This window comes from Flavobacterium labens (assembly GCF_048286755.1).
GTDB lineage: Bacteria > Bacteroidota > Bacteroidia > Flavobacteriales > Flavobacteriaceae > Flavobacterium.
The window spans coordinates 1-115,343 of sequence record NZ_JBLVPL010000001.1 but is presented as its reverse complement, the minus strand read 5'-3'; the positions used below and the strand labels follow the sequence as shown (position 1 = coordinate 115,343).

The 115,343-nt window shown below is 34.0% G+C and carries 89 protein-coding genes (1 of these 89 running past the window's edge); 36 read left to right on the top strand and 53 right to left on the bottom strand.

All coding sequences use genetic code 11. The features are described from left to right. The 5 genes in view from ACNQF8_RS00445 to ACNQF8_RS00425 are tightly spaced (at most 35 nt apart) and all read left to right on the top strand, a layout consistent with a single transcriptional unit that may run on beyond the window. Positions 1-213: the final stretch of a trimeric intracellular cation channel family protein gene (locus tag ACNQF8_RS00445; RefSeq protein WP_417953433.1), read on the top strand. It extends 390 nt beyond the left edge of the window; the window shows 213 of its 603 coding nt (coding positions 391-603); its start codon lies off the left edge, out of view; it ends in the stop codon at positions 211-213. 35 nt (positions 214-248) lie between these two features. After that, a complete protein-coding gene (locus ACNQF8_RS00440) occupies positions 249-1,199 on the top strand; it encodes a FemAB family protein (protein ID WP_417953432.1) in 951 nt (316 codons plus the stop codon). Continuing rightward, a complete protein-coding gene (locus ACNQF8_RS00435; RefSeq protein ID WP_417953431.1) occupies positions 1,196-2,335 on the top strand; it encodes a DegT/DnrJ/EryC1/StrS family aminotransferase in 1,140 nt (379 codons plus the stop codon). Before ACNQF8_RS00440 ends, ACNQF8_RS00435 begins: the two co-directional genes overlap by 4 nt. A 3-nt stretch (positions 2,336-2,338) precedes the next feature. Then, a complete protein-coding gene (locus ACNQF8_RS00430) occupies positions 2,339-3,841 on the top strand; it encodes an oligosaccharide flippase family protein (RefSeq protein WP_417953430.1) in 1,503 nt (500 codons plus the stop codon). Continuing rightward, positions 3,819-4,574 carry an acyltransferase gene (locus ACNQF8_RS00425; protein WP_417953429.1) on the top strand — a complete coding sequence of 252 codons (756 nt, stop codon included), beginning with the start codon at positions 3,819-3,821 and terminating at the stop codon, positions 4,572-4,574. The genes ACNQF8_RS00430 and ACNQF8_RS00425 overlap by 23 nt, the downstream gene beginning before the upstream one ends. A gap of 1 nt (position 4,575) precedes the next feature. Here the strand turns inward: ACNQF8_RS00425 and ACNQF8_RS00420 are convergent, their stop codons facing one another. Beyond that, on the bottom strand, positions 4,576-5,475 hold the full coding sequence (locus ACNQF8_RS00420; protein ID WP_417953427.1) for a glycosyltransferase: 900 nt from the start codon (positions 5,473-5,475) through the stop codon (positions 4,576-4,578). 52 nt (positions 5,476-5,527) lie between these two features. On the opposite strand from ACNQF8_RS00420, the gene ACNQF8_RS00415 reads away from it, so the two are divergent. From ACNQF8_RS00415 to ACNQF8_RS00405, 3 genes are read left to right on the top strand one after another with little or no spacing between them, the layout of a single operon-like run. Further along, complete coding sequence (locus ACNQF8_RS00415; protein ID WP_417983445.1) at positions 5,528-6,625, top strand: glycosyltransferase; 1,098 nt, start codon at positions 5,528-5,530, stop codon at positions 6,623-6,625. A gap of 7 nt (positions 6,626-6,632) precedes the next feature. Continuing rightward, on the top strand, positions 6,633-7,037 hold the full coding sequence (locus tag ACNQF8_RS00410; RefSeq protein ID WP_417950335.1) for a sugar 3,4-ketoisomerase: 405 nt from the start codon (positions 6,633-6,635) through the stop codon (positions 7,035-7,037). After that, the gene (locus tag ACNQF8_RS00405) at positions 7,034-8,134 is read left to right on the top strand and encodes a glycosyltransferase family 4 protein (RefSeq protein ID WP_417953424.1); all 1,101 of its coding nucleotides are present in this window, start codon (positions 7,034-7,036) and stop codon (positions 8,132-8,134) included. Before ACNQF8_RS00410 ends, ACNQF8_RS00405 begins: the two co-directional genes overlap by 4 nt. Here ACNQF8_RS00405 and ACNQF8_RS00400 read toward each other — a convergent pair. Beyond that, the gene (locus ACNQF8_RS00400; RefSeq protein ID WP_417953423.1) at positions 8,131-9,021 is read right to left on the bottom strand and encodes a glycosyltransferase family 2 protein; all 891 of its coding nucleotides are present in this window, start codon (positions 9,019-9,021) and stop codon (positions 8,131-8,133) included. The two genes, ACNQF8_RS00405 and ACNQF8_RS00400, sit on opposite strands and share 4 nt — an antisense overlap. Then, positions 9,021-9,704, bottom strand: a complete 684-nt coding sequence (locus ACNQF8_RS00395) for a cell division ATP-binding protein FtsE (protein ID WP_315207127.1) — start codon at positions 9,702-9,704, stop codon at positions 9,021-9,023. The genes ACNQF8_RS00400 and ACNQF8_RS00395 overlap by 1 nt, the downstream gene beginning before the upstream one ends. Before the next feature lie 248 nt (positions 9,705-9,952). Here ACNQF8_RS00395 and ACNQF8_RS00390 point away from each other — a divergent pair, with 248 nt between their 5' ends. From ACNQF8_RS00390 to ACNQF8_RS00335, 12 genes are all read left to right on the top strand, one after another. After that, positions 9,953-12,967 (top strand): tetratricopeptide repeat protein, encoded by a 3,015-nt coding sequence (locus tag ACNQF8_RS00390; RefSeq protein WP_417953422.1) that lies wholly within the window; start codon positions 9,953-9,955, stop codon positions 12,965-12,967. Positions 12,968-13,048: 81 nt separating this feature from the next. Further along, the gene (locus ACNQF8_RS00385) at positions 13,049-13,912 is read left to right on the top strand and encodes a PhzF family phenazine biosynthesis protein (RefSeq protein WP_417953421.1); all 864 of its coding nucleotides are present in this window, start codon (positions 13,049-13,051) and stop codon (positions 13,910-13,912) included. A gap of 45 nt (positions 13,913-13,957) precedes the next feature. Beyond that, the gene (locus tag ACNQF8_RS00380; RefSeq protein ID WP_417950329.1) at positions 13,958-15,766 is read left to right on the top strand and encodes a porin family protein; all 1,809 of its coding nucleotides are present in this window, start codon (positions 13,958-13,960) and stop codon (positions 15,764-15,766) included. A gap of 123 nt (positions 15,767-15,889) precedes the next feature. Further along, the gene (locus ACNQF8_RS00375) at positions 15,890-16,339 is read left to right on the top strand and encodes a hypothetical protein (protein WP_315207114.1); all 450 of its coding nucleotides are present in this window, start codon (positions 15,890-15,892) and stop codon (positions 16,337-16,339) included. A 232-nt stretch (positions 16,340-16,571) separates the two neighbouring features. Further along, entirely contained in the window at positions 16,572-18,248 is a 1,677-nt protein-coding gene (gene asnB / locus ACNQF8_RS00370) for an asparagine synthase B (RefSeq protein ID WP_417953420.1), read from the top strand. 175 nt (positions 18,249-18,423) lie between these two features. After that, on the top strand, positions 18,424-20,049 hold the full coding sequence (locus ACNQF8_RS00365) for an amidohydrolase (protein WP_417953419.1): 1,626 nt from the start codon (positions 18,424-18,426) through the stop codon (positions 20,047-20,049). A gap of 195 nt (positions 20,050-20,244) precedes the next feature. Further along, complete coding sequence (gene asnB, locus ACNQF8_RS00360) at positions 20,245-21,861, top strand: asparagine synthase B (RefSeq protein ID WP_417950326.1); 1,617 nt, start codon at positions 20,245-20,247, stop codon at positions 21,859-21,861. Positions 21,862-22,042: 181 nt separating this feature from the next. Beyond that, entirely contained in the window at positions 22,043-23,986 is a 1,944-nt protein-coding gene (gyrB, locus tag ACNQF8_RS00355; RefSeq protein ID WP_417950325.1) for a DNA topoisomerase (ATP-hydrolyzing) subunit B, read from the top strand. Between the two features lie 57 nt (positions 23,987-24,043). Beyond that, positions 24,044-24,979, top strand: coding sequence for a malate dehydrogenase (gene mdh / locus ACNQF8_RS00350; RefSeq protein WP_417953418.1), 936 nt, complete (start codon positions 24,044-24,046; stop codon positions 24,977-24,979). A 226-nt stretch (positions 24,980-25,205) separates the two neighbouring features. Next, complete coding sequence (secDF, locus tag ACNQF8_RS00345; protein ID WP_417953417.1) at positions 25,206-28,178, top strand: protein translocase subunit SecDF; 2,973 nt, start codon at positions 25,206-25,208, stop codon at positions 28,176-28,178. A gap of 135 nt (positions 28,179-28,313) precedes the next feature. Continuing rightward, on the top strand, positions 28,314-28,928 hold the full coding sequence (locus ACNQF8_RS00340) for an acyloxyacyl hydrolase (RefSeq protein ID WP_417950323.1): 615 nt from the start codon (positions 28,314-28,316) through the stop codon (positions 28,926-28,928). 141 nt (positions 28,929-29,069) lie between these two features. After that, positions 29,070-31,184 (top strand): T9SS type B sorting domain-containing protein, encoded by a 2,115-nt coding sequence (locus ACNQF8_RS00335; RefSeq protein ID WP_417953416.1) that lies wholly within the window; start codon positions 29,070-29,072, stop codon positions 31,182-31,184. 51 nt (positions 31,185-31,235) lie between these two features. Here the strand turns inward: ACNQF8_RS00335 and lgt are convergent, their stop codons facing one another. The 5 genes from lgt to ACNQF8_RS00310 form a co-directional block, all read right to left on the bottom strand. Then, the gene (gene lgt / locus ACNQF8_RS00330) at positions 31,236-32,162 is read right to left on the bottom strand and encodes a prolipoprotein diacylglyceryl transferase (RefSeq protein ID WP_417950321.1); all 927 of its coding nucleotides are present in this window, start codon (positions 32,160-32,162) and stop codon (positions 31,236-31,238) included. 68 nt (positions 32,163-32,230) lie between these two features. After that, entirely contained in the window at positions 32,231-32,479 is a 249-nt protein-coding gene (gene yidD, locus ACNQF8_RS00325; RefSeq protein ID WP_417950320.1) for a membrane protein insertion efficiency factor YidD, read from the bottom strand. An 82-nt stretch (positions 32,480-32,561) separates the two neighbouring features. Beyond that, positions 32,562-34,040 carry a cysteine--tRNA ligase gene (gene cysS / locus ACNQF8_RS00320; RefSeq protein WP_417950319.1) on the bottom strand — a complete coding sequence of 493 codons (1,479 nt, stop codon included), beginning with the start codon at positions 34,038-34,040 and terminating at the stop codon, positions 32,562-32,564. 141 nt (positions 34,041-34,181) lie between these two features. Continuing rightward, entirely contained in the window at positions 34,182-34,853 is a 672-nt protein-coding gene (folE, locus tag ACNQF8_RS00315) for a GTP cyclohydrolase I FolE (protein WP_315207078.1), read from the bottom strand. Positions 34,854-35,079: 226 nt separating this feature from the next. Further along, positions 35,080-36,285 carry a pyridoxal phosphate-dependent aminotransferase gene (locus ACNQF8_RS00310; protein WP_417953415.1) on the bottom strand — a complete coding sequence of 402 codons (1,206 nt, stop codon included), beginning with the start codon at positions 36,283-36,285 and terminating at the stop codon, positions 35,080-35,082. Positions 36,286-36,412: 127 nt separating this feature from the next. Between ACNQF8_RS00310 and ACNQF8_RS00305 the strand changes: the two genes are divergently transcribed. Further along, complete coding sequence (locus ACNQF8_RS00305) at positions 36,413-37,744, top strand: PDZ domain-containing protein (protein ID WP_417953414.1); 1,332 nt, start codon at positions 36,413-36,415, stop codon at positions 37,742-37,744. Between the two features lie 59 nt (positions 37,745-37,803). Here the strand turns inward: ACNQF8_RS00305 and ACNQF8_RS00300 are convergent, their stop codons facing one another. Beyond that, entirely contained in the window at positions 37,804-38,190 is a 387-nt protein-coding gene (locus tag ACNQF8_RS00300) for a DUF1573 domain-containing protein (RefSeq protein WP_099714653.1), read from the bottom strand. 160 nt (positions 38,191-38,350) lie between these two features. On the opposite strand from ACNQF8_RS00300, the gene ACNQF8_RS00295 reads away from it, so the two are divergent. Continuing rightward, a complete protein-coding gene (locus ACNQF8_RS00295) occupies positions 38,351-40,984 on the top strand; it encodes a valine--tRNA ligase (protein WP_417953413.1) in 2,634 nt (877 codons plus the stop codon). Between the two features lie 259 nt (positions 40,985-41,243). Beyond that, a complete protein-coding gene (locus ACNQF8_RS00290) occupies positions 41,244-41,621 on the top strand; it encodes a hypothetical protein (RefSeq protein ID WP_315207064.1) in 378 nt (125 codons plus the stop codon). Between the two features lie 168 nt (positions 41,622-41,789). Here ACNQF8_RS00290 and ACNQF8_RS00285 read toward each other — a convergent pair whose 3' ends face one another. The 16 genes from ACNQF8_RS00285 to ACNQF8_RS00210 form a co-directional block, all read right to left on the bottom strand. Then, the gene (locus ACNQF8_RS00285) at positions 41,790-43,694 is read right to left on the bottom strand and encodes an alpha/beta fold hydrolase (protein WP_417953412.1); all 1,905 of its coding nucleotides are present in this window, start codon (positions 43,692-43,694) and stop codon (positions 41,790-41,792) included. Between the two features lie 135 nt (positions 43,695-43,829). Next, positions 43,830-44,378 carry a PepSY-associated TM helix domain-containing protein gene (locus ACNQF8_RS00280; protein ID WP_315207058.1) on the bottom strand — a complete coding sequence of 183 codons (549 nt, stop codon included), beginning with the start codon at positions 44,376-44,378 and terminating at the stop codon, positions 43,830-43,832. Positions 44,379-44,500: 122 nt separating this feature from the next. Then, positions 44,501-46,717, bottom strand: a complete 2,217-nt coding sequence (locus ACNQF8_RS00275; protein WP_417950313.1) for a TonB-dependent siderophore receptor — start codon at positions 46,715-46,717, stop codon at positions 44,501-44,503. A gap of 560 nt (positions 46,718-47,277) precedes the next feature. After that, positions 47,278-48,264 (bottom strand): FAD:protein FMN transferase, encoded by a 987-nt coding sequence (locus ACNQF8_RS00270; protein ID WP_417953411.1) that lies wholly within the window; start codon positions 48,262-48,264, stop codon positions 47,278-47,280. Positions 48,265-48,449: 185 nt separating this feature from the next. Next, complete coding sequence (locus ACNQF8_RS00265) at positions 48,450-50,648, bottom strand: PepSY domain-containing protein (protein ID WP_417950311.1); 2,199 nt, start codon at positions 50,646-50,648, stop codon at positions 48,450-48,452. Positions 50,649-50,892: 244 nt separating this feature from the next. After that, positions 50,893-51,375 (bottom strand): DUF2271 domain-containing protein, encoded by a 483-nt coding sequence (locus ACNQF8_RS00260; protein WP_417950310.1) that lies wholly within the window; start codon positions 51,373-51,375, stop codon positions 50,893-50,895. An 87-nt stretch (positions 51,376-51,462) separates the two neighbouring features. Beyond that, on the bottom strand, positions 51,463-52,959 hold the full coding sequence (locus ACNQF8_RS00255; protein ID WP_417953410.1) for an ankyrin repeat domain-containing protein: 1,497 nt from the start codon (positions 52,957-52,959) through the stop codon (positions 51,463-51,465). A 242-nt stretch (positions 52,960-53,201) separates the two neighbouring features. Next, on the bottom strand, positions 53,202-54,347 hold the full coding sequence (locus tag ACNQF8_RS00250) for a PepSY-associated TM helix domain-containing protein (RefSeq protein ID WP_417953409.1): 1,146 nt from the start codon (positions 54,345-54,347) through the stop codon (positions 53,202-53,204). Positions 54,348-54,410: 63 nt separating this feature from the next. Then, the gene (locus ACNQF8_RS00245) at positions 54,411-56,558 is read right to left on the bottom strand and encodes a TonB-dependent siderophore receptor (protein ID WP_417953408.1); all 2,148 of its coding nucleotides are present in this window, start codon (positions 56,556-56,558) and stop codon (positions 54,411-54,413) included. 188 nt (positions 56,559-56,746) lie between these two features. Continuing rightward, positions 56,747-57,226: a DUF6265 family protein gene (locus tag ACNQF8_RS00240; protein WP_417950306.1), complete on the bottom strand. Its 480-nt coding sequence runs from the start codon at positions 57,224-57,226 to the stop codon at positions 56,747-56,749. A gap of 261 nt (positions 57,227-57,487) precedes the next feature. Then, a complete protein-coding gene (locus tag ACNQF8_RS00235) occupies positions 57,488-59,779 on the bottom strand; it encodes a DNA topoisomerase 3 (protein ID WP_417950305.1) in 2,292 nt (763 codons plus the stop codon). A gap of 244 nt (positions 59,780-60,023) precedes the next feature. Next, on the bottom strand, positions 60,024-60,674 hold the full coding sequence (locus ACNQF8_RS00230; protein ID WP_417950304.1) for a DUF1801 domain-containing protein: 651 nt from the start codon (positions 60,672-60,674) through the stop codon (positions 60,024-60,026). 232 nt (positions 60,675-60,906) lie between these two features. Then, positions 60,907-61,491: a fasciclin domain-containing protein gene (locus tag ACNQF8_RS00225; protein WP_417950303.1), complete on the bottom strand. Its 585-nt coding sequence runs from the start codon at positions 61,489-61,491 to the stop codon at positions 60,907-60,909. Positions 61,492-61,734: 243 nt separating this feature from the next. Then, on the bottom strand, positions 61,735-62,163 hold the full coding sequence (locus ACNQF8_RS00220) for a copper resistance protein NlpE N-terminal domain-containing protein (protein WP_417950302.1): 429 nt from the start codon (positions 62,161-62,163) through the stop codon (positions 61,735-61,737). Positions 62,164-62,331: 168 nt separating this feature from the next. Continuing rightward, the gene (locus ACNQF8_RS00215) at positions 62,332-64,143 is read right to left on the bottom strand and encodes an AAA family ATPase (protein WP_417953407.1); all 1,812 of its coding nucleotides are present in this window, start codon (positions 64,141-64,143) and stop codon (positions 62,332-62,334) included. A gap of 180 nt (positions 64,144-64,323) precedes the next feature. Further along, positions 64,324-64,971, bottom strand: a complete 648-nt coding sequence (locus ACNQF8_RS00210; RefSeq protein WP_417950300.1) for a hypothetical protein — start codon at positions 64,969-64,971, stop codon at positions 64,324-64,326. A 468-nt stretch (positions 64,972-65,439) separates the two neighbouring features. Here ACNQF8_RS00210 and prfA point away from each other — a divergent pair, with 468 nt between their 5' ends. Then, complete coding sequence (gene prfA / locus ACNQF8_RS00205) at positions 65,440-66,516, top strand: peptide chain release factor 1 (RefSeq protein WP_282710301.1); 1,077 nt, start codon at positions 65,440-65,442, stop codon at positions 66,514-66,516. Between the two features lie 108 nt (positions 66,517-66,624). Here prfA and ACNQF8_RS00200 read toward each other — a convergent pair whose 3' ends face one another. The 8 genes from ACNQF8_RS00200 to ACNQF8_RS00165 form a co-directional block, all read right to left on the bottom strand. Continuing rightward, on the bottom strand, positions 66,625-66,894 hold the full coding sequence (locus tag ACNQF8_RS00200) for a hypothetical protein (RefSeq protein WP_417950299.1): 270 nt from the start codon (positions 66,892-66,894) through the stop codon (positions 66,625-66,627). Between the two features lie 290 nt (positions 66,895-67,184). Next, positions 67,185-67,529 (bottom strand): hypothetical protein, encoded by a 345-nt coding sequence (locus tag ACNQF8_RS00195; protein ID WP_417953406.1) that lies wholly within the window; start codon positions 67,527-67,529, stop codon positions 67,185-67,187. Between the two features lie 272 nt (positions 67,530-67,801). Continuing rightward, positions 67,802-68,098 carry a YtxH domain-containing protein gene (locus ACNQF8_RS00190; protein WP_417953405.1) on the bottom strand — a complete coding sequence of 99 codons (297 nt, stop codon included), beginning with the start codon at positions 68,096-68,098 and terminating at the stop codon, positions 67,802-67,804. A 23-nt stretch (positions 68,099-68,121) separates the two neighbouring features. Further along, positions 68,122-68,265: a lmo0937 family membrane protein gene (locus ACNQF8_RS00185; protein ID WP_417950296.1), complete on the bottom strand. Its 144-nt coding sequence runs from the start codon at positions 68,263-68,265 to the stop codon at positions 68,122-68,124. 25 nt (positions 68,266-68,290) lie between these two features. Further along, positions 68,291-68,929, bottom strand: coding sequence for a porin family protein (locus ACNQF8_RS00180; protein ID WP_417953404.1), 639 nt, complete (start codon positions 68,927-68,929; stop codon positions 68,291-68,293). A gap of 349 nt (positions 68,930-69,278) precedes the next feature. Then, positions 69,279-71,066 (bottom strand): sensor histidine kinase, encoded by a 1,788-nt coding sequence (locus ACNQF8_RS00175; protein ID WP_417950294.1) that lies wholly within the window; start codon positions 71,064-71,066, stop codon positions 69,279-69,281. A gap of 1 nt (position 71,067) precedes the next feature. Then, positions 71,068-71,514, bottom strand: coding sequence for a response regulator (locus tag ACNQF8_RS00170; protein WP_417950293.1), 447 nt, complete (start codon positions 71,512-71,514; stop codon positions 71,068-71,070). 11 nt (positions 71,515-71,525) lie between these two features. Beyond that, on the bottom strand, positions 71,526-72,089 hold the full coding sequence (locus ACNQF8_RS00165; RefSeq protein ID WP_417950292.1) for a helix-turn-helix domain-containing protein: 564 nt from the start codon (positions 72,087-72,089) through the stop codon (positions 71,526-71,528). A gap of 493 nt (positions 72,090-72,582) precedes the next feature. Here ACNQF8_RS00165 and pyrF point away from each other — a divergent pair, with 493 nt between their 5' ends. Both pyrF and ACNQF8_RS00155 read left to right on the top strand, forming a co-directional pair. Then, positions 72,583-73,425: an orotidine-5'-phosphate decarboxylase gene (gene pyrF / locus ACNQF8_RS00160; RefSeq protein WP_417950291.1), complete on the top strand. Its 843-nt coding sequence runs from the start codon at positions 72,583-72,585 to the stop codon at positions 73,423-73,425. Positions 73,426-73,474: 49 nt separating this feature from the next. After that, positions 73,475-74,269, top strand: a complete 795-nt coding sequence (locus ACNQF8_RS00155; RefSeq protein ID WP_417953403.1) for an ABC transporter substrate-binding protein — start codon at positions 73,475-73,477, stop codon at positions 74,267-74,269. On the opposite strand, the gene ACNQF8_RS00150 is transcribed toward ACNQF8_RS00155, so the two are convergent. After that, a complete protein-coding gene (locus tag ACNQF8_RS00150) occupies positions 74,264-74,413 on the bottom strand; it encodes a hypothetical protein (protein WP_417950289.1) in 150 nt (49 codons plus the stop codon). The genes ACNQF8_RS00155 and ACNQF8_RS00150 overlap by 6 nt on opposite strands. Before the next feature lie 107 nt (positions 74,414-74,520). On the opposite strand from ACNQF8_RS00150, the gene ACNQF8_RS00145 reads away from it, so the two are divergent. After that, positions 74,521-75,306, top strand: a complete 786-nt coding sequence (locus ACNQF8_RS00145) for an alpha/beta fold hydrolase (RefSeq protein WP_417950288.1) — start codon at positions 74,521-74,523, stop codon at positions 75,304-75,306. Positions 75,307-75,561: 255 nt separating this feature from the next. On the opposite strand, the gene purU is transcribed toward ACNQF8_RS00145, so the two are convergent. Together purU and ACNQF8_RS00135 are read right to left on the bottom strand one after the other, a co-directional pair. Then, a complete protein-coding gene (gene purU, locus ACNQF8_RS00140; RefSeq protein ID WP_417953402.1) occupies positions 75,562-76,416 on the bottom strand; it encodes a formyltetrahydrofolate deformylase in 855 nt (284 codons plus the stop codon). Between the two features lie 125 nt (positions 76,417-76,541). Further along, positions 76,542-77,249 (bottom strand): DUF4197 domain-containing protein, encoded by a 708-nt coding sequence (locus tag ACNQF8_RS00135; RefSeq protein WP_417953401.1) that lies wholly within the window; start codon positions 77,247-77,249, stop codon positions 76,542-76,544. A 320-nt stretch (positions 77,250-77,569) separates the two neighbouring features. Between ACNQF8_RS00135 and ACNQF8_RS00130 the strand changes: the two genes are divergently transcribed. Next, complete coding sequence (locus ACNQF8_RS00130; protein WP_417950285.1) at positions 77,570-81,022, top strand: methylmalonyl-CoA mutase family protein; 3,453 nt, start codon at positions 77,570-77,572, stop codon at positions 81,020-81,022. A gap of 196 nt (positions 81,023-81,218) precedes the next feature. Further along, positions 81,219-82,085: an alpha/beta hydrolase gene (locus ACNQF8_RS00125; protein ID WP_417950284.1), complete on the top strand. Its 867-nt coding sequence runs from the start codon at positions 81,219-81,221 to the stop codon at positions 82,083-82,085. Positions 82,086-82,270: 185 nt separating this feature from the next. Here the strand turns inward: ACNQF8_RS00125 and ACNQF8_RS00120 are convergent, their stop codons facing one another. Beyond that, a complete protein-coding gene (locus ACNQF8_RS00120) occupies positions 82,271-83,395 on the bottom strand; it encodes an SDR family oxidoreductase (RefSeq protein ID WP_417953400.1) in 1,125 nt (374 codons plus the stop codon). Positions 83,396-84,792: 1,397 nt separating this feature from the next. Between ACNQF8_RS00120 and ACNQF8_RS00115 the strand changes: the two genes are divergently transcribed. Both ACNQF8_RS00115 and ACNQF8_RS00110 read left to right on the top strand, forming a co-directional pair. Continuing rightward, positions 84,793-90,543: a T9SS type A sorting domain-containing protein gene (locus ACNQF8_RS00115; RefSeq protein WP_417953399.1), complete on the top strand. Its 5,751-nt coding sequence runs from the start codon at positions 84,793-84,795 to the stop codon at positions 90,541-90,543. A gap of 425 nt (positions 90,544-90,968) precedes the next feature. Further along, the gene (locus tag ACNQF8_RS00110; RefSeq protein ID WP_315206980.1) at positions 90,969-91,469 is read left to right on the top strand and encodes a hypothetical protein; all 501 of its coding nucleotides are present in this window, start codon (positions 90,969-90,971) and stop codon (positions 91,467-91,469) included. A 74-nt stretch (positions 91,470-91,543) separates the two neighbouring features. Here the strand turns inward: ACNQF8_RS00110 and ACNQF8_RS00105 are convergent, their stop codons facing one another. Continuing rightward, a complete protein-coding gene (locus ACNQF8_RS00105; RefSeq protein ID WP_417953398.1) occupies positions 91,544-92,491 on the bottom strand; it encodes a TerC family protein in 948 nt (315 codons plus the stop codon). 141 nt (positions 92,492-92,632) lie between these two features. Next, positions 92,633-93,646 (bottom strand): glutamine synthetase beta-grasp domain-containing protein, encoded by a 1,014-nt coding sequence (locus ACNQF8_RS00100; RefSeq protein ID WP_315206974.1) that lies wholly within the window; start codon positions 93,644-93,646, stop codon positions 92,633-92,635. A 259-nt stretch (positions 93,647-93,905) separates the two neighbouring features. Between ACNQF8_RS00100 and ACNQF8_RS00095 the strand changes: the two genes are divergently transcribed. Next, complete coding sequence (locus tag ACNQF8_RS00095) at positions 93,906-96,095, top strand: glutamine synthetase III family protein (RefSeq protein WP_417950280.1); 2,190 nt, start codon at positions 93,906-93,908, stop codon at positions 96,093-96,095. A 109-nt stretch (positions 96,096-96,204) separates the two neighbouring features. After that, positions 96,205-97,047, top strand: a complete 843-nt coding sequence (locus ACNQF8_RS00090; protein WP_417950279.1) for an OmpA family protein — start codon at positions 96,205-96,207, stop codon at positions 97,045-97,047. Between the two features lie 100 nt (positions 97,048-97,147). Here ACNQF8_RS00090 and ACNQF8_RS00085 read toward each other — a convergent pair whose 3' ends face one another. Then, positions 97,148-97,429, bottom strand: coding sequence for a DUF4242 domain-containing protein (locus ACNQF8_RS00085; protein ID WP_417950278.1), 282 nt, complete (start codon positions 97,427-97,429; stop codon positions 97,148-97,150). 387 nt (positions 97,430-97,816) lie between these two features. On the opposite strand from ACNQF8_RS00085, the gene ACNQF8_RS00080 reads away from it, so the two are divergent. Both ACNQF8_RS00080 and ACNQF8_RS00075 read left to right on the top strand, forming a co-directional pair. After that, positions 97,817-98,995, top strand: coding sequence for an AIR synthase related protein (locus tag ACNQF8_RS00080; RefSeq protein ID WP_417950277.1), 1,179 nt, complete (start codon positions 97,817-97,819; stop codon positions 98,993-98,995). 18 nt (positions 98,996-99,013) lie between these two features. Beyond that, a complete protein-coding gene (locus ACNQF8_RS00075; protein WP_417953397.1) occupies positions 99,014-99,370 on the top strand; it encodes a hypothetical protein in 357 nt (118 codons plus the stop codon). Between the two features lie 218 nt (positions 99,371-99,588). On the opposite strand, the gene ACNQF8_RS00070 is transcribed toward ACNQF8_RS00075, so the two are convergent. After that, entirely contained in the window at positions 99,589-102,417 is a 2,829-nt protein-coding gene (locus ACNQF8_RS00070; protein ID WP_417953396.1) for a M16 family metallopeptidase, read from the bottom strand. 245 nt (positions 102,418-102,662) lie between these two features. Here ACNQF8_RS00070 and ACNQF8_RS00065 point away from each other — a divergent pair, with 245 nt between their 5' ends. Next, positions 102,663-103,259: a GNAT family N-acetyltransferase gene (locus ACNQF8_RS00065; RefSeq protein ID WP_315206951.1), complete on the top strand. Its 597-nt coding sequence runs from the start codon at positions 102,663-102,665 to the stop codon at positions 103,257-103,259. Between the two features lie 34 nt (positions 103,260-103,293). On the opposite strand, the gene ACNQF8_RS00060 is transcribed toward ACNQF8_RS00065, so the two are convergent. From ACNQF8_RS00060 to ACNQF8_RS00005, 12 genes are all read right to left on the bottom strand, one after another. Then, positions 103,294-105,447 carry a PAS domain S-box protein gene (locus ACNQF8_RS00060; RefSeq protein ID WP_417950274.1) on the bottom strand — a complete coding sequence of 718 codons (2,154 nt, stop codon included), beginning with the start codon at positions 105,445-105,447 and terminating at the stop codon, positions 103,294-103,296. Positions 105,448-105,822: 375 nt separating this feature from the next. Next, the gene (locus tag ACNQF8_RS00055; protein ID WP_417953394.1) at positions 105,823-108,150 is read right to left on the bottom strand and encodes an ATP-binding protein; all 2,328 of its coding nucleotides are present in this window, start codon (positions 108,148-108,150) and stop codon (positions 105,823-105,825) included. A 124-nt stretch (positions 108,151-108,274) separates the two neighbouring features. Further along, a complete protein-coding gene (locus ACNQF8_RS00050; RefSeq protein WP_417950273.1) occupies positions 108,275-108,577 on the bottom strand; it encodes a hypothetical protein in 303 nt (100 codons plus the stop codon). A gap of 351 nt (positions 108,578-108,928) precedes the next feature. After that, positions 108,929-109,447 (bottom strand): GNAT family N-acetyltransferase, encoded by a 519-nt coding sequence (locus ACNQF8_RS00045; RefSeq protein ID WP_417953393.1) that lies wholly within the window; start codon positions 109,445-109,447, stop codon positions 108,929-108,931. A gap of 179 nt (positions 109,448-109,626) precedes the next feature. Then, a complete protein-coding gene (locus ACNQF8_RS00040; protein ID WP_417950270.1) occupies positions 109,627-110,079 on the bottom strand; it encodes a hypothetical protein in 453 nt (150 codons plus the stop codon). Positions 110,080-110,248: 169 nt separating this feature from the next. Next, positions 110,249-110,596 carry a hypothetical protein gene (locus tag ACNQF8_RS00035; RefSeq protein WP_417953392.1) on the bottom strand — a complete coding sequence of 116 codons (348 nt, stop codon included), beginning with the start codon at positions 110,594-110,596 and terminating at the stop codon, positions 110,249-110,251. A 69-nt stretch (positions 110,597-110,665) separates the two neighbouring features. Beyond that, positions 110,666-111,022 carry a hypothetical protein gene (locus ACNQF8_RS00030; RefSeq protein ID WP_417953391.1) on the bottom strand — a complete coding sequence of 119 codons (357 nt, stop codon included), beginning with the start codon at positions 111,020-111,022 and terminating at the stop codon, positions 110,666-110,668. Positions 111,023-111,399: 377 nt separating this feature from the next. Next, complete coding sequence (locus ACNQF8_RS00025) at positions 111,400-111,699, bottom strand: type II toxin-antitoxin system RelE/ParE family toxin (RefSeq protein ID WP_417953390.1); 300 nt, start codon at positions 111,697-111,699, stop codon at positions 111,400-111,402. Next, positions 111,699-111,944 (bottom strand): type II toxin-antitoxin system ParD family antitoxin, encoded by a 246-nt coding sequence (locus ACNQF8_RS00020; protein WP_417950267.1) that lies wholly within the window; start codon positions 111,942-111,944, stop codon positions 111,699-111,701. Before ACNQF8_RS00020 ends, ACNQF8_RS00025 begins: the two co-directional genes overlap by 1 nt. 234 nt (positions 111,945-112,178) lie before the next feature. Next, positions 112,179-113,240 carry a ligand-binding sensor domain-containing protein gene (locus ACNQF8_RS00015; protein ID WP_417953389.1) on the bottom strand — a complete coding sequence of 354 codons (1,062 nt, stop codon included), beginning with the start codon at positions 113,238-113,240 and terminating at the stop codon, positions 112,179-112,181. An 8-nt stretch (positions 113,241-113,248) separates the two neighbouring features. Then, on the bottom strand, positions 113,249-114,337 hold the full coding sequence (locus ACNQF8_RS00010; RefSeq protein ID WP_417953388.1) for a ligand-binding sensor domain-containing protein: 1,089 nt from the start codon (positions 114,335-114,337) through the stop codon (positions 113,249-113,251). A 211-nt stretch (positions 114,338-114,548) separates the two neighbouring features. Next, positions 114,549-114,992 (bottom strand): hypothetical protein, encoded by a 444-nt coding sequence (locus ACNQF8_RS00005; protein ID WP_417953387.1) that lies wholly within the window; start codon positions 114,990-114,992, stop codon positions 114,549-114,551. Positions 114,993-115,343 lie beyond the last annotated feature (351 nt).

Genomic DNA, 115,343 nt, shown 5'->3' with positions numbered 1-115,343 from the left:
ATTCGAGATATTTTGTGTACTGAAATCCCCGTTATTTTTAGAAGAGAAATTTATGCAACGATTTGTATTCTAGGCGGAATTATTTTCTTCATCCTACGAGAATTTAATTTAGAAAAGGATGTTTTATACTTAACAACCTCTTTAGTTATTATTTCGGTTCGCTTGATGGCGGTGAAATTCAAGTGGTATTTATCACCTTTAGAGAATAAATAAAAAATGCTTAATTTCACGAAGTCTAAAATCAAATAGTGAAAAATTATTCCGTCAAACAATACCAGGAAAGCGATTATACAAATTGGAATACCTTTATTGGTCAAGCCAAAAACGCTACCTTTTTATTTCACCGTGATTTTATGGAATACCACAAAGAACGATTCGAGGATTTCTCGTTGATGGTTTTTGAGGATAAAAAACTGGTTGCTGTTCTTCCTGCAAATAAAGCTGGAGCAATAGTTTTTTCCCATCAAGGTTTGACGTATGGTGGATTAGTGTATTCAGCTAAAATAAAGGGAGAAAAAGTAGAAATAATTTTGGATTCCCTTTTGTCTTTTTTTAAAGAAAATGGGATACAATTTTTTTATTATAAACCAATTCCCTTTTTCTATTCTTCTGGCGGGAATCATGAAACCGACTTTTTTTTACTTAAAAAAGGAGCGTTTTTGGATAAAAAAGAAATGAATCTGGCTATTAATTTAGCGATGCCTTTAACGATTTCAAAAAGTAAATTAAAGCATTTTAGAAAAATTGAAGAACTCGATTTAGAAATGGTCGAAGAACAGCAATTGGAATCTTTTTGGGAATTGGTTTTAGAGCCGAGATTATTCGAGAAACATAATGCAAAACCGGTTCATACCCTACAGGAAATTACAAAGTTAAAGGAAATGTTCCCTAATAATATCAAACAGTTTTCAGTATATTATGAGGACATTATTATTGCTGGCATTACAGTATTCGAAACAAAAACTATAGTAAAATCGCAATATGGAGCTACTACTAAGAAAGGAGAGGAGTTGCGCGCGTTGGATTTTTTATTCATTAATTTGATTCAAAAATATAAGAATGAAGGTAAACTTTTTTTTGATATGGGTATCGTTAATGATGACAATGAAAAAGGATATCACGCAGGACTTTTAAAACAAAAAGAAGAATTAGGATGTTCTGTTTACAGTCAGGATTTTTATAAAATGAATCTTATATGATACTATTTCTTGATTTAAAAAAAATAAACGAACCATATGAAACTGCATTTCAGGAGAAAATGAAAGCGGTTTTAGATAATGGCTGGTATATTTTAGGGAGTGAAGTCAAGGAATTTGAATCTAGTTTTGCCAAGTATTGCGGTGCCAAATATTGTATCGGGACAGGAAACGGTTTTGATGCTTTAGTTTTGATTTTTAAAGCCTACATACAATTAGGGAAATTGCAAAAAGGGGATGAAGTTATTGTTCCTGCAAATACTTATATTGCGAGTATTCTGGCTATTTTACAAGCAGATTTAATTCCTGTTTTGGTCGAGCCAAAATTAGAAACCTACAACATCAATCCCGATTTAATTTTAGAAAAAATTACTTCGAAAACCAAAGCAATTCTGGTAGTTCATCTTTATGGTCAATTGGCTGAAATGGAAGAGATAAATCAGATAGCTTTTGCAAATAATTTATTAGTTGTTGAAGATGCGGCTCAGGCTCATGGAGCAATTTTAGAAGTCGAAAGTCAAAAGTCGAAAGTCGAAAGTTTAGACACGTATAAACTAATTCCTAAAACTCAAGCGTACAGTTTTTATCCCGGAAAAAATCTAGGCGCTTTAGGAGATGCCGGTGCTGTTACAACAAATGATTCGGAGTTAGCTAAAGTCATTCAGTCACTCAGAAATTATGGTTCGGAAGCAAAATATTATAATGATTATATAGGAGTAAATTCAAGATTAGATGAACTGCAAGCGGCTTTCTTAAATGTGAAATTACCGTTTTTAAATACTGATAATGAAAAGCGGAAAACAATTGCCAAACGCTATTTGTCCGAAATAAAGAATGAAAAAATAATACTTCCAATAGTGTCATTGCGAGGAACGAAGCAATCTAATCATGTTTTTCATTTGTTTGTGATTCGAACACAAAACAGAATCGATTTGCAAGACTATTTACATCAAAATGGTATTCAAACTGTAATACATTATCCAGTTCCGCCACACAATCAAAAGGCTTTGTCATTTTTGAACCATTTGTCTTTTCCGATTACCCAAAAAATTCATGATGAAGTATTAAGTTTGCCTATAAGTCCAGTTTTGACAAATGATGAAGTGGATTTCATTATTTCAATTTTAAACAAGTATTAAATAGTGTCTGAAAGCAAAACGTCATATTATCAAATTGTTAAAACCACTTCGCTTTTTGGGGGTGTACAATTTTTTACTATTCTTATTTCTATAATTCGGACCAAATTAATTGCTGTTTTCATTGGTCCAACAGGAATGGGAATTGTGACTTTATTAAATTCAGCTGTAAGTGTTATAGGTGGTGTTACGAGTTTAGGGATTGAAACTAGTGGGATTAAACATGTTTCAAGCAATTATAAAAATGATGATTTAAGTAGTATAGCGACTATTGTAGCAATAGTAAAAAGGCTGGCATTATTAACGGGAATTTTAGGATGTCTTGTTACTGTTTTTCTTTCCAGTTGGTTGAGTCAGTTAACTTTTGGGAATTCAAATCATATATTTTCATTTGTTTTTATTTCAATTACACTGTTGTTTAGGCAATTAATGATCGGGGAATTTGTGGTTTTACAAGGTTTAAGGAGAATGAGACTTTTGGCGAAAGCCAATTTTTACGGAAATTTGTTTGGATTGCTATTCTCAATTCCACTGTATTATTACTACAGAATTGACGCTATTGTCCCCACGATTATTATTGCCTCACTTTCGTCAATGTTGTTTTCTTTCTTTTATTCGAAAAAGATAAAATTAAATAAAATTGTCATTTCGAATAAACAATTGACCAGCGAAGGAAAAAGTATCATTAAACTGGGAATTCTTTTGACATTAAGTGGTTTGTTTACTTTACTTTCAACCTATTTAATCCAAATTTATGTTGGGAATCAAGGAGGTTTAGAACAAGTAGGATTTTATAATGCAGGTTTTACGTTGTTGAATTCTTATGTTGGAATAATTTTTACGGCAATGAGTACCGATTATTTTCCAAGACTGGCTTCAATAAGTGATGAAAACGAAAAAGTCAGAACAAGTGTAGTACAGCAATCTTTCATCTCAATATTGATTATAACACCTATAATTATCCTGTTTTTAACGCTAATTCCACTCATTGTAAAAATTATTTATACGCCAAAATTCATTTCGATTATTCCAATGGTTTGTTTCGGGATATTAGCCATGTTATTCAGAGCAGTTTCCTGGTCAATGGGTTATATTTTGATTGCCAAAGGAGATTCAAAAATCTTTGTGAAAACGGCTTTTGGTTTTAACCTTATTTCGTTATTTTTAAATGTTTTAGGATATTATTATTATGGATTAGAAGGACTTGGAATTAGTTTTTTTGTCTTTTATTTGATTCATTTTTTTGGATTAAAAATAATTACTAAAAAAAGATATGGTTTTTATTTTGACTCTGATTTTTATAATATTTATGGTATTTGCTTTTTGATGTGCATGGCTACTTTTTTATTTCGATATATTCCAGATTCGATTATAAAATATAGTTTGATGTCAGTAATGGTAGTGATTTCAATAGTTTTTGTATTGTTTCAAATGAATAAAAAAATGGAACTGAAAGGTTTGTTTAATGCTATAATTAAAAAGAACAATGATAGAAATTTTAAAAAATAATTATAGAAAAGCAAAATCAGGTTATAAAAAATTGCAATTGTATTATGCTGTAAATTGGACTAAAACACTCTATTTTAATTTCAAAAAATTTCCTTTCAGTACCGCCAAAAAACTACCTGTATTTTTTTATGGAGCGGTAAAATTTGCCTCAATAGCCGGTAAAATAGAAATTGAAGGAAAAATTAAAAAAGGCATGATTGGTTTTGGACAGCCTTATGAAATGAATACGCTCCATAAGGGGATTGCAGAAATTAATATTTTAGGAAAAATAGTATTCAAAGGACATGTTCAATTTGGTAAAGATTATTTTATCTACGTCGGTGAGAATGGTTATTGTGAATTTGGTCACATGTCATCTTTGGGTTCTTATGCTAAATTGATTTGTATAGAGCGAATTGTATTAGGTAATTATGCCCGTTTTGGTTCGGAATCCCAAATCATGGATACTAATTTTCATCAGATGATGGATACCCAAACGGGAGAAAAGTTTGAAATGACCGCTCCAATAGTGATTGGAAATTATAATTATATAGGCAGTAGAGTTTCTGTCATGCAAAAGACCAAAACTCCGGATTACTGTACCGTTGCCTCCAACAGTTTGTGTAATAGCGATTATACTACTTCGGGTTCGAATATTTTGATAGGCGGTATTCCAGCAAAATTTATAAAAGATTCTATTTCCAGAGATTGGGAAGCGGAAAAAGATTCATTAGATGCTTATTTAATCGTCTAGTTTATGAAGTCACGAAATGAATTCTCAACTTAACTTCTATCAAAATATACTTTAATACTAATGCGAAATTAGATGTTTTATAAGCCAAAATCATCTCAAAATGGATTCGTTTTAAAAGGGCTTTATTTTCTTCTTTTGTTTTATTGAGATCAATTGCTTTTTTTAAAATCAAATACGTGGAGTAATTTATTTTTTTTGCTCTTGAATCTTTCTTCTTAAAAAAATCGGTTCCTAAAGAATTTGGAACAATCCTTTTCTGCATTAGGATTTCGTCGATAAAATCAAAATCATAAATTCGGGAAGCACGAATCCAAAAATCCAAATCTTCGTAAACCAGCGTTTCATCATAGCCATTTAAATAGTCAAATACCGTTTTTTTTACCATCGCTGAAACGGAACAAATGCTATCTCCGCCTGAAAGAACTGATTTATAAATATCACCTGTTGTTCTCGGGGTAATTACTTTTTGAAAACTATCCACAGGGAAATAATAAGATTCAAATTCGCCTTTTTCAGTGATTAATTCAACATTTCCATATACAATTCCAAGGTTTTTATAAGTTGTGTTTTTGAAAGCATGTATTTGTGAAGCAACACAATTGGGTAGTAACACATCATCCGCAGCCAAGTCAATAATATATTCTCCTTTGGCTTTTTTGAGTGCTTTATTGAACGATTTTGTACTTCCTAAATTAGTTTTATTTGCAATAAATTGAATTTTAGGGGAATCAATACCCCATTTTTCAATCACTGATTTAGAATTGTCAGTACTGCAATCGTCAACAATAATTAGCTCTACAGAAGGATAATCTTGATTAATTACTGAAAACAAACTCTCTAAGACATACTTTTCCTGATTGTAACACAAGCAAATAATGGTAACCAATGGATTGTGTTGCATATTTTTTTAAAAGAGTTATATTTGATACGAAAATAACAAATCGATAATGATTTTGCCTAACAAAAAAATTAAAATTGCTTTAATTGGTTATCGATTAAGTCATGGTGGAGCCGAAAAAGTAATGGCTCTCTTGTCTCAGTTTTTTGAAAAAAAAGGAATAGAAATTCACAATATTATTGTTCTTGATGAGGTTTCCTATTCCTATTCAGGGAAATTAGTCAATTTGGGGAAAATGAAAAATGGTACCAATGGACTTTTTAATAAATGGAATCGCTTGGTATTTCTTAACAAATATCTTGACGAAAATAATTTTGATTTCATTATAGATTTTCGGTTTAGAATAAAACCCATTCAGGAATTAATAATAGCAAAATGGCTCTATAAAACTAAATCTATTTTCATGGTTCATAGTTATTTAATCGATCACTATATGCCTAATTGGTCTTTTCTTACCCGTTTTATGTATGGAGATTGTTATAAATTAGTAAGTATTACAAATGAATCCAAAGCATTAATAGAAAGAAAACACCATCTTAAGAACGTTGTCAGAATTTATAATCCAATCGATATTGATGCTATTGCAGAAAAGAGTATGGAGTTAGATGAACTTCCTTATGATTATATTATTGGCGTAGGCCAAATGGAAACAAACATCAAACAATTCGACAAATTAATAGAGGCGTATTCGAAATCTATTTTGCCAAAAAGCAATATACATTTAGTCTTATTAGGAGAAGGAGAACGAAAAATGACACTTCAAAAGTTAGCCAAAGAGAAAAAAATTGAAGACAAAGTACAATTTTTAGGATATAAAAATAATCCGTTCAAGTATTTAAAAAAAGCTAAATTTTTCGTTTTGAGTAGTTTAAATGAAGGCTTGCCCAACGTTATTTTAGAATCACTGGCTTGTGGAACTCCAGTTGTTGCCTTTGATTGTTTGTCAGGACCCAGTGAAATGATTCAGCATCAGGAAAATGGATTGCTAGTCGAAAATCAAAATATTGAAAAACTTACGGAGGCCATGAATTTATTTGTAGAGGATAGGAATTTATATCGATATTGCAAACAAAATGCACCACAAAGCGTACAGTCTTTTTCGGTTTTAGCTATTGGGCAGCAATGGTTGAACTTGATGAAAATTAGTTTATAACACAATTATGACAACATTAAAAGATATACAATTACTTAAATTACCCGTTGTAGAAGACCAGCGTGGGAATTTGGCATTTATTCAAGAGGATGTTTTGCCATTTGAATTCAAACGTGTGTATTATCTTTTTGATGTGCCAAGTAATGCATACAGAGGAGGGCATTCACACATTGCTCAGCAAGAAACGCTGATTGCTTTGAGCGGTAGTTTTGAGGTTGTTCTTCAGGATGGATTAGACAAAAAATCATTTATATTGAACAAACCAAATCTTGGATTATTGATACCAAAAGGCATTTGGAGAGAATTGCAAAATTTTTCTTCCGGAGCGGTTTGTTTGGTTTTGGCATCTGATGTGTTCGATGAAGAAGATTATATTCGGGATTTTGATGAATTTTTGGAGTCTAAAAAATGAAGCTTCTTTATATAGTTCCCAACATAAATAACGAAGGCGGTGTAGCCAGAGTCCTTTCTATAAAAGCTAATTATCTGGTCGAAAAATTGGGATATGAAGTTCATATTCTGACTCAAAACGAGGGTTTTTCTCCTTTATTTTATTCTTTCAATTCCAATATTATTTTTCACGATATATTATTGAAAGGTAATTTTTTTCAGTTTTTTAATTCTTTTTCCAAAGGGTTAAAAAGTAAAATTAAAGCAATTCAACCTGATATTATTGTTGTTTGTGATAATGGACTAAAAGCGTATTTAATTCCTTTTATTTTAAAAAATAAAGTCCCTCTTGTGCTAGAAATGCACAGTTCTAAGTTTATTGAGGAAAGAGAATCAGATAAAAATATTTTGACGAAAGTTGCATTTAATTGTATTCATGCGTTAAAAAAAATAGGAATAAAGAAATACGATCGGTTTGTTGTGGAAACCAGCGAAAGTATTACAGAATGGAATGTAGATAACACTATTGTTATCCCAAATCCTTTATGGTTTACTTCCGGAAAATCGAGTGCTCTAGATAATAAAAAAGTCATTGCTGTAGGACGACATACGTATGAAAAAGGTTTTGACAGAATGTTACAAATTTGGAAAAAAGTTATTACGAAACATCCAGATTGGATATTGGAAATTTACGGGAAATCAAATGAAAGTATCGATTTAAGAGAATTGGCTAAAAGTCTGGATATTTCTAAAAATGTTGTTTTTTATGAACCAGTACGCAATATAAACGAGAAATATCTACAGGCCTCTTTCTATCTTATGACGTCTCGATTTGAAGGTTTTGGGATGGTTTTGATTGAGGCAATGGCTTCTGGATTGCCTTGTGTTGCTTATGATTGTCCGTGCGGACCAAGAGGCATTTTGTCTCAAAAAGAAGACGGTTTTTTGATTGAAAATGGAAACGAATCAGATTATGTAAAAGCAGTCGAGACTTTAATAGAAAATGTAAAATTAAGAAGAGAGATGGGAAAAAAGGCAAAATTGTCCAGCGAAAAATACCATATCGATGCTATTATGGAAACTTGGAATCAATTATTTATTGGAATCAAAAAGAATTAATTTTTAGGACTTAAAGAGCATAAATACCCAACTCGAAACCAATTAAAAAGAAATAAATTAGGATTCTTCCCAGTCAAATTTTGTAGTAGATATTTCTCAAAAACAGAATGTATTTTTGAAATGATAAAAGTAGATTTTGTTCTTTTTAAAAAATGATACAATTGAATCAGTCTTACAAATTCAACATCAATTTTTTCTTCTTCGTATAGCGAAATCAAATTTTCTAAAGACTCTTTGGTTTTGTTCAAATAAACCAAATTGGTATCAATGTCACCATGTTCAACAGGGTTTTCAATGTGATTTACGTTAGATTTTAAAAGACTTAACTCATACGAAAGTTGGGTGTCATCATGACCGTATTTCTTTCTGTTAGTGTCAAATTTTACTTTGTTGAAACAGTCTTTTTTGATTACGGTATTATTAAAAAGTAATGATTGATATAGCTTTTTCTTTCGGTTTGCTGCAGATTTGTCCTCAATAAATCTTCCGTATTTCCAACGTAGTTTTTGATTGTCGGAAGGACATTTTTCAGGATGCAACCTTCCGCCATAAACAACATCAAAATCCTGAAGATTGTCAATGTATTTTTTTATAAAATTGTCATGAATAATAATAGAGTCGCCGTCGATGAAAAGCAAGTAATCAAATTTTGCTTGTTCGGCAAGAGAATTTCTGTTTTCACGATGTGCCAGATTTTCTTTTAAAGAGACAAAACTGCAATTTGATACTGCATTCACATTTTCATTTGATGCATTCAAACTAGATTGAGAAGCGTCGTCTTGACATAGAATTTCAAAATGTATTCCGCAATCTATACATTGTTTGTGCAGCTCTAAAACAAGCGGATAAACATTGTAATTGTATATAGGAACTAGAATGGAAAGCATTATGCCGTTCTCTGAACCACTTCAAAGATTTTTGCATCTTCGCATTTCAACGTTTTTGAAGGGAATTTCATTAGCAACGCATAATCGTGTGTTGCCATAATAATGGTTTTTCCGTTAGCATTGATTTTCTTTAAGACTTCTAAAACTTCGGCGCTGGTTTGTGGGTCAAGGTTTCCTGTTGGTTCATCAGCAAGGATTAATTCAGGGTCGTTAAGCAAAGCTCTGGCGATAGCCACACGCTGCTGTTCTCCTCCAGAAAGTTGATGTGGCATTTTTTTGCCAAAATCTCTCATTCCCACTTTATTCAAAACTTCGTCAATCTTATTTTGCATTTCTACGTTGTCTGTCCAGCCAGTTGCTTTCAGTACAAACAACATATTGTCATATACAGTGCGGTCCGGTAGTAATTTGAAATCTTGAAAAACGATTCCAATCTTTCTTCTCAAAAACGGAATGTCATCTTCTTTTAAAGTGGCTAAATCAAAATCTACTATATGACCTTCACCTTCCGTTAAAGGCAAATCAGCATATAAAGTTTTCATTAAACTACTTTTTCCGGAACCTGTTTTTCCAATAATATAAAGGAATTCACCGTGTTTTACCTCCAAGTCTACTTGGGATAAAATAGATTTACCTTCTTGATAAATGTTAACATTTTTTAGAGACAGTACGGATTGTGACATAATTTGCATTTGTTTATTGGGTAAAAGTAATAAGATAACGGTTCTATTCAAAATAAATTCTATTCAATTAGATAGAATTGTGATAATTATAAATAATATGTGAAAGTAGCGGAGTTTACAGGGATGAATAGTACAGCAATGAAAGTTAAATTCTGCAGTGTTAAAAAAAATGTTCATAATAAAAGCCAATAACGATTCGTTATAGACTTCAGAATATGATACATTTGAATTATTAAAATAAAATCACAATGCGTAAAATTTCTTGGCTCTTCTTTATTTCAATTTTCATTATAACGGCCACTGTTTCGGCACAAAAATCATCCATATACACTCACGATTCGAAAGATTTCAATAAAGCGGTTTCTTTATTTAAAGACGCGCAATATGCATCGGCGCAACTAATTTTTAATAAAGTAAGAGAAACGGCCGCTACTGAAGAGCTAAAATCTGATTGTGCATATTATGCGGCTAATTGCGCCATTCGAACCAATCAATCGAATGCGGATGAATTGATGGAGCAGTTTGTTTCAGATTATCCAACGAGCGTAAAACAAAACCAGGCATACATCGAAGTAGCACATTATCATTTTAACCAAGGGAATTATCCGCAAGCTTTACAATGGTTTGATAAAGTAGACGAAAGCAGTTTAAGTAGAAACGATCAAGATAAATTTAACTTCCAGAAAGGCTATAGTTTTTTTAATGCCAAAAAGAAAAAAGAAGCTACAGTCTATTTGAATAAAGTGGTAAACTCAGTTGAGTATGGTTCTCAAGCCAAATATTATTTAGGGTTTATGGCGTATGAAGGTGATGATTACAAGCAAGCTACAAAGTATTTTGATGAAGTTTCGGGCGAAGAAAAGTACAAAGAAAAGCTTTCGTATTATCAGGCTGATATGAATTTTAAACTCGGGAATTTCCAAAAAGCAATTGATTTAGGTCAGAAAGCAATGGCTAAATCAACTCCTTTGGAAAAATCAGAACTCAATAAAATCATTGGCGAAAGTTACTTCAATTTGAAGCAATATGATAAAGCAATTCCATTTTTAGTAGATTATAAAGGAAAAAAAGGAAAATGGAATAATACAGATTTTTACCAATTAGGATATTCGTATTACAAACAAAAAGACTACGAAAACGCGATTTCTCAGTTCAATAAAATTATTGGTGGAAAAGATTTCGTAGCGCAAAATGCCTATTATCATTTGGGAGAAAGTTACCTGAATACGGATAAAAAGCAACAAGCTTTGAATGCTTTCAAAAATGCTTCGGAAATGGAGTTTGATGCGGCAATTCAGGAAGATGCCAGTTTAAACTATGCCAAATTAAGCTATGAATTAGGGAATTCGTATCAAAGTGTACCAGCGGTTTTGCAAGCTTTTTTGAAAAAATATCCAGATAATGCAAGCCGTTCTGAGGTGGAGAAATTACTGATAGATTCTTATATTTCTTCTAAAAACTACAAAGAAGCCTTAGTTTTATTGGAAAAAAATAAATCGCCAGAAAATAAATTAGCGTACCAAAAAGTGCTTTTTTATAGAGGTTTGGAACTATACACGGATGGAAATTATCCTGAAGCATTAAAAATGTTTACGAAATCCATAAGCGAACAAAAAGATGCTGTTTTTACGGCTCGTGCTACTTTCTGGAAAGGCGAAACAGAATATGTTTTGAATGATTTCAAAGACGCTTTATTAAGTTTCAAGCAGTTCATTGGTGCAAACCAAGCAGCGACAACACCGGAATTTAAAAACAGTAATTATAATATTGCATACACGTATTTCAAATTGAAAGAATACGATCAAGCAGGAGATTATTTCCAAAAACAAATTGAAAAAGCGCCTACTGATAAAGTGCGTTTGAATGATTCGTATTTACGTTTAGCAGATTGTCGTTTTGTGACTTCAAAATACGGTCCCGCAATGGATGCGTATACTAAAGTGATTGAATCCAAAAGTGTTGATGCGGATTATGCCTATTTCCAAAAAGCAATTTCTTATGGATTTATGGCTAAAAACGATAAGAAAATTGATGAGCTAAATGCTTTTTTACAATTGTATCCAAAATCAGAATACAGAGACGATGCACTTTTTGAACTGGCAAATACCTACGTTGCTGAGAATAAAAATGACCTTGCCGTAAAAACGTATGACCGATTAAATACGGAATTCAAAAAAAGTTCTTTCACTTCCAGATCTATTTTGCGTCAGGGATTGGTTTATTACAACACGGATAAAGACGATCAGGCATTGTTGAAATTTAAAAAAGTAGCCGCTGATTTTCCTCGAACTCCGGAGGCTTTAGAAGCGGTAGCAACCGCTCGATTGATTTATGTGGACAATGGAAGAGTAGACGAATATGCAACTTGGGTTCGTACATTGGATTTTGTAGCTGTTACGGATGCGGAATTGGATAATGATACCTATGAAGCTGCTGAAAAACAATTTCAACAAAATAACACCAAGCAGGCAATAGCAGGATTTAGCGGCTATGTAAGTCAGTTTCCTAGAGGAATTCATGCTTTGCAGGCTAATTATTATCTGGCTCAATTGTATTATTCTGAAGGATCAGAGAGCAAATCTATTCCTAATTACGAGTATGTAATTGCGCAATCCAGAAGTGAATTTACTGAACAATCGTTGTCGCGATTGGCTCAAATTTTCCTTAAAAACAAAGAGTACGAGAAAGCAATTCCGGTTTTATCTCGTTTAGAGAACGAAGCGGATATTTCTCAGAATAAAACTTTTGCACAATCTAATTTGATGAAATCGTACTATTACAAAAAAGATTATCCAAATTCGGTTATATATGCTGAGAAGGTTTTAATGAATCCTAAAACGGATGATAATGTAAAAAGTGATGCGCAAATCATCGTTGCACGTGCGGCAATTGAAACTGGTGATGAAGCGAAAGCAAAAGTTGCTTACGCAAAATTAATGACGATTGCCAAAGGAGAATTAGCAGCCGAAGCCCTGTATTATGATGCTTATTTCAAAAACAAAGAGGAAAAGTTTGAAGCTTCAAATGTTGCGGTTCAAAAATTAGCGAAGAATTATTCCAGCTATAAATATTTTGGAGCCAAAGGATTAGTGGTAATGGCCAAAAACTTTTACGGACTAAAAGACAGTTATCAGGCAACGTATATTTTAGAAAATGTAATTCAAAATTTTACTGATTTTCCAGATGTGGTTTCAGATGCACAAACAGAATTGAACGCTATTAAAGCCGAAGAATCTAAAACTAACTCATCGATAACAAAATAAAAATCAAGGTTTTAAAGTTGGAAAACAGCTTAAATCAAGCGTAAAATTTTTAAAATAATTGAAAGCCAAAAAACAAAGAGAATGAATCTACCTTTTTATATAGTTGATGTTTTTACAGAGAAAAAATATGCAGGCAATCAATTGGCTGTTTTTTTAGAGGCTGAAGCCTTAAGTGCCGAAGAGATGCAAAAAATTGCCCGTGAAATTAACTTTGCGGAAAGTACATTCATTACGAAGCTTAGCCCTGAAAGTAATACAGCAGAAATTAGAATTTTTACACCTGAGCACGAAATGAAGTTTGCGGGTCATCCTATTATTGGTACATCTTGGGTTTTGATGAATAAAATATTTGGAAATCAACCGCGAAATATAACTTTAAACGTCCCAATAGGTGAAATTCCCGTTAATCAATCAGGCGATTTAGTATGGTTACAGGCTACTCAACCACTGTTTTTGGATACTTTTTCTGCGGAGGGCTTCTTATCCTTCAGTAATCTAAGCAGTGCTGATTTTGATGATGAATTTTCCATTCAGGAAGTGACCACAGGAAGCGCGTTTGTAATTGTTCCCCTCAAAAACAAAAAAGCATTGGAGAATTTAATTCTTGACAAGGATAAAATGAACGAATGGTTGCAGGCAAACTGTAAAACCAATCATAGAGCATTATATTTTTATTGTTTAGAAGATGCAAAACTCATTAGCAGAATGCTATGTGTTGAAAATAATCAACTTATTGAAGATGCCGCTACTGGAAGTGCCAGCACTTGTTTACAGGCTTTTCTTTTGAAATATTATTCACCAGAAATTAAAATTGTCAATCATCAAGGAGATTTTATAAGCAGAGCTTCCCAGATTTACTTTGATGGAAAATTAACTGAAAATCATTTTGATATAAAAATAGGAGGAGAAACGCAATTCATTGCAAAAGGCGAATGGGAAGTTTAAAAATAAGATTAGACGCATTAGAAATAAGAAGTAAAAAAATAAAACATGACATTTAAACAATTAAACATAAAATCATTTACAAATAGGGCAACAACGTTTTCGGCTCCTTTCCTTTCGGGGAGAGTGGGGTTGGGGGTTTTATTCTTCTTTGTATTCCAATCTTCGTTTGCACAAAAGAAAGAGCAAATAGGAACCGAAACGGTAAATGTTGTTAAACCTTATACGCCAAAAATTTCCGATGCTTTTAAAGTAAAAGAAATTCCAGAACTAGATGAGGAAGGAAATGCTAAAAAAGAAACCATAAAATACACGATTTTCTCTTTTCCTGTAGCATCTACTTTTACACCGTCAAAAGGAAAAGCTGAAGGTGTAGAAAAAGAAAAACAAGCACATTTATTTAAAAATTACGCCACTTTTGGTGTTGGTAATTACGGAACCTTTATTGGGGAGTTATTCGTAAATCATGATATTAATAACACAGATTATGTTGGTGGAATGTTCCGTCATCATTCGTCTGAAGGCGGAATTCAAAATGTAGCATTAGAAGATGGTTTTTACGATACATCGCTGGACTTGATGTATGGTTCCAATCAAAAAGACGTGTCTTGGAATCTTGATTTAGGGTATCAAAACCAAATTTATAATTGGTATGGATTGCCAGAAAATTTTGGAAGTACTTTGACACCTCAAGACAGAGTGACTTTAATTAACGGAATTAATCCACAGCAAACTTACGGTACGATATCATTAGGCGGAAATGTAGCATTTAATGAAAGTATTTTAAACAAAGCAAGTCTTAAATACAATCATTTTTCGGATGCTTCCGGATCTTCTGAAAATCGATTTTATGCAAAGCCAACAGTAGAATTTGATGTAATGGAAAGTGCTGTAAAAACAAATATAATTGTCGATTATGTTGGTGGTAGTTTTAAGAAAAATTATTCAAATACGAATACTGAGCGTGTGAAATATGGTTTTACAAATTTTGGAATTGCTCCTAGTTTTGTAATGCAAGAAGATGATTGGACGTTGAATATCGGAGCTGGATTGTTTTATAGCTTGGATAATGTAAACAGCAATAATAAATTTTTAGTGTATCCGCAATTCAATGCTTCGTATAAAGTGGTTGGTGATTTGATGATTTTCTATGCTGGAGCCGAAGGGAATTTGGAACAAAACTCCTATATGGATTTTGTGAATGAAAATCCGTTTTTATCGCCAACATTGAATATTGCACCAACAGACAAACAGTATGATGTTTTTGCCGGATTAAAAGGGAAATTGACTAATAATGTGAGTTATAATGTTAAAGCTTCGTATGTAAACGAAAGAAATAAAGCCTTGTTTAGAAGCAATGATTATAATGAAAATACGAGTAATGATGATTATGCGTATGGAAACTCTTTTCAAGTAGTGTATGACGATATGAAAACATTGAGTTTTTACGGAGAATTAAAAGCTGATTTTTCTGAAGATGTATCTTTTGGAATTAACGGAACATTCAGTAGTTATACTAATGATTTTCAACAAGAGGCTTGGAATTTGCCAACAATTAAATTGAATTCAAATCTTGATTTTAATATAACAGAGAAATGGTTCGCTGGTGCAAATGTGTTCTACGTAGGCGAGCGAAAAGATTTTCAGATAAATACGGCCTTTGCGGCTAATGCTGCTCCTGTAACTTTGAAATCATATTTTGATGTCAATGCAAATGTAGGCTACAAATACAGCGACCGTTTGACTGCTTTTGCAAGAGCTAATAATATCACTAATAATGCCTACCAAAAATGGTTGAATTACCCAGTTCAGGGATTTCAAGTGATTTTAGGAGTAAACTATAAATTTGATTTTTAAATCCCCACCCCAGCCCTCCCCAAAGGAGAGGGAGCCGAAACGGAAAACAATCTTCGCTTTTTTTATAAAAAAAAATGAAAGCGTGAGAGGCTTCAAAACTATGTCAGGCTTGTAATTCTAATTATGACTTTCAAACAAAAAATACATACCCATTATTTACAATTAGTTCAGGATCGAATCGATGTTTTTAAAGACATGATTGTAGCGCTTACGGAAGATTCTAAGAACGATGCCAAAGGTTCTGCAGGAGACAAACATGAAACCGCTTTATCAATGATGCACATTGAGCAGGAAAAACTCAATCGTAAATTGAGAGAAGTATTGGATCAAAAAAAGGTTTTGGATAAAATTGATGCCACTACAACTGCTGAGACTATTATTGTTGGGAGCTTGGTAAAAGCAAACGGAATCTATTTGTATCTGAGTGTGGCGCTTCCAAAAATCAATGTCGAAGGAATCAATATTATCGCATTATCACCACAATCGCCTTTGGGGAATAAATTGATGGGAAATCAAGAAGGTTTTACTTTTGAGATTAACAGTACGAAGTATTTGGTGGAGACTATTGAATAAAATCTGTTATAATGCGTCCCGAAACTTCGGAAGTTGCATCCGTCTCATTTGCATCCCTTTTTACAATTCTTAACTTCGATTCCTTTTTTATTCTCTTTTAATTACATTTTAAACACAAATACTAATTTTTGGTTATAATTTATAACTAAAAATAGCATTTGTGTTTTTCAATTAGAACTATAACTCCATCTTTGCCTTATCAAAATAAACAAAACATTAAAAATATATAGTTATGTGCGGAATAGTATGTGCCTTTGATTTAAAACAAAAAGCGGAAGTTTTAAGACCGCAAGTATTAGAAATGTCTAAAATTATCCGTCATCGTGGACCGGACTGGAGTGGAATTTTTAGTAATGAAAAAGCCATTTTGTCTCACGAACGTTTGGCAATTGTTGATCCTGCGTCAGGGAAACAACCGTTGTTCAGTGAAGATAAACAACTTGTTTTAGCTGCAAATGGTGAAATATATAACCACAGAGAATTGCGTAAACAATTTGAAGGGAAATACAACTTTCAAACAGAAAGTGACTGCGAAGTAATTCTAGCACTTTACAAAGAAAAAGGACCTCATTTTATAGATGAAATGAACGGAATTTTTGGATTTGCTATTTATGATGTAGAAAAAGACGAATATTTTGTTGCTCGTGATCACATGGGAATTATTCCATTATACATTGGTTGGGATGAGCACGGAACTTTTTATGTAGCTTCAGAATTGAAAGCCTTAGAAGGCTATTGTACAAAAATACAATTGTTTCCTCCAGGACATTATATGTCTAGTAAAGACGGCGAATTTGTACAATGGTATAAAAGAGAATGGACTGATTACGATGCCGTAAAAGACAAGGTGACCAGCATTGATGAAATTAAAGTGGCTTTAGAAGCTGCGGTTCACAGACAATTGATGAGTGATGTGCCTTATGGAGTATTACTTTCCGGCGGGTTAGATTCTTCTATTACTTCGGCTGTAGCCAAAAAATATGCGCAAAAACGTATTGAATCTGGAGATGTTGCTGATGCTTGGTATCCGCAATTACATTCTTTCTCAGTAGGATTAGAAGGTTCTCCAGATTTAGCGGCAGCTCAAATCGTGGCGGATCATATTGGAACGATTCACCACGAAATTAAATTCACTATCCAAGAAGGTTTGGATGCGGTTAAAGATGTAATTTACAACTTGGAAACCTATGATGTGACTACAATTAGAGCATCAACACCTATGTGGTTAATGGCGAGAGTTATTAAATCTATGGGTATCAAAATGGTATTGTCAGGCGAAGGAGCAGATGAACTTTTTGGAGGGTATTTATACTTTCACAAAGCGCCAAACGCAAGAGAATTCCACGAAGAAAACGTACGTAAATTAGGTAAATTGCACATGTATGACTGTTTGCGTGCTAACAAAAGTTTAGCAGCATGGGGAATTGAAGGACGTGTGCCGTTTTTAGATAAAGAATTTATGGATGTGGCGATGCGCGTTAATCCTCAGGATAAAATGATCAATGCAGAACATCCAATGGAAAAGTGGGTAGTTCGTAAAGCTTTTGAAGAGATGTTGCCGCCAAGTGTTGCTTGGAGACAAAAAGAACAATTCAGTGATGGTGTAGGATACGGTTGGATTGATACTTTGAAAGAAGTGGTAGCGGTTGAAATTTCGGATGAGCAATTAGCAAATGCTAAATACAAGTTCCCTTTACAAACGCCAACTTCAAAAGAGGAATATTATTATCGTTCTATTTTTCATGAGCATTTTCCAAGTGATGCCGCAGCTTTGTGTGTTCCACAAGAGGCAAGCGTTGCCTGTAGTACAAAAATTGCATTGGAATGGGATGAGGCATTCAAGAACATGAATGATCCTTCAGGAAGAGCTGTAGCTAGCGTGCATGATGATGCATATGCAAAAGCCTAAGCTGTATTGAAATAAGATTTTACAAATAGATAAAAACGCTCTCCTTTTCGAGAGCGTTTTTTTTATGGAAATAATCAGAATTGTCAAGTTAAGAATTCAAAAATTTCTTTTAATTCCGTTTGTTTAAAATAATTCGGTACAGTTTTTTTATATTAGCACAACTAAAATGTTTATTATGAGATCTATTACTTTATTTCTTGCTTTGTTTTTGTTGGTTTCCTGTGATCAAAAAGATAAAGTTGCCGTTGATACCATTATTACAGATGCAACTATTTACTCGGTGAATAACTCTTTTGCTGAGGCTTCGGCTATGGCAATTGATAAGGGGAAAATTGTCGCTATTGGCACAAATAGCGAAATTTCAAAACAATATGAATCCAAAAATACAATAGATGCAGAAGGCAAATTCATTTACCCCGGATTAATTGATGCGCATTGCCATTTTTATAGCTATGGTTTAAGCTTGCAGGAAGCTGATTTACGCGGTACCAAAAGTATGGACGAAATAATTACTCGTTTAAAGGCTTTTCAAAAAGATAAAAATCCAACGTTTATTGTGGGTAATGGTTGGGATCAAAACGACTGGAAAATAAAAAAGTATCCTACAAAAGCTGATTTAGACGCTGCATTTCCTGATATTCCTGTAGTTTTAAACAGAGTTGACGGTCATGCGATTATCGTTAATAGTAAGGCATTAAAATTAGCAGGAATCACTAAAGATACGAAAGCAGATGGTGGTCAAATTGAAATAGCAAACGGAGAACCAACAGGAATTTTAGTAGATAATCCGATGGAGTTAGTGTTTAAGATAATTCCTAAACCAACTCGTAAAATACAAATAGCCGCTTTATTGGATGCCGAAAAAGTAATGTTTGATTATGGATTGACAACCGTAAATGATGCAGGATTAGATCCGGACATTATTCATTTGATGGATAGTTTGCAAAAAGCAAAAGTGATGAAGCTTAATGTGTATGCAATGATTACGGCAAATCAGAAAAATATTGATTTATATCTAAAAAAAGGAATTTATAAAACGGATAATCTAAATGTTCGATCCTTTAAAATGTACGGTGATGGCGCTTTGGGTTCTCGCGGTGCTTGCATGCACAAACCGTATTCTGACAAGCTAGGCCAATACGGTGCTTTGTTGGCGCCAATTTCTGGATTAAAGGATGTAGCCAAACAGATTGCGGCTTCAAAGTTTCAGTTGAATACGCATGCTATTGGCGATTCGGCAAATACGGTGATTTTGAAAATTTACGGAGATGTTTTGGCTGGAACCAAAGATAGAAGATGGAAAATTGAGCACGCACAAGTTTTGCGTGAACAAGATTTTGATTATTTCAAATTTGGAATTATTCCTTCAGTTCAACCTACGCATGCCACATCCGATATGTATTGGGCAGAAGATAGATTAGGGAAAGAAAGGCTGAAAAATGCCTATGCTTATAAAAAATTACTTCAAAAAGCAGGAATGGTAGCCCTTGGAACTGATTTTCCTGTGGAGGAAGTGAATCCGATGCTAACTTTTCATGCTGCAGTTGCGAGAAAAGACAGTAAGGAATATCCAAAAGGTGGTTTCCAAATGGAAAATGCATTATCCAGAGCCGAAACTTTAAGAGGAATGACCATTTGGGCTGCTTATTCTAATTTCGAAGAAAAAGAAAAAGGAAGTCTTGAAGTGGGAAAATGGGCTGATTTTGTTATATACGATCAAGATTTAATGAAAGTGGAAGAAAATAAAATAGTGAAAATGAAACCAACGAATACGTATTTAAAAGGTCAGAAAGTGAGATAAGTATGTGAGTCATCTTTGATGATTTGTAATTGTAAAAGAATAATTTTATTAATTTAGTTTTTTAATTACATTTTAAATGTAAAATTATTTTTTTTGTTTTAAATATGAACTAAATAGTGTGTTTGTGTTTTGTATTTGTAACTGCTATCGCATATTTGTTGAGTTGAATTGGTAAAAAATAAAAATATAGGTGTTATGTGCGGAATATTAGCCATTATTGGAAGAGCAAAAGATGAACAATTAGTTGGAGAACTTTCAAAAAGAATGTCGCATCGTGGTCCGGATGAAAGTGATTTGCATGTTACTGAGAAAGGACATATTTTAAGCCATGAAAGGCTATCGATAATCGATTTGCATTCCGGAAAACAACCGATACAAGGTACAAAAACCGCCTATATGGTTCATAATGGCGAAATATACAATCATCAGGAATTAAGAGATGGTGTTTTGAAAGATCATACTTTTAGAACAAAATCAGATTCAGAGGTTATTGTGCATTTGTACGAGGAGTTTGGATACGATTTTTGCAATAGGTTAGATGGAGACTGGGCTTTTGTGGTGGTGGATGGAGATGATTTTATTGCTGGTAGAGACCCAATGGGAGTGAAACCGTTGTATTATGGTTTGGACGAAAGAGGAAGAATCTATTTCTCCTCTGAAATGAAACCTATTGCAGATCAATGCAAAACATTTTCTACTTTTCCTCCGGGACATTTTTATACTCAAAAAACAGGTTTTGTAAAATATTACAAACCGCAATATGAAGATTATTTAAAAGCCGACCAAGAATTAGATTTGGAGTTAATTAGAGAAACGTTGACTGAAGCGACTCGTAAAAGATTAATGAGCGATGTGCCCATTGGTGTATTACTTTCTGGAGGATTAGATTCCTCATTAACTTCAGCAATTGCTTCTCGTTTATTGGCAGAAAGCGGTAAAAAATTACAGTCATTTTCAATTGGTTTGAACGCTGATGCGCCAGATGCTGCGGCAGCCAGAAAAGTTGCTGAGTATTTAGGAACAGAGCATCATGAAATTCATTTTACTGTCGAAGAAGGAATTGAAATTTTAGACAAACTAATCTGGCATTTAGAAACCTATGATGTGACTTCGGTACGAGCAAGTACGCCAATGTATTTCTTGTCGAAAGCGATTACTGATTTGGGTGTAAAAGTAGTTCTTTCAGGCGAAGGAGCTGATGAAATCTTTGGTGGGTATTTGTATTTTAGAAATGCACCTTCGGCAGAAGATTTTCAAAAAGAAACCATCGAAAGAGTGCAGAAATTATTTACTGCCGATTTATTAAGAGCAGATAAATCGACTATGGCACATGGTTTAGAGACTAGAGTTCCGTTTTTAGACAAAGCTTTCTTAGATATAGCCGTTCGCATCAAAGCAGAAGAAAAGATGCCTAAAACGTATGATGGAAAGGAAAAATACATTCTGAGAAAAGCATTTGATACTCCAGACAATCCATATCTTCCGGAGGAAGTTTTATGGAGGCAAAAAGAACAATTTTCTGATGGAGTAGGATACAACTGGATTGATCAATTGATTGAATATTGTGCAACGCAAGTTACGGATGAGCAATTAGCCGGAGCAGCAGGAGAATTCCCATACAATTCTCCTGCAACTAAAGAAGCTTATTTTTACAGATCTATATTTAATAAATATTATCCGCAAGTAAGTGCCGCGCAAACAGTTAGAAAATGGATTCCAAAATGGCAAGAAAATCTAGATCCAAGCGGAAGAGCTAATGCAGCGCATGTTCAGGCTGATACTGAAATTGCTAAAACAGGAGTTACAGTTTAAAATAATAATTTGATTTTGCATAAATAGAAAACGCTCTCGATTTTGAGAGCGTTTTTTTTGTGGTTATATGAACAAATGTTAATAACTTAAGAGCTTAAAAAGGGATTTTAACGGTTATATAATTTGCGTTTTTATATATTTGCGTGTTAGACAAAAATTACATTTTTTTAGAATAAAATATATGAGCGAAGAAATCAAGAAGGACAATTATTCAGCGGATAGTATTCAGGCATTAGAGGGAATGGAGCACGTAAGAATGCGTCCATCGATGTATATTGGAGATGTAGGTGTTCGTGGACTACACCACTTAGTTTATGAGGTTGTAGATAACTCTATTGATGAGGCAATGGGTGGTCATTGTGATACCATCAGAGTCGATATAAATGAAGATGGGTCTATTTCTGTTGAAGATAATGGACGTGGTATTCCAGTTGGTATTCATAAAAAAGAAGGTGTTTCGGCATTGGAGGTTGTAATGACTAAGATTGGTGCCGGAGGTAAGTTTGATAAAGATTCTTATAAAGTTTCTGGAGGACTTCACGGTGTTGGGGTTTCTGTAGTAAATGCTTTGTCGAATCATTTGAGAGCTACCGTTCACAGTAGTGATGGAAAAGTGTATGAACAAGAGTATGAAAAAGGAAAAGCCTTGTATCCGGTTAAACAAATTGGAGAAACGTCTAAAAGAGGAACAATCGTTACTTTTTACCCGGATCCAAGTATATTTACGCAAACAATAGAGTATTCTTATGATACTTTATCCGCTCGTATGCGTGAATTATCTTATTTGAATAAAGGAATCACAATTACTTTTACAGACAAAAGAGAATTAGATAAAGACGGTAATTTTGTTTCTGAAATTTTTCATTCTGATGAAGGTTTAAAAGAATACATCCGTTATTTAGATGGAAATCGTGAGCCAATTATTGCGCACGTTATTTCTATGGACCACGAAAAAGGAGAAATTCCAGTTGAGGTTGCATTAATTTACAATACAAGTTATACAGAGAATATTTTCTCTTACGTAAATAATATCAATACACACGAAGGAGGAACGCACTTGCAAGGTTTCAGAACAGGTCTTACGAGATCGTTAAAGAAATATGCAGATGCTTCGGGAATGTTAGACAAACTGAAATTTGATATTTCTGGTGATGACTTCCGTGAAGGGTTAACAGCTATTATTTCGGTAAAAGTTGCTGAACCACAATTTGAAGGACAAACTAAAACGAAACTTGGAAACAGAGAAGTTGTTTCTCCGGTAAGTCAAGCGGTGAGTGAGATGATTGAGAATTATTTGGAAGAAAATCCAAATGATGCCCGTATCATTGTTCAAAAAGTAATTCTTGCAGCACAAGCGCGTCACGCGGCCAAAAAAGCACGTGAAATGGTACAACGCAAAACCGTAATGGGTGGCGGTGGATTGCCAGGAAAATTATCAGATTGTTCTGAACAAGATCCTGCAAAATGTGAAGTGTATCTTGTCGAGGGAGATTCGGCAGGTGGAACTGCAAAGCAAGGTCGTGATCGTGCTTTTCAAGCTATTTTGCCATTACGTGGTAAGATTTTGAACGTAGAAAAAGCAATGCATCACAAGGTTTTTGAAAACGAAGAGATTCGAAATATATTTACTGCTCTTGGAGTTACAATAGGAACTGCCGAAGATAGTAAAGCCTTAAATATTGAAAAATTACGCTACCATAAAGTAATTATTATGTGTGATGCCGATGTCGATGGTAGTCACATTTCTACTTTAATCTTAACATTCTTCTTTAGATTTATGAAAGAATTAATCGAAGAAGGTCACGTATATATTGCAGCACCACCTTTATATTTAGTCAAAAAAGGAAATAAGAAAGAATACGCTTGGAATGACGTACAACGTGATCAAGCGAATGAAAGAATGGGTGGAAGCGCAGGAATTCAACGTTATAAAGGTCTTGGAGAGATGAACGCGGAGCAATTATGGGAAACCACAATGGATCCAAGTTTCAGAACCTTGCGTCAGGTAACTATTGACAGTTTGGCGGAAGCCGATAGAGTTTTCTCTATGTTAATGGGTGACGAAGTACCACCACGAAGAGAATTTATAGAGAAAAATGCAGTCTATGCAAATATTGATGCTTAATAAACAAATAACCGATTAACCACAGAAATTAACTAATAACCGAATAAACTTTAAAATATGAAAGTTACCATTGTAGGAGCAGGAAATGTAGGTGCAACCTGTGCAGATGTAATTTCTTATAGAGGAATTGCCAGCGAAGTAGTGTTGTTAGATATCAGAGAAGGTTTTGCTGAAGGTAAAGCTTTGGATATTATGCAATGCGCTACTAATACGGGTTTTAATACCAAAGTATCAGGCGTTACCAATGATTATTCTAAAACCGCTGGAAGTGATGTAGTTGTTATTACATCAGGGATTCCAAGAAAACCAGGAATGACTCGGGAAGAATTAATAGGTATTAATGCGGGAATCGTGAAAACGGTTGCTGAAAATGTATTGAAACATTCTCCGGATACTATAATAGTTGTAGTTTCTAATCCTATGGATACAATGACTTATTTAGCATTGAAATCTACTGGATTGCCAAAAAATAGAATAATAGGTATGGGAGGAGCATTGGACAGCTCACGTTTCAGAACGTATTTGTCTTTAGCTTTAGACAAACCAGCTAATGATATTTCAGCTATGGTTATCGGGGGGCATGGTGATACTACTATGATTCCTTTAACTAGATTGGCTTCTTATAATGGAATTCCGATTTCTCAATTTCTATCGGAAGAAGAATTGAAAAAAGTAGCTGCAGATACTATGGTTGGTGGTGCTACACTTACGGGGCTTTTAGGAACATCAGCTTGGTATGCTCCAGGAGCTTCAGTTGCTTTCTTGGTTGATAGTATTTTGAATGACCAAAAGAAAATGATTGCTTGTTCTGTTTTTGTTGAAGGAGAATACGGTCAAGATGATATCTGTATTGGAGTTCCTTGTATTATTGGTAAAAATGGAGTGGAAGAAATTCTTGATATTAACCTCAATGAACAAGAAAAAGCCTTGTTTGCTAAAAGTGCAGATGCTGTTAGACAAATGAATGATGCCTTAAAATCGATTTTAGCATAAAAAATTACATATATAATAAGGAAGACTGCTAATATGCAGTCTTTTTCTTGAGATTAATTAATAAATAAATTGGTTAATCTTAACGTTAATTATATATTTGCTCGGTTTAAAAAAATGATGTAGTTCGAGATATTCTTTTTTGAATTTAAAAAATCGATGTCAAGTCTTATTCTATAAGGTTTAAAGCAAAAATAAATAAATAAAAAATAATTAATTTTTAGTAATAATGCAGAATAAAGGACTTATTAAATTTTTCGCAATTCTATTTGCATTGGTAAGTATTTACCAACTTTCTTTCACTTTTGTCGCAAGCAAAGTAAAAAGTGATGCAAAATCTTTTGCAGGTGGAAATCCTGAAAAAGAAGTAAAATATTTAGATTCTATTGGTAAAGAAAAAGTATTTAATCTTGGTTTTACCGATTTTACATTCAATGAAGTTAGTGACAAACAAATCAATAAAGGTCTTGACTTAGAAGGTGGTATCAATGTTATACTTCAAATATCTGTAAAAGACATTTTAAAAGGATTATCGAATAATTCTAAAAACCCAGTTTTCAATAAGTCTTTGGCTGATGCCACTGCAGATTTACAAGGGAATAAATCGTATTTAGATAAGTTTTTTGATGCTTTTGAAGCAAATTCAAAAGGAACTGTAAAATTAGCGTCTCCTGATATTTTCGCAAACAGAAGTTTGCAAGGTGAAGGTGGTGTTGATTTTCAAATGACAGATTCAGAAGTTAAAAAAGTAATCAAAAGAAAAGTTGATGAATCTGTAGAAAGTGCTTTTGGCGTTTTAAGAAAACGTATCGATCAATTTGGTGTAACACAACCTAATATTCAAAAATTAGGAAATTCAGGTCAAATTCTTGTTGAACTTCCTGGTGCAAAAGATGTGGATCGTGCTAAAAAATTATTATCAAGTACAGCTCAATTGCAGTTTTGGGAAACTTATAAAATTGACGAAATTGGTAACTTTTTAATGGCTGCAAATGAGTCATTGAAAAAAACTGAAATCAAAATTACTGAAGTAAAACCAGTTGTAAAAGATTCTTTAAGTGCATTGCTTACGGATACTAAAGATTCAACGGCTACTAAAAAAGGAGAAAATCCTTTGTTTGATAAAATTATTGGTCAAGGTGGAGGTCCAGTTTTAGGGCTTTTCTCTCCAAAAGATACTGCTGTTGTAAATGGATATTTGAAAAGAGCTGATATTAGAGTGTTATTGTCAGGAGACCAACGTTATGCAAAATTCGTTTGGGGTAAGCCAATGATAATTAAAGATGCTAAAGCAAAAGATATTGATGCTGTAGAGTTATATGCTTTAAAAGGAAACAGAGACAATGTGCCTTCAATGAGTGGTGGTGTGGTTACAGATGCTAGCGATACATTTGACCAATCAGGTAAACCGGCTGTTTCTATGCAAATGAACGGTCAAGGTGCAAAAGCTTGGGAAGAATTAACAGGTAGAGCGTATACTCAAAAAAGTAATATAGCTATAGTTCTTGATGATGTGGTTTATTCTGCACCGGGAGTTTCTACAGGTCCTATTTCAGGTGGTAGATCTGAAATTTCTGGAGCTTTTGATATTACAGAAACTAAAGATTTAGCGAATGTGTTAAGAGCAGGTAAACTTCCTGCTGCTGCAGATATTGTTCAATCAGAAGTGGTAGGTCCATCCTTAGGTCAAGAAGCAATTGATAACGGTACTAACTCTGCTTTGATAGGATTACTTTTAGTATCACTTTGGATGATGATTTATTATGGTAAAGCAGGTTGGTATGCTAATGTTGCATTAGCGGTTAACTTACTTTTCTTATTCGGAATTTTAGCAAGTATAGGAGCAGTTCTTACATTGCCAGGTATTGCCGGTATCGTTTTAACAATGGGAACAGCAGTTGATGCGAATATCATTATTTACGAAAGAGCAAAAGAAGAATTACGTGCGGGTAAAACACTAGAAGAAGCTGTTAAAACTTCTTATAGTTGGAGAGGTGCAATGTCATCTATCACTGATGCGAATGTTACACATATTTTAACTGGAGCAGTATTGTTTATTTTTGGTTCAGGACCAATTAAAGGTTTTGCTACTACCTTATTAATTGGTATCGTAACGTCATTATTTACTTCAATTTTTATTGCACGAATCTTCATTGATTGGAACATAAGCAAAAAGAATGATTTGACGTTTGTTACAAATTTCTCTAAGAATATGTTTAATAACTTTCATTTTGATTTCTTAGGAGTAAAAAAATGGACTTATCTGTTCTCTAGTATTGTTGTTATTATTAGTGTTATTTCATTAGCAACAAATGGTCTGGATGAAGGAGTTGATTTTGTAGGAGGAAGAACATTCCAAGTACGTTTTGAAAAACCAATTGAAACAGAAACTGTAAAAGCGGAATTAGCTAAAGTTTTTGATGGAAGTGCTGAAGTAAAAGTTTTTGGGAATGATAATCAATTAAAGATAACAACAAAATTTAAAGTTCAAGAGCCAGGAATTAAAGCAGATGAAGAAGTAAATAAATTGTTGTTTGCTACTTTAAAACAGCATTTTTCAGCTGATATGACTTATGATAAGTTTGTAAATTCTTATGATGGTAAAAAATTAGGAGTTTTACAAGCTTCTAAAGTTGGTCCAACCGTAGCAGAGGACATTAAGACTAATGCATATTGGGCGGTTCTTGGAGCGATGGCTATTGTATTTTTATATTTAATGATCAGTTACAGAAAGTGGCAATACAGTTTAGGAGCTATTGCAGCAATTGCACATGATGTTATATTTGTATTAGGTATTTACTCTTTATGCTACAAATTCATGCCTTTTGGTATGGAAATCGATCAGCATTTTATCGCTGCGATTCTTACTGTTATTGGATATTCGATGAATGATACCGTTATTGTATTTGACAGGGTGAGAGAGTTTTTAGCAGGTAAAACTAAAGGGTCTTTCTCAGATATTGTAAATCAGTCAATTAATACAACAATGTCCAGAACAATCAATACTTCATTAACTATGATCGTGGTTTTATTAATCATGTTCGTTTTTGGTGGGGAATCGATCAGAGGATTTATATTTGCTATGTTAGTAGGTATTATCGTAGGAACTTATTCTTCATTGTTTATTGCAACTCCAGTACTTGTAGATACAATATCTAAAGAAGATAAAAATAAGGTAGAAAAAGCTCATCAAGAAAGCTAAAAAGCTTTTTATATAAATTTTAAAAAAGAGATTCAGCGTTAGTTGAATCTCTTTTTTTTTAATTCGTAATGACAATTTTCAGTTTTTATTTGTAATTTAATGGTAAGGAAATATATTGGGTCAAAAATAAATTTCATGTGTAAAAAAATAGTTTTCCTTTTGATTATTGTATTTAGTTCTAAGACATTTTATGCTCAAGATACATTGAGTAAAGTAAAATTAGGCTTTGATTATGGTTTTGGCAATGAATTGAAAAATAGCGATTATACCTATACCAATAGTTATTATAAACTACAATTATACTATACAATAAAACAAACAAAAAACTTTGAGTATGAGATCTTGGTGCAACCTGAGCTAAACTTTGCGAAGCACCAACTTTTGAATTTTTATTTTGTGCAACCTGATGATCCCAATTACATTGAAAAAAGGGAAAGATACACGAAGCTAAAAGATATAAAAGAATATGTCTTGAATATTGGATTTTTGATGAGAAAACCAATTTCTAAAACTGCGAGTATTTATGTTTTAGGAAGTGTTGGACCTCTGTTTACTGATACAGAAACAGAGCGATTATCAAAAGGTTTTGCTTTTTCGGATGTGCTAGCTATTGGCTTCACTTTTAAAATAAATAAAATAATATTTGACATAAGACCTAATTTTCGTCATGTTTCCAATGCTGGATTACAAAGTTTAAATTCAGGTTATAATACTAAAAATATTGATTTTGGTTTTTCATTCTCTATATAGAATTACTGCTGAATTTACTGTGTAATGCATAATCTATTAATATTTATGAAGTTATATATTATGGAGGTATAAAATTTATATATTTACTAAATATTTGTTAAAGCTCACTACTTTTTTGATGAAATTAAAACCTAACTAATAATGGAAAAATTTATTAAGTATTTCGTTTTTATTTTTTTTGTTAATTTGTTTCTTGGGTCTAGTATATTGGCACAAACTGCAGCTCCAACTCCAAATCCTCAATTCTTGTATTATTGTTTGAATGAAACTGCAGCTCCTTTAGCTGCAACACCTTCTGGAGGAGGTATATTGAGGTGGTATACAACAGCTTCTGGCGGGAGTTTTTCTACTACTGCTCCAACTCCGCTAACAACTGCAACTGCGAGTCCTATTCCGCTTACATATTATGTAACTCAAATAATTGGAGGTGTTGAGAGTACTCCTCGAACTGAAATATATGTTTATGTTAACCAAAAATTAGATTTATACTGTCAAACAGTAACACCTAATTCTATTAAATTTGATTTTGCAAATACAGGTCAATCTAGTTTTACATATAGTTATACGGTTGATGGAGGAGCACCAGTTACAGGAACTCATACAGCTCCTTCTAATTTTACAGTTTCAGGTTTGAATGAAAAACAAACAGTAGCGTTTACTATTACTGCTATAGGAGCAAAGGTTTGTGTGACTCCTGAAACTGTAACTTGTACAACAACATGTATTCCAGCTAATATAAAAACTCCTAATTTCCCTGCTATAGCTCCTTTTTGCAACGGATCACCAGCACCAATATTAGGTCCAACATCTCCAAATGGAATTACAGGAACTTGGGCGCCAGCAATAATAAGTAATACTGCCAGCGGGAGTTATGTGTTTACACCAAATTCAACTTTATTCCCATGTGCCACCACACAAACTTTGAATGTAATCGTTACGCCATTAGTTACACCAACTTTTACTGGTATTCCAACGACTGTTTGTCAAAATGCGACTGCACCAATCTTGCCAACAAGTTCAAATAACACACCGGTTGTTTCAGGTACTTGGAGCCCAGTTTCAGTTAATACGGCAGTTCTGGGTCCAGTTACTTATACTTTTACTCCTAACGCAGGTCAATGTACTTCATCTACGCTGACTAGAGTTACTATAAATATTGTACCCGTTGTTACGCCAGATTTTGCAAGTATACCACCGTTTTGTTCTGGAACTACTTCTCCTCTTTTGACTAATACTTCTCCAAATGGTATTGTTGGAACATGGGCTCCATCAACGGTTAGTAATACTGTTAGCAGAAGTTATGTGTTTACCCCAAATCCAAATCAATGTGCGACTACACTAACATTAAATGTCACGATTATACAAAAAGGAACACCTAATTTCCCGGCAATTGCTCCTTTTTGTTCAGGATCTACTGCGCCAATATTAGCAACAACATCTCCTAATGGAATCACAGGAACATGGTTGCCATCAACAATTAGTAATACAACTAGCGGAAGCTATGTTTTTACACCAAATGCCTCAGAATGTGCAAATAACCAGACATTAGCAGTAACGGTTACACCTCTTGTTCAACCTAATTTTTCTAATTTTTCAATCTGTATGGGAGGTTTGACGCCTATTTTAAATACTACTTCTCCAAATGGAATTTCAGGAACTTGGTCACCCGCAATTGTAAACAATATGTCTAGTGGTGCTTATGTTTTTTCTCCAAATTCAAATCAATGTGCCACTTCTCAAACAATTAATGTAACTGTGAATCCTTCAAATACTCTTTTTGATGTGGAATGGACAGTTTCAGAGGCTTTTGCGAAAAATCAAGTGGTGACTGTTATCGCTACAGGTACTGGAGATTATTTGTATCAATTAGACGATGGACCATTTCAGGAAAGTCCGGTTTTTGAATATGTTTCTTTAGGAACTCATTCCATTACGGTTAAAGATAAAAATGGCTGTAGTCTGCCAATAACTAGAAGTAATGTTTTAGTAATTAATTACCCTAAGTTTTTTACGCCAAATGCTGATGGGTTTAATGATACTTGGAATGTTTTTACTTTAGAAGACCAATTAAATTCTAGAATTCTAATATTTGATCGTCATGGTAAATTTTTAAAAGAAATTTTTCCAAATGGTACGGGATGGGACGGAACATATATTGGACAGCCTATGCCGGCCAATGATTATTGGTTCAGTATTGAATACACAGAACAAGATATTCCTAAAAAATTCAAATCCCATTTCTCATTAAAAAGATAAAATAAAAAAGCTCCCACAATGCGGGAGCTCTTTTATTAAATAAATAGGGTGTTAAATTTTAAGCGGTTTTTCTGCAGTAAAAATAAAATACAATCCTATAAGTATAAAAGGAATACTTAGCCATTGTCCTGTAGAAAATAATCCCAAAGCACTTTCAAAGCCACCTTGGCTTTCCTTAACCGATTCCACTACAAAACGTACAGAAAATAAAAGCACTAGAAACATACCAAATATATATCCTGTTTTGTTTCTTTTTTCAGTTTTCCAATACAAGAAAAATAAAATTGCAAAAACAAAAATATAGCAAAATGCTTCGTACAATTGAGTAGGGTGTCTTACTGGAACCTGCTCCAGCAATGAGGCAAATTTTGGGTCGGTTGCTATTGCTGTATAGGCATCTTTAGGATTCGCTATTTGTGTAGCGTTTACAGCATCCATTGGGCTGAAATGATCTTTGATAAATTTTATTCCAAATGAAGAGGTGGTCTCATGACCTATAATTTCCGAATTGAAAAAATTTCCTAATCTAACAAAAATAGCTCCACTGGCTACAGGAATTACCACTCGGTCTAAAATCCACATTTGTGGTCTTTTCAAGATGTTTTTACTGTAAAAATACATGGCAATTATTATAGAAATAGCTGCGCCATGACTCGCTAAACCTTGGTAACCGGTAAATTCAAAATTTGGAGAAAAACGGAAAGGCAAAATGATTTCCAATAAATGATTGCGGTAATATTCCCAATCATAAAAGAAAACGTGTCCTAAACGAGCGCCAATCAAAGTGGCAAGTACAGTCCAGATAAACAAAGAATCTAATTTTTCTATAGATTCTCCTTCACGTTCAAATATATGTTTCATGATGTACCAGCCTAATCCAAAAGCAATTACAAACATTAAGCTGTAATATCTAATGATAAAAAAGCCTAAATCGATTCCTTCTGATGGATTCCAAACGATGTTTAAAGCGTGTGTCATTTAGTGTTAAATTTGTTTATTAATCGTAAAAATAAAGATTTAAAGTAAAATTTCGTATTTAAAAAAAGTTAATGTTTATGATTACATACTTTTTTGGGAACAGGATCGTAACCCGTTTTTCCCCAAGGATTGCAACTCAAAATACGTTTCATTCCTAAAAATCCACCATAAAATAAGCCATGGGTTTGTAATGCTTCAATCATATACGAAGAGCAAGTAGGCTCAAATCTACAAGCTGCAGGTGTAAAAGGGGAAATAGCAACTTGATAAAACCGAACCAATAGCAAAAAAGGGTAAACAATTATTTTTGACAACATGACTTTAGTATTAAAATTTAAAACTTCATTTTTGTTAATCAAAATTATTTCACGGTATTAATCTGCAACTTGATATGGAAAACTAAATGCTAAAAGTAGTTCCTTCTTTTCCGTCTTTCAACTGAATTCCCAATGCAATCAATTGATCCCTAATTTGGTCTGATAATGCAAAATTCTTATTGTCACGAGCTTGTTTTCTCATTTCAATAAGCATATTTACAGTTCCTTCTAATTTGTCATTACTGCTATCCGAAACTTTTTCATCTTCCAATCCTAGTACTTCAAAAACAAAACTGTTCATTGCTTTTTCAAAAGATTTTAAGTCCTCAGCATTCAATGTCTCTTTCCCGTCTTTCAATAAATTGATAAAACGAACACCTTCAAATAACTGAGCAATTAAAATTGGCGTATTGAAATCATCATTCATGGCATCGTAACATAATTGTTTCCATGCCGAAATAGCAATAGTGCTTTTTGCGTCAGCAGTGATATCTTTTAATGAATTCAATGCTTCCATCAATCGTTTGTATCCTTTTTCTGCTGCTACAATTGCATCGTCAGAAAAATCAAGAATGCTTCTATAATGCGCTTGTAACATAAAGAATCGGGCTACCGATGCTGAAAAGGCTTTACTCAAAATGGTGTTGTCACCAGTCAATATTTCTCGCGGTAAAATGTTATTTCCCGTAGATTTCGCCATTTTTTTACCGTTCAAAGTCAACATATTGGCATGTAACCAATAATTAACAGGAGTTTGACCAGTACAAGCTTCGTTTTGTGCAATTTCGCACTCATGATGCGGGAATTTTAAATCCATTCCGCCACCGTGAATATCAAAATGATTGCCTAAATATTTCGTACTCATTGCAGTGCATTCAAGATGCCATCCTGGGAATCCATCACTCCATGGTGAAGGCCAACGCATGATATGTTGGGCTTCTGCTTTTTTCCAAAGTGCAAAATCCTGTGGATTTCTTTTGTCACTTTGTCCGTCTAGATCACGGGTATTGGCAAGCATATCCTCAATGTTACGACCACTTAATCGTCCATAATGATTGGTTTCATTGAATTTTACCACATCAAAATAAACGGATCCATTCGCTTCATAGCCAATTCCTTTGTCAATAATAGTTTTGATTATTTCAATTTGCTCAATAATATGACCCGTTGCCGTTGGTTCAATACTTGGAGGTAAAAAGTTAAATTCATTCAATATATCATGAAAATCTACCGTATAGCGTTGTACCACTTCCATAGGTTCCAGCTGCTCTAAACGCGCTTTTTTTGCAATTTTATCTTCACCTTCGTCCACATCATCCACAATATGTCCCACATCCGTAATGTTTCGAACGTAGCGCACTTTGTAATCCAAATGCAAAAAATACCTGAAAATCACATCAAAGGACATGAATGTTCGCACATTTCCAAGATGGACATTGCTATAAACCGTAGGTCCACAAACGTACATTCCTACATTTCCTTCATGTATTGGTGTGAAAATTTCTTTTTCTCCAGAAAGAGAATTGTATATTTTTAGAGTTTGGCTACTATATAATGGCATTGTAGATTATTGTTTTCCCCACCCCAGCCCTCCCCAAAGGGAAGGGAGTTGAAATGTGAATTGTTATTAATAATTGTTATAATCTTGTTTTGATTTTACCAGACCAAGCTCCTTCTCCTTTGGACAGGGTCGGGGAGATGACTAGAACTTTGTTTCTAATTTGATATAATCCAAAAACTCTCTGCGAGTTACATTGTCTTTAAATTTTCCACCAAATTCGGATGTCACAGTGCTACTCTCAATATCACTGATTCCTCTTGAATTCACACAAAGGTGTTTGGCATCAATTACGCAAGCTACATCTTCTGTACCCAAAGCGATTTGTAATTCCTGAACAATTTGCATAGTCAAACGCTCCTGCACCTGAGGTCTTTTGGCATAATATTCTACAATACGATTCATTTTAGATAATCCAATTACGGTTCCATTAGAAATGTAAGCCACATGAGCTCTTCCTATGATTGGTAATAAATGATGTTCACAGGTAGAGTAAACGATGATGTTTTTTTCAACTAACATTTCACCGTATTTATAATTATTATCAAATGTAGATGCTTTTGGTTTTTTAGCAGGATTTAAACCTCCAAAAATTTCCTTCACAAACATTTTTGCAACACGATTGGGCGTGCCTTTCAAACTATCATCAGTCAAGTCCATTCCAAGTGTAATTAGAATGCTCTCAACATCTTTTTTTATTTTTTCAATTTTATCATCATCAGAAATGTCAAAAGCATCATCTCTTACTGGATTTTTTGCGGATAAACTAACATGATTATCTCCTATTTCGTCTTGAAATTCTTCGTTTTTTATCATTAAAAGCAACTATTATTGTTGGTATAAATATTTAAGCGGTAAAGATAAATAATAAAAATTTAAGAATTTCTATCGTTCCCACTATTTAAGACTACTTTATCGGTTTCTATGAGCCTTTATCATTTCTTTTTTTAGAAGTAAAAAGAAAGGCAATAACGAGTTCGTTATTGCCTTTATATATAGAAGTCAATTTACTTTAGTGGTAAATGTAAAATTTCTTGTTTAATTATGATTTTGTTAAGGATACATTATAAACAGGAATTGCTGCTTTTAAGATTCTCACTGCGCTAATTAAGTCAGCTTTCTTCAAAACATAAGCGATTCGAACCTGATTTAATCCCATTCCTGGAGTAGAATAAAAGCCTGCAGCGGGTGCTACCATTACAGTTTCACCATTTAAATCATAGCTTTCTAAAAGCCATTGTGCAAAATTATCAGCATTGTCAACAGGAAGTTGTGCAATACAATAAAAAGCACCTTTTGGTTTTGATACGATAACACCTTCAATTTTATTCAACTCACTTATTAAAGTATCTCTACGTTCTCTATATTCTGAAATTACTTCATCAAAATAACTTTTTGGAGTATCAAGAGCTGCTTCACTTGCAATCTGTTCAATAGTAGGAGGACTTAATCTAGCTTGTGCAAATTTCATAGCGGTAGCCATCACTTCCTTGTTTTTAGAAACAATACATCCTATTCTTGCGCCACACATACTGTATCTCTTAGAAACCGAATCAATCATAATAGCGTGTTCTTCAAGTCCGGGAACATTCATTACTGAATAATGGATGTCACCATCATACGTAAACTCACGATATACCTCGTCAGAAATCAAGAACAAATCATGTTTTTTGACTAAAGCTGCCAGTTGCATAATTTCTTCTTTCGAATATAAATATCCCGTTGGATTTCCGGGGTTGCAAATAAGGATAGCTTTTGTTTTTGGAGTAATCAGTTTTTCAAAGTCTTCTACTGCCGGTAAAGCAAAACCAGTCTCAATAGTCGAAATTACAGGAACAACTGTAACGCCTGACGCTGTTGAAAATCCATTGTAATTAGCATAAAATGGTTCTGGGATAATGATTTCATCTCCTTGATCCATAGTGCTTCCCATCGCAAACATAAGCGCTTCTGATCCACCAGTTGTGATAATGATGTCTTCAATATTTACCGAAATCCCTTGATTGATATAATAAGCCGATAATTTTTTTCTATAGCTTTCATTTCCGGCAGAATGACTGTATTCTAATATAGTTAAATCAATATTTTTAACTGCATTCATGGCAACCTCAGGAGTTTTAATATCCGGTTGACCAATGTTTAAATGGAATACTTTATGTCCTTTTTTCTTCGCTATTTCGGAGTATGGAACTAATTTTCGTATTGGCGATTCCGGCATTTGTTTGCCTTTGTTTGATATTTTTGGCATAGTCTTAATTATTGAATTGCAAATTTGCAATTTTTTTTTCGAATTTATTATAATCAATGAGCGTATATATTGTTAAATCTGCATTTTTGATATGATTTATTTAGTATTTTTATGTAAAAGATTAACAATGAAAAAAATAATAGTTATTATTCTCATTTACCTGTTTATTTGCCCTGTTGTTGCACAACAAGGATTTCAGTTTGAAAAAAAAGTGAATAAAATTACCGTCCCTTTTAAATTGATTAATAATTTAGTATTTGTGCCTATCAAAGTAAATGGAATAGAATTAAATTTTTTATTGGATACCGGTGTTGCCGAAACTATATTATTTAGTTTAGAAGATAAAAAAGAAGTTCGTTTTTTTAATGCCGAAAAAATATTACTGAAAGGATTAGGAAGTCAAGAGGCTGTTGAAGGATTAAAATCCACCAATAATATTCTAGAATTCAATAGTATGAAGTATAGTAATCATATACTCTATATTATTTTGGATCCTGAATTTAATTTATCGTCACATGTTGGAATTCCGGTTAACGGAATTATTGGATATCATTTTTTTCGAAATAATTTAGTAGAAGTTAATTACAAGAAAAAGAGAGTTATAGTTTACAAAGACAATGATAAAAATCGAAAAAAAATCGAAAAAAATTACAAAACAATTCCTATTTCCGTTGAAAAATCCAAGCCCTATTTGAAAAGCACGGTGGTTCAGGATAATAAAGAAATTCCTGTAAAATTATTGATAGATATAGGGAATAGCGATGCTATATGGTTGTTTCAAGATCAATCAGAATTGATTAAAGTTCCAGCTAAAAATTTTGAAGATTTCTTGGGAAGAGGTTTTAGTGGTGATGTAAAAGGTAAAAGAGCCATAATTAAAAAATTTGAGATGGGAGATTTTGAATTTAATAATCCTGTGGTGGCCTTTCCAGATTCTATATCAATTAGGAATGTTAATATGGTGCCAGATCGAAAAGGATCTGTAGGAGGGGAGATTATGAAGCGGTTTGCAGTTGTTTTTGATTACCAAAACAACCAAATATATTTAAAAAAGAATAGTGATTATAGTGCTCCTTTTAGCTACAATAAGAGTGGAGTTGAAATACAACAGAAAGGATTACAGTGGGTTCAGGAAACTGTACGAATGGAAACGGTTCCGTTATCTAAAAAATTTAATGAGTCCGGTGATGTTAAAGTATTTATGGATGACTTTAAATATAAATTCCAATTAAAACCTATTTATGAGATTGCCTATGTTAGACAAAATTCTCCCGCAGCTAGCGCAGGATTACAAAAAGGGGATATAATCATTTTGATTAATAATAATCCCATTCATAAACTTTCATTGCAAGAAATTAATGCTCTTTTTAAGGAGGAAGAAGAAAAATGGATTACTCTAGAAATAGAACGTAAAAGCGAAATCTTAAAATTCAGATTTCAATTATACAATATTTTATAAAAAAAAAGCTTTTGGAAATAGTATCCAAAAGCGTTTTCAATTTATTTTTGATTCTTAAATTAATTAGAAATAACTTCTCCTTTAATTTTCAGAGCAACTCTTCCACCTTCATAGTTTACTGCATTTGACTCAACAGTTATCGTTTTTCTGATTGGCCCTGGAGCCATATTATATTTCACAGTTATTTTTCCTGTTTTCCCTGGCATAATTGGTTCATCTGGTTTTGTAGGAACCGTGCAGCCACAAGTAGACAGTACATTAGTAATAATTAATGGAGCATTACCTGTATTTGTAAAGATAAAATCACGAGAGCCATTTTCATTCTTAGTAACCTTTCCATAATCAATTGTATTGTCTTTGGCTGCAAATTCAATTTTTGGGCCATTCTGAGCAAAACCGATACTGCTGATTAATGCGAATGCGAATAAAGCTATTGTTTTTTTCATTTTATTGTATTTAAATTCATTTAGTAAATTTACTTTCTTTTAATTAACGTACAAATTTTTATTTCTCTTTTTATAGTGTACTTAATTATTTACTTTTGTTCCCAATTACAATTACAAATATCAGACCAAAGTTTAATTTTGGTTTTAACAGTTGCTTTTTATGACAATTCCTGCACAATTTGACGCTAAAACTATTGAAAACAAGTGGTATGACTACTGGATGAAAAACAATTATTTTCACTCAGAACCAGACCATAGAACACCATATACCATAGTAATTCCTCCGCCTAATGTTACTGGAGTTTTGCACATGGGACACATGTTGAATAATACTATTCAGGATGTATTAATCAGAAGAGCGCGTCTTAAAGGATTCAATGCTTGTTGGGTTCCAGGAACAGATCATGCTTCTATTGCTACTGAAGCTAAGGTAGTTGCAAAATTAAAAGCTGAAGGAATCAATAAAAATGATTTAACACGCGAAGAATTTTTGGCTCATGCTTGGGAATGGACTGACAAATACGGAGGAGTAATTCTAGACCAATTAAAAAAACTGGGAGCTTCATGTGATTGGGAAAGAACTAAGTTTACAATGGATCCTGATATGTCAGCTTCGGTAATTCGTTCATTTGTAAATTTATACAACAAAGGTCTGATTTATAGAGGGTATCGAATGGTGAATTGGGATCCCGAAGCTAAAACGACTTTGTCTGACGAAGAAGTAATTTATGAAGAACAACAAGGAAAATTATATTTCCTAAAATATAAAATCGAAGGAAGTGAAGATTTCCTGACTATTGCTACTACTCGCCCAGAAACTATTTTTGGAGATACCGCAATTTGTATTAATCCAAATGATGAACGTTTTGCTCATTTGAAAGGCAAAAAAGCAATTGTACCTATTTGCGGAAGGGTTATTCCAATTATCGAAGATGAATATGTTGATATCGAATTTGGAACAGGTTGTTTAAAAGTGACGCCTGCTCACGATATGAATGACAAAGCGCTAGGAGAGAAGCATAATCTGGAAATTATTGATATTTTTAACGAAGATGCGACTTTGAATAGTTTTGGATTACACTATCAAGGACAAGATCGTTTTGTGGTTCGTGAGGCTGTTGCCAAAGAATTAGAAACGATTGGAGCTTTAGCAAAAACAGAAATTCACCTAAACAAATTTGGAACTTCGGAAAGAACTAAAGCGGTTATAGAACCTCGTTTATCAGACCAATGGTTCTTGAAAATGGAAGATTTGGTAAAACCAGCTATTAAATCCGTTTTGGAAGATGGTGAAATCAAATTGCATCCTGCACGTTTTAATAATACGTATGCACATTGGTTAAATAATATCCGCGATTGGAATATTTCCCGTCAATTATGGTGGGGACAACAAATTCCAGCTTATTTTTATGGCGATGGAAAAGAAGATTTTGTGGTTGCTGAATCTATCGAAGAAGCTTTAGTTTTAGCGAAAGAAAGAACCAACAATTTACAACTTACAACTTCAGACTTAACTCAGGATGTTGATGCGCTTGATACTTGGTTTTCTTCTTGGCTGTGGCCAATGTCTGTTTTTGGAGGAATTATGGATCCAGAAAGCGAAGATTTCAAATACTATTATCCTACGAATGATTTAGTAACGGGTCCGGATATTTTATTTTTCTGGGTAGCGAGAATGATTATTGCAGGTTATGAATACACCGATAAAAAACCGTTTACAAACGTGTATTTGACTGGTTTGGTCCGTGATAAACAAAGACGCAAAATGTCTAAATCATTAGGGAATTCTCCAGATCCTTTGGACTTGATTGAAAAATTTGGTGCTGATGGAGTTCGCGTGGGATTGCTTTTGAGCGCATCTGCAGGAAATGATATCATGTTTGATGAAGAGTTGTGTAACCAAGGAAAAGCGTTTACCAATAAAATTTGGAATGCATTCAAACTGATAAAAGGTTGGGAAGTTTCGGATGCCATTCCGCAACCAGAATCTTCTAAAGTAGCGATTGAATGGTATGAAGCCAAATTGCAACAAACACTTCTAGAAATCGAAGATAATTTCGAGAAATACAGAATTTCCGATGCGTTGATGGCAATTTACAAATTGGTTTGGGATGATTTCTGTTCTTGGTTTCTCGAAATGATAAAACCGGCATACCAACAGCCAATTGACAGTGTAACTTTGGCGAAAGCCATAGAAATGCTGGAAAACAACCTAAAATTATTGCATCCGTTTATGCCGTTCTTGACCGAGGAAATTTGGCAAATTCTTGCTGAAAGAACTACAGAAGAAGCATTAATCGTTTCGACTTGGCCTGAAATGAAATCTTTTAATGCAGGTCTAATTACTGATTTCGAAAATACAATTGAAGTAATTTCTGGAATTAGAACGATTCGTAAAGACAAGAATATTCCTTTTAAAGACACAATCGAATTGAAAGTTGTAAACAATGATAAAGTTTCTACTTATTTTGATAAGGTTATAACCAAATTAGGGAACATCACGTCGTTAGAATATGTTTCGGATAAAGTAGAGGGAGCATTGTCTTTCCGTGTAAAATCGAATGAGTATTTCATCCCAATAACAGGAAATATCAATGTAGAAGAGGAAATTGCTAAACTAACCGCTGAGTTAGTGTATACGCAAGGTTTCTTAAAATCGGTTCAAAATAAACTGGCAAATGAGAAATTTGTGGCAGGTGCGCCAGAGAAAGTTTTGTCAAACGAAAGACAAAAAGAAGCCGATGCCTTATCTAAAATAGAAACTATCGAGCATAGTTTGGCCGGATTGAAATAAGGATTAGTTTATTTATAAAATTTAAAATCCCATTCGCCGCGGTGAATGGGATTTTTTTTTGAAAAATTAAATACATAATTTGTTTTTGGTCAAGAGTATAATAGTTGTGTTTCATTGTAATTTGACAATTTTTAATCGATAAACGTCACACGTATTGTGATTTAAAGAGTATTTCTTCCTTTAAACGATTTTTATGTATTTACTGATATATTGTTAATATGTTTGGTGAATAATTGTCAAATACCACATCAATAAAGAAATGAAAAAAATATTTAGTCCGGCTTATAGACAACATTATTTTGAAGGATACTCAATTGGTTTGAATCCATTTCTGGAATTTAATTATGCAAAAAGGAATGAAGCTTTTATTGCTGGATTTGATTCTGGAAGATCAGATTATGAAAGGATGAACGGATGCATTAGTGATGGAATTCCACAATGCATTGTTAATAATAAAGTTCTGGAAGATTTTCTTCTGTCGGGTTTACTGGGTTTAAGCATAGATACGGAGGGTTATACTTCGCATCAGATGAATTTGATAGAAAAATGGTATCAAAGTGGTGTAGAGAAATATGAACCAAATCATAGTATTGCTCTTTTTGAATTACTTGAAAAAAACGGAATTCAAATAAAGTAAGCTTTTTATACAATGTCTCGCAGCTTCAATATTGACTTAATGTAAATGGGTTATAATTCACTAAGTTTCCGTTTAATATTGAACTTTATAATTATAAACTCAAAGGTTTGTATTAAAAAAAATCCATCTCATTTATAACGAGATGGATTTTTTTTAATTTAATTATTTCTATTTCTTTGATTTTAGGTATTCATCCAAGAATAGTAACGTTGTTTTTGTTGTGGCAATTTGGTTTTCCTTTTTTTGAAATCCATGCCCTTCATCTGGATATACTACATATTGAACCGGGACTCCATTTTTCTTTACTCCTTCCACAATTTCATCACTTTCTATAGGCAATACCCTTACATCATTGGCTCCTTGGAAAACAAGTAACGGCTTGTTTATTTTATTGTAATTGTATAATGGTGATATTTTCTTCAATCGAACACTATCAGCAGTATAAGGATCTCCCATTTCGTCATATAATGCTTTACGGAATGATTCCCAATAAGGAGGAATGCTTTTTAATGTTCTAGGCCAATTGGCAACGCCAAATAAATCCACGCCTACTTTAAATTCTTCCGGATGAAATGCTAATGCGCCTAAAACCATGCATCCTCCATAGCTACCACCATAAATACCAATGGCATTCGGATCAATATAATCCTGTTCTGTTAGCCATTTTTTGCCCCAAATACAGTCTTTTAGATCTCCGTTACTATGATCTTTATTGTCCATTTTGTAAAATGTTTTTCCATAGCCACTACTACCACGATTGTTTACTGCTAGAACTGCATATCCTTTATTAACAAGATATTGTATGGTGTTTGAATATCCAATGCGGCTTTGTCCACCAGGTCCTCCGTGTACCCAGATTAATGCAGGAACTTTATTGTTTTTAGAAGCTTGTAAAGGCTTATAATAAATAGCCGGAATTTCTTTCCCATCAAAAGATTTGAAACGAATCACTTCAGCTTTTGCAAGGTCGTCCTGATTAATTTTTTTACTCAGAGTGGAAGTCAGTTGTTTTAGTTTTTTGGTAGGAATATCATAAAGATATAAGTTTGGCGAGCTCGTACTGCTTCCTACTGTCAGCAATAATTTATTTTCACTATTTGAAATGATTACATTTATGACATCACCATCGTCAAAGTCAGGTAATTTTAGCGGTTTTCCGGTAGCGTGTTCAAAAAGGAGTACTTTGTTTTTTCCGTCACTATTCACAAAAATAATATGGTATTTTTCCTTTTCGCTTAAAGACATATACATTATATCCCATTTATCTTTGAATATTTCTTCTGATTTTCTGGTATTGATATTGTATTTGAGTAACGAACTGAATTCTTTATCTTCATTACTGGTATAATAAAAAATGCTGTCATTTTTTTCAAAAGCCATCGGACTCCAGTTGGCTTCTTTGTCGTTACTGAGACGTTTAGTTGTTTTGGTTTTACTATCGTATAAATACATTTCGTTTTTATCTGTAGTAATTTCTTTGGTAAGTGCTATATAGCGTTCCGTTTTACTAATTATAGATGGGGTTAAACCGGATTCGTTTTGGTATAAAATGGTAGGTTTCCAAGTTAGAGTGTCTAATTTTAAAATATCAAAATACTTTACGTCTCGCTTGTTACTATTTATATACATACTTTTTTTGTCTTGGCTCCAGCCATTGAAACTATTGGCGCTATTTGCCCAAGGAGTGATATCTTTTGGATTATTACTTTTACGATCCATCAGGAATAAATGAGAATTTTCATTTCCTCCTTCATCAGCCGAATAAATGAATTTAGAACTTCCAGGTAAATAATCGACAGTGTAAATGCTTTCTTTAGTAGATTTTGTCAATGCTATAGCAGTAGTATCAGCGATGGATAACTCATACGCATTGTAGATTCCAGTTGTATTATTGTTTATTAGAATTTTAGTTTCATCGTTATTAAACCCTGATGCACTTATCGATTTAGTATTGTAAAAATCTTCCAAATCATACTGTCCAGGTAAACGTGCTTCTTCCTTTTTTTTCTCATCTTTACATGATGAAAATACCATGATTAATAAAGCTCCAAATAAAATAGATGTTTTTTTCATAATTTAAAATTTGTTAAGTCATTATGTATCAATTAATAGTATCAAATATAGGGAAAAAATGGCGATTTTGTAAAAAGTAGAAAACCCCGTTTATTTCTAAACGAGGTTTTTGAATTTTATGTGTTGAATTGGATTTTATCCCAATAAAAATAAGAAAATTAAAGGGAATAGAACTCCGGCAACTGCCAGCTTCCAACCTCTGTTTTTCCAACTGAATTTTCCGGCTTTGATCATTATTGTTCCTGTCAAAGCGATGATGATTAAACTTATTGCAAAAATATCAGAATAATAAATCCAGAAATTTGAAGTGTTTTTATGCAATTTCATCGCTTGGCTGATGATTGGTGTTTTTACAAAAGATATAATTTCTCCTTTTCCGGTTTTCATATCAATTTCGACATCGTGGTTTTCAAAAGAAATTTTAAACTCTTCTTTCTTCACCGTGTAACGCCTCATTTTATCATCAATGCCCAATTGTTTTCCTAAATCTTCAGAAAATTTTTCATTGATTTTATTTTCTTCAGGCAATTTTACTTCAATTGCTTTTGTTTCAGTAGTGTATTTTTCAGGATGCCAAGCATCTCTGTGGTTCATCAAAAGCCCAGAGAAGGCAAATGATACAATGAGTCCAATATAAAAATAGCCTAGATCGCGGTGTAAATTTCTGAATTTTATTTTTTTCATAATTTTTATTTTTTGCAAAACACTCTTTTTTAGGTCGTTAAAATAGCAAAAACTTTTTCTGCTTTTCAAAAAAATGAAATTGGCAGAAAAAGTTTTAGATGAAATAAAACCAAATGTAGGTTTTAGAATTTATATTTTAAACTGGTCAATATTTGACGTGGTGCAATAGGATTGATACTGTAGTTTTCATGTACCGTATAATTCAACTCATTTGTAATGTTTGACAACCTGCATAGGATTGAGATTTTTTTCCAAGTGTAACCGGCCGATACATCGATTGTAGTATAACCACTCATTGGAATTTCTCTGTCATTGATGGTTTGAACTCCAGACGTAGGATTAATTACAACTAGATTGTTCCAACCTCCAAGACGGTCACCAATATAATTTCCTATTGCTCCAAAAGAAACACCTTTCAAAGCTCCTGTAGGCAAGGTATAGAAAAAGCTTAAATTAGCAGTATTAGCAGGAGTTCTTACCACACGATCTCCTTCGATAGTGCTTCCGTTTAATCCGGATGTTTTTGTATAACGCATATCGTTGTAGCTATAACCAGCGATGATGTTTAAGCCTTCGGTTGGTCTGGCTGTAATGTCAATTTCAATTCCTTTGCTTGTAGTTTCCCCGTTCAAGACTTTTATAGTCGTATCAGTATTGTTTGATCCATCCGCTTTAAATTCTGCAGTTTGTGCTAAATTGCTGTTTGTAATTTGGTAAGCAGTAATATTTGTACTCAAAATACCTCTCCAGAAATCTTTTTTAATACCTGCTTCATATTGGTCAATAATCGAAGGTTTTATTGGTTTTAAATCAACTGTTGTACCTGTATTTGGTGTAAATGAGTTTGAGTAGCTTGCAAACAAAGACATCTCTTTTGTAGGTTGGTATACTAATCCAAATTTTGGAGAGAATGCCTCATCTATACGAATTGGAACTTGAGTTGTCAAGCTGTTATTGATTACTTCTGATTCTTGCCAAGACCAACGAATACCTGCTAAAAGCTTAATTTGCTCTGTGAATGAAATCAAATCTTGTGCATAAACTCCAAAACGGTTTGTATCAGTATTTACTACTCGAGTAAGTGTAGAGTTCGGTTCGTCCATTCTCTGCGATGTAGGGTCGAAAGTAAAGATATTTACAGTATCATAATTAGTAGGACTAAAGGCAAAGGTATATGCCTCAGCAAAAGAGTTTTCAAAGTCTATACCTGTGAATAATTGATGTTTTATTTTTCCAGTGTTGAAGTTTCCTTGTATGCTTAGTTGATCTCCAAAAATTTGCTCAGTACCCTTATTCTGTCCTAATGGCCTATTAAAATTTCCATAAGGATTAGCTGTAGGTGATATTACAATACGTTCAGTAGCTTTTGATTCTCTATCATAATTTTGAAAAGAAGCATTGAAGTTTAATTTCCAGTTTTCATTGAAACTGTGATTAAGTAATGCCGAAGCACTTGCTGATTTTGTTTTTCCGTTTGACCATAGTGCACCGTAATAGTTGCTACGTGGTACATCAACAATTACTTTACCAATTACTCCTGTCCCAAAATCTGGTGTCCAATTGCTTTTCAAGTAATCTCCTTGTACTGTAATTTGCGTTTTATCACTTACATTAAAAAGAAAAGATGGATTTACATAAAGACGCTCATTTTTGACTACATCTCTAAAACTTTCTGCGTTTTCATAAGAACCTGTAAAACGATATGCAATATGTTTATTCAAAGGGCCATAAAAGTCAACCGATGGTTTAAAGTAAGCAAAACTTCCTGCTTGCATGGTGATTTCTCCACCACTTTTAAAAGAAGGTGTTTTGGTAACCAAATTTAAGATTCCTCCTGGAGCTACATTTCCAAATAATAAAGCAGCACTTCCTTTTAAGAATTCTACTTTATCTAAAGAGGAAACTTCAGGCATAGATCCTCCATTATAACGAAAACCATTTTTAAACATGTTGTTGGCTGACATATCATATCCTCTTGAGTAAAAGGATTCCTGAGCGCCACCTCGTGCGGAACCTACATATACACCATTTGCATTTTTCAGAACCTCACTCAAACGAATACTTTGTTGTTGCGCTATAATCTCAGCTCCAATAACTTGTACACTTTGTGGAGTATCCATTGGTTTTAAACCTGAACGCAAAGCCGAAACTGGCTTTTTCTCTTTATTGGCTGTAATAATAACTTCTTTAAGTATTCCTCCTTTTTTGTTTTTTATAGTATCAAATTCTGAAGAAATAGTTTCATCATAATTTTTATCATCAGAGGTATTTGCTGATTCTTGTGAGAAACAAGAAATACTGAATAAAAGTGTTAAAGTTGGAAGTAAAATATATTTCATGATTGTTTATTTGGAATAATTAAAAATAACGATGCAAATATAAAACCCAAGTTTGGTTTGACAAAACTTATTTAGATTAAATATTAATAATATTTTTATTTAATTATAAGTTGTTGTTTAGTAGCTTATTATGTTTCAATAAAAATCTTCATTTTTTCAATAAATATAATATTCAATGCCTTTTTCGAGGATAAAGTGTCGTTTTAGCTTTTATAATTTCTGTTCCTAGCCTTAAAAATTGCTAACTGTGTGTTCTGTTAATTTCTGTTAATGTCAATAAGAGTTAGAAGAGATCTTTTTTAATAAACTCATAAAGTGATAAAAACGTAAAGCTAATATGGAGTTTAGGTTATTTGCAGATGTAATCTAATAGGAGAGATGGGTAAAATAAAGGGAGGTAGCGACCAAAAATCGATTTGTAAGTGAACTATTTTTTTGAATTTAAATCTCGGCAGAGAGTTGGGAATGCATTTTATAAAAAATCATTTTTTAGTCACCAATAGATTCGGTAGCTATGTTTTGTATTTTGTTATCTAATTTCTGTGTGGAAACCTTGCCTTTTATTTCTTTTTTCGAAAATTTTTTGATTTCACAACTTTTCCATCATCAGAAATCATGATGCAGCTGTATTCAGGGTATTTATTGAGTAAAAGAAGTCCAGCTGTTTTTCCTAAAACCATTAAGGAGGTACTCAATCCGTTTGCCGTTTCAGCATTTGGTCCAAAAACAGTCACGCTACACAAGCCTGTTGCGGGAAATCCTGTTGCCGGATTAATAATATGCGAATACCTTTTGCCATCAAAAACAACAAATTTCTCATAGCTGCCAGAAGTAGTTACCGCTCCGTTATTTATAGGAACAACAGCAACGAGTTTTTCAGGATGAAAGGGATTCGTAATTCCAATATTCCAAGGTTTTCCATTGGGCTGTTTTCCCCAAGTACTCATATCGCCAGATCCGTTTATAATTCCCGCTTTAACGCCTTTTGCAAGCATGATATCTCGGCATTTATCGGTAGCATATCCTTCTCCTAAAGCACCAAAACCAATTTTCATCCCTTTTAGTTTCAGAAAAATGGTAGATTGTACGCTATCCAAGATTATATTTTTGTAGCCCACTTTTTCAACCGATTTTTTAATGGATTCCACCGAAGGCATCGCTGTCATGGAGCCATCAAATTTCCAAATTTTATCCATTGCCGCAAAGCTGATATCAAAACCGCCATTCGTCACTTCAGAAAACCGAATCGCTCTTTGCGTTAGTTCAAAAACTTCTTTATCCACTTGCACCGGACGAATGCCCGCATTTTGATTTATTTCAGATACCTGCGAGTCCGGTTTCCAATCAGAAATTAAATTTTCTATTCGGGTAATTTCTTCAATAACAACATCAATATTTTTTTCTGCAGCTAACGAATCTTTGTCAACGATGGAAATGTCAAATCGACCGCCCATAAGTAAGGTAGTTCTTTTTCGTAGTGTTTGTGCACTACTTGTGAAGTTGCAGACAATGAAAAAAAGGAGAATGATTTGGTATTTGGTTAACATAGCGTTTGATTTTAAATCCTGCAAGGTTTCCAAAACCTTGTAGGTGTCGTTTTTATCTAAATACTACAAGGTCAAAAAAGACCTTGCAGGAAAATCGATTAATCCTAAATTTTTCAATCTAGTTTCGGCTCCCTCTATTTTGGATAGTCCCGTCCCGACACTTCGGGGTCGGGAGGGGAGAGGACTTAGTAACAATCCGTCAGCACTTGTCCATTAGCTTTATAGTCAGCAATTCCTTTCCCAGTTTTGTCAAGACAAAGTGCATCAAGAATAGCTTCTACATCTTTTTGCATCGCAAGTGAACCGCAAATCATTACAACCCCTCCTTGTGTTAGCAAATCCACGAAAACATCAGCGTCACGTTTAATTAAATCCATAACATAATTATGGTTTTCTTCACGGGATAAAGCCAAATGAAAACTTTGTAGTTGCTGTTTCTGAATCATTTCAGCAGCAAATTTTTCATATCCTAAAACAGTTTCAGTTGCTTTTCGAAAACCGCAATACAAATGAATTTCGGTTTTTTTCTTGTTTTGTTCTATCATTCCCAGGAACGGAGCAATTCCTGTTCCATTTGAAATCAGCGCTACTTTAGAGGCTTTTTTCGGAAAATGAAAAGTCTGGTTCTTAATAATTCGTGCTTTAAAAAAAGAACCCGGTTCTACATTATATAAATAGCCGGAACCTAACCCTGAAGGATGTAATTTCACCACTAATTGTATATTTCCATTATGGTTTCCGATAGAGTAGAGGCGTTCTTGGTTGTCGTTTGCAGGATAAATAGCCAATAGGTCACCCGAAGTAAATTTAGTGCTTCTGTTAGTGCGTAAGGTCATTAAAAAGGTATGTTCCGTATCAGATATTGCAGTTTTATCAAGTACTGTCATTTTTTCCAAATCTTTCGGAACTTCATTGTAAAGTGATGGAGTGGCTGAAAGTGGAATTCCAGTTTTGGCACTCCATAATTTTACCCAATCTACAAAATCTTCTGCTGATTTGTCGTTTACGGTTTGTAATTCTAAAAAATGTTCCGCCCAATTTTGCTTTGCTAACAACACATCAATTTCCTGTGCATAACCGCAAAAATCAGGATATGCTTTCGACCCAAAACCTACTACTGAAACATTGATTTTTTGCTGTTGTTGCGTTTTGTTGATGAGCGAAATAGATTTGCTCGCATTAGATGGCGCATCACCTAATCCGTGGGTTGAAGTAAATACGATAAGATGTTTTGCTTTGGGATAAACCGAATAATTATTCAATTCAGTAAGGAAAACTTTTTCTCCGTGGGCCAGCAATTGTTTTTGAATCGCATTGGCAAAAAGAAGCGTGCTTCCGTTTTCAGAACCAACCAATAATATGAAGGTGCTTTCTTGAGCTTTGTATTTATTTTTAATGCGGCTCGCTCTTCGTTTTAACGTCATGGCAAAACCCGAGTAGATAAAAAACAGAATATTCAAACTCGCGATTCCTAAAATTATCGCCCATAAAATACTTGCTCTCCCGGTATGCAAATCAAGACTCAAATTCGATGCTAAAGTTTGCAGCGGAAAAGGAGTTTCACTTACAATTGCTCCGGTAATTTGGTTGACTTCGATTTCTCGGTCTTTTAGTGTGATGATATAATATTCCTCGTGATCATCAGAAAATGGGAATTCAATTTTTTGAACATCAGTAAGAAGTGTATTCTTAAAAACAGAAGTCGTAGCCTCTTTTTTTGAAATAGGTGCGTTTGCAACCATTTCGGTTTTTTCTTCGGAATCTGTTTTTTCAAGGAAAAAATTAAACTTTTCTAATGTCAAATACGTTCCTGAAAGTGCAATAATCAGAATAGGAATCAGTGATAATCGTCCTAAAAATATATGGTAATATTGAGCGAAATTTTCTTTTACAATTTTAGAAAACAAACTGCGAAGACTCCTTTGGCGGTTGAGTATCAAAGCGAAACCCGAAATGGAAATCAATACCAACAAAAAGGAAATGAAGCCCACAATAAAACGCCCGGTTTCTTTAAGTAATAAAGAACGATGGAGCGCTGTTGTCCATTGGATAAACTCACTTTTTTTGATTGGTGTTCCTAGTATTTTTCCAGTTCTTGCATCAATGTAGGCATTGACATCATTGTCTTCCTGGTCGATACCTTGCAGCGTAACAAATTGATTATGGTTTACACTCAATTCCGTTATTTCAGGATAGGTTTTGCGTACTATTGGCAAAGTTTCTCCAAGAGTTATTTTTTCAAAATTTTCTACTTTGTAGGGCGGTACTTTCTCTTGTATGGCATCGACTGCAAGGATGACACCAGTTACGGATGCCAATACTAAAAATGCAGCAGAAAATACAGCCAAAGCTAAGTGTGAGTAACGCCAAAAAGAAAGAGTCATTTGTAAAGTTATATGTTTCCCCACCCCAACCCTCCCCGAAGGGGAAGGAGTTGAAACTGGATAAAAATGTTGTTTAAATATTTTTGTTTGTTGTATAACTGCGTTTGCGTGAGGGGTTGAAGTGGAGCTCTTTTTTATAAATGCTTTTTTGCCTTTATAAAAAAAGCGGGAACGGAAGACCCGACCCGACTTTTTTTAGAGAGGGTCACGCCCAAAATCCCTTTAGCAATAATAGCTGTTTATTTTATATTTTGTTTAATCTTACGTAACGAATGTAGTTTTTACCTTCTGTTTTTGCGGCTATTCCTTCAGTTGTCAGTGGAATCTCTAAATCAGTGGTGTGGTATTTGTGATCTTCAACTGCAGTTTCAAAGCGCAATTTAAATCCTTTGTTGATTTTAGCATCTTCAATTTCTATTGTGGTGATGCTGCGATCGCCACCAGTAACGGAAGCTCCCGTTTTGGCACTGATATTTTCCGGTTTTTTAGAATAGAATTTATGCCATTCTTTAAGGGTTTTGTACCATTTTTTATTGTCACCCATTACGTATAATGTTTTTACATATTCGCCTTTAGCGTTTACAAGTGAAACTACAATATAAGCGCCTTCTCCCATGTAGTTTGACATTTGGAGCATGCATTTGTATTTACTTATTTGTGCTGTCGCTTGAAAGGACAAAAGGAATAGGAACGCTATAGATAAACTAATTTTTAGGATTGATTTCATATGAGATAATATTTTGTTTTTTAAGAAATATGGTAGCGTCATTGTTTATTATTGTTTGTGATTTTGTATCACGGCGATTTCATACTGTTATTTTAAAAATTCTAGAGCTATTTTGTTAGTTGTTAACGACTCGTTTTCTTTGGCTAAAGCATACGCACTTTCATCAAAATCAGTAGTGATTTCTTTTTTGGCACCTATAGTTACTAAGTATTTCAAGATAGTATCGTCTTTAGAAATCATAGCAGCTTTGTGCAAAGCGGTTAAGCCATCTTTGTTTTTGGCATTGATATCGATGTTTAAAGCGGCGATTTTTTTCAATAAAGCCAAATCGTTTTTAATTACAGCGAAATGATATAATGTATTCCCATCTTTTTGAGGAGTGGCCAAGTTTAAACCTTTATCTTGAAGTAATTTTATTTTGGCTTCAAAAGGATCTTGAGTAGTTGCCTCTTGTCCGCGACCTGATGGTCTGTAAGATTGAATCAGGTAATATCCTAAATTGTTTCCGTCTTTGTCCAATACTTTTGCATCAGCTCCTTTGTTTAAAAGTACTGTTAAAGCCTCAGGAACTCCTGCTTTTACAGCCATTGTCAATGCCGATTCTCCTTTTAGATTTTGAACATTGTTGTTTTTTACTATTGGTAATATCAGTTCTAATACTGCAACATCTCTAGCCGAAGCTGCTGCCATTAATGCTGTATTTTCCTCGTTATTGGCTTTATTAGCATCTACTCCTTTGGATAAAAAGTAAGTAATATTTTCGGTTTGGTTGGCTTTGCTTGCCAATAAATGAAGCGCCGTTTCACCCGATTTGCTTGTAGCAGTTGGCTTGATTTTTAAATCTTCAACTAAGTATTTGTAGGTTTCAAGAGGAGTCACATCTCTACGGGAACCTTGTGCTGCAAACAGCAGTGCATTGTCAGTATATTTTACTCCTTTTTCTAACAGGGATTTCAATAATGGCAAGTTTCCTGATTTTGCAGCATAGTTAAAAGCAGTATTTCCATCACTATCAGTGTCCTTAATTGACATTCCTTTGGTGGTGAAATAGGTAGTAAGAGTCAGGTTTTTGTCGGATGCAATCGCCATTAATAATAGGTTTACACCGTCTTTATATTTTTTCTTTGGATCAGTTCCAGCTTTAAAAAAGGCATCATACAGTGCGGTATTGCTTTGACCTCCAACTGCCGCAAAAGTTAGCGGAGTTTCTCCTTTGCTGTCTTCTAAATTAAGGTCTGAGCCTTTGCTGATAAGGTATTCTACAATTGCTGCATTTCCTTTATTGGCGGCCCAGTGTAAATAAATACGATTGTCGTGTGTCAATTTATTGACTTCGTTCCCGGGTTGTTCCAGTAAGAATTGTATGGTTGCTGTAGGTGCATCATTATTAATAGCCATAACGGTTACATCAAAAGCATTTGGAGTTGATGCAGATGGGCTGTTACCTTTTGCTATTTCTGCTTTAACTGCATTTACATCTGGTGTTGTTTTCCAAAAAGATTGCTCCAAAAGTGTGTTTTTTTGCTGCGCACTAACTAATAAAGTAGCGACTAAAGCAAAAGAAATAAAAAGATTCTTTTTCATAAAATTTTTATCAAGGTTCTTATTAATAGAGGATGTGTGTTTGTTTAATTTAGTTATTTAGAATAAATAAAAATAACGCAAATGTAAAAATAAATAGTATAATTCCAATTATTATTTAGGCCATTAAATAAAATTTTTATTGTTTTTTCATGCTTGGTTGTACTATTTAAATATAAAAAGAATTGAAAGGTTTAATGTAATTGCCTTAAATTATTCAATTTTGCTTTTATATCGATTTATGCCTAAACTGTTGTTGTGTTTTTATTTTTTTTATTTCGTCCCCACCAAATGTAGCATCCGGATATTGGCAGACTTGCAATGAGTAAACTAAATAAGAAGGCGAATATTTTTCCGGGTAGTCCTAATATGGCTCCCGTGTGAATGTCATAATTCATTTTCAGGAGGTTATCGGCAACTTTATCGGCTGTTTTCCTGCCCCAAAGATGTGAAACCGGCATCTCTTTCAAGCTGTATTGATCAAAATACCGATAGTCAATTTTCCAATACGTTCCTTTGTCGCTATTCGCATTTGCTGCTATTGTGGACATATTCGTTTCTGGCGGGTGAATTTCAATGGATTTGGCCAATGGATATTCTCTTTGCATTTGGAGCCAAACCGCATCTAATGGTTTTACGGTTGAAGTAGTTGTAGTTTTCTGGTTTTTTTTCGAAAGCGGTTCTTCATATAATAATGACTTTTTACCACCGGATACTTTATAATACGAATACGCAAACCATTGAAAACCCCATATTAATCCTGTAATAGCGAAAATAATCCCGATAATGAGCACATAAAAACCAGTAATGTTATGCAAGTCGTAATTTTTTCTTTTCCATTTAGTACCTTTTTTCCATTTGAACCAAAACCGTTGTTTGGCGGCACTTTTATTTTTGGGATACCAAAGAATTAATCCCGAAATCAACATGATTAGAAATATCAATGTTGCAGATGCCACAACTGTTTGCCCAATTTCATGTGGCATCCAAAGATAGAAATGTCCGTCTAGTATAAAAGGGAAAAAACCTTCCTCATTATTGATCGTTTTCAGCACTTTTCCTGTATAAGGATTCATGTAAGTTGTATAATGATAACTGGGTTCGTAATGAAAAAATATAGCTTCAACAGAATTATTTTTTTTATTGTATTTGATGGCATGAAGCACTTTATTAGGAACTTCTTTTCGTGCGATGATTTCCAGCTGAGATGGAGGTAGAAAGGATTTATTTTGCGTTTCCACAAAACGATATTCTTCTGTGATGTTCTGTATTTCCTCTTGAAAGGCATACAAACATCCTGTTATGGCGATTATAAAAACAATTAAACCAGAGGACAAACCAAGCCAAAGATGGATTTTTCGAATTGCTTTTTTGAAGTTGTTATTTTTCATTTAAAAAGGATAAAACTCCCCACCGAAATGAGGATTTTAGTGAAACAAAACCAATTATGAAACTTAAAATTTATAGGTTAAACCTGCTGTTACACTTCTCAAACGCTGAGGTGTTACAGTAGACCATCCTGAATAATATTTTTCGTTTAAAGCATTATTTAATTTCAATGAGAGGTTGAATTTATCACTCGAATACGATAATGCTGAATTTAAAACGGTATAACTTGGTAAGGCAAAGGTTCCTATATTCGCTCTGTTCAATGTTTTGTATTCGCTGGCATAATTTCCACCAAATCCTATTCCGAAACCTTTTAATTTTCCTGAAGTCAACGTGTAATTAGCCCAGAAATTAACTAGGGTTTCCGGTCCTGCTTCTTCGGGTCTTTGACCTAAATAACCATCTCCGGGATTATCTTTGGTGACTTCACTTTTATTATTACTGAATCCTGCAATGATGTTAAATCCTTTGACAGGATTTGCTGTAAAACTCACCTCGATTCCTTTACTGTTTACTTCGCCGCCTTGAATGGAATTGTTGATATTATTGGTATCAGTCATTATTCTATTTTTTACATCAATGTTGTAATAGCTAATCGATGCCGAAATAATATCCTTGTATAAGTTTGTTTTTAATCCAAATTCATATTGATTAGCTTGCTCTGGGTCAAAAGATTCCATTCTTGGATTTGATCCATCCACTTCAGAAACTTCTCGTGGCGTTACATTTACAAAGCCATTCATGTAATTTGAAAAAACAGAAACTTTATCTTTAATCAACATATAAACCAGACCGAATTTTGGAGAAACGGCTGCTTGGCTGTTTTCTTCGGTTGCTGTTTTAGATTTGAAGTTGTCAATTCTCAAACTTGCCATAGCGGATAATTTATCGGTAATATTCAACACATCCGAAGCATATGCACTGATAACTTCCACTTCGGCTGTTGAGTTTCCTTCAAATGAACCGACTAATAAATTATCAACTCCCGCTTGGGTCAAGTCTCCCGTATCTGATCCATCGATTAAGGAAACAGTTCCGTTTCCTAACCAACCGGTGCTTCCGTTTATAATATTTGATTTATAATAATCAATACCTGCGACCAATCGGTTTCTTAAGTTCCCAATTTTAAAGTCTCCAATGAAATTTTGCTGAATATCAGTTGCCAACGTCTCTCCATTTCTTTTAGAGATGTATCTAGAGAAATCATTTCCGTTTGAAGCATCAAATAAATACGAATAATATCCGCTGGTTTTACTGTTGCTTCTGGACAATACGGTTTGGGATGTCCATTGGTCAGACAACTTATAAAACATTTGAGCTTGTAAACTATACGTCGGATTACTGATTGATAATTCGTTTGAAGTAAACGATTTTTTATAATTTCTTTCGAATAATTCGATTGAATTAAACGATAGAGCAGAATATCTGCTCAAGAAAAGCATGGGCGCATTAGCAGAATTTCTGTTAGTAAATTCTGTATTGATTAAGAACGAAAGTTTATCGTTTACTTTATAACTCAACGAAGGCGCAAAGAAAAATGATTTGCCAAAACCTGCATCTTGAAACGAATTCTCTTTTTGATATGCAGTATTTATTCGTACGGCAACATCTTTATTTAAAGGTAGGTTTACATCGGCTGTAATTCGGTCTAATCCATAGGATCCTGATAGGTAACTTATTTCTCCACCAAATGTTGAGTATGGTTTTTTAGTCACAGTGTTTATTAAACCTCCGTAAGAAATCAAACTGCTTCCAAATAAGGTTCCTGATGGCCCTTTTATTACTTCAATATTATCCACATTTGCAGGATCGATACTTCCATTATTGATTCCCGGAAGTCCATTAATCATGGTAGCCTGAACAGCAAAACCTCTCATAGAAAAATATTCTGCACCATCACCACCACGTCCGGTTGATTCCCAAAGACGCGTTATACCAGTTGCATTTTTTAAAGCATCATTAAAATTGGTTACCAATTGCTCTTTCAATAATTCGTTGGTAACAGTATTGTACACTTGAGGATTTTCAATATTGTTCAAAGGCATTTTAGAAACCGTAGTGCTTTTTTCTCTTTTGTACTTGAATTTGTTGGTGTTAACAATAACTTCTTTCAGGGTTTTAACAGAATCTTTTTCTTGCTCTTTTTTTTCTTGAGCGTTAGCTGTTATACCAATTAATAAAACGGACAGGTAAAATGTATGTATCGACTTCATTTATTTAGATTAATTAAAAATAATATTGCAAATATAATAGTGCTTTTTGTTTTAACAAAACTTATTTAGACTAAATATAAATAATATCAAAAAATAATTTTCAGTAATTTGAAAGTCAGTATTTTAACAGCATAAAAAAACCTTGCTTATTTAGAGCAAGGTTTTGATTATAACAGAAATGTTAAATTTTATTTTATTTTTTTCATCGAAAACTGTTCGGAACTTGGTTTTCCTTGTTGGATTCCCGAAATTTTAGCCACTAAACTGTCTGGAGTAATTTGGGTATAACTGATTTTTTGAGGGTAGTCATGTTTCAAATTCTCAAAAGATACTTGTTTATCGGTTGCGGTTGTCAATTTGAAAGCAACAGGTTTGTCATTATTTTGTCCCTTTACGGTTGCAGTATAGGTCATATTTTCTCCTTTTTGTTGTAATACGATAGATTCAAAATGCACTGTATCTTTCTCTTTTATGAAATAGGATTGCGCTTGAAAGGTGCTGTCGTTTACTTTTTCCCAATATTCGGTTAGAGTACCATCGTCTGATTTATTTTCCCAATTCCCCAAAAGCCAACTTGCCGCCTTGATTTTTTCGTTTTTGTTTGAATCAGAATTTTTGCAGGAAACTATGGCAAGCAAAAGCAGTAGAACTGTCGTTTTTTGAAACATTATATAGAATTTTTGATATTATTTTGAAATGCTAAATTATGAAAAAATAAAATAGCGTGCTTTTTTAGATTTGGAATATCCAAAGCGAGTAAACATTTGAATACTTTTTCAAGCAAATAATTAAAATGTCACTCCCGAAACTTCGGTATTAAAAACTTTACTATATAAGTCCTATAAGGAAATTTAAGCAGTTGTTTTTACAGCTAACTTCAATGCTCTTGTATGACTTATATGGTGGAAAATTAAATTTAGTTTATAGTCTTAAATACTTTGTTTTAAAATAGTATAAACCAATTCCTTCGTAGGTTTTTGATCTTTTAAATTCGCTCTAACTACATCAAAAGTCACTTTAAAATCACAGCCTGATTTATACTGACTGCAACCATAAGCCGTTTTTCCTTTTAGCACGGTTCCTTTCTGGCATTTCGGACAGGTTAATTCGTCCGGAATGGCTTTCGCCAAAGTTTTCTTAGGTTCTAAAATAAGTTGGTAATTTTCGTCAAAGCGGAGTAAACCTTCCACAGTGCCGGCATTGGTTTTAAAGTCTTTCAAGTTTACAGTAGAACCTTTTTGAAGCAATCGCAAGTATTGATTCTCGGATATTTTTTTCTCTGCAAAAGTGTAGGGCAATAAAAACGTGCAACCCGTTTTATAATCAGAACACCCAAACGAAGATTTCCCTTTGATAAGTGTTCCTTTTTTACATTTCGGACAGGCTTCCACCAAAATTCCGGCTGCTTTCTTTTTCTCCACTTTTGCCACTTCTGTTTGAACGCTTCCTGCATGCGAAATATTGGCGCGTCTGGTTTCGCTGCGTACTTCGTATACCAAAGTTTCAACCATGTGTTTCATGTTTTTGATAAACGAACCCGCGGTAAACGTTCCTTTTTCAATATCTTTCAACTGCTTTTCCCAAGAACCCGTCAATTCAGCCGACTTCACCAAATCATTTTGAATCGTATCTATCAGTTGAATCCCTGTTGGCGTAGGCAAAACCTGTTTTTTGTTTCTTACGATGTATTGGCGTCTAAAAAGCGTTTCAATAATATTGGCTCGCGTAGATGGACGACCAATACCGTTTTCTTTCATCAATTCGCGTAAATCCTCATCGTCCACTTGCTTGCCCGCAGTTTCCATGGCGCGCAATAAAGTTGCTTCCGTAAATTGATTAGGTGGTTTGGTTTCCTTTTCTAAAAACGAAGGTTGATGCGGCCCTTTTTCACCTACAACAAAACTCGGCAAAATGTCGGCTTCTTTTTCTTTTGTATTAGGATCTTCAAACACTACACGAAATCCTTTTTTTAAGATTTCTTTTCCGGTAGTTTTGAATAAAACGTCGGCAGCTTTTCCGACAACTGTAGTATTGGCAACCAAACAATCGTCATAAAAGACTGCAATAAATCGCTTTGTAATAATATCATACACTTGCTGCTGATTGTATTGCAAATTACTTTGAATCCCCGTTGGAATAATCGCGTGGTGATCCGTTACTTTTTTATCGTTGAAAACCTTGGGTGATTTTTTTATCTTTTTTTCCAAAAGTGGTTGCGTCAACGCAGCATAATTCGTCAAGTTTTTCAGAATCCCCGGTACTTTTGGATAAATATCATTGGGTAAAAATGTGGTATCGACTCTGGGGTACGTGACTACTTTTTGTTCGTACAAAGTCTGTACAATTTTAAGCGTTTCGTCTGCCGTAAAGCCAAATTTCGTGTTGCAATATACTTGTAAACCTGTTAAATCGAATAGTTTTGGTGCAAACTCATTGCCGTTCTTTTTTTCGACAAAAATAATTTCGAATTCACTTTCCTTGACTTTATTGGCGAGAAGTTCTCCATCTTCCTTTTTCAAAAAGCGGCCTTCTTCATAGCTGAAAAGTGTCTCTCGATACAAGGTTTGTAATTCCCAATACGGTTGCGGTTTAAAATTCTCAATTTCTTTGAATCGGTCCACGACCATTGCCAATGTTGGGGTTTGCACCCTTCCAATAGACAAAACTTGTTTGTATCCGCCATGTTTTACAGTGTACAAACGCGTGGCATTCATACCCAGTAACCAGTCGCCAATGGCTCTGGAAAATCCCGCATAGTATAAATTATCGTAGTTGGCAGATGGTTTTAAGTTCTCAAAACCTTCTTTGATGGCTTCGGTGGTCAGCGACGAAATCCACAAGCGTTTTACCTCGCCTTTGTACTGCGCTTCGTTCATGACCCAGCGCTGAATGAGTTCTCCTTCTTGCCCGGCATCCCCGCAGTTGATGACCAAATCAGCTTTGTCAAACAAGCTTTTTATGATTCTGAATTGCTTTTGAATACCCGAATTCTCCACCACTTTAGTTTCAAATTTCTCAGGTAGCATCGGTAAATTGTTGAGGTCCCAACTTTTCCAGTGCGGTTTGTAATCGTTCGGTTCTTTCAAGGTGCATAAATGACCGAAAGTGTACGTTACCTGATAACCATTGCCTTCAAAATAGCCATCGTGCTTGGTATTGGCTCCCAAAACGGATGCGATTTCACGGGCTACACTTGGTTTTTCGGCAATACAGACCTTCATTTTTACTACTTATTTTGAGGGCGCAAATTAGGAATTTAGAAATTGGTATTAAAAAGAAATCGGTAGGAGTTATGAACGGCTTGGCTGTTCTATTTTTTAGGAGCAGAACGAACGGATTTTCTATAACGAACCGTCCTGCTGTCCGCTGTATTCACGCGAAAAAGCGTGAGATGCCGCTTCCATCAGGGCTATTGATTTCGTTTCATTCTCATAATTACAAAAGCAAAAATTTTTTTCTAGCTTGCTATTTGTTTTCTTCTCTAATGTATTTGTGTGAACCGTCACAGCTGGGCATTTTTTTAGACATTCCACAAATGCAATCGTTGATTCCTTTTCCGTTCAGAATACGTTGCGTGTATTTTTCAATTCGGGTTACGCGGGTTTTGGATTGTTTAGCCTCGGAAAAATGGAGATTGTACGCGCGTTGTCGGCCGGGTGTTAAGGCATTGAAAGCGGTTTTTAAATCCGGATTTTTGTCAAAAGCAATTTGCAATTCTTCCACCAGTTCAAGTTCCGTATTACTTTTGAAAATTACTTTCAGCCCCGCTTTTTCAATTTCAATGGCTTCATAAATGTAAGCTTTGATTATTGATTGATTTTCTGTGATTTCTTCCGGATTAGTAAATTTAAAAAAACGCATGGACTGACTGTTTTCTCCTGGTTTACTAAGAATTCCATTGCTATCTTGGAGTAAAATTCCTTTAAAAAAACTAAGTGTACAAAATTCCTTAAAACTGCCAATAAGTACAACATTATTTCCCTGAAAACAGTAACAAGGCATACGCCACTTGAATTCTTCGGTTAGTCCGCAATCGAGCAGCAATAATCGTAATTGCTTTATTTCGGGCTGCCATTTTGTTGCATTGTTTATAAAGTCATCAACTTTGGGATTCATTTTAGTGGATTTTAAAAATAAAAGAAGTTTGGTTTTATAAAAGTATTAAAATAAATCCGTTGCAAACACTATGATGCTGTAAATTAAAATTGGCAATCGATGCAAATGAAATCTGAGGAATTAGCTATAGGCAGTGTTGCAAAAATGCAGTTGCTATCTGTTGATTATAATCCATAAAAAAACCGTTGCAAATACAAAATTGCAACGGTTCCTGAATTAATAAAGTAAAACCTTATTTAGGCATAACAACAGTATCAATTGCATGAATCACTCCGTTAGAAGCGGCCACATCAGCAAGAACAACGGTTGCAGTTCCTCCATTTGCGTCAGTCAACATCACTTTTCCATCTTTCAAGCTCAAAACAATAGTGCCACCTTGAACAGTTGTAACGGTATATTTTCCGTTATTTTTATTTATTGCATCAATTACTGTAGCTGCATCAAATTTTCCTGATACAACATGATACGTCAATACTGCTTTCAATTTGTCTAAACTTTCTGGTTTCAACAAACCATCAACAGTTCCTGCCGGAAGTTTTGCAAATGCTGCGTTATTTGGTGCAAAAACGGTAAAAGGACCTTCGCTACTTAACGTTTCTACTAATCCTGCTGCTTTTACTGCAGTAACTAATGTTGAGAAATCTGCATTTCCTGCCGCTACATCAACAATTGTTGATGGCGCCACTACAACTGTAGTATCCATGGCTACTGCAGTAGAATCAGTCATTTCTGTAGATTCTGCTTGCTTTTTTTCTCCACAAGAAGTAGTTATTACTCCTAATAATACAAATGCGCTAATTGTTTTTACTAATTTCATAGTCAATGTTTTAAGTTTAAAATTATTTATATTTCAAATATACAGATTAAAAACTGTTGTTTAATCTTTTTAACAAATAATTAAACAAAAAATAAGATAATAGTATTATTAATAGAGATGGGTTCTAGTTTTATAAATATGGAGCGCTGCTACCAAATTTTGCAAATTATTTAAAGATCAAATAAAAAAATACAATTGGAAGTCTTTGCAAATCAACGCTAGTAGGGGATTGGTAATGCGTACCTATATTTTAAAAACATCCAGTCGTTGCATCCAGAAAATTTCTGATTCAACAAACGTAAGTTTGGTCTTAATGATGCGGTCACTTTTATCTCTGGGATTTTTAGTTACAAATCTCGCTTTGGAGTTCGTAAAATCCAATGTGTATTTTTCATCAAAGTCTTCTTGTTTGTTCGAAGAGAAAGTAATCACATTGTCTTTCGCAGTCCATCTCCCTTTTCCGTATTTATTTACTTCAGGCGGAAATCCGTTTTTGATTTTAGAATACGAATGAAATACAAATGTTCCATCTTGATGTAAGGTCAATTTGTATTCAATCAAATGATCACCTGCTGCGCTAAAAGTACGATTGTAATCACCGGAAAATCCATTCGATTGTGCGAAAGTTGTAAAGCTGAACAATACAAGTAACGTGGTCATTAGTAATTTCATAGGTTTGGTTTGTTTAATGGGTTCGTACTTATTTGCTGCTTTTGGTTTATTTGTGAGCGATAGGCACTTTTTATTTTCTGTTAAAGATGAAAAATCTTGCGAAACGCAAACGTGAATTTACCACAAAATTCGCAATCTTGCCAAACGGCTGTTGTAGCCAGTACTTTTCTACACAATACTTAATAGGTCAGTGAACATTTCTGTAAATTCATATTTTTCAACACCATTATCATTATGCTTTTCAACTTCTCTTATTTGGTCTACTGTCATAAGAGTCCAATAATCTTCAAGTACATTTTGTTTTCTAGAAATTTTTTGAGCTGCTATTAATACTTTTGCGTCGCAAGTATCGGTAAAAGTAAAGGTACTCCCAGGTGGTAAATTAAGAACATCAAGATGTATATAATTTTCAGGTTCACGCTTTAATGTTAGATATGCTTTTACTCCTTTATCTTTTAATTCTTGAATTGTGTTAACGTTGGCTTGTTCTTCATTTGTGCCTTTATCAGAATCCAATATTACACCATAAGGAATTGCAAATTGTTCAATAAGACGAAGTGTTGTCCAATGTTTTAAATTACCACAACCTCCAATAGGAACTAATGCTATTCTTTTATCTTCAAATGTATGAGTAATGTGACCTCCACTTTTAAGTTGAGTAGCTGTATGGTTTACAAATGCAACATCACTTTTACCTTCTACTAACAAAATTGCATTTGCATTTTTAGAAATAGGGTCAGCTAAAATGCCTAATGTATCAGCAACTTTTATAAATACATCTTCAGTCCCCAATTCCACAGTTCTATCATTTCCATTCTTTTGAATAAATCGCAAACTATTCAGTGGAATTAAGCCAGCTAGGGCAGGAGTGTGTGTTGTTAAGATTATTTGAGAATTACCTGTATTTGATAAGTCTTTAAATGCTTCAATAAGCATTTCTTGATGGTCAGGATGTTGAGCGGTTTCAGGCTCTTCAAAGGCAAAAATTATTTGATTACCTTGATTTTGAGCTCTCAATCTTTCAGCTTCCGCTCTAAAGAAGTTTAGTAGAATTAGTCGACGAATTCCGCTACCTCGCTTGTTAATTGGTATGTCTTCTTCAGATTTTATAGTTAATTTAAATTGCGAATCAAATTTTGGTTCGGTTTTAAATTCGGGAATTAATGCATTTGCTAACTCAGGAGACATTTCTCTAAGTTTTTCTAATGTTCTATTAGCTGTATCGATAGCTTTGTTTCTAACCTGTTCTTTTATATATTCAAGTTCTACTGTTAATTCAGATAAAGCTTGTTGAACAGCAATTTTCATCGGGTCAGTTACTTCTTTATCATCATCTTTACTTTGTCTGTCTGATTGAAAAAGAGCGTACAACGGTAAATAAGATTTTAAAGTGTCAAAGACTTTTTTAGTATCTTCTTTATCAACTAGCAATTCTGTTTCTTGTAGTTCGAGATTATCGAATGAGTTCCAAATAGCAAGGCGAATTGATGAATTTATATTTCCGTTAAAATTTTCTGATGGAATATTTAAGGTTTGCGTAGCTCTCTGTTTTAGTTCAGTTTTTTTAAGAGTTAATAAATCATTTCCATTTTCAATTGTTGGATGATTACAAATTATGTATACTTTTTCTTTTGGTTTCGCAGCTGTGGCTGGAAATACTTTTTTAATTTCAAGCCTATTTTTAGCATTTAGTAAGTATTCAGCGGCAAGACTTGTAGGATTTGCTACATCAATTATTAAATCATCTGGGAAGTCTGAAAACACACAAGATATTTCAATTTGATTGTTATCAGCATTAACATTTAAATCTTCTCTTTCACAGGAAACTAGTGAATTATTGAAAAATATTTCAAGAGCTTCCAGAATTGTAGATTTTCCGGCATCGTTTTTTCCAATAAATGCTGTCAAGTTAGAAACTGGAATTATAGTTTCAGATTGATAACCTCTAAAGTTTTTGATTTTTATAGTTTCTAATTTCATGCAGTTTTTTTTAGTATTGGCTACAACGTTCCCACGCTACAAGCAGTTTGGTAATAAATTAAGCCCATTATTCGGATTTGCCAAATCTTCCAAATACAAAACCAACTTTAAATTAAGCCAAATCCCCAAATTGCTTGTAGCGTGTGTTGGGTGATGTTTTTTTCTTTCTGTTGGGCTTGATTAGTTTTTATCAACTTTCTTCTTTTCAACTTTAATTATATCACTAAATTTTTTTTGAAATTTTATACCTTCATTATTTCCATAAAATAAGTAAATGTTTTCCCAAAGTTCAGTTTCTGTATTATTAGTTATTTTTTCTATGATATTTTTCACTTCAACGATAAGAGTTAAAAGTCTAGTTTCGTCGCAATTTACAGAGATAAAAACTCCATTTTGAAATCCATATTGTTTCATAGCAAAAACAATTTTCTTAATATCGGAGCTGATTTTTTTTGCACTTAAACTACTATTAGTTTTTATTTCGATAAATATTTTTTGAAAATCTGGATGAAAATTAATTTGTGATTGATGCAGGATTAAATCAGGTTTGAATGTTTTTTTATCTTTTACCAAATTGTTTTCGATGAATTTTTTACTTACTTCAAAACCAATTTTTAAATCACTGTATTCATTTTTTTTATGCTTTATAATTTTTCTCCATTCAGAATATAATTCCGCTGAAAAATGAAGTTCAGTTTGTTGAATGAATTTAGTTTTCGGTATTTTATCATCAAAAAAAGATCCTGGCTCTTTTATAGTTTCTGTTGAATAGAATTCATTATCAACAATATTAAACGCTTTATATAAATCCGTTATATATTCATTCATTTTTTGTGAATTTTAATTTTTAGGCAATCTATTTTAGCAAGTCAAATTTCAAAATATCACCCAACTTGTATATAGTCGATATAAACCTTCGTATATGCACCTAATTATGGGCAGATTGGCGAAGGTTCGTTTCGCATTATCTTTTTTCAAATATATAACTTTCTTCCGAAAATACTTATGAAATATAATCAAGTTTAAATGGCTGCCCAAAACTAACTACTTTTGCTTCAGCAATTTTACGGGAAACCGTAAACGCAATTATTTTAACACAAATTCCCTAGCCCTGATGGAAGGGAAAATCCTTTATTGATAAAACGCGAAGCAAGTTTTATCAATAAAGATTAGAATGACAGCAGGAAACAGCTCCTGAAAAGACATGTAAAATCTGCAATCCAAAATGTGAAATCTTTTCACTAAATAATGTGAAATATTTCACTAAATTTGCACCCTAAATAAAGGACTAAGAAAATGTTAGATAGACTTCAAATAGTAAAACAACGTTTCGACGAGATTTCGGATTTGATTATTCAGCCGGATGTAATCTCGGATCAGAAGCGTTATGTGCAATTGAATCAAGAGTACAAAAGTTTAAAAGCTTTGGCTGAAAAGCGCGATGAATACGTTATTTTGATGGCGAATATCGATGAAGCAAACGAAATAATTGCCGATAACAGTGATGCAGATATGACCGAAATGGCCAAAATGCAACTGGAAGAAGCAAAAGAAAGATTACCGGAACTGGAGGATGAAATCAAGTTTATGTTGATTCCTAAAGATCCCGAAGATGCTAAAAATGTTATGGTGGAGATTCGTGCCGGAACGGGTGGGGATGAAGCGAGTATTTTTGCCGGGGATTTGTTCCGTATGTACACGAAATATTGTGAAAACAGAGGTTGGAGAACATCTGTGGTGGATATGAACGAGGGAACTTCAGGTGGATTTAAAGAGGTGATTTTTGAAGTTACCGGTGAGGATGTTTATGGAACGTTGAAGTTTGAAGCGGGTGTTCACCGTGTGCAACGTGTACCGCAAACGGAAACACAAGGACGTGTTCACACATCAGCAGCGACTGTTATGGTGCTTCCGGAAGCAGAAGAATTTGATGTACAGATTGATATGAATGATGTGCGTGTGGATTTCTTTTGTTCGTCAGGACCTGGTGGACAATCGGTAAATACAACTAAATCTGCCGTTCGTTTGACACACATTCCAACCGGATTGGTGGCGCAATGTCAGGATCAGAAATCACAACACAAGAATAAAGATAAAGCTTTTGGCGTTTTGCGTTCCCGTTTGTACGAACAGGAATTAGCCAAGAAACAAGCCGAAGATGCTACAAAACGTACATCTCAGGTAAGTTCTGGTGACCGTTCTGCAAAAATTCGTACTTATAATTACGCACAAGGTCGTGTAACAGATCACCGTGTAGGTTTGACGTTGTATGATTTAGGAAATATTATGAATGGTGACATTCAAAAAATTGTTGACGAACTAGCGTTAGTTAACAACATGGAAAAATTGAAAGAAGCCAGCGAGGTATTCTAAATAAAAAAAAGTGAAATTCGTTTCACTTTTTTTTGTGTTCTTCGGGACCTCAAAAGGGAAATAATTTTTATAAAAATAAGCTATTGAAGCCTATATTTAGTTTAAAGACTATTTATAGGCTTCAACGATTCTATACGTTACGATGTCGTTTGTAGCCATCAATTTTATTGTCGTCATTGCTTTAGCTTCAGAAAGCGTATAACCACTTGCATAACCTGTTGGCGTGTTTACTTCCCAAAAATATACCGTTTTTTCTGTTGTTTTGCTAATTTCAACTTTTTGTTTTTTTGAAATTACAGTTTGATCGATTTTTTCTTTTGCGTTTGCAAACATAATTGTTGTAGCAAGTAAAGATGCAGATAAGATAAAGTTTTTCATATATTTTTTGTTTTTACATTGTTAGTTTAACGCTGCAAAGGTCATATAGATTTAGGTTTCATTTGTTATATAAATTTTTGTTTTTCTTATATAATTAACTCTTATTGGTTTGAAAATCAATTTCTTTTGAAATGGAAATACTGTTTTAGTTTTGTCGCGTGAATCTATTATACTGACAATTTTAAAAAAAAGGACAGCATTAAAATAGAGCATATTCATTGAATTTTTAAGTTATAAACGCCCAATGCTTTTGGTTTTTTTGCATGAATTAAAAACCAACCTATTTGTGTTTATTCTCCAAAAAAAATCTCTGAATCGGGTTGTGCCGTTTGTCTAAAAATGGAATTTCGGAACGCTTCATATTTTTCCGTAGCGGAATCAATTCTGGCGTCGAAGGATTCATTATTTTCTAAATTATCCATTCCTAGATTGAGTTCATTTGATTTTTTTTCAAAGGATTTCTCGATGCTTTTCCAATTTTGGCGGGCATCTAATGTAGTTTTATCAGTTATTGAATCTACAAAACGAACGTAATCATCAGTTACTATTTCGACATTTTTTTCGGCGTCACTTTTGCAGGATGTAAATGCGTTTGCTATTAAGAAAAATCCCAATAGAGGTATTAAATTTTTCATTATGGTATTATTATAATTTGAATCTGTAAGCTAGTTATACTATTAGGTTTTTAAATCCTTCCATATAGGTTACTTTTTTTGGTGAAAATGGTATTCAAATGCTTGTATCCTTTTCTACTATCAATTTTTCTGCGATGTGGAAATAGCACTTAGACTTCGTTGTATGCTTTTTTCCGCTGAAATTGCTTTTTATCGTATATTTCTAATGGAATGGATTGTACAAAACCAACAAATCACACTGCTTTAAAAGAGTGTGATTTATTGGTTTTTGATTAAACAATTGCCTTGTTTATATCTCTAAGATGGTCAAAGTTTTGTATTTCATCTTTAACACTCTCTGTTGTATTTTCTATGAGATTTTGTGATTCTCTCTTAAGTTCATTGATTGTTTGAGTAATTTTATTGGTTAGTTTTCCAGAGGAATCTGCTACAATGTCTTTCAAATCAGTGCTTTTATCAGCTATTTTTTTTCTGGTTTCGCTTCCTTTTGCAGGTGCAAATAATATACCTAAGGCTGTTCCTATTGCTAAACCTCCTAGTAGTCCGATGGCTAATGTGTTATTTTTCATATTTAATGTTTTTATAATTGAAATTATCCTTTTATCACTCTGAGTAAAATGGCTATAACTGCGATTATTAATAAGATGTGAATGATACTGCCCACGCTGTATACGAAGAATCCTAATGCCCAAAGTATTACCAGTATGACTGCGGCTATGTATAAAATATTTTGCATGATTCTTTTTTTAGGGTTGTTTAGTTTAAAATTTTATGGCTGCGTATACGCTTAATACGCTGTTTTTTGAATCTGGAAAAGTATAGGTTTGCCCCAGAACTGTTCTTTCTTTTCCAACAGTGCTTAATCCATAATTGTATCGGGCGCCTATTCCAAAACTGTCAAAATCAAATCCAACTCCAGCAGCTACACCAAAATCAAATTTATTTAAATCATCTTCATTCACATTTTCTTCAAAGTTGTAAGATCCATCTGCTGATTCATTAGTAATTTTGGAATCTACCAAGAAAGCAGCGTAAGGTCCAAACTGTACATTGAAATTTTTAGTAAGATTTGCTTTCAACAATACAGGAACTTCAATATAGTTTAATCTGAATTTTCCGGTTCCCTCAGCAAAGGCGTTGTTGTATTGCAATTCAGCTCCTTTTGTAGTGTAACTAACTTCTGGCTGTAATGATAGGCTTGAAGTTATAGGAAGTTGTGCAAATAAACCAATATTGAAACCGGCCAAAACATTTTTGTCATCAACATCTTCAGTGTATAAATTAGACATATTTAAACCTCCTTTAATCCCTAGTGACGCACCAGTTTCTTGTGCATGCACTGCATTTGTTGCTCCTAATGTTACTAAAACAACGGCTAATACTCTCTTTAAATTTTTCATCTTTGTATATTTTTAATTGTTTATTTCTATTTTACAAAGATGCGACGGTGATTGAAATTGCATGTTACATCAATTTCTAATTTTATTACATAATTTAAATATGACTTTATAGAATTTGGGGTTTTACAAAGTAATATCCGGAAAACAACTAGTTTTTATGTTGGTTCAGTAGTGTAGTAGAAGATGATCGACGATATTTTGAAAACTAATAGTTATAGCAATGGATATCTCATTTTTAGGTATGAGATAGTATTTGCAGAACCTAAATTGGTCTGCAAAAGTAGTTCATAAGGAGTGTGCCTTACTACTTATCAAGAGTGTTGTTTTTTGGTAAGCGTGGAATAATCTTTTATTCAGCAGGAATATAAATTGTAAAGGTTGCTCCTTCATTAAGTTCAGAATTCGCAACAATAAATCCTTTGTGGTTTTCTACTATTTTTTTACAGATTGCTAAACCAATTCCTGTTCCGGCATATTCATTTTTGTTATGCAGTCGGTTGAAGAGAATAAAAATCTTTTTAGCATATTCTTGTTCAAAGCCTATACCATTGTCCTCGACAGTAATTTTGTAATATTTAGCATTGTTATTGTTAGGAAGAAAATTAGATTCCTGCGCACTGATTAGGGAAGAATTTATTTTGATAACTGGCGCGATATCTTGTTTACTATATTTTAATGAGTTGCTGATAAGATTAATGAATAACTGTTGAATTTGGAAAGGAATTACACGCAGGGTAGGTAGGGTATTGTTTTCTATGATTCCATTTTTCTCCTCAATTACTTGAGCTAATTCTTGTTTTGCATTATCCAATAAGCCATTCAAATTTGCCTCTTCAAAAACTTTTTCAGCTTTATTAGTTCGGGAGAATTGTAATAAATCTTCAATAAGCATCCGCATTCTTTTTGCAGAAGATTGAATACTGGAAACATATTGCTGACCGGATTTAGATAAATTATCATAATCTTTATTCACTAATCTGGAAAGAAAAGTTTCAATTTTTCTTAGCGGTTCCTGTAAGTCATGACTGGCAATATAATTGAATGCGGTAAGTTCTTTATTGTTGCTTTCTAATTCTCTATTGCGTTCCTCAATAAAATTTTTAGCATACATCTCTTCGGTTACATCACTGGTAGTTCCTATGTGTGTTTTCTCACCAGAAGCAACGGTAACAACTCTACCTAATGCTCTAAAATATCTTATTTCACCATCTTTTCGGATAATTCGATAGGTAAAAGGCGGTAATACAGAGTCGGTAGGAATATTATTCGCATTGTCAATAACGTATTGTAAATCATCAGGATGCACAAATTTATAAAACTCTTCGACACTTGCTTTGAAGGACTGGGGTTCACATCCCAATAGTCGGTATTCGTTATCAGAGAATTGATATTCGTGTGTCTCCAGATTGTATTGCCAACTTCCAAAACCTCCTACAATTTCTGCAAGTTTACTGGCTTCAATCGCAACAGTAAGGGTATTTATGGTGCTTTTTAGGATAATTAAATCCCGGTTCATTTTGATGAAAGCAATTGTGATTAAAATAAGTGTAACAATTAGCGTTAAATAAATGAGTAAGGGCGTATAATTCATTGTAGATTCATATTCCTTTTGTCGGTTATTCAGTAAGTTTTTTTGGGCTATCATCATGTCTTCTATCTTAAATCTTATAGAATCCATAGCCTGTTTACCTACCAATAAATTAGCAGTTAATTGTTTCTCATCATAATTTTTCTGCTCTGTGAGGTATAAGGTTTTAGAAAGGTAATTTTGTCTTTTATTGATAAAAAACAACAGTTTTTTTAAATTTGCCTGTTGCGTTCGGCTATTCTTAGTGAGTTTAGACACTTTGTTAAAAGATTTTTTTACTAAATCCTTTGATTTTAGGTACGGGTCCAGAAACTGTTTGTCGCGAGTCAGGATATAACCTCTTTGACCAGTTTCAGCATCTTTTATGAATGAAATTAAGCGTTCAAGTTCAGTATTCACCTCATGACTATTACTTACATAATTGGACGATTTTTTTAAAACCGTAATATGTTTGAAAGTAATACCGCCAATAAAAAATATAACTGCAACAGAAATAGTAAAAATTATTTTTAAAAAAAGCGGTGATTTGTGAAGTTGAATATATTTCATTTTACATTCTCATTAAAAAATTATCTTTATTCAGGCCAGAGGTATGGTATTGCCAATTGATGGTCACTACTTCTGAAAGGATTTTTTTTAAATTATCGAAATCACTTGGTTTTTTTATATAGATATTCGCCCCATTTATGAAAGTTTCTTCAATATGTTCTTCCGATGATGAAGTAGAATATATAGCTATTGCAATATCATTCAGTTTTTCATTCTTTTTGATTTCCAATAGGCATTCAACTCCATTTTTTTTTGGCATGTTTAAATCTAGGAACAATACATTTGGCAAAACGGAATCTTCACGGTTGAGATAATCCATCAATTCAACACCATCTTTGAAGGTGCTTACTTTTGTATTAATTTTTAATTCGTCAAAGGCTTCAGTAAAAAACAATCTGTCATCTTCGTCATCATCCGCTAGGCAAATATTTATAAAATCAGTATTCATATAAATGTGTTTTAACTTTTGTTTTTATTAGATTGTTCTCTTCTTTTCTGGATAATCTTCTGGAATGATGAAGGAGTCATTCCCGTTAAATGTTTGAATTGTGTGCTCAAATGTGCTACGCTGGAATAATTCAATTGAATGGAAATTTCAGTTAAATTCATAGAGGTATTAAGCATAAGTTGTTTGGCTAATTCTATTTTCTGAATGATAATAAAATTTTCAATGGAAGTATACGTCACTTCTGAAAATAAATTAGATAAATACACGTAACTAAGATTTAATTTGTCTGCAATATACACGGAGCTTTTTATGTTCAATGGTTTATCACTGTTGACCATTTCCACGATTGTATCTTTAATTTTCTGAACTAATACACTCTTTTGGTTTTCAACGATTTCTATACCGTATTCTTTGAAAACAGTTGTGATTTCATCCATTTTTGAAGAAGGTACTTTTTCTAAAAAATTAAATTCACCAAATCCGACAATGTTATATTTAAATCCTAATTCAGTTAGTTTTTCCTGAACAATTTTTTTGGTCAGTTGCGCATAGTCAAACTTTAAATATACTTTCATATAATACTTTTGTTAAATAGTAAAGATATAAAAACGTTGCTTTTAAATTTATTTTTGAATCATCTACAAAATAAATCCTTTTAAAAATACATGTAGAACGATGAATTTTTCAAAAGTCTTTGAATAATAATTAGGTTGTTATGTTTTGATTATTAAGTTTTTAAAATTATGCTTTTTAAAATTTTTCAGCGTAAATAAAAATATTTAAAGGTTTAACAATCGTTAAATTTATGTTTTTTTTAACAATAACAAAACCTTTTTCAGCTCAGTTTTTCTCAAAAGCATCAGGATTATTTCTTTTATTATCAAAAGTTGGGAGTAATTGGTTTTTTGAGGATAATTTTCGTTCATAAATAATATAATTTTACAATTATCATTTCGGAAATTTCAGAATACTGTATTTTAAATTCTTAATATAATTTTGAATTTTTATTATCGTATTCTAACTGTTATTGATTCTATGTTTGTAATTTTGCCGCATAACTACAAAACAATGACTACACAACAACTTATTGACCAAATCAAAATCAAGAAATCATTCCTAGCTGTAGGACTCGATGTTGATTTGAATAAAATTCCACAACATTTATTAGAATTAGAAGATCCTATTTTCGAATTCAATAAAGCGATAATTGACGCGACGCATGATTTAGCCGTAGCTTACAAACCCAACACTGCTTTTTATGAAGCCTATGGAATAAAAGGGTGGATGTCGTTACAAAAAACAATCAATTACATCAACTCAACCTATCCGGATGTTTTCACGATTGCTGATGCAAAACGGGGTGATATTGGAAACACGTCATCGATGTATGCCAAAGCTTTTTTTGAAGATTTGAATTTTGACAGTGTTACTGTTGCTCCTTATATGGGGAAAGATTCGGTAGAGCCTTTTCTAGCTTTCGAAAATAAGCATACGATTATGTTGGCTTTGACTTCAAACGAAGGAGCTTTCGATTTTCAGACTTTGAATGTCGATGGAACCCGAGGCGAAGCTAAAGAGTTGTACAAACAGGTGTTAGAAACGTCTAAAACGTGGAAAAACAGCGAAAATTTGATGTATGTTGTTGGTGCTACCAAAGCCGAATATTTCACTGAAATTCGTAAAATTGTTCCTGACAGTTTCTTGCTTGTTCCTGGAGTGGGCGCACAAGGCGGAAGTCTTTCAGAAGTTTGTAAATACGGAATGAATGACAATGTAGGATTGCTGATTAATTCTTCCAGAGCGATTATTTATGCTTCAAATGGAACTGATTTTGTTGAAAAAGCAAGAGCCGAAGCGTTGAATATGCAACAGGAAATGGAAGGAATTATGAGATTGAAGTTTAACGTTTAACGTTTCAGGTTGAACACCTTTTGAACATTAAAATCTTTAAACAAAAAACATGAAAACTTTAATCGATCAACTCGGGATTTCCCATTCTTTTGAAAGTTCGCCAAAACGTATTATTTCATTAGTTCCTTCGCAAACGGAATTGTTGCATGATTTAGGTCTCGAAGACCGAATTGTTGGGATTACCAAGTTCTGTGTGCATCCGTATCATTTTAAGTCTGTTAAGAAAATCGTTGGCGGAACCAAAAAAGTGCATTACGAGAAAATCAGATTGTTACAGCCCGATATTATCATTTGTAACAAAGAAGAAAATACACAGGAAATAGTAGAAGAGCTGCGTAAAATTTGTCCGGTTTGGGTCACGAATATTATCACGATTGAAGACAATTTTCAAATGATAACCGACTTTGGTCAACTCTTTAATTGCAGAACCCAATCGCAGAAATGGAACGACAAATTGGCTTTTGCCTTGAGCGATTTTAAAAACTTCATCAAAGATAAACCGGTTAAAAAAGCAGCCTATTTCATTTGGAAAAACCCGTTTATGGTTGCTGGTTCTGATAATTTCATCAATGAATTACTGAAACTGAATCACTTTCAGAATATTTATGACAACAAAGAGCGTTATCCGGAAATCGAACTCAAAAAAATGCGTTTAGAGGGCGATCCGGATTTGGTTTTCCTTTCTTCAGAGCCGTATCCTTTCAAAGAGGAAGACGCATTCGAAATAGGAAGACACACGCATCATGCAAAAACAGTTTTTGTTGATGGCGAAATGTTTTCTTGGCATGGAAGCAGGTTGCTAAAAGCATTTGATTATTTTAAAAAAATCCATCAAAAACTATAATGCGCATTCCTCTAAAATTAATTCTTCCTGAGCTACGGTGGTATTTATAGGGTTTTTTTCGAGGTCGAAATTAAATTTTGCAAGTATTTGGTATTCTCTTTTAAGCTTTTCTATTTCACTTTTCTCTTTCAATAATCCAATCATCGGTGTAATTTTTTTGCAAATTTAAGCCATACAATTATAAAAAAAGCACTATTTGTTGTTAAGATTGAGATTTAAAATTAAAGTTCTATTTTTACAAAAAAAAATACGTGATCAATTATACCATATACGAAAATAAAAACAGCGATCAGTGGGTAACTTTTGTCCATGGTGCCGGCGGAAGTTCGTCTATCTGGTTTAAGCAAATTCGCGATTTCAAGAAACAATATAATGTATTGTTATTGGATTTACGAGGTCACGGCGAATCAAAACCCACTTTGAAGACGGCTTTCAAACAGAAATATACTTTTTCGGCTTTGGCCAATGATATTCTGGAAGTCTTAGATTTTTTAAAAATTGGAAAATCACATTTTGTAGGTATTTCATTGGGAACAATCCTCATCAGACAATTGGCTGAAATGTATCCGGAACGCGTGCAAAGCATGATTCTGGGTGGTGCAATCCTGAAAATGAATTTCCGTTCTCAAGTATTGATGCGATTGGGAAATATGTTTAAATATGTTTTGCCATATTTGGTTTTATACAAGTTTTTTGCCTTTGTGATTATGCCTAAAAAAAGTCACAAGCAATCACGTGTCCTTTTTATAAACGAAGCCAAGAAGTTATACCAAAAAGAATTTATAAAGTGGTTTAAACTCACTGCTGAAATAAACCCAGTGCTGAAATGGTTCCGTCAGGTAGAATTGAATATCCCTACGCTTTATGTAATGGGTGAGGAGGATTATATGTTTTTACCTTCGGTGCGTAAAGTAGTGGAGAATCATTATAAATCATCGAAACTCTTCGTAATAGAAAAATGTGGACATGTAGTAAATGTGGAGCAACCTAATGCTTTTAACGATGCGGTTCTGTCATTTATAAATACAGCTAAATAAAAAATGCCTGCACTATGAATGCAGGCAATTCTTTAACTAACCAAAACCAAAATAATAAATAACCAGTTTATTACCCTGCAAAGATCACACTTAAGGAAACGTTTTGCTGTTAAGATTTTGTTATTACTTTGTTGCACATAAGTTAAGATTTTTTACACTTTTTATTCTTTACAATTAATTCCAGTTTCGGAAGATTTTATTGGTGTATGGTTGACAATATTGAGTGCAGAAACTAATTCGAAAAAGGATTGTTTTTTATAAAAACACCACCGTTTTATTGTCATAAACCATTGTTTTTCTTTCAGCATGCAATTTTATGGCTCTGGCCAAAACCATGCGTTCCAGATCACGTCCTTTCATAATAAAATCTTCTATGGAATGACTGTGCGAAACTCTGGCAATATCCTGCTCAATAATCGGACCTTCATCCAATCCTTCGGTTACATAATGACTGGTGGCGCCAATGATTTTTACTCCACGTTTAAAAGCCGAATGATACGGTTTTGCGCCAGGAAATGCGGGAAGAAAGGAATGATGAATATTGATAATTTGATTCTTGTATTGCGCTATCAAATTAGGAGTGATAATTTGCATGTAGCGTGCCAAAACAATAAAGTCAATATTGTATTGCTTCAGTAAATCCAACTGCTTTTGTTCACCTTCGGTTTTGATATCTTTAGTAAACGGAATATAATGAAACGGAATAGAAAAACGTTCTGCCACACACTTCAAATCTTCATGGTTGCTAATGATCAAAGGAATTTCTAAAGGCAATTCGCCAGCGCTGTAACGTCCTAAAATGTCATACAAACAATGGTCGTATTTAGAAACAAACAAAGCCATTCTTGGTTTTTCGTCCTGCGTATACATTTCCCATGACATATTGAACGGAGAAGCTAACTTGGCTTGAAAATCAGTTTTAATAGCTTCAATATTCCAATTTTTAGCACTGAATTCGCATTCTAAACGCATGAAAAACACATTTTCATCGGCATCAACATGTTGGTCTAAATAAATAATATTCCCATCAATGGATGAAATATAGTTTGTAACGGAGGCAATAATTGCTTTTTGATCTTCGCAATGGATTAGGATTGTAATTTTTTGCATTAGCGTTCTGTTTTCAGCTTTGTTCTTAGTAATGAATAGTATTTTTCAAAACTAAACGTATTTGTTTTTATAAAAAAGTTGAATTTGGCTGTTTAATGTTTAAAAAAAAACAGCCCAATTTCAATCTATTTGTTATCCTGCATGGCAAAAACTTTCTGTAACAAAAAAGAAGTTCTGGCACTTAGATTAGTTCTGATATTTTTCTCTTCAACGGCAACCATTTTGAAAACACCATTCAGCGCTTGATTCGTAACGTAATCCGTCAAATCAGGATTTACTTTATTTACAAGAGGAATGCTGTTGTATTTTGTAATAATGTTGGCCCAAACTTTATCGGCACCTACTTTAGTAAACGAATTTTTAATCACAGGATTGAATTTTCCGTATAAAGCTGTCGAAGTACTGTTTTGTAAATAAGTAGTCGCCGAACTTTCATTTCCCATCAAAATCGTTTTGGCATCCATAAAAGTCATGTTTCTTACGGCATCAACAAATATTGGCGTCGCTTCCTTTACCGCGTCTTCGGCAGCACGATTTAATACTTTTAATCCTTCGTCGGCTAAAGAACTCAATCCAATTCTTCTCAAACCCGCGTCTACTTTTCTCAATTCTTCCGGCAATAAAATTTTTACGGCTTCATTTCTGTAAAAACCATCGGTGGCAGTCAATTTTGTTACCTGTTTTGAAATCCCATTATTCAGTGCTTCCTTCAATCCGCCGGCAATATCAACGCCCCCAATTCCTTGCGTTTGCGGAAATTGATTCATAACTTGTTGCATTTCGGCACAACTGGAAAGCGAAATTGCTACTGCTAAAACTAAAATTTTCTTCATCGTAATTATATTATTAGTTTACTTCATCTGTTTGCCATTTGGCATTTGTAAAAATACTACTTATTCAAAAACAAAGCCAACTATTATTTAGAAGCACAAAGTTTAGTAGTATTAATCACGATTTGTCCCGCTTTCCGCTGTATTCCCGATAAATAAAAACTACGGCTAAAAAAAAGCCTTGTTTTTCTAAATCGGGAGATGCCGCTTCAATCGGGGCTAAATAACAAAATTCTTCCTTATTTATTAACAACGAGCGGCAACATCAAATAATTTTTAAAATAAAATTGTAAATTGCAGGCTTAAATTATCATATTCATAAAATGGAACAACAAAAACCATATATCCCTAACAATAAAGTAAGAATTGTAACCGCAGCTGCTCTTTTTGACGGTCACGATGCGGCAATCAACATCATGCGTAGAATTATTCAATCTACAGGTGTTGAGGTAATCCATTTAGGCCACGACCGTAGTGTGGAAGAAGTGGTCAATACAGCAATTCAAGAAGATGCCAATGCCATTGCGATAACTTCTTATCAAGGAGGACATAACGAATATTTCAAGTACATGTACGACTTGCTTCAGGAAAAAGGAGCGGGCCAAATCAAGATATTTGGTGGTGGTGGCGGTGTAATCCTGCCTTCAGAAATTGCTGAATTGCAAGCGTACGGAATCACCAGAATTTACGCTCCAGATGACGGACGTGCGATGGGATTGCAGGGAATGATAAACGATTTAGTACAAAAATCGGATTATGCTATTGGCGATAAACTGACGGATGAAATCAATCATTTGGAAGAAAAAAATCCAAAAGCAATTGCCAGAATTATTTCATCAGCAGAAAATTTTCCTGATGTAGCGGCAAAAACTTTGGAAGCCATCCAAAAAAAGAATGAAAATAGTACGATTCCGGTTCTTGGAATTACAGGAACAGGGGGAGCAGGAAAATCATCTTTGGTGGATGAATTAGTGCGTCGTTTTCTAATTGATTTCCCCGAAAAAACAATCGGATTAATATCAGTAGATCCATCTAAACGTAAAACGGGAGGTGCATTATTAGGCGATAGAATCCGAATGAATGCTATCAATAATCCTCGTGTTTACATGCGCTCATTGGCTACACGTCAATCCAATTTGGCTTTATCTAAATATGTTGCCGATGCAATCCAAGTAATTAAAGCGGCAAAATACGATATCATCATCTTGGAGACTTCTGGAATCGGGCAATCTGATACGGAAATTATGGACCATTCCGATGTTTCTTTATATGTAATGACACCTGAATTTGGTGCTGCAACCCAATTGGAAAAAATCGACATGCTTGATTTTGCTGACTTGGTAGCAATAAACAAATTCGACAAACGCGGTTCTCTTGATGCTTTGAGAGACGTGAAAAAACAGTACCAACGCAACCATAATTTATGGGATGCTAATTTAGATACACTTCCGGTTTTCGGGACAATTGCTTCGCAGTTCAACGACCCGGGAATGAATACGCTGTACAAAGCGATAATGGATAAAGTCCATGAAAAAACAAATTCTGATTTGAAATCAACGTTTCAAATCACGCGTGAAATGAGCGAGAAGATTTTCGTTATTCCGCCACACAGAACCCGTTATTTATCTGAAATTGCTGAAAGTAACCGTAAATATGATGTTACTGCGGTAAGCCAAGAACAAGTTGCTCAAAAATTATACGGAATTTTCAAAACGATTGAAACAGTAGCTAAAAAAACTCCTGAGTTAAACAAAGCAGGAATTAATGACGATTCAGTTTTGCCAAGTGCTTTGGAATCTGAAAAACCAGGTGCTTCTGAGGACAAAATATTTTTGAATCTTTTACTGAATCAATTCGATAAAGTAAAAATGGATTTGGATCCGTACAATTGGGAAATCATTTTGACTTGGGACGAAAAAGTAAACAAGTACAAAAATCCCGTTTATACGTTCAAAGTTCGTGACAGGGAAATAAAAATGGCTACGCATACGGAGTCACTTTCGCATTCTCAAATCCCGAAAATTGCATTGCCAAAGTACAAAGCTTGGGGTGATATTTTACGTTGGTGTTTGCAGGAAAATGTTCCTGGAGAATTTCCTTTCACCGCAGGTTTGTATCCTTTCAAGCGTGAAGGAGAAGATCCTTCTCGAATGTTTGCCGGAGAAGGCGGACCGGAAAGAACCAACAAACGTTTTCATTATGTGAGTGCGGGATTACCTGCTAAAAGATTATCAACTGCTTTTGACAGTGTAACTTTATACGGAAACGATCCACATGTACGTCCTGATATTTATGGAAAAATCGGTAACGCCGGAGTTTCTATTTGTTGCTTGGATGATGCTAAAAAATTATATTCCGGTTTTGATTTGGTTCATGCCATGACTTCGGTGAGTATGACTATTAATGGACCAGCACCTATGTTATTAGGTTTTTTCATGAATGCGGCGATTGACCAACAATGTGAGTTTTACATCAAAGAAAATGGTCTTGAGAAAGAAGTTGAAGCAAAAATCAACAAAATATACGCAGCTAAAGGAGTAGAAAGACCGCATTATCAAGGTGATTTACCCGAAGGAAATAATGGTTTAGGTTTGATGCTTTTGGGCGTTACCGGAGATCAGGTTTTACCTTTGGAAGTATATAATGATATCAAAGCAAGAACGTTATCTCAAGTTCGTGGAACCGTTCAGGCAGATATTTTGAAAGAAGATCAAGCCCAAAATACGTGTATTTTCTCTACTGAATTTGCGTTGCGATTGATGGGTGACGTACAGGAATATTTCATTACTAAGAATGTTAGAAACTTCTATTCGGTTTCTATCTCAGGATATCACATTGCTGAAGCAGGAGCAAATCCAATTACACAATTGGCATTTACACTTTCAAATGGTTTCACGTATGTGGAATATTATTTGAGTCGTGGAATGAATATCAATGATTTTGGACCAAATTTATCGTTCTTCTTTTCAAATGGAGTAGATCCTGAATATGCCGTTATTGGTCGTGTAGCGCGTAAAATTTGGGCGAAAGCCATGAAAAACAAGTACGGTGCTAATGAACGTGCTCAAATGTTGAAATACCATATTCAGACATCAGGTCGTTCTTTGCATGCACAGGAAATTGATTTCAATGATATTCGTACGACTTTGCAAGCGTTGTATGCGATTTATGACAATTGTAATTCGTTGCATACTAATGCTTATGACGAAGCAATCACAACGCCTACTGAAGAATCAGTGCGTCGTGCCATGGCGATTCAGTTGATTATCAATAAAGAATTAGGTCTGGCCAAAAATGAAAATCCAATTCAAGGTGCTTTCATCATCGAAGAATTGACAGATTTAGTGGAAGCTTCAGTTTTGCAAGAATTCGACAGAATTACCGAACGTGGCGGAGTGCTTGGTGCTATGGAAACGATGTACCAAAGAAGTAAAATTCAGGAAGAAAGTTTGTATTATGAAACGTTGAAACATACAGGTGAATTCCCAATTATTGGAGTGAATACGTTCTTGAGTTCCAAAGGTTCTCCAACGGTGATTCCAGCTGAAGTAATTCGTGCTACGGAAGAAGAAAAACAATACCAAATTGATATGTTGAACCATTTGCACCAGTCCAATCAGGATTTAGTGAATGCGCATTTAAATACGCTTCAAGAAGCAGCTATTAAAAACGAAAACTTATTCGAACATTTAATGGAAGCAACGAAGGTTTGTTCTTTGGGACAAATCACATCTGCTTTGTTTGAAGTGGGTGGGCAGTACAGAAGAAATATGTAAGCAGAGAACCACTTTTTGCATCGCAAAAAGTGTGTGAATAGCTTAACCGCTTTCGGGCAGTAAAGATTTGCATTAAATATTTTTAGAAGACCTTTCAGCGATGAGAGGTCTTTTTTTTGTGTAGTAATTAGTACGAGTTCATTTTATTTATTCTAAAGTATTATATTTACTTTTCAATCACCAAAAAAACGTTCCAATGAAAAAACTTCAAATTGTATTCTTATTTTTTCTTTTCGGGCATGTTGCCGATTCTTATGCTGCAAAAGCCGATACGTTGCAAATTCCTAGTATGGCAATGAATAAAACCTATAAAGCTGCGGTAGTTTTACCAAGTTCTTATGCGAAAAGTAAAGCTAATTATCCTGTTCTTTACCTATTGCATGGCGCTTATGGTCATTTTAATGATTGGTTGTCTAAAACTCCTGATAAGAATTTATTACACAATTTAGCCGACCAATATAATATCATAATTGTAATGCCAGAAGGGGAAACATTCAGTTTTTATCTGGATAGTCCTGTGAATAAAGGAAGCCAGTTTGAAACTTATATCACGAAAGAAGTAATTCAGAAAGTAGATAACACGTATCGAACCATAAATGACAGAAAAGGGCGTGTAATTACTGGGCTTTCCATGGGAGGCCACGGAGCACTGTATCTTTCAACAAAACACCCAGAACTATTTTGTGCTGCAGGAAGTATGAGTGGAGCAGTAGATATGGGAAGCATGATAAATCCGGAATCTAAGGAGAGAGTTACCAAGTTAATGGAACCTGTTTTTGGAATCGAAGGAGCGCCTCAGGAAGTTTACGCCTCTAATGCGGTTTTGAATATGGTGGACAAAATAAAAAGCAACAAACTGGAATTGATTATAGATTGCGGAGTAGATGATTTTTTGATTGAATCCAATCGAGAATTACACCGAAGACTTGTTTATAATAAAGTTGCTCACGATTACACGGAACGGCCAGGAGCGCATACTTGGGAATATTGGGAAAATGCGTTACCTTCTCATGTATTATTTTTTAGCAAAATTTTAAGGAATAATTCTCTAGTGGTGAAATAGATATTAGAATTTGATTATAATTGTTAACACAAAAGACCTTTCAGGAATGAAGGGTCTTTTTATATCACAAACATTTATCACAAATTCTCGCCTCAAACTTTGCGGAATAACTGTGTGGGAATTCCTCCTTTGATAACTATCGGAATCCATCAGAACTCTAAAAATTACTTGATTAGGGAACAAAATTAAACGTTGACATCTTTAAAATTGTTTAATCTGGCATATCGAATCAATTGAGTAAATGTCTCATTATCAAGTGTTGGAATTTCTAGAATGGAATTCAGTAAAGTAGTGTTAAATTGTTTGTCACTGGACACGAGATAGGGCTTTAGGTGCTTGCCTATGCTTTCGTAATACAATTTTTCGGTGGTGTTTTGGTACTCGAAATGTGGTGTGTTTTTAATTATGGTATAATTGTTATATCCAACTTCCTTCATGATCAATTCCAATCCCTTCATTAGATTTAAGCTTTTATGGCTGACAATATTGAGTTGTTGAATATCATCTCTTCTAAAAACAGAAACAATCACTTTGGCCACATAATCGACAGGAATGATATTTAAGCCGGTTTTTTCATTGATCATAAAGCGTACATTTTCCTGTTCAGTTTTTCTTTGGGCTGCAAAGTGGAAAAATTTGGCTAAGAGGTAGAAAACCATGTATTTGGAGATAAAATAGTTGTTTTCTGTTCCTAACATTTTTCCGCAAATAACGCTTGGACGCAGTATTTGAAAAGGTAATTCCAGGGCTTTACATCGTTGGGAAACAAAGCTCTCAGAATGAAATTTGGCGTTTTCATAAGCATTGCGATGCTTGGGTATGAAGTCCAGATTATGAAAGTCATTGTCTACTAATCCCGTGCGTTCTCCAGAGGAAAAAGCTGTTCCAATGTAAATGAATTTTTTTATGAAATGATGAAAATTGTTTAAAATGACTTTGGTATTCTTAGTGTTTTCATCAAATATTTTTTCACGGTGCTCCTCATCTGTGGATAAATTGACAAATCCTGCCGAATGGATAAAATAGGCACCATCAATCTTGCTTGAAAAATTCTCCTGTATAGAATCCAAATCCGTATCGATAATTTCGATGTATTGGTCTAATTTTTCAAGCCCTTTCTCTTTTAGGATTTGAGGTGTATAGCTGCTAGATAGCAATTCGTTTATGCGGTCCAAGGCGGTTTTTTTTCCTTTGCTTCTGGAAATCAAGAAAAGCTTCCCGTCAATTCTCTCGTTTATGAATAGTTCGAGAATTTCATACATGATCTGAGAACCCAAAACGCCCGTTGCACCTGTAAGTATTATTTTCATCGTAAGTGTTATTTAAATGGATACTAAATTCGATTAATAAACTAAGTGAAAAAAAATATGTAAGAAAAGGAATGGTTGCGACTTAAAGCAGTTGTTGTTCAGGTAATTGGGGATTTACTTCCTTTGCGAAAAAGGACTATAAAGTTACTGATTTTTTTTGTTTTAGGTGTAAATTACACTTAAATTTTCATCTAGGCACTTAGGTATGACTTCTTGGGAAACTACTAAAACTCCTTTCAAGAATGTCTAAAAGTAAATGATAACAATTATCATTTTTTAACATTTTTTGCATCTATTAGATTCATAAAAGATGCTGAAAGATTTGCCTAATAAAGTTTCTCATGATTATGCGGAACGCACAAGAGTACCTACTTGAGGATATTTGAAAAATGCTTTACCTTACCATTTGTTTTTTTTTAACAAAATTTTAAGAAATAATACTGTTGTCACAGCATAGAAATTAGAATCGAATTGTAACATAAACGACCTTTCAGCAATGGAGGTCGTTTTTTATTGTCATTTTTTAAATTGCTGTAGCGTTTTAAAAAAAAATCAATGTTTTAGAACTTTAAGGAAGTTTTAAAATCTAAAAATGGGAATCATTTCTAATATTTTAAGATTAGAAATATTTTAATAAAATGTTAGTTAAAAAATTGACACTAATAATACATATGTTAAAGAATTTTGATGTTTTTTAACATCATTTTTTTATTAACAAAATTTAAATAATAATTTACTTAATTAATTGATTGTCAAATAGTTAATATGTAATTAAGTATTAATATTTTATAACTGTAAACCTTTTCTTAGCGAATAGTGTCTCTTGTCGGGAATAATAGAATTTTATCTTGTTTAGAGTTTTTTTATTTTCTTTTTTTGATGTTATACCTAACTTTGATTCAACAAAAAGTTAATTATTTAAGTTTTTTTGCAAAGTAACTTTCTGGTAAACAAAAGATTTTTTTGTTCTTTACAATAAAATGGACTTTGTTAGTTTACGTGCTTCGTGAAGTTGTTTTTTGAAGATATTTCGTTTTCTGCAAGTTATTCCTTTGAGTTAAAAATCTTTGTTTGCCTCTGTTTTTATTAATTTCAATACTGATTGTTTTAGATTAAAGTTTCGAGATTGCTTTATAAGGCAATTGTCTGGCAGATAAAAGAATTTTGTTATTGTTCCCCACAATAAAAATCTTTTGAACGATGGATTACTTCATAAATGTGTTTATGAAGATTGATTTGTATCTCAGTAATTTTTAATGCCCCGGTTTGTAACTTCCTTTTTTTTCTAATTTATGGTATTAAACTACTCTCTATGAAACAGGACTTTTCAATTTTTCGAAAACCCAACATCTACATGTGCTTTCTTATTAATAATATGGTCTTAAAACCAAATTATTATGAAAAAATTTATTTTCCATACGATAAAAAGTGTATTAGAATATTGTCACACTTTTTCCTGGCGCTTCAACGCAGGTTTTTCAAAGTTTAATTTTAATACTCCTATTTATCAACTATCAAGGCTATGGCTCCGTTGTTGGCGCCAGTCGTTTGCTTTACCTCTTTTGTTTGGGGTAATCCTGATGGCGGGATATACGGCAAATGCGCAGTCTATCAAAGGAGTTATACCTGTACAGTACCCCATTGGAGGTGATGGAATTGATGGTGATGGCTGGGCTCATGAACCCGTTGGTGGTATATATCAAAATGTAGGTGATTTGTTTGACAGACTTCGTTCTGTTGACCATCCTACACTACCTATTGTAAATCATGGTATTCTTAACATGACTGATGGAAGTCTTCTTTATCCAGGATCAACTCTTGCTCCTGTTCCAGTTACCTATTTCCTGAAGGATCCATACACAAATGACCCAACGATATTCACTAGCTCCAATAAAATAAATGATAATCCCAATACCTATACTTGGGGTGGAGGGACTTCGCCAAACAAAAATGAAATCCAAAACTGTGGTGCTCATTTCAGTTATGGTAAGGATGCTATGGCAGGTGGAGTAAGTACGAATGGGACCAGCTATAGTTTTCCTATAACTGGAAACTCAAATGATTTGTGGTGTCTTTTTGCCGGTGACCGTCAGGTAACTAATGGTAGCAGTTATATTGATTTCGAATTTTTACAGAAATCATTAACAATTACTGGTGCACTTCCGGAACCTGGAGTGATTGATCCTTTTATAAATACAGCACCCATCACAGGAGGGAGCGGCACATTTATTACTGGCGCACCTGACTCAACTGGTGGTCGCACGGAGGGGGATTTGTTAATTACCATTGAGTTTACTCAAGGTGGTGGTGACGCTACGGTCGTGATTCGTAGATGGACTAATGAGGATGGACCGTGGCAATATAAAGTTATATCAAACGATGCTCCTGGTATTAAAGGCAATATTTTTTGTACGAACAACGACTCAACTACCGATGTGCCCTTTGATGTATATGGAAGCGGACTCACCGGTTCTTATGCTCCGAATCAATGGGCAGAGGGTGCCATCAATCTTACTCAAGTGTTCAAATTGTTTAATAATCCTTGCTTTACAATTAGTACGTTGTTTATTAGAACAAGGTCTTCTGGAAGTTCAGACCAATCTGAATTAAAAGATTTCCCTGGAAGACCCATTCAATTGAATTTGGATTTGACTCCACAAGTTAATGCTGGAGCCGACTTTGCTAAAACATGTATAAGCAACCCTGATGGTAAAGAAATAGGAGAAACTCCTCAAGCAGGATTTACTTATTCATGGGCGCCAGCTACAGGATTGAGCGCAACAAATATTGCAAATCCTATCGCTAATCCATTAGTAAACACTACCTATACTGTAACTAAGACTAAAATAGGTACTACCTGTAGCGATACTGATGAGGTAACTGTAACGGTTAATAAACCAACGGTAGTTGCGAATGCAGGCTCTGATTTCACTAAAAATTGCTTGATTAACATATCAGGTGGTTCTATTGGAGAAGTTGCAGAAGCTGGATTTACTTATTCTTGGACTTCTTTACCGGCCGGATTTACTTCGACTGTTGCAAACCCAACGGTTAATCCAAGTGTGACAACTACTTATACCGTTACTAAAACGCATACGGCTTCTGGTTGTAGCGATACTGATGAGGTAACTGTAACGTTTAACAAACCAACGGTAGTTGCGAATGCAGGCTCTGATTTTACTAAAACCTGTACATCAAATCCTGATGGTGGTTCTATTGGAGAAGTTGCAGAAGCTGGATTTACTTATTCTTGGACTTCTTTACCGGCCGGATTTACTTCGACTGCAGCAAACCCAACAGTTAATCCGAGTGTGACTACTACGTATACCGTTACTAAAACGCATACGGCTTCTGGTTGTAGCGATACTGATGAGGTAACTGTAACGGTTAATAAACCAACGGTAGTTGCGAATGCAGGCTCTGATTTTACTAAAACCTGTACATCAAATCCTGATGGCGGTTCTATTGGAGAAGTTGCAGAAGCTGGATTTACTTATTCTTGGACTTCTTTACCGGCCGGATTTACTTCGACTGTCGCAAATCCAACAGTTAATCCAAGTGTTACGACTACTTATACCGTTACTAAAACGCATACGGCTTCTGGTTGTAGCGATACTGATGAGGTAACTGTAACGGTTAATAAACCAACGGTAGTTGCGAATGCAGGCTCTGATTTTATTAAAACCTGTACATCAAATCCTGATGGCGGTTCTATTGGAGAAGTTGCAGAAGCTGGATTTACTTATTCTTGGACATCTTTACCGGCCGGATTTACTTCGACTGCCGCAAATCCAACGGTTAATCCAAGTGTGACTACTACGTATACCGTTACTAAAACGCATACGGCTTCTGGTTGTAGCGATACTGATGAGGTAACTGTAACGGTTAACAAACCAACGGTAGTGGCAGTAGCAGGCTCTGATTTTACTAAAACCTGTACATCAAATCCTGATGGCGGTTCTATTGGAGAAGTTGCAGAAGCTGGATTTACTTATTCCTGGACTTCCTCTCCAGCCGGATTTACTTCGACTGTTGCAAATCCAACGGTTAATCCAAGTGTTACGACTACTTATACCGTTACTAAAACACATACGGCTTCTGGTTGTAGCGATACAGATGAGGTTACTGTAACGGTGAATGAACCAACGGTAGTTGCGAATGCAGGCTCTGATTTTACTAAAAATTGCTTGATTAACATATCAGGCGGTTCTATTGGAGAAGTTGCAGAAGCCGGATTTACTTATTCTTGGACTTCTTTACCGGCCGGATTTACTTCGACTGTTGCAAATCCAACAGTTAATCCAAGTGTGACAACTATATATACCGTTACTAAAACGCATACGGCTTCTGGTTGTAGCGATACTGATGAGGTAACTGTAACGGTTAATAAACCAACGGTAGTTGCGAATGCAGGCTCTGATTTTACTAAAACCTGTACATCAAATCCTGATGGCGGTTCTATTGGAGAAGTTGCAGAAGCTGGATTTACTTATTCTTGGACTTCTTTACCGGCCGGATTTACTTCGACTGTCGCAAATCCAACAGTTAATCCAAGTGTTACGACTACTTATACCGTTACTAAAACGCATACGGCTTCTGGTTGTAGCGATACTGATGAGGTAACTGTAACGGTTAATAAACCAACGGTAGTTGCGAATGCAGGCTCTGATTTTATTAAAACCTGTACATCAAATCCTGATGGCGGTTCTATTGGAGAAGTTGCAGAAGCTGGATTTACTTATTCTTGGACATCTTTACCGGCCGGATTTACTTCGACTGCCGCAAATCCAACGGTTAATCCAAGTGTAACAACTATGTATATCGTTACTAAAACGCATACGGCTTCTGGTTGTAGCGATACTGATGAGATTACTGTAACGGTGAATAAACCAACGGTAGTTGCGAATGCAGGCTCTGATTTTACTAAAACCTGTACATCAAATCCTGATGGCGGTTCTATTGGAGAAGTTGCTGAAGCCGGATTTACTTATTCCTGGATTTCATCTCCAGCCGGATTTACTTCGACTGTCGCAAATCCAACGGTTAATCCAAGTGTGACAACTACGTATACCGTTACTAAAACGCATACAGCTTCTGGTTGTAGCGATACAGATGAGGTAACTGTAACGGTTAATAAACCAGCGGTAGTTGCGAATGCAGGCTCTGATTTTACTAAAACCTGTACATCAAATCCTGATGGTGGTTCTATTGGAGAAGTTGCAGAAGCCGGATTTACTTATTCTTGGACTTCTTTACCAGCCGGATTTACTTCGACTGTTGCAAATCCAACAGTTAATCCAAGTGTGACAACTACTTATACCGTTACTAAAACGCATACGGCTTCTGGTTGTAGCGATACTGATGAGGTAACTGTAACGGTTAATAAACCAACGGTAGTTGCGAATGCAGGCTCTGATTTCACTAAAACCTGTATATCAAATCCTGATGGCGGTTCTATTGGAGAAGTTGCAGAAGCTGGATTTACTTATTCTTGGACATCTTTACCGGCCGGATTTACTTCGACTGTCGCGAATCCAACGGTTAATCCAAGTGTGACTACTACGTATACCGTTACTAAAACGCATACGGCTTCTGGTTGTAGCGATACTGATGAGGTAACTGTAACGGTTAATAAACCAACGGTTGTTGCGAATGCAGGCTCTGATTTCACTAAAAATTGCTTGATTAATATATCAGGTGGTTCTATTGGAGAAGTAGCAGAAGCTGGATTTACTTATTCTTGGACTTCTTTACCGGCCGGATTTACTTCGACTGAAGCAAATCCAACAGTTAATCCAAGTGTTACGACTACTTATACCGTTACTAAAACGCATACAGCTTCTGGTTGTAGCGATACTGATGAGGTTACTGTTACGGTGAATAATGCACTGCCAAATGCAGTTGCAGGCGATGATGTTCAAATTTTGTGTGGTAATACTACTGTAATACTTTCAGGTTCATCTTCAACATTGAATGCTACATTTGCGTGGGCTGCTAGCAATGGTGGAAACATTGTTTCTGGAGCGGATACAGCAACACCAACAGTTGATGCGGCAGGTACATATACCTTAACCGTTACTGATCCAACTAATGGATGTACTGCTACTGATCAAGTTGTGGTTACTACTCAGATTTGTATTAAAGCTTTATGTACTTATACACAAGGATATTACGGTAATCTTGGAGGTATGTCATGTGCTCCAAATGATGAAAGTGGTTTTGATAAATACACAACTCTAGAGCTTATAGAAAGAGCTTTGGCATCTTATGGAGGAACAATGACAATAGGTTCATTAGGAAATACGGTGGTAGTTACAAATACGCTTTCTGATAGAGAATCTATAATAAGAGTTTTACCAGGAGGTGGAAGCAGTTATGTGTTATCAGGTAGTTACTCAATTAGCGCATTGCCTAGTAGTTATTTGTCTAAAAAAGGGACTATCAATAATACTTTATTAGCTCAGACTATCACTTTAGGTCTTAATGTAGGTGTAAATGGCGCTCTTGGCGATTTTGTATTACAAGATGGTGTGTTAGTAACTGCTGCTGCTGAAGGTGGTTGTGGTTCAGATATTCCTAAAGTACGTACATGTAATTATGATATCAATGGTAATTTGACCAGTGTGACAAATGATTACCAATACTACTCAATAGATGCTAATGTTTTGGCTGCCATTGAAGGAGATAAAACGGTACAAGGATTGTTTGATTTGGCAAATAAAGCTTTAGGAGGTGGTAATACAAATGGAGTATCACTTACCAGTATTGCTAATGTTGTAGATAAAATCAATAATGCTTTTGATGGTTGTAGAATATTCATAGGATATGACGTTCCAAAATGTCCAACTACTATCAATACTATTGAGCCTGTAGATATTTCAACTTCAAAAGCTAGTTTTGATGCCTATCCAGTTCCTTTTAAAGATCAACTTACTATTAGATATAAATTTGATTATGTATCTGATGTAAAAATTGATGTACTTAATTCACAAGGAGTTTCAGTACTTTCAAAAATGGATAATAATAGTTACATGAACAAAGAAGTTACACTAAATCTTAATTCTTATGTAGATAGATCTGAGGTGTATGTTGTAAAAGTAACTACTAATCGTGGAAGTAGTATTAAAAAAGTGATTTCTTCTAAATAGTCTTCATAACTAATTTTAATCAAAAAGCATCTGTTTTTGCAGATGCTTTTTTATGCTTTTATAAATCGATTATTTTATCCAGTTTCAAATATTCAATATACAATTCCTCTTCTTTTTAAGAAACTCGCAGATTTTGCAGTTTTTTACGATATTTTTCTTTAACGGCTTGATCTGTATTTCAGAACGTCGAATCGAAATTTCCCTTTGGCTTTAAGCCAAAAATCTTTTATAAATATGATCAAATTACTAATTCCAAAAAATATATTGTGTTGCTCTGTAAACCGTTCTTGTTGCGTAAAGCCTAGTGTTATCGTATGTAATTTAAGTTCTTTTTCCGTTTTTAAAAAGTACATTATTTTTTAAAATAAACTTTGGCACAATTAATGGATACAGTTTTTCAATATAAATTATTAAAGCTATAACTAATGAAAAAAATTACCTTATTTTTAGTTTTCATCGGGATGATGACACTACAAAGTTGCGAAGTAACTGAAATAAACGATACTGTGGATAATGATACCATTAGTGAAGTGTTTGAAGTAACAACTTCGTTTAATTCTAATAATAACTACAGTAGATTGGTTACTTTTAATCCACCAATTTATTCGTCGGATGTAGTTTTAGTATATCACTTGTATGATACGGTAAATGGTGAAGATGTTTGGAAACTAATGCCTCAAACATATTATTTTAGTGATGGCGGAGAATTAGATTTCAATTTTGATTATACCAGATATAATGTCAATATTTTTCTTTCTGCTAATTTTAGTCTAAGTACATTACCATCAAGTTGGACTCAAAACCAAACCTTTAGAATTGCAATTATACCTGCTAATTTTGCAACTACAGTCAATAAAAATAGCATCGACGCAGTAATGTCAGCACTAAAAGTTAGCAAGTCTGAGATTCAGAAAATTGATTTGTAAAATAGACTTTTCATAAATAAATAAAAAAAGGAAATCGTGAGATTTCCTTTTTTTATTTATTTTACTTTTTATGATTACACCATTTCTTTGCTGCTCTTTCTTAGAGATGCAATAATTCCTGCTATAAGTGAAACGGCTATAAAAGCCAGTGACACCCATTCTGGTAATTTAATGTAATCATGAAGTAGCATTTTAATACCCACAAAAGTCAAAATAGCAATAAGACTGTATTCTAAATGAGCAAATTTGTCAAGCATATGGGCAAGAAAGAAATACATAGAACGCAATCCTAAAATAGCAAAGATATTCGAACTAAAAACTAAAAATGGATCGCTTGTTATAGCTAAAATTGCAGGGACACTATCAATCGCAAAAACGACATCCATAACTTCAATCACTATCAGTGCTACGAATAGAGGAGTAGCAGCTGTAATATGCCTTCTTTTTACAAAGAAATGCTCTCCGTCAATGTGATTGGAGATAGGCATAACTTTTTTAAGAGTCTTATAAATGAATGATTTTTTAGGTTCAAATTTTTCATCTTCACCACTGAAAAGCATTTTCATGGCGGTGTAAATTAGAAAACCTCCAAAAATATAGGTCATCCATGAAAATTTGTTAATAAGTAAAACACCAAAATAGATCATTAAACCTCTAAAAACGATGGCGCCTAATATTCCCCAAAATAATACGCGATGTTGATATTTTTGAGGGATTTTAAAGGCAGAGAATATAATAGCGATGACAAAAATATTATCAATGCTAAGAGATAATTCTATTAAATAGCCCGTGATAAATTTTATTGATGCATCCGCAGGTTTCAAAGAATCTGGATTTGCAATATAATCTGTGGTATAAAGCCAGAAGATGACACCAGAGAATATAAAAGATAATGTAACCCATATCCCAGTCCATTTACCCGCCTCTTTTGAGCTTATAATATGTGGTGTTTTATTGAAAACTCCTAGGTCGAGTGCTAGAAAAATTAAAACAGCTGTTAGAAAAGAAATCCAGACAATCATAAGTCAAATATTTAAAGTTGCACAAAGATACTTTTTGATTCTTACTTTGAAAAATATTTTTGATAGGATAAGTGCCAAGCGTATTACAAAAAAAAGTGCCATCGTAGTTATGGCACTTTTATTATTTATTAAAGCTGTAAATTATAGAACAGAATTTACTGTTTTGATAATTCTAGCTGCAATTTTGTATGGATCTCCGTTTGAAGCTGGTCTTCTGTCTTCTAGCCATCCTTTCCATCCTTTTTGAACGGTCATTAATGGAATACGGATTGAACATCCTCTGTCAGATACTCCGTAAGAGAAATCATGTATAGATGCAGTTTCATGTTTACCAGTTAAACGTAGGTCATTGTAAGCACCATACACAGCAATGTGTTCTGCGGTTACAGGGCGGAAAGCTTCACATATTTTCTCGTAAGTTTCTTGAGAACCACATGTTCTTAGTACTTCATTAGAGAAATTAGCGTGCATTCCTGAACCATTCCAGTCAGTGTCTCCTAACGGTTTTGGGTGATATTCAATGTAGTAACCATATTTCTCAGTCAAACGGTCTAATAAATATCTAGCAATCCATATTTCATCACCTGCTTTTTTTGCTCCTTGAGCAAACAATTGGAATTCCCATTGTCCACAAGCAACTTCTTGATTAATACCTTCAAAATTAATTCCAGCAGCAATACACAAATCAGCATGTTCTTCTACCAATGATCTTCCGTGTGTGTTTTTACCACCTACTGAGCAATAGTACATCCCTTGTGGAGCAGGATAACCACCTATAGGGAATCCTAACGGCAATAAAGTTTTGGTATCCATAATGAAGTACTCTTGTTCAAATCCAAACCAGAAATCACCATCATCATCTATAGTTGCTCTACCATTTGAAGGATGTGCAGTTCCATCAGCATTCATAACTTCAGTCATTACTAAGTATCCGTTGATACGCGTTGGATCTGGGTATATTGCAACAGGAACTAATAAACAGTCAGAAGAACCACCTTCGGCTTGTCTTGTTGAAGAACCATCAAATGACCAGTTTCCAATTTCAGCTAAAGTTCCTTGAAAGTTTTCGTGTTCTTCAACTTTAGTTTTACTTCTTAAGTTTTGTGTTGGTTCATAACCATCTAACCAAATGTACTCTAATTTTATTTTCGCCATGACAATGTAAATTACTTCGTGATTATTATTGGCACAAAAGTAAAATATTTTTTTTATCATTAAAAATTAGGGGGTGATTTTTATTATTTAAGGTAATATTTTTTTCAAATGTGCATTTTGATAGGGGTGATTTTTTTTTATATACAATAATTTGGGGGTTAAAAATATAATTTCATAAATACGACGAGTTATTTTTTCGTTTAAATTGATTATATTTGAACTTTATCAAATCGATTTATAATAATTTAAAAATTGTAATATGCCAACATTACGTTTTCAAGCTTTAAGAGAAGCATCGACAAGGAAGCCGATTCATTTTGAAGAATTGGATAGGAAATCAACTATTTTTGGTTCGAATGTGTTTAATGAAAAAGCAATGAAGCAGTATTTAACTTCGGATGCTTTTAAAGGAGTTCGTGATGCAGTACAGCATGGAACTAAAATAGATAGAAAATTAGCAGATTATATAGCTATGGGCATGAAGGAGTGGGCTTTGTCAAAAGGTGTGACTCACTATACACACTGGTTTCAACCCCTGACAGGTACTACCGCTGAAAAGCACGATGCTTTTTTTGAAACGTCCTATGATGGAAGTGATCCAGTGGAGAAATTTGGAGGTGCGCAATTAGTGCAACAAGAGCCAGATGCTTCAAGTTTTCCAAACGGTGGAATTAGAAATACATTTGAAGCAAGAGGATACACAGCTTGGGACCCTACATCTCCAGCATTTATTTTTGGAACTACTTTATGTATTCCAACGGTTTTTATTTCTTATACCGGGGAGGCATTAGATTATAAAACACCTTTATTGCGCGCTCTTATGGTTATGGATGAAGCTGCAACTGAAGTGTGTAAATATTTCGATAAAAACGTAAAGAAAGTTACCGCTACATTAGGCTGGGAACAAGAATATTTCTTAGTAGACAGAGCATTAGCAAATTCGCGCCCAGACCTAATTATGACCGGAAGGACTTTGTTAGGGCATACTTCTGCAAAAGGGCAGCAATTAGATGATCATTACTTCGGCTCTATCCCAACACGTGCTTTAACCTACATGAGAGATTTAGAGCAAGAATGTATGTTGTTAGGAATTCCGGTTAAAACACGTCACAATGAAGTAGCTCCAAATCAATTTGAATTGGCACCTATTTTTGAAGAGACAAACTTAGCGGTTGACCACAACTGTTTGTTAATGGATGTAATGCAAAAAGTGGCGGAACGTCATGATTTGAAAGTGTTATTCCATGAAAAACCGTTCAAAGGAGTTAATGGTTCAGGAAAACACAATAACTGGTCATTAGCAACTGATACAGGAGTAAACTTGTTGAGTCCAAGTAAAACGCCTATGAGCAATTTACAGTTCTTAACTTTCTTTATTAATACAATTAAAGCGGTTAATGATTATGAAGCATTATTAAGAGGAGCTATTGCTTCTGCAAGTAATGACCATAGATTAGGTGCAAATGAAGCGCCACCGGCAATTATCTCTGTATTTATTGGTGAGCAATTAACTAAAGTTCTAGCTGAATTAGAAGGTGTAACTGCAGGAAAATTATCTCCAGAAGAAAAAACAGATTTAAAATTAAATGTAGTAGGTAAAATTCCAGATGTACTTTTGGATAATACAGACAGAAACAGAACTTCACCATTTGCTTTTACAGGAAATAAATTTGAGTTCAGAGCCGTAGGTTCTACTGCAAACTGTTCTAATGCAATGACTACTTTGAATGCGATTGTTGCAAAACAATTGAGAGATTTCAAAAAAGAAGTCGATGGCTTGATTGAATCTAAAGACATGAAGAAAGATGATGCTATCTTTAATGTATTGAGAGAGTATATCAAAGTTTCTAAAAACATCCTTTTTGAAGGAGACGGTTACAGCGATGCTTGGGAAATCGAAGCGAAAAAAAGAGGTTTAAGCAACTTCAAAACTACTCCTGAAGCATTAAAAGCAAGAGCTTCTAAACAAGCTTTGGATTTGTTTTCTGAGTTGAATATCATGAATCATATCGAGGTTGAAGCGCGTTACGAAATTGAATTGGAAGAGTACACTAAGAAAATTCAAATTGAAGGTAGAGTTTTAGGTGATATTTCTAAAAATCACGTAATTCCTACTGCTATTCGTTACCAAAATACTGTAATTGAAAATGTTAAAGGATTAAAAGATATTTTTGGAGCTGAATTTGAATCAATTGCTAAAGAACAAATTATCTTAATCAGAGAAATTTCTGGTCATATCGAAGGAATCAATTCTAAAGTGGAAGCGATGACTAACGAAAGAAAGAAAGCAAACAACATGACTGATCCACAAGGAATGGCTGAGGCATATTGTAATAATGTAAAACCTTATTTTGAAATCATCAGAAACCACTGTGATAAACTTGAGTTACTGGTAGATAATGAACTTTGGACATTGACTAAATACAGAGAATTGTTGTTTACAAAATAAACATAAAATCTCTAAAATATTAGACCCGATAGGTTTCAAAACCCATCGGGTTTTTTATACTATTTTTTTTATTTGTGCGTTATTTTAAAATAATGATCAATCGTTTTACATGAAAATAAGACTTTTTTTAATTTTGTTTTTTAATATAATTACTTTGTCTGCACAAGATAAACTTGTATTGTTTTTTGATTTTAACCAAGATATAATTAATGAAAAATCACAACACGATTTTTGCAAATGGTTAGAACATTCAAAAGGTAAAGAAATTTTAAAGATTCAAGGTTTTTGTGATAGTATAGATTCCAATTCTTACAACAAGGAATTATCTTTTAGAAGAGCTAATAATGTACTCGCACTTTTAGAATTCAGTAAAGTTCATCTAAGTGAAAAACTTGAATTATACGGTTTGGGAGAAGACTTTCAACAATTAAAAAATCAAAGTGATAACCGAAAAGTTTTTGTTTATTATCAAGATAAGATATCCGTCAAGAAAAAAATGGATAATGAGAATTTAGTTTTTGAAAATACCCCAGAGAAAGAAGTTCAGGTTAATGAAACGAAAAATACGATTTCTCTAGTTGAAAAAGTGAATAAAGCTAAAGTAGGAGATTTAATAAAACTTGAAAACTTAAATTTTTATTTTAATTCAGAAAAAATAATTGTCGAGTCAGAACCAATTCTTTCAGATCTTCTTCAGGTTTTAAAAATGAATCCTCAATTGAAAATCAATATATACGGACATATTTGTTGCAATGATAATCCAAATGACGTAAAGCTTTCCTACAGGAGATCAAAGTTTGTATTTGATTATTTAATAAGAAACGGGATTGCTACTTCACGATTGGGGCATAAAGGATTTGGAAGCAGTAGACCTATATATTCTTTGCCGGAAAAAAATGAAGCAGAACGAATTGCTAATAGAAGAGTTGAAATTCTAGTTGTTAAAAAATAATATAATGCTATAAAATAATAGCAAACACTTTTTTATAGAAAATGCCTTTCCGTTTTGGATAGGCATTTTTTTTAAGTTTAATACATTTAATTGTAGTTCGCTAAACTGTTTCTTCTGCAGTTGTCGGGTCAATGGTTGTCGATATTCGATTTATAGAATTAGCTGGAAACCCGCCTTGTTTTGCATGTTCACGAATCATTTCCTCGTTGGGTGCAATATAAGTACAATAGATTTTGTCAGCAGTTACCTGACTGTTAACCCACTGAATTTGGGGTCCCATTTTACCCAATACTCCGCAAGAAGTTTGGGAAATAGCTTTCAATTGTTCGGCGCTTAATTTACCGGCGCCAGGAATTTCTCTTTCAATTACATATTTAGGCATAATGTTGTTATTTTAATTTCCTACTCGTATGGCTTTTCGGCATGGCCCCGTTTTTTATAGTGGTCGCTGGTTTCCACTTTTCTAAGTTTAATTCAGGGTTTGAAATTTGTTGAACTTTAAAAGGTAATTTAGACATTAACTTCAATTAAAAATCAATATGAATTTAGGATAATATTTGTTTATATAAACGACATTTAATTGTTAGTTTTTAAATGTAATAATCTAATAGTTAAAACATTATAGCAAATTTACTAAAATAAAACAACACTTTACAGGCGGATTATAGATTTAACGAAACACTTGAAAACCCCATAGGCAAAACCCAAAAAAATAATTATCTTTGCCGCACAACTACCTGTCATAAAGCAGGCTTCACAACTATACTAAATGAGTTCAGATACTTCAAAAAGATATGCGCTTCGCGGTGTTTCGGCATCCAAAGAAGATGTTCACAATGCCATAAAAAATATTGATAAAGGATTATTTCCACAAGCTTTCTGCAAAATTGTCCCTGATTATTTAACTCAAGACGAAGAATATTGCCTTATCATGCATGCTGATGGAGCAGGAACTAAATCCTCTTTGGCTTACATGTATTGGAAAGAAACAGGAGATATTTCTGTTTGGAAAGGTATTGCTCAAGATGCTTTAATCATGAATATTGACGATTTATTGTGCGTGGGTGCAACAGATAATATTTTGCTTTCATCTACTATTGGAAGAAATAAAAATCTAATCCCAGCCGAAGTTATATCAGCAATTATCAACGGAACGGAAGAGTTGATTAAAGAACTGGACTCTTTTGGCGTGACGATTCATTCAACAGGCGGTGAAACAGCAGATGTGGGTGATATTGTTCGAACTATAATTGTAGATTCAACAGTTACAGCTCGCATGAAACGTTCTAAAGTAATTGACAATGCTAATATTCAAGCGGGTGATGTCATTGTAGGATTGGCTTCTTTTGGTCAGGCTACTTACGAGAAAAGCTATAATGGCGGAATGGGAAGTAACGGATTAACATCAGCGCGACATGATGTTTTCGGGAAGTATTTGGCAAACAAATATCCGGAGAGTTTTGATGCTGCTGTTCCAGAGGAATTAATCTATTCCGGACAAGTACAATTGACGGATGCAGTTGAAAATTCTCCAATCGACGCAGGACAACTAGTACTTTCACCAACCAGAACCTATGCGCCAATCATCAAGAAAATTTTAGATAAATATTCGTCTGATGAAATTCACGGTATGGTACATTGCAGTGGAGGAGCACAAACTAAAATTTTACATTTCGTAGAAAATCTACACATTATAAAAGACAATTTATTTCCGGTTCCGCCATTGTTCCAGTTGATTCAAGAGCAATCTAAAACGGATTGGAAAGAAATGTATCAAGTTTTCAATTGCGGTCACCGTATGGAAATTTACGTTCCGGAAGCTGTTGCTCAAGACATTATTGCGATTTCAAAATCATTCAATGTTGATGCGCAAATCGTAGGTAGAGTAGAAGCTGCTACTTCGAAAAAACTGACTATTACCAGCGAATACGGTACTTTTGAATATTAAAAAGTAAAATAAAATACTATGTACGAATTACTTTTTTGGAAATATCAGGACGGAATTTATCTGAACCATCACTTGGTTTATGAAGCTATTAGTGAGCAGGAAATTGTCGAAGGACTAGAGGAATTGCCTGTGACGGTTATCATCAATCGAATCAATTCGGTATTTTCAAACTGGGAAAAAGTAGATGAATTTAGTTGGAAAAATACGTCTGGAAAAGGTGCTTTTCACATCAAAACTACACCACAGAGCATCCAGATTGATTGCTATGGAACCGAAGGGAAAACCATGAATCTTCTCGCAGATACTATGGAAGAATTCAAATGTCCGTTGTACGATCCGCAAATTCCGGTGCGTTATGACGAAATGAATGAATAATTCTTTTGGAGCTATCCCGAAGCTTCGGGACAGCGCTCCGTTACATCCCGATATTTCGGGACTTCCTTAAAAAAAAATATTTTTCTTGTCCTGAAAGGAGCTTCCGTTGGTCGCTCTTTCAGGACAAGAAAAATTATTTTTTTTACAGTTCGGGATTTTTACTTCGATCTGGACTAAAACAATCAGTGATGTAAAGCCCAAATTCGTTTAAAATCAACTTATTTTACTGCTCGTTTATTCAGAAGAATTGGTTCTCCAAAACCAATTTGCTCCAGCTTTTTTAATTGTGTTTCAGCATCACCTACCACTAAATAGATCATTTTATCAGCATTCAAATACTTTTCTGAAAGTTTTTTTATAGCGTCAATAGTGCTGTTTTTCACAATGTTTTCTTGCTGTTTCGCATAATCATTAGCGTAGTTGTAGTTGCTGATATCATATAGCATTTCCAGTTTAGCAGAAAGTGTTTCAAATGCTCTCGCATTACTTTTTATTAAATATCCTTTCGTCACTTCAAGATCATTCTCGTTGAAGTTTTTTCCATATTGCGAAAGAATTTCTTTGATTAAGCTAACGGATTCATAAGTTACATTCGAACGCACACCACTTGCAATAGTAAATGGACCTTTGTTTACAGAACCATTAAAGGAAGAATTGATTCCGTAAGTATATCCTTTTCCTTCGCGTAATTCTTGTGTCAATTGTGAAGCAAAACTACCACCGCCCAAACGGTAATTCATGATTTGAACGGGATAAAAATCAGCATCAGTAGCAGCAAGAGCAGGATATCCAATTCGGATTACAGATTGTTTGGCACCGGGAACATCATAAAAATAAATTTTTGAGGATGCTACCGTATTTATAGCTGCTATTTTAGGAACCGTAACTTTTTTAGCTTCCCAGTTTTTATTTAAAGCCGCTAATGAATTTGTCACATCTGCTTTTGAAATAGCACCTACAATTTCAAAATTAGAAACAGATGGAGTCATGTTTTTGTTGTAATAATTTTTCAAATCGGCAATCGTAATGCTATTCAATGAATTTTCAGTACCAATGCGGTTGTTTGCTAAAATAGATTCTTTTCCATAAATTAATTTCTTGAATTCATTTCTGGCAATACTATTTGGATCTGCTTTCTGTTGTGTGATTTGGCTTAACGTACTTTGTTTAATCAAATCAAATTCGGTATTATCCCAGCGTGGTTGTAAAATTATTTCTTGAACTAATGCCATAGTTGCAGCGTAATTTTTGGCTAAGGTATTTCCTGAAATAAATATAGATTCATCACTTGCATACGCTCTAATGGTTGCTCCCAGACTTTCGATAGCATTTTCAAGTTGCTCTGGAGTTTTGTTTTTAGTTCCTTTTGTCATCAGTTCCGCCAGCATAGTCGAAACTCCTACTTTATCGGTGTTTTCAAGCAACATTCCGCCTTTAATTTGCAATTGAAATTGAACAAGCGGCACTTCGTGGTTTTCAATTCCTAATACGTTTAAACCGGATGATAACTTACTTTTCCAAACTGTTGGTAATTTTACATCAGGGCTTTCACCATAAGCGGGTTCAACACTTCGGTCAAATTTAGAAGGTGTTTTTTCATACGTAGCAGCAATACTTGCATCAAATGAATCTTCTTTTCCTTCGATAATTTTTTCTTCCACAACTGCGGCTAATAATGAACCATCTAAGATTAAATTTGCCTCACCTTTTGGAACAAAACTAGTGGCAACAAAATGCTTTCCTTTGATGTATTTTTGATACACGCGCATCACATCTTCGGTAGTCACGGCTAGAATATTTTTTACATCTTGATTGATATAATCCGGAGTTCCTGCAAAAATTTCATATTGTGCCAGTTGAAATCCTTTTCCTAATACACTCGATAAATTCGTGTAAAAAGCAGTTTCTTGTCCTGCTTTAATTCTATTTAAATCCTGTTGTGAAATTCCTTCAGCTTCAAAGTTTTTAAAAGCTTCGTTTACGCCATTCATTACTTCATTCAAATTTGTTTTTTCAAAAGCAGTAACACTTAACATATACTGACCTGCTATTTCTGAATTGTATTGGAAAACATCAACAGCATCCGTTAATTTTTTGTCTTCAACAAGGGTTTTGTACAAAGGTGCTTTTTTACCTTTTGAAAGATAACTGGCCAGGACTTCTAGAGCATAACTGTCAGGATGGTATTCATAAACTGAAGGCCAAGTCAGTGTGAGTTGCGGTAACTTGGCAAAATTATCCTCGTAATATAGTTTTTTGGTTTCGGTCAATGTTACAGACTGTTTTTCCATTTTGGGAATGGCTTCCCCACGTTTTATTTCTCCAAAATATTTTTCGACCCAAGCTTTGGTTTGTTTCACATCAAAATCTCCAGCAATTGTCAGTGTAACATTATTAGGTACATACCAGCGATTGTAGAAACTTTTTACATCTTCTAATGTGGCATTTTGTAAATCTTCTAAGGAACCAATTACATCCCAGCTGTACGGATGCGTTGCCGGATATAAATTCTTAGAGATTACTGAAAAATTATGACCATACGGTCTGTTATCATAACTCTGTCTTTTTTCATTTTTAACGACCTGTTTTTCCTTAGCTAAAACCGGTTCTGTAACCGTGTTGATGAAATAACCTAATTTATCCGCTTCGGCCCAAATCATTTTTTCTAATGCATCTTTAGGGACCGTCTGAAAATAATTAGTGCGGTCTCTGCTGGTAGAACCATTGGCACCAGCCCCGCCAATACGGGCACTCATTTTATCAAGTCCACCTTTTCCTAAGTTTTCCGATTCCAAGAAAAGTAAATGCTCAAACAAATGCGCAAATCCAGTGCGACCTGCTTTTTCTCTGGCAGAACCTACATGACTCGTCAAAGCAACCGCAACTACAGGATCAGACCGGTCAATATGCAAAATAACTTGTAATCCATTTTCAAGTGTGAATTTTTCAAATTCTACTTTGAATTCTTTTGATTTTTGATTTTGGGAGTTAGAGGAAAATGTACTAAAAAGTAGTAAACAGAACGCTAATAACTGGATTGGTTTCATTTTTTAAATTTAGGTTCAACGATATTTTAATAGCAAATGAAGTTTTTGCTTTAGACACTAAAAGTAAGAAAAAATAAAATAGTAAAACAGTAGAAAGCACGCAATTGAATTTAGGTTTGTGGCTATTGTCCAGTTAATAAGGTATTTGGTAGGTTTTAATCCGGGCGTAAAATATTTTTCTGTACTAATCTAATATGGTTTATATTTGGTTCTCATTTGTTTACAACTCTAAAATGAATACCAAAATGGATTTAAACTTTTCACATACGCTGGTTCTGGAGGATGAAACAGTTTTATTACGTTCCTTACAAGAATCAGATTTCGAAAATCTATTGGAAATTTCCATTAATGAACCGGAGACTTGGGAATATTCTTTGGTGCGCGCCAATGGCAGAGAAAATCTGGAAAAATACATTCAGATTGCGCTAAAAGCCAGAGATTTAAAAACCGAGTTTCCCTTTATAGTTTTCGATAAAAAATCTGGAAAATATGCTGGAAGTACTCGTTTTTATGATATCAATCTTCAGTTTAAAACGCTGCAATTGGGCTACACTTGGTATGGAAAATCATTTCGAGGAACAGGACTGAACAAGCATTGTAAATATTTACTTTTACAATATGCATTTGAAACGCTTGGAATGGAGCGGGTTGAATTTCGAGCTGACAATAATAACGAACGAAGCATTGCAGCCATGAAAAGTATCGGTTGTAAAGTAGAAGGTGTGTTGCGCAATCACATGCCAACTTTAGGAAGTGACGCTCGGAGGGACAGTATTATTTTAAGTATTTTAAAAAATGAATGGTTTGATGAAGTGAAAGAGAATCTAAAAAGGAAATTATAGTGCAAATAATCCTTTGCAAATGTGGCTTTCCAGTTTAAATCATTGTATCATTATTGCCTTTTCGAAATCCTATTAATTTTCTGTATTTAGATTCTGATTCTTTCAAATCTTCTTCCATTTGTTTGTATTTACTAATGTCTTTTATTGTTACAACAGCTGCGACTACATTATTGTTTTGATCAACTAACGGTCTGCCGCTAATAAGCACTCTTTTCTTTTCCTGTGCCATTGGATTCCAAAGAATTATTTCAACATCAGTAGTCACTTCACCTCTTAGAGCACGCTCCATAGGTAAGTTTTGCGATGGAAAAATGGTTTTTTCATCTGGGAAATAGAGCTCGAAATGATTGCTTAAATTTGGGGATATTTTGTCGTCTTCTTCGATTCCAAAAATGGCATTGGCCATCTCATTGGCCATGATTATTTTTTTATCAGCATTTGCCACAATAATTCCTTCGCTGATATTTTCGACTATTAATCGTAATTTTTCTTCATTTTCATAGAGATTTTCTATGGTTAATTGCTGTTCATTTTCGAGTTCTACGAGTTCCGTAACATTTCTTCCAACAGAATAAAAAACTCCATTTTGAAGATCCATATTACTATTCCAATCGAGCCATTTATAAGAACCATCTTTACAAAGAAAACGTATTCTAAAATTAACAACAGATTTTCCTTTTAAATGTTTTTCCAAGACTTCTTCTGTAGTTTTTTTATCATCTGGGTGAATCAAATCCATGAATTTAATTCGATCCATGTCTTCTTGATTATACCCAAGGGTTTTTGTGAAAGCTTGATTAATTTTGATAAAACGATCACCTTTGGCAACGGTTAAAATGTCGAATGCCATATCAAAAAACATATTTGCTACCTTCAAGGATTCTTCATTTTTAATCAATTCAGAAACATCTCTTGCTACTGCATAAATTATTCCTGTTTGAATATCAATCGTGCTGGTCCAGTCAAACCATTTGTAAGAACCGTCTTTTAGTCGTTCTCGAACTCTATGACTTATAAAGGAGTCGCTAACTTGTAGTTTTTTAATTCCATCCATAAAAATTTTAGTATCCTCTGGATGAATAAAATCTAAAAAGGGCTTGTTGATTATTTCTCTTTGATCGTATCCAAGTATTCTTGTGAAAGCAGGATTTACTTTTACGAATTTTTCATTTTTAATGACAACAAACATATCAAAGGACATGTAGAAAAATGTATTCGCCACATTTAGTGCGGTTTCAATTTCTTTTTGAGCGGTTATATCACTGGCAACGGCATACAATAATCCAGTCGTAATATCAGGAAATACAGACCAAATGAGCCATTTTATAGAGCCGTCTTTACAAATATATCTGTTTTCGAATTTTATGGAGGGAGCTCCGGTTTGAAGTTTAGCAACTTCTTTTTGTGTGATTTCAATATCATCTGGATGTGTAAACTCCAAAAAGCTTTTACTTAATAATTCTTCCTCTGAATATCCTAAAATTTTACTGACTGCCGGATTCACTTTTATGAATTTATCCATAGAGGAAATAATCATCATTTCTACTGACATTTTAAAAAAATTATAAGCCGCTTTAGAAGATTCTTCCAGTTTTTTTCTTTCAGAGATATCTGTGAAAATTCCACCAATGGCGTAAATTCTTTTTGTAGCGTCATAGATGGGGAACTTCACGGCAATATAGGTATGCATGCCATCAGATTGTTGAATGGTTTCTTCGGTTTTTAATTCTTTTAATGCTTTTACAACCTCAAAATCGGAGTTTCGGTTGGCATCTGCAATTAAAGCAGGTAAAAAATCATGATCGGTTTTACCTGTTATTTCTTCATTTTTGATTTTATGTAAAGATTCAAATTGTTTATTAATCAACAGATACTCACCATTTATTTTTTTGATAAACATAGGACTTAAAGTATTGTCAATAATCGATTGCAGTAATTGTTTGTTTTCTAAAAGTAAATCTTGAGAAAGATTTTTAGCCCGAAGTTGGGATCGAATGATAAAATAAACTACAGTCAACAAAATGATTGAAAGAATGATTAATGCAATTTCAATCCAATTCAATGAATTATCTAACTCTGGATTTCTATGTTTATTTATTCTTAAAATAAAAACCCCAGCTATCGCGAAAACGACAAATAGATTGAGGATGAATCCAATAATTATTTTTTTTTCTAAAGAAATTTTCATAGTCGTATGGTATAAAAATTAAATAGTGTTAACCTTATTTCTAGAGTTGATAATTAAAGTATAAGTGTATGAAAGTTAGTTAATTAAATTGAATTAACAAGTGTTTTTTTTATATTTTAACCAAGTGTGGAGTAAACCTATTTTAGGATTAAGCTTAAATAGCTAGGCTTTTTTTTGATAATAGAGGGGATTTAGAATAACAAAAAAGCCATGAATTACTCATAGCTTATTGTCTTATTTGCTCACTATTGTGGGCGCAGTTCGCAAAACCACAATTATTTGCTGTTGTTCATGTGTTAAGTATTTTTCGTTACTCTAATTCAAAATGTTAATATGCCTGAGAATATTTATTTCTCCTTATAAAGGTTAATCTACTCAATCGGTTTTTTGCAGAACCTTAATTATTTTACTGTATAGCAGTTGTTCATCAACAGGTTTAGAGACATAATCATTCATTCCCATTGCTTGGGCTTTTTCCAAATCAACAGAAGTAACATCTGCTGTAAGTGCTATGATGGGAATATTAGATTTCATAATGTTACGTACGTATGCGGTTGCATCAAAGCCGTTCATTTCGGGCATTTGCAAATCCATTAGCACCAGGTCGTACTTCTTTTGTTCTAGTTTTTCAATCGCAATTTTTCCATTGTCAGCAATGTCCACTTCAAAGCCAAAGTCAGCAAGTATTATTTTAATTAAAAGTTGATTGAGTGGCATGTCTTCGGCAACCAATATGTTTATTTTTTTTACCTCGGATTGTATGTTTGAAACCGGTTCCGATTCGTGCTCTATTTTTTGATTTGTTTTAGCAAAGTTTAATTGGAAACTAAAGGCCGACCCTTTGCCTAATTCGCTTTCCACGCGTATGGTGCCACCTTGCTGTTCTATTAATTTTTTAACGATGGTTAGCCCAAGACCTGTTCCTCCATAAAGGCGCGAGTTTTCATAAGTTGCTTGTCCAAAATCGTCAAAAATATGTTCTAGTTTGGTTTTATGGATGCCTATTCCGGTGTCGGTTATCGTAAATTCAATAGTTATTTCCTCTGCATCTTGTTTAAGCAAGGAAACACAAATGGTTATTTTTCCTGCGCTGGTAAACTTAACAGCATTGCTAATCAAATTCAAAATGATCTGCCGCAATCGAATAGAATCGCCCATTATAATTTCGGGTATTGCGGTGTCAAATTGTTTTACCAGTTCTAAATTTTTCTCCTTTATTTTCATATCGAATAATTGGAGCATTGATGATAGGGAATCAGCTAAATTGAACGGAGTTTGTTCAAAAGTCATTTTACCAGCATCTACTTTGGCAAGGTCAAGAATATCGTTAATTAAAACAAGCAGGGCATCTCCTGAATCCTTAATTGCCGTTAAATAGTCTTCCTGACTTTGGTCTAATTTCGATTTTAAGAGCACGTTGGTAAACCCTATAATAGCGTTCATCGGAGTTCGTATTTCGTGGCTCATATTGCTCAAAAATTGCTGCTTTGCCTGCATGGCATCCTCGGCTGCCACTTGCGCAGTTTCGGCTTTGCTTTTGGCTTCTTTCTGGTCGTGAATATCAGTGGTACTGCCTATCCACACTTTTATTTTGCCGTTTTCATCTTTAACCGGTACCGCCCTGGAAAGGTTCCATCTAAAACCCAATTTTTTATTTAAAATACGACATTCCACTTCGTGTGTAGTTCCGGTGTTAACCGCATTTAGCCAGCTATCGGCGGTATGCTTTATGTCCTCATGGTGCACGGCTTTAATCCATTCCCCGTTTAACAATTCTTGCATGTTATAGCCGGTTTCATTTATCCATTGTTGGTTAAAGAAAATTACATTGCCTGCGGCATCTGCATGTGTTATTTTTTGGGGCATTGAATTAACCAACTGCCTGAACCGCTGCTCGCTTTCTTCTATTTTTTTGCGCGCCATCACCATTTCTGTCACTTCATACGCTATTTGTGTAACACCAGAAATGGAGTTGTCTGCTTCATAGTAAGGTTGGAAAACAACGTTAAAATACTTATGTTTTAGCTTACCATTACAGGTTACTTTTCCGAGTATTTCATTGGCATACAATGGGATACCTGTTGTGTACACTTTCTCAATCATTTCGGGAAATGGTTGGTCTTTGATTTCCGGTAAAACTTCTAAAAGCGTTTTTCCTTCTACATCTTTACCTTTTCCCCAAAATTCTTTTATCAAATCGTTGGCAAGGGTAACTACCATGTCTTTTCCTTTCATAACACAAAAAGCAAATGGCGAATCCATGAGCATCATGTAATACCGATTGTTACTTTCTTCTATTTTCTTCAATGCTTTCTGGTCTGCATCGTGTAGTGCGGCTAATGCATTTTTTACAATCACAGCTGCTGTTACTTCATAAGCAATTATGGTTATCCCAGAAATAGTCTCATCTGCTTCCAGATAGGGTTGATAAACAAAATTGAAATAAACATCCTCCAATTTACCATTGCGAAAAACCGGGCAAAGTACCTCATCTCCACAAAATGGAGTACCGCTGGTATAAACCTTATCGAGCAAATCGGGAAATTCGGAATCTTTAATCTCAGGTAAAACTTCAAGTAGAGTCTTTCCTTCTAAGTGGTTGCCTTTTCCCCACATTTCTTTTACAGAATCGTTGGCAAGGGTTATCACCATATTTTTTCCCTTAAGTATAGCAAAACCAAAAGGCGATTTAAGAAGCATCATGTTGTATCGCTTTTCGCTATCTTCAAGCTGCTTTAACGCTTTGTGCTCCGCATCAAGTTGCGCTACCAGTGTTTCATTTTCAGTAACATCATCAGAACGCTGAATGATATATTTTACGTTATTGTTATGATCTAGAATAGGGGAGGTTCACTACTTTCCAATACTTTGTTTCAAATCCACCACCTTCCGATGCAGGTTTAGGAATATCGTATCTTATTACCGGCAAGGTATCGGCAGTTTTATTTTTGATAACGCGGTTGAAAGAAGCTCGTATCGTGCTTTCTCCATTTCGGTTTGTATTATCAGGATTAGAAGGAAACACATAAAAAATGTCTTGTCCTGTAATACGCTCACGGGTGGTTTTGGTTTTCCTTATAAAATCGTCTGAAGCAGCTACTATGATAAAGCTGGCATCTATAACTAGCATCAATTCAGGAGACTGCTCGAATATCTTGATATAATCTTTTGCATCCATATGTTTGGTAAATATCAGATAAAAAATCCGATTAATGAATTTAAAAGCTTGTCAATGATTTCATTTTTGTCTTGCTTAATAATATTGGTGTATCAAATGGTGTTAGTTTTATTTGAAGTTTGATTGAAGCGATGTATAACGTTCCGGTACTTCAGCGGATTTGCGAACTTCCTAACCGCTCAATTTTCGGTTTAACGAAAACTTGATGCGAGACAGTAATTTCACTATACTCCAGCTAACTCAAAACCGCTGTTAGCAGTTCGGGCTTTATTTTCTAATATATTTGGATTCTATTTGTTAAAATTATTTTGCCAAAGTGAAAATAGTTATTTTGGGATTTTCCTTATTCTCTTCTATTGATTTTAAAAAATTCAATTTTAAGAGAAGTTTGGTTGATTTCTTATTCCCGTAATGTGTAAAGGCAAGTATTTTTTTAAATTTTAAAGTCTGAAACACAAAGTCGATTACTTTTTGTGTCGCTTCTTGCATTATTCCGTATCCTTGAAATTTCATCATTAGTTCATAACCAATTTCACAACTGTTTTTTTCAATTGAGAAGTCAAATATGCAAATTGTACCGACAACTTGTTTTGTGTCTGTTAAGTAAATTACCCAATAATACGTTCCGCCTTTTTCAATGCTTTCATTGACTTTGTTGATAAAGTTTTTTGCATCTTCGGTTGTTTTACATAGTTGTCTGTTAAGAAACTTGCTAACTTCTGTATCCGAACGCAAATCAAAAATATCTTGATAATCGTCAATTGACAATCCTCTTAGTGTTAATCTTTCAGCTGTTAATATTGGAAATGTTTCCGTATTCATTTTTGTAATTCAGTTAAATTTATTTTGTCAATTTTATGTCTCTAGAGCATTACTGTTAATGCTATGCATATTTTCGTAGTAGCGGTAATTTACCGCTTAGTTGTAAAGAATTGTAAATTCCCGGCTGGTTTTATTATTAGGCTAAGGAAAATAAAACCAGACATTGCGCAAAACGGCTGTTATCTGTAGTCATTTCTTATCTTGCTAATTCCATTTCTGTAATTCTGAATAAACATATCTATATTTTTTTTATCCATGCAATAATCATGAATATTATAAACAAATTCATTTACACTGTCAGTTTCAATTTCGTTTTTAAAATATTTAATTTTTTTTAAACCGTTTGGAATCGCAGTTAATACTGTTGGAAAACCGTGATTTTGATATGACACATTTTCTGGAGTAAGTTCAGCAAGTGGAATTATCCATTTTTGTAAACTTTTATTATAATTTTCGCCATTGTAGATTATCAAAGATTTAGATTTTTGGTCAAAGTATGCTTTCTGATCAACTTCTATTTGATTAGAACCTTCGGGACAATTGTTTATACTTTCTACAACTAATGAAATATCATTTGAATTTTTACAGGATATAAATGCAAACGTCAAAAGAATTACTAAAGTTGATTTCATCGATTTTCTATGATTACAGATAACGTTCCCGCGCTACTACAGCGGGTTAGGGACTAAATTAAGCTCTATTTTCGGATTTGCCAAATCTTCCAAATACAAAACCAATTTTAAATTAAGCCTAATACCCAAATTGCTTGTAGCGTGTGTTGGTGGTAGTATTTTTTTTGTTTCAATGATAACTCTTATCGTTTGCAAATGGGCTTTCGAAAATTTCCCACTCCGTCGTACTTAATGAGTTGCCATCAATATTCATAGGTGTGAATCTAACTTTATATTTTCCACGTCTATTAAATGTAAAAGCTCCAGAGCACATTCCATGTCCAACATTAAGTTTCCCATTCCATCCTTGGATATAATATATAGTCTTTTCTTTTGTAGTAAGATTAACCATTTCTGTTTTATACCAAATTTCAGAATTTGATGTATTATTAATACCAAAGATTGCATTTGCTGAAGGCCCACAACCATAATGAACAACTTCAGTTTTCTGATACTTAATACTCAAATTGGGATTCAATAGTTCAATTGATTTTTTGTCTGTTGTTCTCCAAAAAACCTTTTCGCTCTGTTTTGTTTCAGAGTTCCATTACATCATATCTCTTGTCTCATTCTCTGTCTGTTCAGAGTATTTTAAAAAATAAATATTGTTTGGATCTAGTTCTTTTTCTGGTTTAAAAATGGCTTGAATTAAACTCATTTGCCCTTTTAGAATTTCTAGAAGGTTAAGTTTGATTAGTTCACCATCTTTACTTTCTAAATAAACTGTTCGATTTTTAAAACTATTGATTGTTTTTTCACTTAAGGAATATCCTTGTATTATAAACATTGAATTCAAGCTTATATTTCTTTTTTCAGGAAAAAATTGCATTCCATCCATTCCGCATTCTGCACTAGCTGAATGTAATCCAATTGTAAAGAAAAAAAGTAAGAAAAATTTTTTCATAATGAGATTTAATATTTTATTTGAATTTTCTCGTTTTCGCTGAATATTACTGCCAACGTTCTAGTACTATAGTGGGTTTGGGACTAAATTAAGCGCTATTTTCGGATTTGCCACCCGAGCGATAGCGAACAGGCGAAGCAATTTTAAAAGAAAGACTATGAAGTAAAAGAGATCAAATTACGTGGCATTATTGAAAAAAGTTAGAATAACTTTTTCAGTCTAAGCCTTCGGCGGATAAAAAGTTGTTTCCAACTTTTTCAACAAGCCGTTGGAGCGGAATTTTATACTCGAAAAATAACCAACATATAACCCTCTCAAAAGTTGTGAAGAACTTTGCGATGCTTTATGTAGGAGTACCTGTTAGCAGTAGTTTTTTTTTATTCGGCTAATCGGTTTTCAATATCCATTCTTTCGTGTAAAACTCTAATGACTTCAATTTCATTTGTTTTGTATTTTTTAAAGAAAATTAAATGTGATTTTACTTTTGAGTATCTATACGATTTTCTAATTTTCCCAAAGTCACGAGCCATATCTAAATTATCGACGATATATTCAATTTCGTCAATGATTAAGTTATAATATCGATCTGCTTGTGCAACAGACCAATTTTCCGACGTATAAATCCAAATGTTATTAATATCCTCTAATGCCTTTTCACTAACTATATACTCTGGCATTATTTTTGAAAATTAGCTTTTAGCATTTCAAGATTTTTATTGCGGTCAAAATTTCTAATTTTACTACTCTTTTCACCAATTTTTAGTTCATTGATAAGAGATTTTGTTTTATTTTCTTCTTGCTCAAAAACTCTTAAAGCAGTTCTTACAACTTCACTTACGGAACTATACTTTCCAGTAGAAATTTGTTCATTAATAAAGTTTTCAAAATAGTCTCCTAATAATATTGATGTGTTTTTTGCCATAATTTTTATTTTTACCAAAGATACCAATAATTGGTATTAAAGTCAATTTTTTTCATATTTTCTGTGTTTTCAAGTTCTGCTGATAAATGACTCCTGACGTTCCAGCGTTTGGCGAGGTTGCGAACTTCGGAACCGATTATTTTCTGTTAAGGATAAAATTTCTTGCGAAATGTAAACGTGAATTCACTACAAAATTCGCAATCTCGCCAAATGCCTGTTGTGCATTAGTATTTTTCAAAATTGCTTTTCAAAAGTCTTTCCGTTAAACTTAAATATGTTTCCATCTGCCAGTCCAAAAAGCAAACTGTTATTATTGTCTTTATAAATTGTCCAAATCATTGGTGTCGAAAGTTTGTTGCTGATTGTATAGTTTATCATAGTCTTGCCGTCAAATTTCCAAGCTCCTGTATCCCTGTCTCCAAACCAAATATTCCCTTCACTATCTTCCTCAATTGCAAATACGTGTTCAAGAGTGCCAGCTTCAGATTTATCTCCTCTTCTTGTACTTGTTGGATGAATTAAATGATGCTTTTCAGAAAAATTAATGACAGCGTTACCGTCCATAAGCAATACACCTATACCGTTATTTCCTATCCAAATTCTACCTTTTGAATCTGCTAATACACTTCTTATATGCAAAAGCTCATTATCTTTAAGTTTTAAATTTTTATGGTCAAAGATATTTACCATTTTACCATCATAGTTGAATAATGCTGCATAAGTCGCAATCCAAACTTTACCATCATTATCTTTTGATACATCAGTTACACCATAAGAATTATCAGGGTTTTCATTTTTTGGTTTTGGGAAAATTAAATAGTTCATATTTATTCCGTCAAAACGATTTATTCCGTCTTTTTCACCCGCATTAAACCATAAATCTCCATTGGTTTCATTCCATTTATATTTTGGTTCGTTACTCTTTGTTGAATAATTGGTAACCTTTCCTTTGTAATATACACTTACACCTTTTGCAGTTCCAAACCAAATTTTTCCATTCTTGTCTTCTTCAATGGAACGGATTTGATTGTCTGATAAACCTTCATTAGTTGTAAAGTATTCAAATGAATTTCCGTTGTAATAGCTTACACCTTCATTATGACTTCCAAACCAATAATTACCTTTGCTGTCTTGAAATATTGCACGTATTCCAGAAGTGAATTTTAAGGTGTCGCTTTTTGAAGGCCTTACAATTTCAGATTTATTAATTTCTTTTTCGGTTGCTTTCTTTTCTATGCAAGAAAGGTGTAGCGTCAATATGAGTACTATGAATATCAAATTATAATATTTTTTCATTGATGTATTTATTTAAAAAATTTTTCAAACGAATTACCATTAAATTTATAAACTCCTGCATTATGACTTCCAAGCCAAAGAACTCCTTTGTTGTCTTTATAGATTGTAAAAAGTAATACATCTGTTATGCCATCTTTGATCAGGTAATGAATAAGTTCTTTTCCATTGTATTTCCATACACCGTTATCATAAGTTACCATCCAAAGGTTGCCTTCATTATCTTCGGTTATTGAATGGAAAAATGGAAATTCCATTTCGTTATTTTCGTTAAGATAGCCAATCCCGTTTTCTTTACTATAGCCTAAATTAATACTACTATTCGGTTTTACATTGTACCTAAAACGAGTGTTATTTATCCAAAACTTTCCATCTTTATCTTCAAAAATAGCACGTGTTTCAAAATCGCCACCTTCTGGCGTTGTTTGTAATTGTTCCTCATAATGCCAACTCAGAGTTTTGCCATCATATCGGCACAGACCTAAACTTGATGTTCCGAACCACATAAATCCTTTACGGTCTTTGTAGATGCTATAAAGCCCAAAGGGTCTCAGACTTGCATTCTTATTTTTGCTATTAAATTCGTCTTCTTGTGGCGATTTTGGAAATTTTAGATAATGTAAATATTCGCCATCAAATCTATAAGGTCCATTTTTATTAAAACCTATTCTGAACCACAAGTCATTTGGTTCTAAACGCCAATCAGTCGAAGGGGATTCTGGGTTTGCAATTTGCAAAGTTTTTAAGGACTGACCATCAAATTTACTTACACCTCGTTCGGTTTCAATAAAAATATTACCCGCCGAGTCTTCTTGAAAACTACGTATTTCATTGCTAACTAAGCCATCTTGTATAGTGATGTGTTTTAAAAGCTGCCCATTATAATAAAATACACCATTATCTTTACTTCCAAACCAAAAATTTGATTTCTTGTCTTGATAAATTACCCAAATTGTTTTATCGATTTGTGAAACAGTTACTCCGATTGCAGTAGTCTTCTCTTCTTGTGTTTTTGAATTAATTTGCCCATTACAAGAAGTAAAAGTTGAGAAAAAACTTATTAGTAAGATTGTGTATAATACCATTTGTGTTTTATTCATTTTTTCAAAAGTTGTCTGTTTATAGTTCTGCTCTAAATGACACACAACGGTTTTCGGCTTGGCGATGTGGCGGATTTTTAGCACTAAAGTTCAATAGAATTCCTAAAGTTGAAACTTGAACAAATGTTTCATAAAAGCACTTCAGCCGCCATATTGCCACACCGATGTTAGCGGTAGTGCGTCTTATTTTTATTTTATATTATCTTGAATTTCAATAAAAATTGAATATTGTATTTAGACCTTTTGTTAGAAAAAAACAAATACCAATTATTAATAGATTTATTAAAGCTCTAAAAATCCATTTTCGATTTGATAAGTTGTAGTTAATTTCTTTTGAAATCACAACGCACATCCCCATTAAAAGAAACCAAACTGCAAAAAAAAGTGAAATTTCACCTCTTATTAAAGTCGTTACTAAATCATGAATGAGTCCACAAAAAACAAATGTCAACACTAAAGAAAATCCAGTTGGAAATATTTTTTTTAACGGTCGAAATACGGTTGTTCCCAAATAATAGCCGAAAATCGGGTTCCAGAAATTCCAAAAAATTGAAAAATTATTTGCACCAAGCGACCTTTCTAAATTATTACGAAGCGAGTTAGGGTGCCCGAATGGAACGCCATTTCTCTTCTTTATATATTCGGATAATTTCATTTAGTGTTATTTTCTTCGGGTTTTAAATTGATTGTTTCTAGGCATTCGTCAAGTTGATGACTTCACTTTGTGTTTTTTTATTACCTGAGTTTCTGTCGCATTACTGTTAACGTTCCGCTACTACAGCGGGTTTGGGACTAAATTAAGCCCTATTTTTGGATTTGCCACCCGAGCGATAGCGAACAGGCGAAGCAAATCATCCCAAATACAAAACCAACTTCCTATTGAACCAATTGCCCAAATCCGTTGTAGCATCTATGTAAAAGCATAACTTAGAGTTACTAAAAACGAAGATTATGCAATTACAAGATGCCTTAACTATTCCAAAGATATTCATTGGTTTAGACATTC

Bases quoted from the DNA above. Each gene is read 5' to 3' on its own strand.
- ACNQF8_RS00055 (WP_417953394.1), bottom strand. From the start codon at position 108,150: ATGATGCTTCTTAAATCGCCTTTTGGTTTTGCTATACTTAAGGGAAAA.
- ACNQF8_RS00225 (WP_417950303.1), bottom strand. From the start codon at position 61,491: ATGAAATTAGTAAAAACAATTAGCGCATTTGTATTATTAGGAGTAATA.
- ACNQF8_RS00290 (WP_315207064.1), top strand. From the start codon at position 41,244: ATGAAAAAAATATTTAGTCCGGCTTATAGACAACATTATTTTGAAGGA.
- ACNQF8_RS00040 (WP_417950270.1), bottom strand. From the start codon at position 110,079: ATGAAATCAACTTTAGTAATTCTTTTGACGTTTGCATTTATATCCTGT.
- ACNQF8_RS00170 (WP_417950293.1), bottom strand. From the start codon at position 71,514: ATGAATACTGATTTTATAAATATTTGCCTAGCGGATGATGACGAAGAT.
- ACNQF8_RS00275 (WP_417950313.1), bottom strand. From the start codon at position 46,717: ATGAAATATATTTTACTTCCAACTTTAACACTTTTATTCAGTATTTCT.
- ACNQF8_RS00005 (WP_417953387.1), bottom strand. From the start codon at position 114,992: ATGAAATTATCCGAATATATAAAGAAGAGAAATGGCGTTCCATTCGGG.
- lgt (WP_417950321.1), bottom strand. From the start codon at position 32,162: ATGACACACGCTTTAAACATCGTTTGGAATCCATCAGAAGGAATCGAT.
- ACNQF8_RS00115 (WP_417953399.1), top strand. From the start codon at position 84,793: ATGAAAAAATTTATTTTCCATACGATAAAAAGTGTATTAGAATATTGT.
- ACNQF8_RS00120 (WP_417953400.1), bottom strand. From the start codon at position 83,395: ATGAAAATAATACTTACAGGTGCAACGGGCGTTTTGGGTTCTCAGATC.
- asnB (WP_417953420.1), top strand. From the start codon at position 16,572: ATGTGCGGAATAGTATGTGCCTTTGATTTAAAACAAAAAGCGGAAGTT.
- ACNQF8_RS00075 (WP_417953397.1), top strand. From the start codon at position 99,014: ATGTACGAATTACTTTTTTGGAAATATCAGGACGGAATTTATCTGAAC.
- folE (WP_315207078.1), bottom strand. From the start codon at position 34,853: ATGATAAAAAACGAAGAATTTCAAGACGAAATAGGAGATAATCATGTT.
- ACNQF8_RS00085 (WP_417950278.1), bottom strand. From the start codon at position 97,429: ATGCCTAAATATGTAATTGAAAGAGAAATTCCTGGCGCCGGTAAATTA.
- ACNQF8_RS00235 (WP_417950305.1), bottom strand. From the start codon at position 59,779: ATGAAGGTCTGTATTGCCGAAAAACCAAGTGTAGCCCGTGAAATCGCA.
- ACNQF8_RS00065 (WP_315206951.1), top strand. From the start codon at position 102,663: ATGGATTTAAACTTTTCACATACGCTGGTTCTGGAGGATGAAACAGTT.
- ACNQF8_RS00080 (WP_417950277.1), top strand. From the start codon at position 97,817: ATGAGTTCAGATACTTCAAAAAGATATGCGCTTCGCGGTGTTTCGGCA.
- ACNQF8_RS00405 (WP_417953424.1), top strand. From the start codon at position 7,034: ATGAAGCTTCTTTATATAGTTCCCAACATAAATAACGAAGGCGGTGTA.
- ACNQF8_RS00240 (WP_417950306.1), bottom strand. From the start codon at position 57,226: ATGTTTCAAAAAACGACAGTTCTACTGCTTTTGCTTGCCATAGTTTCC.
- ACNQF8_RS00245 (WP_417953408.1), bottom strand. From the start codon at position 56,558: ATGAAGTCGATACATACATTTTACCTGTCCGTTTTATTAATTGGTATA.
- ACNQF8_RS00165 (WP_417950292.1), bottom strand. From the start codon at position 72,089: ATGAAAGTATATTTAAAGTTTGACTATGCGCAACTGACCAAAAAAATT.
- ACNQF8_RS00025 (WP_417953390.1), bottom strand. From the start codon at position 111,699: ATGCCAGAGTATATAGTTAGTGAAAAGGCATTAGAGGATATTAATAAC.
- ACNQF8_RS00215 (WP_417953407.1), bottom strand. From the start codon at position 64,143: ATGAAATTAGAAACTATAAAAATCAAAAACTTTAGAGGTTATCAATCT.
- ACNQF8_RS00280 (WP_315207058.1), bottom strand. From the start codon at position 44,378: ATGAAAAAAATAAAATTCAGAAATTTACACCGCGATCTAGGCTATTTT.
- ACNQF8_RS00020 (WP_417950267.1), bottom strand. From the start codon at position 111,944: ATGGCAAAAAACACATCAATATTATTAGGAGACTATTTTGAAAACTTT.
- yidD (WP_417950320.1), bottom strand. From the start codon at position 32,479: ATGTTGTCAAAAATAATTGTTTACCCTTTTTTGCTATTGGTTCGGTTT.
- ACNQF8_RS00180 (WP_417953404.1), bottom strand. From the start codon at position 68,929: ATGAAAAATTTAAAGAGAGTATTAGCCGTTGTTTTAGTAACATTAGGA.
- ACNQF8_RS00185 (WP_417950296.1), bottom strand. From the start codon at position 68,265: ATGCAAAATATTTTATACATAGCCGCAGTCATACTGGTAATACTTTGG.
- ACNQF8_RS00090 (WP_417950279.1), top strand. From the start codon at position 96,205: ATGAAAATAAGACTTTTTTTAATTTTGTTTTTTAATATAATTACTTTG.
- ACNQF8_RS00425 (WP_417953429.1), top strand. From the start codon at position 3,819: ATGATAGAAATTTTAAAAAATAATTATAGAAAAGCAAAATCAGGTTAT.
- ACNQF8_RS00135 (WP_417953401.1), bottom strand. From the start codon at position 77,249: ATGAAGAAAATTTTAGTTTTAGCAGTAGCAATTTCGCTTTCCAGTTGT.
- ACNQF8_RS00250 (WP_417953409.1), bottom strand. From the start codon at position 54,347: ATGAAAAATAACAACTTCAAAAAAGCAATTCGAAAAATCCATCTTTGG.
- pyrF (WP_417950291.1), top strand. From the start codon at position 72,583: ATGACTACACAACAACTTATTGACCAAATCAAAATCAAGAAATCATTC.
- ACNQF8_RS00390 (WP_417953422.1), top strand. From the start codon at position 9,953: ATGCGTAAAATTTCTTGGCTCTTCTTTATTTCAATTTTCATTATAACG.
- ACNQF8_RS00200 (WP_417950299.1), bottom strand. From the start codon at position 66,894: ATGAAAAACTTTATCTTATCTGCATCTTTACTTGCTACAACAATTATG.
- ACNQF8_RS00125 (WP_417950284.1), top strand. From the start codon at position 81,219: ATGAAAAAACTTCAAATTGTATTCTTATTTTTTCTTTTCGGGCATGTT.
- ACNQF8_RS00295 (WP_417953413.1), top strand. From the start codon at position 38,351: ATGACAATTCCTGCACAATTTGACGCTAAAACTATTGAAAACAAGTGG.
- ACNQF8_RS00340 (WP_417950323.1), top strand. From the start codon at position 28,314: ATGTGTAAAAAAATAGTTTTCCTTTTGATTATTGTATTTAGTTCTAAG.
- ACNQF8_RS00195 (WP_417953406.1), bottom strand. From the start codon at position 67,529: ATGAAAAATTTAATACCTCTATTGGGATTTTTCTTAATAGCAAACGCA.
- ACNQF8_RS00110 (WP_315206980.1), top strand. From the start codon at position 90,969: ATGAAAAAAATTACCTTATTTTTAGTTTTCATCGGGATGATGACACTA.
- ACNQF8_RS00030 (WP_417953391.1), bottom strand. From the start codon at position 111,022: ATGAAAAAATTTTTCTTACTTTTTTTCTTTACAATTGGATTACATTCA.
- ACNQF8_RS00385 (WP_417953421.1), top strand. From the start codon at position 13,049: ATGAATCTACCTTTTTATATAGTTGATGTTTTTACAGAGAAAAAATAT.
- ACNQF8_RS00210 (WP_417950300.1), bottom strand. From the start codon at position 64,971: ATGAATGAATATATAACGGATTTATATAAAGCGTTTAATATTGTTGAT.
- gyrB (WP_417950325.1), top strand. From the start codon at position 22,043: ATGAGCGAAGAAATCAAGAAGGACAATTATTCAGCGGATAGTATTCAG.
- ACNQF8_RS00335 (WP_417953416.1), top strand. From the start codon at position 29,070: ATGGAAAAATTTATTAAGTATTTCGTTTTTATTTTTTTTGTTAATTTG.
- ACNQF8_RS00070 (WP_417953396.1), bottom strand. From the start codon at position 102,417: ATGAAACCAATCCAGTTATTAGCGTTCTGTTTACTACTTTTTAGTACA.
- ACNQF8_RS00375 (WP_315207114.1), top strand. From the start codon at position 15,890: ATGACTTTCAAACAAAAAATACATACCCATTATTTACAATTAGTTCAG.
- ACNQF8_RS00285 (WP_417953412.1), bottom strand. From the start codon at position 43,694: ATGAAAAAAACATCTATTTTATTTGGAGCTTTATTAATCATGGTATTT.
- ACNQF8_RS00310 (WP_417953415.1), bottom strand. From the start codon at position 36,285: ATGCCAAAAATATCAAACAAAGGCAAACAAATGCCGGAATCGCCAATA.
- prfA (WP_282710301.1), top strand. From the start codon at position 65,440: ATGTTAGATAGACTTCAAATAGTAAAACAACGTTTCGACGAGATTTCG.
- ACNQF8_RS00015 (WP_417953389.1), bottom strand. From the start codon at position 113,240: ATGAAAAAATATTATAATTTGATATTCATAGTACTCATATTGACGCTA.
- mdh (WP_417953418.1), top strand. From the start codon at position 24,044: ATGAAAGTTACCATTGTAGGAGCAGGAAATGTAGGTGCAACCTGTGCA.
- ACNQF8_RS00255 (WP_417953410.1), bottom strand. From the start codon at position 52,959: ATGAAAAAGAATCTTTTTATTTCTTTTGCTTTAGTCGCTACTTTATTA.
- ACNQF8_RS00435 (WP_417953431.1), top strand. From the start codon at position 1,196: ATGATACTATTTCTTGATTTAAAAAAAATAAACGAACCATATGAAACT.
- ACNQF8_RS00190 (WP_417953405.1), bottom strand. From the start codon at position 68,098: ATGAAAAATAACACATTAGCCATCGGACTACTAGGAGGTTTAGCAATA.
- purU (WP_417953402.1), bottom strand. From the start codon at position 76,416: ATGCAAAAAATTACAATCCTAATCCATTGCGAAGATCAAAAAGCAATT.
- ACNQF8_RS00045 (WP_417953393.1), bottom strand. From the start codon at position 109,447: ATGAATACGGAAACATTTCCAATATTAACAGCTGAAAGATTAACACTA.
- ACNQF8_RS00100 (WP_315206974.1), bottom strand. From the start codon at position 93,646: ATGGCGAAAATAAAATTAGAGTACATTTGGTTAGATGGTTATGAACCA.
- ACNQF8_RS00175 (WP_417950294.1), bottom strand. From the start codon at position 71,066: ATGAAATATATTCAACTTCACAAATCACCGCTTTTTTTAAAAATAATT.
- ACNQF8_RS00395 (WP_315207127.1), bottom strand. From the start codon at position 9,704: ATGTCACAATCCGTACTGTCTCTAAAAAATGTTAACATTTATCAAGAA.
- cysS (WP_417950319.1), bottom strand. From the start codon at position 34,040: ATGCCATTATATAGTAGCCAAACTCTAAAAATATACAATTCTCTTTCT.
- ACNQF8_RS00105 (WP_417953398.1), bottom strand. From the start codon at position 92,491: ATGATTGTCTGGATTTCTTTTCTAACAGCTGTTTTAATTTTTCTAGCA.
- ACNQF8_RS00050 (WP_417950273.1), bottom strand. From the start codon at position 108,577: ATGCTAGTTATAGATGCCAGCTTTATCATAGTAGCTGCTTCAGACGAT.
- secDF (WP_417953417.1), top strand. From the start codon at position 25,206: ATGCAGAATAAAGGACTTATTAAATTTTTCGCAATTCTATTTGCATTG.
- ACNQF8_RS00410 (WP_417950335.1), top strand. From the start codon at position 6,633: ATGACAACATTAAAAGATATACAATTACTTAAATTACCCGTTGTAGAA.
- ACNQF8_RS00420 (WP_417953427.1), bottom strand. From the start codon at position 5,475: ATGCAACACAATCCATTGGTTACCATTATTTGCTTGTGTTACAATCAG.
- ACNQF8_RS00130 (WP_417950285.1), top strand. From the start codon at position 77,570: ATGGAACAACAAAAACCATATATCCCTAACAATAAAGTAAGAATTGTA.
- ACNQF8_RS00095 (WP_417950280.1), top strand. From the start codon at position 93,906: ATGCCAACATTACGTTTTCAAGCTTTAAGAGAAGCATCGACAAGGAAG.
- ACNQF8_RS00380 (WP_417950329.1), top strand. From the start codon at position 13,958: ATGACATTTAAACAATTAAACATAAAATCATTTACAAATAGGGCAACA.
- ACNQF8_RS00220 (WP_417950302.1), bottom strand. From the start codon at position 62,163: ATGAAATTACTAATGACCACGTTACTTGTATTGTTCAGCTTTACAACT.
- ACNQF8_RS00150 (WP_417950289.1), bottom strand. From the start codon at position 74,413: ATGATTGGATTATTGAAAGAGAAAAGTGAAATAGAAAAGCTTAAAAGA.
- ACNQF8_RS00305 (WP_417953414.1), top strand. From the start codon at position 36,413: ATGAAAAAAATAATAGTTATTATTCTCATTTACCTGTTTATTTGCCCT.
- ACNQF8_RS00230 (WP_417950304.1), bottom strand. From the start codon at position 60,674: ATGAATCCCAAAGTTGATGACTTTATAAACAATGCAACAAAATGGCAG.
- ACNQF8_RS00060 (WP_417950274.1), bottom strand. From the start codon at position 105,447: ATGAAAATTTCTTTAGAAAAAAAAATAATTATTGGATTCATCCTCAAT.
- ACNQF8_RS00010 (WP_417953388.1), bottom strand. From the start codon at position 114,337: ATGAATAAAACACAAATGGTATTATACACAATCTTACTAATAAGTTTT.
- ACNQF8_RS00365 (WP_417953419.1), top strand. From the start codon at position 18,424: ATGAGATCTATTACTTTATTTCTTGCTTTGTTTTTGTTGGTTTCCTGT.
- ACNQF8_RS00260 (WP_417950310.1), bottom strand. From the start codon at position 51,375: ATGAAATCAATCCTAAAAATTAGTTTATCTATAGCGTTCCTATTCCTT.
- ACNQF8_RS00270 (WP_417953411.1), bottom strand. From the start codon at position 48,264: ATGTTAACCAAATACCAAATCATTCTCCTTTTTTTCATTGTCTGCAAC.
- asnB (WP_417950326.1), top strand. From the start codon at position 20,245: ATGTGCGGAATATTAGCCATTATTGGAAGAGCAAAAGATGAACAATTA.
- ACNQF8_RS00300 (WP_099714653.1), bottom strand. From the start codon at position 38,190: ATGAAAAAAACAATAGCTTTATTCGCATTCGCATTAATCAGCAGTATC.
- ACNQF8_RS00400 (WP_417953423.1), bottom strand. From the start codon at position 9,021: ATGCTTTCCATTCTAGTTCCTATATACAATTACAATGTTTATCCGCTT.
- ACNQF8_RS00265 (WP_417950311.1), bottom strand. From the start codon at position 50,648: ATGACTCTTTCTTTTTGGCGTTACTCACACTTAGCTTTGGCTGTATTT.
- ACNQF8_RS00155 (WP_417953403.1), top strand. From the start codon at position 73,475: ATGAAAACTTTAATCGATCAACTCGGGATTTCCCATTCTTTTGAAAGT.